93 protein-coding genes, 4 pseudogenes and 1 riboswitch (2 of these 98 cut by a window edge) are annotated in these 115343 nt (G+C 50.1%); of the genes and pseudogenes, 58 read left to right on the top strand and 39 right to left on the bottom strand.

Annotation, left to right across the window (positions count from 1 at the left end; all coding sequences use genetic code 11):
- From bet to yegS, 23 genes and pseudogenes are all read left to right on the top strand, one after another.
- Positions 1 to 491, top strand: the 3' portion of a protein-coding gene (gene bet, locus K0335_RS15845) for a phage recombination protein Bet (protein WP_000100847.1). It extends 295 nt beyond the left edge of the window; the window shows 491 of its 786 coding nt (coding positions 296–786); its start codon lies off the left edge, out of view; the stop codon is at positions 489 to 491.
- Positions 488 to 1168 (top strand): lambda exonuclease family protein, encoded by a 681-nt coding sequence (locus tag K0335_RS15840; protein WP_000186789.1) that lies wholly within the window; start codon positions 488 to 490, stop codon positions 1166 to 1168. The genes bet and K0335_RS15840 overlap by 4 nt, the downstream gene beginning before the upstream one ends.
- Positions 1165 to 1323, top strand: a complete 159-nt coding sequence (locus K0335_RS15835; protein ID WP_074195081.1) for a DUF1317 family protein — start codon at positions 1165 to 1167, stop codon at positions 1321 to 1323. The genes K0335_RS15840 and K0335_RS15835 overlap by 4 nt, the downstream gene beginning before the upstream one ends.
- Positions 1320 to 2384: a DGQHR domain-containing protein gene (locus K0335_RS15830; protein ID WP_021557045.1), complete on the top strand. Its 1065-nt coding sequence runs from the start codon at positions 1320 to 1322 to the stop codon at positions 2382 to 2384. The genes K0335_RS15835 and K0335_RS15830 overlap by 4 nt, the downstream gene beginning before the upstream one ends.
- 153 nt (positions 2385 to 2537) lie before the next feature.
- Entirely contained in the window at positions 2538 to 2759 is a 222-nt protein-coding gene (locus K0335_RS15825) for a TraR/DksA family transcriptional regulator (protein WP_138223044.1), read from the top strand.
- 44 nt (positions 2760 to 2803) lie between these two features.
- Positions 2804 to 3055, top strand: a pseudogene (locus K0335_RS15820) (ead/Ea22-like family protein); the annotation flags it as partial.
- A 250-nt stretch (positions 3056 to 3305) separates the two neighbouring features.
- Entirely contained in the window at positions 3306 to 3920 is a 615-nt protein-coding gene (locus tag K0335_RS15815; RefSeq protein ID WP_181142131.1) for a hypothetical protein, read from the top strand.
- Positions 3921 to 4208: 288 nt separating this feature from the next.
- Complete coding sequence (locus K0335_RS15810; protein WP_104918147.1) at positions 4209 to 4547, top strand: hypothetical protein; 339 nt, start codon at positions 4209 to 4211, stop codon at positions 4545 to 4547.
- Between the two features lie 28 nt (positions 4548 to 4575).
- Positions 4576 to 5004, top strand: coding sequence for a DUF2513 domain-containing protein (locus K0335_RS15805; protein ID WP_087906029.1), 429 nt, complete (start codon positions 4576 to 4578; stop codon positions 5002 to 5004).
- An 82-nt stretch (positions 5005 to 5086) separates the two neighbouring features.
- Positions 5087 to 5254, top strand: a complete 168-nt coding sequence (locus K0335_RS15800) for a hypothetical protein (protein ID WP_000545725.1) — start codon at positions 5087 to 5089, stop codon at positions 5252 to 5254.
- A gap of 39 nt (positions 5255 to 5293) precedes the next feature.
- Positions 5294 to 5512: an excisionase gene (locus K0335_RS15795; RefSeq protein WP_001303849.1), complete on the top strand. Its 219-nt coding sequence runs from the start codon at positions 5294 to 5296 to the stop codon at positions 5510 to 5512.
- Positions 5490 to 6563, top strand: a complete 1074-nt coding sequence (locus tag K0335_RS15790; protein WP_219393916.1) for a tyrosine-type recombinase/integrase — start codon at positions 5490 to 5492, stop codon at positions 6561 to 6563. Before K0335_RS15795 ends, K0335_RS15790 begins: the two co-directional genes overlap by 23 nt.
- A gap of 343 nt (positions 6564 to 6906) precedes the next feature.
- A complete protein-coding gene (gene mdtA, locus K0335_RS15785) occupies positions 6907 to 8154 on the top strand; it encodes a multidrug efflux RND transporter subunit MdtA (RefSeq protein WP_104919452.1) in 1248 nt (415 codons plus the stop codon).
- Positions 8154 to 11276 (top strand): multidrug efflux RND transporter permease subunit MdtB, encoded by a 3123-nt coding sequence (gene mdtB / locus K0335_RS15780; protein ID WP_104919451.1) that lies wholly within the window; start codon positions 8154 to 8156, stop codon positions 11274 to 11276. The genes mdtA and mdtB overlap by 1 nt, the downstream gene beginning before the upstream one ends.
- Positions 11277 to 14354 (top strand): multidrug efflux RND transporter permease subunit MdtC, encoded by a 3078-nt coding sequence (gene mdtC / locus K0335_RS15775; RefSeq protein ID WP_104919450.1) that lies wholly within the window; start codon positions 11277 to 11279, stop codon positions 14352 to 14354.
- A complete protein-coding gene (locus K0335_RS15770) occupies positions 14355 to 15770 on the top strand; it encodes an MFS transporter (protein ID WP_219393914.1) in 1416 nt (471 codons plus the stop codon).
- Positions 15767 to 17170, top strand: a complete 1404-nt coding sequence (baeS, locus tag K0335_RS15765) for a two-component system sensor histidine kinase BaeS (protein ID WP_000675173.1) — start codon at positions 15767 to 15769, stop codon at positions 17168 to 17170. Before K0335_RS15770 ends, baeS begins: the two co-directional genes overlap by 4 nt.
- Complete coding sequence (gene baeR, locus K0335_RS15760; protein ID WP_000137876.1) at positions 17167 to 17889, top strand: two-component system response regulator BaeR; 723 nt, start codon at positions 17167 to 17169, stop codon at positions 17887 to 17889. The genes baeS and baeR overlap by 4 nt, the downstream gene beginning before the upstream one ends.
- Positions 17890 to 18068: 179 nt before the next feature.
- Positions 18069 to 18401 carry a YegP family protein gene (locus tag K0335_RS15755; RefSeq protein WP_000929408.1) on the top strand — a complete coding sequence of 111 codons (333 nt, stop codon included), beginning with the start codon at positions 18069 to 18071 and terminating at the stop codon, positions 18399 to 18401.
- A 197-nt stretch (positions 18402 to 18598) separates the two neighbouring features.
- Positions 18599 to 18896: pseudogene (locus K0335_RS15750) on the top strand (type II toxin-antitoxin system ParD family antitoxin).
- Between the two features lies 1 nt (position 18897).
- The gene (locus K0335_RS15745) at positions 18898 to 19227 is read left to right on the top strand and encodes a type II toxin-antitoxin system RelE/ParE family toxin (RefSeq protein WP_104919448.1); all 330 of its coding nucleotides are present in this window, start codon (positions 18898 to 18900) and stop codon (positions 19225 to 19227) included.
- Positions 19228 to 19296: 69 nt separating this feature from the next.
- Positions 19297 to 20658 carry a tRNA 5-hydroxyuridine modification protein YegQ gene (yegQ, locus tag K0335_RS15740; RefSeq protein ID WP_046083186.1) on the top strand — a complete coding sequence of 454 codons (1362 nt, stop codon included), beginning with the start codon at positions 19297 to 19299 and terminating at the stop codon, positions 20656 to 20658.
- A gap of 256 nt (positions 20659 to 20914) precedes the next feature.
- Positions 20915 to 21814, top strand: a complete 900-nt coding sequence (gene yegS, locus K0335_RS15735) for a lipid kinase YegS (protein WP_000807340.1) — start codon at positions 20915 to 20917, stop codon at positions 21812 to 21814.
- A gap of 73 nt (positions 21815 to 21887) precedes the next feature.
- Here yegS and K0335_RS15730 read toward each other — a convergent pair whose 3' ends face one another.
- From K0335_RS15730 to dalD, 4 genes are all read right to left on the bottom strand, one after another.
- Positions 21888 to 22541 (bottom strand): HAD family phosphatase, encoded by a 654-nt coding sequence (locus tag K0335_RS15730; RefSeq protein ID WP_104919447.1) that lies wholly within the window; start codon positions 22539 to 22541, stop codon positions 21888 to 21890.
- Positions 22542 to 22585: 44 nt separating this feature from the next.
- The gene (locus K0335_RS15725; RefSeq protein WP_104919446.1) at positions 22586 to 23863 is read right to left on the bottom strand and encodes an RbtT/DalT/CsbX family MFS transporter; all 1278 of its coding nucleotides are present in this window, start codon (positions 23861 to 23863) and stop codon (positions 22586 to 22588) included.
- 68 nt (positions 23864 to 23931) lie between these two features.
- Positions 23932 to 25395 carry a xylulokinase gene (xylB, locus tag K0335_RS15720; protein ID WP_000280576.1) on the bottom strand — a complete coding sequence of 488 codons (1464 nt, stop codon included), beginning with the start codon at positions 25393 to 25395 and terminating at the stop codon, positions 23932 to 23934.
- Between the two features lie 13 nt (positions 25396 to 25408).
- Positions 25409 to 26776 carry a D-arabinitol 4-dehydrogenase gene (gene dalD / locus K0335_RS15715; protein WP_104919445.1) on the bottom strand — a complete coding sequence of 456 codons (1368 nt, stop codon included), beginning with the start codon at positions 26774 to 26776 and terminating at the stop codon, positions 25409 to 25411.
- A 212-nt stretch (positions 26777 to 26988) separates the two neighbouring features.
- On the opposite strand from dalD, the gene K0335_RS15710 reads away from it, so the two are divergent.
- On the top strand, positions 26989 to 27930 hold the full coding sequence (locus K0335_RS15710) for a sugar-binding transcriptional regulator (RefSeq protein ID WP_046082226.1): 942 nt from the start codon (positions 26989 to 26991) through the stop codon (positions 27928 to 27930).
- A gap of 2 nt (positions 27931 to 27932) precedes the next feature.
- Here the strand turns inward: K0335_RS15710 and K0335_RS15705 are convergent, their stop codons facing one another.
- A complete protein-coding gene (locus K0335_RS15705; protein WP_000198987.1) occupies positions 27933 to 28964 on the bottom strand; it encodes a substrate-binding domain-containing protein in 1032 nt (343 codons plus the stop codon).
- A gap of 161 nt (positions 28965 to 29125) precedes the next feature.
- Between K0335_RS15705 and K0335_RS15700 the strand changes: the two genes are divergently transcribed.
- The 3 genes from K0335_RS15700 (at position 29126) to K0335_RS15690 (ending at position 32866) form a co-directional block, all read left to right on the top strand.
- Entirely contained in the window at positions 29126 to 29875 is a 750-nt protein-coding gene (locus tag K0335_RS15700) for an SDR family oxidoreductase (protein WP_001016802.1), read from the top strand.
- A gap of 10 nt (positions 29876 to 29885) precedes the next feature.
- The gene (locus K0335_RS15695) at positions 29886 to 31490 is read left to right on the top strand and encodes an FGGY family pentulose kinase (protein ID WP_104919444.1); all 1605 of its coding nucleotides are present in this window, start codon (positions 29886 to 29888) and stop codon (positions 31488 to 31490) included.
- 101 nt (positions 31491 to 31591) lie between these two features.
- Positions 31592 to 32866 (top strand): RbtT/DalT/CsbX family MFS transporter, encoded by a 1275-nt coding sequence (locus K0335_RS15690; RefSeq protein ID WP_046076679.1) that lies wholly within the window; start codon positions 31592 to 31594, stop codon positions 32864 to 32866.
- 56 nt (positions 32867 to 32922) lie between these two features.
- Here K0335_RS15690 and fbaB read toward each other — a convergent pair whose 3' ends face one another.
- Complete coding sequence (fbaB, locus tag K0335_RS15685) at positions 32923 to 33975, bottom strand: class I fructose-bisphosphate aldolase (RefSeq protein WP_000129550.1); 1053 nt, start codon at positions 33973 to 33975, stop codon at positions 32923 to 32925.
- 256 nt (positions 33976 to 34231) lie between these two features.
- Here fbaB and K0335_RS15680 point away from each other — a divergent pair, with 256 nt between their 5' ends.
- From K0335_RS15680 to K0335_RS15670, 3 genes are read left to right on the top strand one after another with little or no spacing between them, the layout of a single operon-like run.
- A complete protein-coding gene (locus K0335_RS15680) occupies positions 34232 to 35509 on the top strand; it encodes a nucleoside permease (protein ID WP_000858510.1) in 1278 nt (425 codons plus the stop codon).
- The gene (locus K0335_RS15675) at positions 35506 to 36510 is read left to right on the top strand and encodes an ADP-ribosylglycohydrolase family protein (RefSeq protein ID WP_104919441.1); all 1005 of its coding nucleotides are present in this window, start codon (positions 35506 to 35508) and stop codon (positions 36508 to 36510) included. Before K0335_RS15680 ends, K0335_RS15675 begins: the two co-directional genes overlap by 4 nt.
- The gene (locus K0335_RS15670; RefSeq protein ID WP_104919440.1) at positions 36507 to 37472 is read left to right on the top strand and encodes a carbohydrate kinase family protein; all 966 of its coding nucleotides are present in this window, start codon (positions 36507 to 36509) and stop codon (positions 37470 to 37472) included. The genes K0335_RS15675 and K0335_RS15670 overlap by 4 nt, the downstream gene beginning before the upstream one ends.
- On the opposite strand, the gene K0335_RS15665 is transcribed toward K0335_RS15670, so the two are convergent.
- From K0335_RS15665 to thiM, 4 genes are all read right to left on the bottom strand, one after another.
- Complete coding sequence (locus tag K0335_RS15665) at positions 37446 to 38192, bottom strand: GntR family transcriptional regulator (RefSeq protein WP_000434038.1); 747 nt, start codon at positions 38190 to 38192, stop codon at positions 37446 to 37448. The genes K0335_RS15670 and K0335_RS15665 overlap by 27 nt on opposite strands.
- A 51-nt stretch (positions 38193 to 38243) precedes the next feature.
- The gene (locus K0335_RS15660; RefSeq protein ID WP_104919439.1) at positions 38244 to 39062 is read right to left on the bottom strand and encodes a glycoside hydrolase family 25 protein; all 819 of its coding nucleotides are present in this window, start codon (positions 39060 to 39062) and stop codon (positions 38244 to 38246) included.
- A gap of 67 nt (positions 39063 to 39129) precedes the next feature.
- Positions 39130 to 39930 carry a bifunctional hydroxymethylpyrimidine kinase/phosphomethylpyrimidine kinase gene (gene thiD, locus K0335_RS15655; RefSeq protein ID WP_000822287.1) on the bottom strand — a complete coding sequence of 267 codons (801 nt, stop codon included), beginning with the start codon at positions 39928 to 39930 and terminating at the stop codon, positions 39130 to 39132.
- Positions 39927 to 40715 (bottom strand): hydroxyethylthiazole kinase, encoded by a 789-nt coding sequence (gene thiM, locus K0335_RS15650; RefSeq protein WP_001182181.1) that lies wholly within the window; start codon positions 40713 to 40715, stop codon positions 39927 to 39929. The genes thiD and thiM overlap by 4 nt, the downstream gene beginning before the upstream one ends.
- A 32-nt stretch (positions 40716 to 40747) precedes the next feature.
- Positions 40748 to 40844: riboswitch (TPP riboswitch) on the bottom strand.
- Between the two features lie 290 nt (positions 40845 to 41134).
- On the opposite strand from thiM, the gene rcnB reads away from it, so the two are divergent.
- The gene (rcnB, locus tag K0335_RS15645) at positions 41135 to 41473 is read left to right on the top strand and encodes a Ni(II)/Co(II) efflux transporter accessory subunit RcnB (protein WP_002432367.1); all 339 of its coding nucleotides are present in this window, start codon (positions 41135 to 41137) and stop codon (positions 41471 to 41473) included.
- A gap of 51 nt (positions 41474 to 41524) precedes the next feature.
- On the opposite strand, the gene K0335_RS15640 is transcribed toward rcnB, so the two are convergent.
- The 6 genes and pseudogenes from K0335_RS15640 to apbC all read right to left on the bottom strand — a co-directional run bounded on the left by K0335_RS15640 (position 41525) and on the right by apbC (position 48225).
- Positions 41525 to 42553 (bottom strand): putative fimbrial-like adhesin protein, encoded by a 1029-nt coding sequence (locus K0335_RS15640; RefSeq protein WP_104919438.1) that lies wholly within the window; start codon positions 42551 to 42553, stop codon positions 41525 to 41527.
- A 15-nt stretch (positions 42554 to 42568) separates the two neighbouring features.
- Positions 42569 to 45053: pseudogene (locus tag K0335_RS15635) on the bottom strand (fimbrial biogenesis outer membrane usher protein).
- 12 nt (positions 45054 to 45065) lie between these two features.
- Positions 45066 to 45749: a fimbria/pilus periplasmic chaperone gene (locus K0335_RS15630; protein WP_046076684.1), complete on the bottom strand. Its 684-nt coding sequence runs from the start codon at positions 45747 to 45749 to the stop codon at positions 45066 to 45068.
- A gap of 50 nt (positions 45750 to 45799) precedes the next feature.
- Complete coding sequence (gene yehD / locus K0335_RS15625; RefSeq protein WP_219393912.1) at positions 45800 to 46333, bottom strand: fimbrial protein YehD; 534 nt, start codon at positions 46331 to 46333, stop codon at positions 45800 to 45802.
- A 284-nt stretch (positions 46334 to 46617) separates the two neighbouring features.
- Positions 46618 to 46899, bottom strand: a complete 282-nt coding sequence (locus K0335_RS15620; RefSeq protein WP_160194121.1) for a DUF2574 family protein — start codon at positions 46897 to 46899, stop codon at positions 46618 to 46620.
- Between the two features lie 216 nt (positions 46900 to 47115).
- Positions 47116 to 48225, bottom strand: a complete 1110-nt coding sequence (gene apbC / locus K0335_RS15615; protein ID WP_104919435.1) for an iron-sulfur cluster carrier protein ApbC — start codon at positions 48223 to 48225, stop codon at positions 47116 to 47118.
- A 167-nt stretch (positions 48226 to 48392) separates the two neighbouring features.
- Between apbC and metG the strand changes: the two genes are divergently transcribed.
- The 11 genes and pseudogenes from metG (at position 48393) to K0335_RS15560 (ending at position 74350) form a co-directional block, all read left to right on the top strand.
- A complete protein-coding gene (metG, locus tag K0335_RS15610; RefSeq protein ID WP_219393920.1) occupies positions 48393 to 50426 on the top strand; it encodes a methionine--tRNA ligase in 2034 nt (677 codons plus the stop codon).
- A gap of 141 nt (positions 50427 to 50567) precedes the next feature.
- Positions 50568 to 54365: a DUF4132 domain-containing protein gene (locus tag K0335_RS15605; RefSeq protein ID WP_219393910.1), complete on the top strand. Its 3798-nt coding sequence runs from the start codon at positions 50568 to 50570 to the stop codon at positions 54363 to 54365.
- 12 nt (positions 54366 to 54377) lie between these two features.
- A complete protein-coding gene (locus tag K0335_RS15600; protein ID WP_219393908.1) occupies positions 54378 to 58142 on the top strand; it encodes a DUF4132 domain-containing protein in 3765 nt (1254 codons plus the stop codon).
- 12 nt (positions 58143 to 58154) lie between these two features.
- On the top strand, positions 58155 to 61904 hold the full coding sequence (locus tag K0335_RS15595; RefSeq protein ID WP_219393906.1) for a DUF4132 domain-containing protein: 3750 nt from the start codon (positions 58155 to 58157) through the stop codon (positions 61902 to 61904).
- 9 nt (positions 61905 to 61913) lie between these two features.
- On the top strand, positions 61914 to 65558 hold the full coding sequence (locus K0335_RS15590) for a DUF4132 domain-containing protein (RefSeq protein ID WP_219393904.1): 3645 nt from the start codon (positions 61914 to 61916) through the stop codon (positions 65556 to 65558).
- A gap of 60 nt (positions 65559 to 65618) precedes the next feature.
- Entirely contained in the window at positions 65619 to 65936 is a 318-nt protein-coding gene (gene yehK, locus K0335_RS15585; protein ID WP_104919431.1) for a protein YehK, read from the top strand.
- A 1309-nt stretch (positions 65937 to 67245) separates the two neighbouring features.
- The gene (locus tag K0335_RS15580) at positions 67246 to 68334 is read left to right on the top strand and encodes an AAA family ATPase (protein WP_104919430.1); all 1089 of its coding nucleotides are present in this window, start codon (positions 67246 to 67248) and stop codon (positions 68332 to 68334) included.
- Between the two features lie 10 nt (positions 68335 to 68344).
- On the top strand, positions 68345 to 70624 hold the full coding sequence (locus K0335_RS15575; protein WP_219393903.1) for a DUF5682 family protein: 2280 nt from the start codon (positions 68345 to 68347) through the stop codon (positions 70622 to 70624).
- Positions 70617 to 71753 (top strand): annotated as a pseudogene (locus K0335_RS15570) (VWA domain-containing protein). The gene K0335_RS15575 and the pseudogene K0335_RS15570 overlap by 8 nt, the downstream one beginning before the upstream one ends.
- Positions 71750 to 73765: an SWIM zinc finger family protein gene (locus K0335_RS15565; protein WP_160194129.1), complete on the top strand. Its 2016-nt coding sequence runs from the start codon at positions 71750 to 71752 to the stop codon at positions 73763 to 73765. Before K0335_RS15570 ends, K0335_RS15565 begins: the two are co-directional and overlap by 4 nt.
- Positions 73766 to 73891: 126 nt before the next feature.
- Positions 73892 to 74350 carry a YehR family lipoprotein gene (locus tag K0335_RS15560; RefSeq protein ID WP_000643202.1) on the top strand — a complete coding sequence of 153 codons (459 nt, stop codon included), beginning with the start codon at positions 73892 to 73894 and terminating at the stop codon, positions 74348 to 74350.
- Between the two features lie 42 nt (positions 74351 to 74392).
- Here K0335_RS15560 and K0335_RS15555 read toward each other — a convergent pair whose 3' ends face one another.
- From K0335_RS15555 to btsS, 3 genes are read right to left on the bottom strand one after another with little or no spacing between them, the layout of a single operon-like run.
- Positions 74393 to 74863 (bottom strand): DUF1456 family protein, encoded by a 471-nt coding sequence (locus tag K0335_RS15555; protein WP_104919426.1) that lies wholly within the window; start codon positions 74861 to 74863, stop codon positions 74393 to 74395.
- A 46-nt stretch (positions 74864 to 74909) separates the two neighbouring features.
- Positions 74910 to 75629, bottom strand: a complete 720-nt coding sequence (btsR, locus tag K0335_RS15550) for a two-component system response regulator BtsR (RefSeq protein WP_000598631.1) — start codon at positions 75627 to 75629, stop codon at positions 74910 to 74912.
- Entirely contained in the window at positions 75626 to 77311 is a 1686-nt protein-coding gene (gene btsS / locus K0335_RS15545; RefSeq protein ID WP_002431447.1) for a two-component regulatory system sensor histidine kinase BtsS, read from the bottom strand. Before btsS ends, btsR begins: the two co-directional genes overlap by 4 nt.
- A gap of 221 nt (positions 77312 to 77532) precedes the next feature.
- Between btsS and mlrA the strand changes: the two genes are divergently transcribed.
- Both mlrA and K0335_RS15535 read left to right on the top strand, forming a co-directional pair.
- Entirely contained in the window at positions 77533 to 78264 is a 732-nt protein-coding gene (mlrA, locus tag K0335_RS15540; RefSeq protein ID WP_001240384.1) for an HTH-type transcriptional regulator MlrA, read from the top strand.
- A 59-nt stretch (positions 78265 to 78323) separates the two neighbouring features.
- Positions 78324 to 78431, top strand: coding sequence for a protein YohO (locus K0335_RS15535; RefSeq protein WP_001216963.1), 108 nt, complete (start codon positions 78324 to 78326; stop codon positions 78429 to 78431).
- On the opposite strand, the gene yehW is transcribed toward K0335_RS15535, so the two are convergent.
- From yehW to bglX, 5 genes are all read right to left on the bottom strand, one after another.
- A complete protein-coding gene (gene yehW / locus K0335_RS15530) occupies positions 78412 to 79143 on the bottom strand; it encodes a glycine betaine ABC transporter permease YehW (protein ID WP_104919425.1) in 732 nt (243 codons plus the stop codon). The genes K0335_RS15535 and yehW overlap by 20 nt on opposite strands.
- Positions 79144 to 79147: 4 nt before the next feature.
- A complete protein-coding gene (yehX, locus tag K0335_RS15525) occupies positions 79148 to 80074 on the bottom strand; it encodes a glycine betaine ABC transporter ATP binding protein YehX (protein ID WP_219393900.1) in 927 nt (308 codons plus the stop codon).
- Positions 80067 to 81224 carry a glycine betaine ABC transporter permease YehY gene (gene yehY, locus K0335_RS15520; RefSeq protein ID WP_104919423.1) on the bottom strand — a complete coding sequence of 386 codons (1158 nt, stop codon included), beginning with the start codon at positions 81222 to 81224 and terminating at the stop codon, positions 80067 to 80069. The genes yehX and yehY overlap by 8 nt, the downstream gene beginning before the upstream one ends.
- A gap of 6 nt (positions 81225 to 81230) precedes the next feature.
- Positions 81231 to 82148 carry a glycine betaine ABC transporter substrate-binding protein OsmF gene (gene osmF / locus K0335_RS15515; RefSeq protein WP_104918170.1) on the bottom strand — a complete coding sequence of 306 codons (918 nt, stop codon included), beginning with the start codon at positions 82146 to 82148 and terminating at the stop codon, positions 81231 to 81233.
- A 148-nt stretch (positions 82149 to 82296) separates the two neighbouring features.
- Positions 82297 to 84594, bottom strand: a complete 2298-nt coding sequence (bglX, locus tag K0335_RS15510; RefSeq protein WP_046076225.1) for a beta-glucosidase BglX — start codon at positions 84592 to 84594, stop codon at positions 82297 to 82299.
- A gap of 196 nt (positions 84595 to 84790) precedes the next feature.
- On the opposite strand from bglX, the gene dld reads away from it, so the two are divergent.
- A complete protein-coding gene (gene dld, locus K0335_RS15505; protein ID WP_024256497.1) occupies positions 84791 to 86506 on the top strand; it encodes a D-lactate dehydrogenase in 1716 nt (571 codons plus the stop codon).
- 38 nt (positions 86507 to 86544) lie between these two features.
- On the opposite strand, the gene pbpG is transcribed toward dld, so the two are convergent.
- Together pbpG and K0335_RS15495 are read right to left on the bottom strand one after the other, a co-directional pair.
- Positions 86545 to 87477, bottom strand: a complete 933-nt coding sequence (gene pbpG, locus K0335_RS15500) for a D-alanyl-D-alanine endopeptidase (RefSeq protein ID WP_097767193.1) — start codon at positions 87475 to 87477, stop codon at positions 86545 to 86547.
- A gap of 173 nt (positions 87478 to 87650) precedes the next feature.
- Positions 87651 to 88238, bottom strand: a complete 588-nt coding sequence (locus K0335_RS15495; protein ID WP_001295454.1) for a Yip1 family protein — start codon at positions 88236 to 88238, stop codon at positions 87651 to 87653.
- A 169-nt stretch (positions 88239 to 88407) separates the two neighbouring features.
- Between K0335_RS15495 and K0335_RS15490 the strand changes: the two genes are divergently transcribed.
- A complete protein-coding gene (locus tag K0335_RS15490; RefSeq protein ID WP_001353099.1) occupies positions 88408 to 88986 on the top strand; it encodes a DedA family protein in 579 nt (192 codons plus the stop codon).
- 129 nt (positions 88987 to 89115) lie between these two features.
- On the opposite strand, the gene K0335_RS15485 is transcribed toward K0335_RS15490, so the two are convergent.
- Positions 89116 to 89877 carry an SDR family oxidoreductase gene (locus tag K0335_RS15485; RefSeq protein WP_104919422.1) on the bottom strand — a complete coding sequence of 254 codons (762 nt, stop codon included), beginning with the start codon at positions 89875 to 89877 and terminating at the stop codon, positions 89116 to 89118.
- A 140-nt stretch (positions 89878 to 90017) separates the two neighbouring features.
- Here K0335_RS15485 and yohP point away from each other — a divergent pair, with 140 nt between their 5' ends.
- Positions 90018 to 90101 (top strand): small membrane protein YohP, encoded by an 84-nt coding sequence (gene yohP / locus K0335_RS15480; RefSeq protein WP_000698461.1) that lies wholly within the window; start codon positions 90018 to 90020, stop codon positions 90099 to 90101.
- A gap of 43 nt (positions 90102 to 90144) precedes the next feature.
- Here the strand turns inward: yohP and dusC are convergent, their stop codons facing one another.
- Positions 90145 to 91083, bottom strand: a complete 939-nt coding sequence (gene dusC / locus K0335_RS15475; RefSeq protein ID WP_001264885.1) for a tRNA dihydrouridine(16) synthase DusC — start codon at positions 91081 to 91083, stop codon at positions 90145 to 90147.
- A gap of 288 nt (positions 91084 to 91371) precedes the next feature.
- Between dusC and K0335_RS15470 the strand changes: the two genes are divergently transcribed.
- The 7 genes from K0335_RS15470 to preA all read left to right on the top strand — a co-directional run bounded on the left by K0335_RS15470 (position 91372) and on the right by preA (position 97370).
- The gene (locus K0335_RS15470; protein ID WP_002431444.1) at positions 91372 to 91770 is read left to right on the top strand and encodes a CidA/LrgA family protein; all 399 of its coding nucleotides are present in this window, start codon (positions 91372 to 91374) and stop codon (positions 91768 to 91770) included.
- On the top strand, positions 91767 to 92462 hold the full coding sequence (locus K0335_RS15465) for a CidB/LrgB family autolysis modulator (RefSeq protein WP_000968391.1): 696 nt from the start codon (positions 91767 to 91769) through the stop codon (positions 92460 to 92462). The genes K0335_RS15470 and K0335_RS15465 overlap by 4 nt, the downstream gene beginning before the upstream one ends.
- A 129-nt stretch (positions 92463 to 92591) precedes the next feature.
- On the top strand, positions 92592 to 93476 hold the full coding sequence (gene cdd, locus K0335_RS15460) for a cytidine deaminase (protein ID WP_104919421.1): 885 nt from the start codon (positions 92592 to 92594) through the stop codon (positions 93474 to 93476).
- A 146-nt stretch (positions 93477 to 93622) separates the two neighbouring features.
- Positions 93623 to 94342, top strand: coding sequence for an outer membrane permeability protein SanA (gene sanA / locus K0335_RS15455; protein ID WP_000920074.1), 720 nt, complete (start codon positions 93623 to 93625; stop codon positions 94340 to 94342).
- Positions 94343 to 94344: 2 nt separating this feature from the next.
- Entirely contained in the window at positions 94345 to 94584 is a 240-nt protein-coding gene (locus K0335_RS15450; RefSeq protein ID WP_000354464.1) for a DUF2542 family protein, read from the top strand.
- A gap of 318 nt (positions 94585 to 94902) precedes the next feature.
- On the top strand, positions 94903 to 96141 hold the full coding sequence (gene preT / locus K0335_RS15445) for an NAD-dependent dihydropyrimidine dehydrogenase subunit PreT (RefSeq protein WP_001136347.1): 1239 nt from the start codon (positions 94903 to 94905) through the stop codon (positions 96139 to 96141).
- The gene (gene preA, locus K0335_RS15440) at positions 96135 to 97370 is read left to right on the top strand and encodes an NAD-dependent dihydropyrimidine dehydrogenase subunit PreA (protein ID WP_000956048.1); all 1236 of its coding nucleotides are present in this window, start codon (positions 96135 to 96137) and stop codon (positions 97368 to 97370) included. The genes preT and preA overlap by 7 nt, the downstream gene beginning before the upstream one ends.
- Before the next feature lie 70 nt (positions 97371 to 97440).
- Here preA and mglC read toward each other — a convergent pair whose 3' ends face one another.
- The 6 genes from mglC to folE all read right to left on the bottom strand — a co-directional run bounded on the left by mglC (position 97441) and on the right by folE (position 104353).
- Complete coding sequence (gene mglC, locus K0335_RS15435; protein WP_001275118.1) at positions 97441 to 98451, bottom strand: galactose/methyl galactoside ABC transporter permease MglC; 1011 nt, start codon at positions 98449 to 98451, stop codon at positions 97441 to 97443.
- Between the two features lie 15 nt (positions 98452 to 98466).
- A complete protein-coding gene (gene mglA / locus K0335_RS15430) occupies positions 98467 to 99987 on the bottom strand; it encodes a galactose/methyl galactoside ABC transporter ATP-binding protein MglA (protein WP_000255032.1) in 1521 nt (506 codons plus the stop codon).
- Between the two features lie 60 nt (positions 99988 to 100047).
- Entirely contained in the window at positions 100048 to 101046 is a 999-nt protein-coding gene (mglB, locus tag K0335_RS15425) for a galactose/glucose ABC transporter substrate-binding protein MglB (RefSeq protein ID WP_001036935.1), read from the bottom strand.
- Between the two features lie 298 nt (positions 101047 to 101344).
- A complete protein-coding gene (gene galS, locus K0335_RS15420) occupies positions 101345 to 102367 on the bottom strand; it encodes an HTH-type transcriptional regulator GalS (RefSeq protein WP_000628639.1) in 1023 nt (340 codons plus the stop codon).
- Between the two features lie 143 nt (positions 102368 to 102510).
- Positions 102511 to 103668, bottom strand: a complete 1158-nt coding sequence (gene yeiB, locus K0335_RS15415; protein WP_104919420.1) for a DUF418 domain-containing protein YeiB — start codon at positions 103666 to 103668, stop codon at positions 102511 to 102513.
- A 16-nt stretch (positions 103669 to 103684) separates the two neighbouring features.
- Positions 103685 to 104353 carry a GTP cyclohydrolase I FolE gene (folE, locus tag K0335_RS15410; protein ID WP_001139613.1) on the bottom strand — a complete coding sequence of 223 codons (669 nt, stop codon included), beginning with the start codon at positions 104351 to 104353 and terminating at the stop codon, positions 103685 to 103687.
- A gap of 256 nt (positions 104354 to 104609) precedes the next feature.
- Between folE and yeiG the strand changes: the two genes are divergently transcribed.
- Positions 104610 to 105446, top strand: coding sequence for an S-formylglutathione hydrolase (gene yeiG / locus K0335_RS15405; RefSeq protein ID WP_000421372.1), 837 nt, complete (start codon positions 104610 to 104612; stop codon positions 105444 to 105446).
- A 30-nt stretch (positions 105447 to 105476) separates the two neighbouring features.
- On the opposite strand, the gene cirA is transcribed toward yeiG, so the two are convergent.
- The 3 genes from cirA to yieE all read right to left on the bottom strand — a co-directional run bounded on the left by cirA (position 105477) and on the right by yieE (position 110246).
- On the bottom strand, positions 105477 to 107456 hold the full coding sequence (gene cirA / locus K0335_RS15400; RefSeq protein WP_104918177.1) for a catecholate siderophore receptor CirA: 1980 nt from the start codon (positions 107454 to 107456) through the stop codon (positions 105477 to 105479).
- A gap of 282 nt (positions 107457 to 107738) precedes the next feature.
- Positions 107739 to 109208 (bottom strand): lysine-specific permease, encoded by a 1470-nt coding sequence (lysP, locus tag K0335_RS15395; RefSeq protein WP_000253266.1) that lies wholly within the window; start codon positions 109206 to 109208, stop codon positions 107739 to 107741.
- A 168-nt stretch (positions 109209 to 109376) separates the two neighbouring features.
- Positions 109377 to 110246, bottom strand: a complete 870-nt coding sequence (gene yieE, locus K0335_RS15390; RefSeq protein ID WP_000548321.1) for a DNA-binding transcriptional regulator YeiE — start codon at positions 110244 to 110246, stop codon at positions 109377 to 109379.
- Positions 110247 to 110345: 99 nt separating this feature from the next.
- Here yieE and K0335_RS15385 point away from each other — a divergent pair, with 99 nt between their 5' ends.
- The 3 genes from K0335_RS15385 (at position 110346) to K0335_RS15375 (ending at position 113418) form a co-directional block, all read left to right on the top strand.
- The gene (locus tag K0335_RS15385) at positions 110346 to 111395 is read left to right on the top strand and encodes a YeiH family protein (RefSeq protein ID WP_000065815.1); all 1050 of its coding nucleotides are present in this window, start codon (positions 110346 to 110348) and stop codon (positions 111393 to 111395) included.
- A gap of 73 nt (positions 111396 to 111468) precedes the next feature.
- Entirely contained in the window at positions 111469 to 112326 is an 858-nt protein-coding gene (nfo, locus tag K0335_RS15380) for a deoxyribonuclease IV (protein WP_000873874.1), read from the top strand.
- A 3-nt stretch (positions 112327 to 112329) separates the two neighbouring features.
- Entirely contained in the window at positions 112330 to 113418 is a 1089-nt protein-coding gene (locus tag K0335_RS15375; protein WP_000999811.1) for a sugar kinase, read from the top strand.
- Between the two features lie 54 nt (positions 113419 to 113472).
- Here the strand turns inward: K0335_RS15375 and K0335_RS15370 are convergent, their stop codons facing one another.
- Complete coding sequence (locus K0335_RS15370; RefSeq protein WP_104919419.1) at positions 113473 to 114723, bottom strand: NupC/NupG family nucleoside CNT transporter; 1251 nt, start codon at positions 114721 to 114723, stop codon at positions 113473 to 113475.
- A gap of 99 nt (positions 114724 to 114822) precedes the next feature.
- A protein-coding gene (rihB, locus tag K0335_RS15365; protein ID WP_000415422.1) for a ribosylpyrimidine nucleosidase crosses the window boundary here: on the bottom strand, positions 114823 to 115343 show its 3' portion. 421 nt of this gene lie beyond the right edge of the window; 521 of the gene's 942 nt are visible here — the last part of the coding sequence; its start codon lies beyond the right edge, outside the window — the gene reads right to left on this strand; it ends in the stop codon at positions 114823 to 114825.

Below are 115343 nucleotides of genomic sequence, written 5' to 3'. Positions count from 1 at the left end.
AGGACAATGAATCCTGTACATGCCGGATTTACCGCAAGGACCGCAATCATCCGATCTGCGTTACCGAGTGGATGGATGAATGCCGCCGCGAACCATTCAAAACCCGCGAAGGCAGAGAAATCACCGGACCGTGGCAGTCGCATCCCAAACGGATGTTACGTCATAAAGCCATGATTCAGTGTGCCCGTCTGGCCTTCGGATTTGCTGGTATCTATGACAAGGATGAAGCCGAGCGCATTGTCGAAAATACCGCATACACTGCAGAACGTCAGCCGGAACGCGACATCACTCCGGTTAACGATGAAACCATGCAGGAGATTAACACTCTGCTGATCGCCCTGGATAAAACATGGGATGACGACTTATTGCCGCTCTGTTCCCAGATATTTCGCCGCGACATTCGCGCATCGTCAGAACTGACACAGGCCGAAGCAGTGAAAGCTCTTGGATTCCTGAAACAGAAAGCCACTGAGCAGAAGGTGGCAGCATGACACCGGACATTATCCTGCAGCGTACCGGGATCGACGTGAGAGCTGTCGAACAGGGGGATGATGCATGGCACAAATTACGGCTCGGCGTCATCACCGCTTCAGAAGTTCACAACGTGATAGCAAAGCCCCGCTCAGGAAAGAAGTGGCCTGACATGAAAATGTCCTACTTCCACACCCTGCTGGCTGAGGTTTGCACCGGTGTGGCTCCGGAAGTTAATGCTAAGGCGCTGGCCTGGGGAAAACAGTACGAGAACGACGCCAGAGCCCTGTTTGAGTTTACTTCCGGCGTGAATGTTACTGAATCCCCGATCATCTATCGCGACGAAAGTATGCGCACCGCCTGCTCTCCCGATGGTTTATGCAGTGACGGCAATGGCCTTGAGCTGAAATGCCCGTTTACCTCCCGGGATTTCATGAAGTTCCGGCTCGGTGGTTTCGAGGCCATAAAGTCGGCTTACATGGCCCAGGTGCAGTACAGCATGTGGGTGACGCGAAAAGATGCCTGGTACTTTGCCAACTATGACCCGCGTATGAAGCGTGAAGGCCTGCATTATGTCGTGGTTGAGCGGGATGAAAAGTACATGGCGAGTTTTGACGAGATGGTGCCGGAGTTCATCGAAAAAATGGACGAGGCACTGGCTGAAATTGGTTTTGTATTTGGGGAGCAATGGCGATGAAGCATACTCACGATAATATCCGGGTAGGCACGATCACTTTCGTCTACTCCGTTACAAAGCGAGGCTTGGTATTTCCCGGCCTTTCTGTTACCCGAAATCCCCTGAAAGCACAGCGGCTGGCTGAGAAGATAAATAATAAACAGGAGGATATATGAGTCAGGTTGGTAATCATTCATTCGAATTTCCGGCATCGCAAGGTGTACAGGGTGGTACTGTTACACTCTTCCTTACCATACCAGGAAGATCGCTGGCTCGTTTCCTCGCTTCAGATAATTACGGCCATACACTGGAACGCTCTCAGCGAGAAATTAATCCAAATCGAGTACGAAAATTTTTAAATTATCTCACTAACGCAGACTCAAGAAATGAGCCTTTTATCATTCCCCCTCTCGTAGGTAACTGTGATTCGAATATAGAATTTGTACCGTTTGGCAACACAAATGTTGGTATAGCCAGAATTCCCCTCGACGCCGAAATAAAACTTTTTGATGGTCAACATCGTGCAGCTGGCATTGAGATATTTTGCCGAAGTTCCCCATCAACACTCATGGTTCCCATGATGCTTACAATGAATCTGCCGCTAAAAACCCGGCAGCAGTTCTTTTCGGACATAAATAACAACGTTTCTAAGCCATCAGCGACCATCAATATGGCGTATAACGGCCGGGATGATATTGCTCAGGGAATGATATCCTTCCTGACCCAACATACTGTATTTGCCGATATAACCGATTTTGAACACAACGTAGTGCCATTAAAAAGTAATATGTGGGTGAGTTTCAAGGCACTCACTGATGCAACGTCAAAGTTCGCTAGGAACGGCAATCAACAACTTGAAATGGGATATATAGAATCTGTCTGGGAGGCATGGATTACACTAACTCAGATTGACTCAATCCGACATGGTGTACACCACGCTACGTACAAGCGCGATTATATTCAGTTCCATGGAGTAATGATTAACGCTTTCGGTTTTGCGGTTCAACAGATGATGGTTAATCATTCCATCGCAGAAATAACTTCTATGATCGAAAAACTATGTGCAACTACCAGCTCTGCAGAAAGAGAGGATTTTTTTCTGATGGATAACTGGGCGGGGATCTGCACGAAAGCCAGCCAGGAAAAACTATCTGTTATTGCCAATGTGGCAGCGCAGAAAGCAGCAGCAAACAGACTGATACAAGCTTTTACCAAAGGAAGTCTGGAATCAACTTAATGAATCAACATTGTCTCATATCAGCATGCTGTACGGCGTCTTTAAGGAACGGTGAACATGAAAAACAAAATCATCATGGAGCTACAGGCTCCTTTTTTATTATTCGCATTCACCCTCAAGCGTATTAACCAACAATTCAGGGATTAATGAAAGATGGCAGACATCATTGATTCAGCATCAGAAATTGAAGAATTACAGCGCAACACAGCAATAAAAATGCGCCGCCTGAACCACCGGGCTATATCTGCCACTCATTGTTGTGAGTGTGGCGATCCGATAGATGAGCGAAGACGCCTGGCTGTTCAGGGTTGTCGGACTTGTGCAAGTTGCCAGGAGGATCTGGAGCTTATCAGTAAACAGAGAGGTTCGAAGTGAGCGTAATTCACTCTCAGGCACTGCGTGAAGCGGCAGAGCAAGCAATGCATGACAACTGGGGATTTGACGCGGACCTTTTCCATGAGCTGGTAACACCATCGATTGTGCTGACACTGCTGGATGAACGGGAAAGAAACCAGCAGTACATCAAACGCCGCGACCAGGAGAACGAGGATATTGCGCTAACGGAGGGGAAACTGCGTGTTGAGCTGGAGACAGCAAAAATCAAAACTCAACGAGCAGCGTGAGTAGAAGGTGTTATCTCGGATGGAAGTAAGCGTATTGCTGAACTGGAGGCCTGGGTTGAATACACAAGAGCTGCATACGTAAGAGCAAAAGACAAGGGAGATTTGATCAGAGTTATTACCCGACAACCAACGGGATTTTACGCTTACGTACCATGTAATTAGGAATCCTTGAAGTGGCAGCCTAACTGCGGATACACTGAAATGGCGATTTGGTAACATGTTTCGCACAAGGCTGTTACTACGCTTAAAGATAATCAGCCATCATTAAACGCTTTGTAAAAAGTAAAAGGAAATTACAATGAAAAAATCAATACTAATTTTAGGGCTTACGTTAATTGTCTCATCTCAAATACCATCGGCAATGGCAAAAAATGAATCAAGACTTTGGGTTGTTGTTGATCGAACGGAAAGACATACCTGCCCTTCAAGTAAATGTGGAGTGGCTGGGAAACTATTTTTCAGGGAAGGCGTAGATTTTCTAGAAAAAAAAGGTGAATGGGTTCGTATAACTGAGCCATATTCAGCCTCATGTGTGGGAGGGGAAAGCGAATATATTAAAGAAGGTAATAAATCCTGCACAAGAAAAAACGGAATCGTTAATGGCAAGTTTTCAGAATGGGTTAAACTTAGTGATCTTAGCAGTGAAAGGCCATCAGATCCTACTGAAAATGCGAGCGGAGATGATACTTTAATCAAAGGATCTGATGACTACCGTATATACAAAAAAGAGTTTTCTTCGGCAGCTAGGAAGTTAATAAATGAAGGGGTCTGCACAGAAAGCGATTTTAAGGAAATCGGAGGGTGGATGGCATCAAGCAATAAGGGTGAAAACATCTATTTCACATATTGTGGAGGAATGACGTTGTCGAACAGAATATACCTAGATGTTAAAAGTGGAAAGACTTTTAGATAATATGATATTACCAATGACAGTATTGATTTAATGCCTCCATAGAATTATCTCTAGGAAGTAGGTATAAGAAAAGCCCGCACAATGAGCTGCTGCGGGCTTTGTGTTATTCGCCATATTTTATGAAGCAAATACGACACTTTAGATAATTAAGCGTTGCTGGTTGTCGATTCCTCACTCCTGTTGATGACTCTCTTCTTGTATGTGCCATTGAAGGGAATATCGCGTAAAAAGATACCGGAAGTATCCGCGCCGCCATGATTGTCTTTCTCCTGATGCAGGAAAAGCAGAATGGCTAAATCAGCAACAGAGCGCAAAGCCGATCAGAGAGCCAAGCAAGCATCATCCGGTATGCGTAAGCTGGAGCTTGTACTTGATGCTCAGGAAATTGAAATGCTGGAGCGTAACTGTGCCACGCGTCGCTTCAGGCATGCGCCTTACGAGTTTGGTGAGTACATCGCGTTACTGAGCCGCCAGGATGATGCACGTGTGCGCTGGCGTATAAAATCGATCAGCAGAAAACGTTGCGGTAAGTGCGGCGAGAGAGTTCCTGTTAATTCATGCCAGTGTAATGGTGACTCACAATGCTGGGTGACCAAAGGCTGGCACGAAACAAAATTAATGATATAAATCTCTGTGACATGTCACGGAGGCGGCAATGAAATTAGACCAGCAATATCTAAAAGATCTACTTATCGCATTCGAAAAAACTCATGGCCCTGACACGATGCTTAGTGAACTAGAGGATAATGGCTTTAATAGATATGACCAAGATTTTATTTTCCATATGCGATTATTATGTGACTACGAATTAATAGTCAGGGTTGATGGAAAACCTGGGTTCGGTCATATAATGTCCAAAGCGTTAGGGGAAGGTGTTGGATATAGTTGGATCGAAGTACCACTGAGGTTGACAGCAAGGGGGCATGATTTTATTGCTGACTTACGTCAAAAGGATGTCTGGCAAGCTATAAAAACAAACTTTAAGGATGAGGGAATTAGTACACTTATGAGTGTTTCAAAATCACTAGCAAAAGGCTTTGCACGGAAAAAGATAAAAGATATTACAGGAATAGATATTGAATAATTCTTAGCATCAGCAACTACTGCCTTTGGTGGAAATTATATCTGAACTCGCTACGGCGAGTTTTGTTTTATGGAGATGATAAATGCACTTCCGAGTCACAGGAGAATGGAATGGAGAGCCATTCAACAGGGTTATCGAAGCAGAGAACATCAACGACTGCTATGACCACTGGATAATATGGGCGCAGATAGCACATGCAGACATAACCAATATTCGAATTGAAGAACTGAAAGAACACCAAGCCGCCTGATGGCGGTTTTTTCTTGCGTGTAATTGCGGAGACTTTGCGATGTACTTGACACTTCAGGAGTGGAACGCACGCCAGCGACGCCCAAGAAGCCTTGAAACAGTTCGTCGATGGGTGCGCGAATGCAGGATATTCCCTCCTCCGGTTAAGGATGGAAGAGAGTATCTGTTCCACGAATCAGCGGTAAAGGTTGACTTAAATCGACCAGTAACAGGTAGCCTTTTGAAGAGGATCAGAAATGGGAAGAAGGCGAAGTCATGAGCGCCGGGATTTACCCCCTAACCTTTATATAAGAAACAATGGATATTACTGCTACAGGGACCCAAGGACGGGTAAAGAGTTCGGATTAGGCAGAGACAGAAGGATAGCAGTTTCAGAGGCTATTCAGGCCAATATTGAGTTGCTATCCGAGAACAGGCGTGAGTCACTGATAGACAGAATTAAAGGCGCTGACGTAGTCACTCTTCATGCGTGGCTTGACCGATATGAAACAATCCTCAGCGAGAGGGGTATCAGGCCGAAAACTCTACTCGACTACGCCAGCAAAATCAGGGCAATCCGAAGAAAATTGCCGGACAAACCGCTCGCTGACATATCAACGAAAGAGGTGGCAGCAATGCTAAACACCTACGTAGCAGAAGGTAAAGCGGCTTCCGCAAAATTAATCAGGTCAACCCTTGTTGACGTTTTTCGTGAGGCAATGGCCGAGGGGCATGTAGCAACGAATCCGGTAACAGCAACCCGCACAGCAAAGTCAGAAGTAAGGCGCTCAAGGCTGACAGCTAATGAGTATGTCGAGATTTACCATGCAGCCGAACCTCTCCCAATCTGGCTAAGACTGGCGATGGATTTGGCTGTCGTTACAGGGCAGAGAGTCGGCGATTTGTGCAGAATGAAATGGTCAGACATAAACGACAACCATCTTCACATTGAACAGGGTAAAACAGGGGCTAAGCTCGCCATTCCGCTGACGCTAAGGATTGACGCGCTCAATATCTCATTGGCTGATACACTACAGAAATGCAGGAAGGCCAGCGGCAGTGAAACAATAATTGCATCAACGCATCACGAACCACTTTCCCCGAAAACAGTATCGAAGTATTTTACAAAGGCGAGAAATGCATCTGGACTCTCATTTGATGGAGACCCGCCAACATTCCATGAACTGCGTAGCCTGTCGGCGAGGCTATACCGGAACCAGATTGGCGATAAGTTTGCTCAACGTCTTCTCGGGCATAAATCAGATTCAATGGCGGCGCGGTATAGGGACAGCCGTGGACGGGAATGGGACAAAATTGAAATCGACAAATGATTTTATTTTGACTAATAATGACCTGTTCATGTTAATTTATTGATAGTTAAAGAAATTTTAAATATGCAACTTACCTTATTTAAGGCCCCTTCCTCGGGAGGGGCTTTCCCGTTTCAGCGTCCCGCTGAAATCTTTGGCTTACCTCCTTTCGCCCTGAATGCAGTCTATCGCTAACGCGTAGATAAAATAGTTTCCTGTGTTATTACTGGATGCGTGCTCGCAAATGTGCCCGTCATTCAGACGATTCCCGACAGTGTTTCATAATTCCTCCATTTTTCTCCCTTATTGGCTGGCTACACTAGTATCATTCCGCGAAACGTTTCAGGAAGAGAAACTCTTAACGATGAAAGGCAGTTATAAATCCCGTTGGGTAATCGTAATCGTGGTGGTTATCGCCGCCATCGCCGCTTTCTGGTTCTGGAAAGGCCGCAATGACTCCCAGAGCGCAGCGCCAGGTGCGACGAAGCAAGCACAGCAGTCGCCAGCCGGTGGCCGCCGTGGTATGCGTTCCGGCCCATTGGCCCCGGTTCAGGCAGCAACTGCCGTGGAGCAGGCGGTTCCGCGCTACCTTACCGGGCTTGGCACGATTACCGCTGCTAACACCGTTACGGTGCGCAGTCGCGTAGATGGTCAACTGATGGCATTACATTTCCAGGAAGGCCAGCAGGTCAAAGCAGGCGATTTACTGGCAGAAATTGACCCCAGCCAGTTTAAAGTTGCATTAGCACAAGCCCAAGGCCAACTGGCAAAAGATAAAGCCACGCTTGCCAACGCCCGCCGTGACCTGGCGCGTTATCAACAACTGGCAAAAACCAATCTCGTATCTCGTCAGGAACTGGATGCCCAACAGGCGCTGGTCAGTGAAACCGAAGGCACCATTAAAGCCGATGAAGCGAGCGTCGCCAGCGCACAACTGCAACTCGACTGGAGCCGGATTACTGCGCCAGTCGATGGTCGTGTTGGCCTGAAGCAGGTTGATGTTGGCAACCAAATATCCAGTGGTGATACCACCGGAATTGTGGTGATCACCCAGACGCATCCTATCGATTTGCTCTTTACCCTGCCGGAAAGTGATATTGCTACTGTCATCCAGGCACAAAAAGCCGGAAAACCGTTGGTGGTTGAAGCCTGGGATCGCACCAACTCGAAGAAGTTAAGTGAAGGTACGCTGTTAAGTCTCGATAACCAAATCGATGCCACGACCGGTACGATTAAAGTGAAAGCGCGCTTTAATAATCAGGATGATGCGCTTTTCCCTAATCAGTTTGTTAACGCCCGTATGTTAGTCGACACCGAACAAAACGCCGTGGTGATCCCTACCGCCGCCCTGCAAATGGGCAACGAAGGCCATTTTGTCTGGGTACTGAATAGCGAAAACAAAGTCAGCAAACATCTGGTGACGCCGGGCATTCAGGACAGTCAGAAAGTGGTGATCCGCGCGGGGATTTCCGCGGGCGATCGCGTAGTGACGGACGGCATTGATCGCCTGACTGAAGGAGCGAAAGTGGAAGTGGTAGAAGCTCAGAGCGCCACCGCACCGGAAGAGAAAGCCACCAGCCGCGAATACGCGAAAAAAGGAGCGCGCTCCTGATGCAGGTTTTACCTCCGAGCAGCACAGGCGGCCCGTCGCGCCTGTTTATTATGCGTCCTGTCGCCACTACGCTGCTGATGGTGGCGATATTACTCGCCGGGATTATCGGTTATCGCGCCCTGCCCGTTTCGGCGCTGCCGGAAGTGGACTATCCGACCATTCAGGTGGTCACCCTCTACCCAGGTGCCAGCCCGGATGTCATGACCTCTGCCGTTACCGCACCGCTCGAACGCCAGTTCGGGCAGATGTCCGGCCTGAAACAGATGTCGTCGCAAAGTTCCGGCGGCGCGTCAGTTATCACCTTGCAATTCCAGCTAACATTACCGCTGGATGTCGCTGAGCAGGAAGTGCAGGCCGCGATTAATGCCGCCACTAACCTGTTGCCGAGCGATCTGCCTAACCCACCGGTTTACAGCAAAGTGAACCCGGCAGATCCGCCGATCATGACGCTCGCTGTTACCTCAACCGCCATGCCGATGACGCAAGTGGAAGATATGGTGGAAACCCGCGTCGCGCAGAAGATCTCGCAGATTTCCGGCGTCGGGCTGGTGACGCTTTCCGGCGGTCAGCGTCCGGCTGTTCGCGTCAAACTTAACGCCCAGGCAGTTGCCGCCCTCGGCCTGACCAGCGAAACCGTGCGCACCGCCATTACCGGCGCTAACGTTAACTCGGCTAAAGGTAGCCTCGACGGCCCTTCCCGCGCGGTCACGCTTTCCGCGAACGACCAGATGCAATCTGCGGATGAATATCGCCAGTTGATTATCGCCTACCAGAACGGCGCGCCGATTCGCCTTGGTGATGTCGCAACCGTTGAACAAGGCGCAGAAAACAGCTGGCTCGGCGCGTGGGCGAATAAAGAACAGGCCATTGTGATGAATGTTCAGCGCCAGCCCGGTGCTAACATTATCTCTACCGCCGACAGCATTCGGCAGATGCTGCCACAGCTCACCGAGAGTCTGCCGAAATCGGTGAAGGTGACGGTACTTTCTGACCGTACCACCAATATCCGCGCATCGGTCAACGATACCCAGTTTGAATTGATGATGGCTATCGCGCTGGTAGTCATGATTATCTACCTGTTTTTGCGCAATATTCCGGCGACTATCATTCCTGGCGTCGCCGTGCCGCTGTCGTTAATTGGCACCTTTGCGGTTATGGTGTTTCTCGATTTTTCAATCAATAACCTGACGCTGATGGCGTTAACCATCGCCACAGGATTTGTGGTCGATGACGCCATCGTGGTGATCGAAAATATTTCCCGCTATATCGAAAAAGGCGAAAAACCGTTGGCGGCGGCGCTCAAGGGCGCGGGTGAAATCGGCTTTACCATTATCTCGCTGACCTTCTCACTGATTGCGGTGTTGATCCCACTGCTGTTTATGGGCGATATCGTCGGGCGACTGTTCCGCGAATTTGCTATTACTCTGGCCGTCGCGATTTTGATCTCAGCCGTGGTGTCTCTGACCCTGACACCGATGATGTGCGCGCGGATGCTCAGCCAGGAGTCGCTGCGTAAACAGAACCGCCTCTCCCGTGCCTCGGAAAAAATGTTCGACAGGATAATCGCCGCCTATGGTCGCGGACTGGCGAAAGTGCTGAATCATCCGTGGCTGACTTTAAGCGTGGCGCTCAGCACGCTGCTGCTTAGCGTATTGCTGTGGGTGTTCATTCCGAAAGGTTTCTTCCCGGTACAGGACAACGGCATTATTCAGGGCACTTTGCAAGCACCGCAATCCAGCTCCTTTGCCAATATGGCCCAGCGGCAACGCCAGGTCGCGGATGTGATTTTGCAGGATCCGGCAGTGCAAAGCCTGACCTCATTTGTTGGCGTTGATGGCACTAACCCGTCGCTGAACAGTGCGCGTTTACAGATCAACCTCAAACCGTTGGATGAACGTGATGATCGGGTGCAAAAAGTCATCGCCCGTTTGCAAACGGCAGTAGATAAAGTGCCGGGCGTCGATCTCTTCCTGCAACCAACGCAGGACCTGACGATTGATACTCAGGTCAGCCGCACCCAGTACCAGTTTACCTTGCAGGCCACATCGCTGGATGCGCTCAGCACCTGGGTGCCGCAACTCGTGGAAAAACTCCAGCAACTGCCACAGCTTTCTGATGTCTCCAGCGACTGGCAGGACCAAGGGCTGGTGGCGTATGTCAACGTTGATCGCGACAGCGCCAGCCGTCTGGGGATCAGCATGGCGGACGTCGATAACGCCCTGTACAACGCGTTTGGTCAGCGATTGATTTCCACCATTTATACTCAGGCTAACCAGTATCGCGTGGTGCTGGAGCACAATACCGAAAATACCCCAGGGCTTGCGGCGCTGGATACCATTCGCCTGACCAGCAGCGACGGCGGCGTGGTGCCGTTAAGCTCAATTGCCAAAGTTGAACAGCGTTTTGCGCCGCTTTCCATCAACCATCTGGATCAGTTCCCGGTAACGACCATCTCCTTTAACGTGCCGGATAACTATTCTCTCGGTGATGCGGTGCAGGCGATTATGGACACCGAAAAGACGCTGAATCTGCCGGTGGATATCACCACGCAATTCCAGGGCAGCACCCTCGCCTTCCAGTCGGCGCTGGGCAGCACTGTCTGGCTGATTGTCGCGGCGGTGGTGGCGATGTATATCGTGCTCGGCATTCTGTACGAGAGCTTTATTCACCCGATCACCATTCTCTCGACGCTACCCACCGCAGGGGTCGGCGCACTGTTGGCGTTAATGATTGCCGGTAGCGAACTGGATGTGATTGCGATTATCGGCATTATTTTGCTAATCGGTATCGTGAAGAAGAACGCCATCATGATGATCGACTTCGCGCTGGCAGCCGAGCGCGAGCAAGGCATGTCGCCGCGCGATGCCATCTACCAGGCTTGTCTGTTGCGTTTTCGTCCGATCCTGATGACTACTCTGGCGGCACTGCTTGGCGCGCTGCCGCTGATGTTGAGCACCGGAGTCGGCGCGGAACTGCGTCGTCCGTTAGGCATCGGCATGGTCGGCGGTCTGGTTGTTAGCCAGGTGCTGACGCTGTTCACCACGCCGGTGATTTATTTGCTGTTCGACCGCCTGGCATTGTGGACCAAAAGTCGCTTTGCCCGTCATGAAGAGGAGGCGTAAGTGAAGTTTTTTGCCCTCTTCATTTACCGCCCGGTGGCGACGATTTTACTGTCGGTTGCCATTACCCTGTGCGGCATACTGGGCTTCCGTATGCTGCCGGTCGCCCCGCTGCCGCAGGTCGATTTTCCGGTGATCATGGTCAGCGCCTCGCTGCCCGGTGCATCGCCGGAGACAATGGCGTCTTCCGTCGCCACGCCGCTGGAGCGCTCACTTGGGCGCATCGCCGGGGTCAGTGAAATGACCTCCAGCAGTTCGCTTGGCAGCACGCGTATTATTTTGCAGTTTGATTTTGACCGGGATATCAACGGCGCGGCGCGCGATGTGCAGGCGGCGATCAACGCCGCGCAAAGTTTGCTGCCCAGCGGAATGCCAAGCCGTCCGACCTATCGCAAAGCGAATCCTTCGGATGCGCCAATTATGATCCTGACGCTGACATCCGATACTTATTCGCAGGGTGAACTGTACGATTTCGCCTCGACGCAACTGGCTCCGACAATTTCGCAAATCGACGGTGTCGGTGATGTCGATGTCGGCGGCAGCTCGTTGCCCGCCGTGCGCGTTGGGCTGAACCCGCAGGCGCTGTTTAATCAGGGCGTCTCGCTGGACGATGTGCGCACTGCCATCAGCAATGCCAACGTGCGTAAACCGCAGGGGGCGCTGGAAGATGGCACTCACCGCTGGCAGATCCAGACTAACGATGAACTGAAAACCGCCGCTGAATATCAGCCGCTGATTATTCATTACAACAACGGCGGCGCGGTTCGTCTGGGCGATGTGGCGACGGTGACCGATTCGGTGCAGGATGTGCGCAACGCCGGGATGACCAACGCCAAACCGGCTATTTTGCTGATGATCCGCAAGCTGCCGGAAGCCAATATTATCCAGACGGTAGACAGCATCCGGGCAAAATTACCGGAGTTGCAGGAGACCATTCCGGCGGCGATTGATCTGCAAATTGCCCAGGATCGCTCCCCCACCATTCGCGCCTCACTGGAAGAAGTCGAGCAAACGCTGATTATCTCGGTGGCGCTGGTAATTCTGGTGGTGTTTTTATTCCTGCGCTCGGGTCGCGCCACTATTATTCCCGCCGTTGCGGTGCCGGTTTCGCTGATTGGTACGTTTGCCGCGATGTATCTGTGTGGTTTCAGTCTCAATAATCTTTCGTTAATGGCGCTGACCATCGCCACTGGCTTTGTGGTGGATGATGCCATCGTGGTGCTGGAAAACATTGCCCGTCATCTGGAAGCGGGGATGAAACCGTTGCAAGCCGCACTGCAAGGTACTCGCGAAGTCGGTTTTACGGTGCTGTCGATGAGTCTGTCACTGGTGGCGGTGTTCCTGCCGCTGCTGTTGATGGGCGGATTACCGGGCCGCCTGTTACGCGAGTTTGCCGTGACGCTTTCTGTCGCCATTGGTATTTCGTTGCTGGTTTCCCTGACGCTAACGCCAATGATGTGCGGCTGGATGCTGAAAGCCAGCAAGCCGCGCGAGCAAAAGCGACTGCGTGGCTTTGGTCGCATGTTGGTAGCCCTGCAACAAGGCTACGGCAAGTCGCTAAAATGGGTGCTCAATCATACCCGTCTGGTGGGCGTGGTGCTGCTTGGCACCATTGCGCTGAATATCTGGCTGTATATCTCGATCCCGAAAACCTTCTTCCCGGAGCAGGACACCGGCGTGTTGATGGGCGGGATACAGGCGGATCAGAGTATTTCGTTTCAGGCGATGCGCGGTAAGTTGCAGGATTTCATGAAAATTATCCGTGACGATCCGGCGGTGGATAATGTCACCGGCTTTACCGGCGGTTCGCGAGTGAACAGCGGGATGATGTTTATCACCCTCAAGCCACGCGACGAACGCAGCGAAACGGCGCAGCAAATTATCGACCGTTTGCGGGTGAAGCTGGCGAAAGAACCGGGGGCGAATCTGTTCCTGATGGCTGTGCAGGATATTCGCGTTGGCGGACGTCAGTCGAACGCCAGTTACCAGTATACGTTGCTCTCCGACGACCTGGCGGCGCTGCGCGAATGGGAGCCGAAAATCCGCAAAAAACTGGCAACGTTACCGGAACTGGCGGACGTGAATTCCGACCAGCAGGATAACGGCGCGGAGATGAATCTGGTTTACGACCGCGACACTATGGCACGACTGGGAATCGACGTGCAGGCCGCCAACAGTCTGTTAAATAACGCCTTCGGTCAGCGGCAAATCTCGACCATTTACCAGCCCATGAACCAGTATAAAGTGGTGATGGAAGTGGATCCGCGCTATACCCAGGACATCAGTGCACTGGAAAAAATGTTTGTCATTAATAACGAAGGAAAAGCGATCCCTCTGTCATATTTCGCTAAATGGCAACCGGCGAATGCCCCGCTGTCGGTGAATCATCAGGGATTATCGGCGGCCTCGACCATCTCGTTCAACTTACCGACCGGAAAATCGCTCTCGGACGCCAGTGCGGCGATCGACCGCGCAATGACCCAGCTAGGTGTGCCTTCGACGGTGCGCGGCAGTTTTGCCGGAACAGCGCAGGTGTTCCAGGAGACGATGAACTCGCAGGTGATCCTGATTATCGCAGCCATCGCCACGGTGTATATCGTGCTGGGTATCCTTTACGAGAGTTACGTGCATCCACTGACGATTCTCTCCACCCTGCCCTCGGCGGGCGTTGGGGCGCTGCTGGCGCTGGAGCTATTCAATTCCCCGTTCAGCCTAATCGCCCTGATAGGGATCATGCTATTAATCGGCATCGTGAAGAAAAACGCCATTATGATGGTCGATTTTGCGCTCGAAGCCCAACGGCACGGTAACCTGACGCCGCAGGAAGCTATTTTCCAGGCCTGTCTGCTGCGTTTTCGCCCGATTATGATGACTACCCTGGCGGCGCTGTTTGGTGCGCTGCCGTTGGTATTGTCGGGCGGTGACGGCTCGGAGCTGCGGCAACCCCTGGGGATCACCATTGTCGGCGGTCTGGTAATGAGCCAGCTCCTGACGCTGTATACCACGCCAGTGGTGTATCTCTTCTTCGACCGTCTGCGGCTGCGTTTTTCGCGTAAACCTAAACAAACGGTAACCGAGTAAATGACAGATCTTCCCGACAGCACCCGCTGGCAATTGTGGATTGTGGCTTTCGGCTTCTTTATGCAGTCGCTGGACACCACCATCGTTAACACCGCGCTTCCCTCAATGGCTCAAAGCCTCGGGGAAAGCCCGCTGCATATGCACATGGTCATCGTATCTTATGTGCTGACCGTGGCGGTGATGCTGCCCGCCAGCGGCTGGCTGGCGGACAAAGTCGGCGTACGCAATATCTGCTTTACCGCCATCGTGCTGTTTACCCTCGGTTCGCTGTTTTGCGCGCTTTCTGCCACGCTAAACGAACTGTTGCTGGCACGCGCGTTACAGGGCGTTGGCGGCGCGATGATGGTGCCGGTCGGCAGGTTGACGGTGATGAAAATTGTACCGCGCGAGCAATATATGGCGGCGATGACCTTTGTTACGCTGCCCGGGCAAGTCGGTCCGCTGCTTGGTCCGGCGCTCGGCGGCCTGCTGGTGGAATACGCGTCCTGGCACTGGATCTTTTTAATCAACATTCCGGTAGGGATTATCGGTGCGATCGCCACGCTGATGTTAATGCCAAACTACACCATGCAGACGCGGCGTTTCGATCTCTCCGGTTTTTTATTGCTGGCGGTTGGCATGGCGGTATTAACACTGGCGCTGGATGGCAGTAAAGGTACTGGTTTATCGCCGCTGGCGATTGCCGGACTGGCAGCGATTGGCGTGGTGGCACTGGTGCTTTATCTGCTGCACGCCAGAAATAACAACCGCGCCCTGTTCAGCCTGAAACTGTTCCGCACTCGTACCTTTTCGCTGGGCCTGGCGGGGAGCTTTGCCGGACGTATCGGCAGTGGCATGTTGCCCTTTATGACACCGGTTTTCTTACAGATTGGCCTCGGTTTCTCGCCGTTTCATGCCGGATTGATGATGATCCCGATGGTGCTCGGCAGCATGGGAATGAAGCGAATTGTAGTGCAGGTGGTGAATCGCTTTGGTTACCGTCGGGTACTGGTGGCGACCACGCTGGGCCTGTCGCTGGTCACCCTGCTGTATATGACTACCGCTCTGCTGGGCTGGTACTACGTTTTGCCGTTCGTCCTGTTTTTACAAGGGATGGTCAACTCGACGCGTTTCTCCTCTATGAACACCCTGACGCTGAAAGATCTACCAGACAATCTGGCGAGCAGCGGCAACAGCCTGCTGTCGATGATTATGCAATTATCGATGAGTATCGGCGTCACCATCGCCGGGCTGTTGCTGGGGCTTTTTGGTTCACAGCATGTCAGCGTAGACAGCAGCACCACACAAACCGTCTTTATGTACACCTGGCTTAGCATGGCGCTTATCATCGCCCTTCCGGCGTTCATCTTTGCCAGAGTTCCGAACGATACGCATCAAAATGTCGCTATTTCGCGGCGAAAAAGGAGCGCGCAATGAAGTTCTGGCGACCCGGTATTACCGGCAAACTGTTTCTGGCGATTTTCGCCACCTGCATTGTCTTATTGATCACGATGCACTGGGCGGTACGTATCAGTTTTGAGCGCGGCTTTATCGATTACATCAAGCATGGTAATGAACAACGGCTGCAAATGCTCGGCGATGCGCTTGGTGAGCAGTACGCCCAGCACGGGAACTGGCGCTTCCTGCGTAATAACGATCGCTTTGTATTTCAGATCCTACGTTCGCTGGAGCATGATAACAACGAAGATAAGCCCGGCCCCGGTATGCCGCCACACGGTTGGCGCACGCAATTCTGGGTGGTTGATCAAAACAACAAAGTGCTGGTTGGCCCGCGAGCACCGATTCCACCAGACGGCACACGGCGGCCCATTATGGTCAATGGGGCAGAAGTGGGTGCGGTGATCGCCTCCCCTGTTGAACGACTGACCCGCAATACCGATATCAATTTTGACAGACAACAGAGGCAAACCAGTTGGCTGATTGTCGCTTTATCTACCTTATTAGCAGCGCTGGCGACATTCCCACTGGCGCGCGGTTTGCTGGCTCCGGTCAAACGACTGGTGGACGGTACACACAAACTGGCAGCGGGCGATTTCACTACTCGCGTGACGCCCACCAGCGAAGATGAACTAGGGAAACTGGCGCAAGACTTCAACCAGCTCGCCAGCACGCTGGAGAAAAACCAGCAGATGCGCCGCGATTTTATGGCCGATATTTCTCACGAATTGCGTACACCACTAGCGGTCCTTCGCGGTGAGCTGGAAGCTATTCAGGATGGCGTGCGTAAATTCACGCCGGAGACGGTGGCGTCTTTACAGGCAGAAGTCGGAACGCTAACCAAACTGGTGGACGATCTCCATCAGTTGTCGATGTCTGATGAAGGCGCTCTCGCCTACCAGAAATCGTCGGTGGATCTGATCCCGCTACTGGAAGTCGCGGGCGGCGCATTTCGTGAGCGTTTCGCCAGCCGCGGGCTGAAACTGCAATTTTCCCTGCCAGACAGCATTACCGTATTTGGCGATCGCGATCGTTTAATGCAGTTGTTCAATAACTTACTGGAAAACAGCCTGCGCTATACCGACAGCGGCGGCAGCCTGCATATCTCTGCCGAGCAACATGACAAAACGGTGCGCCTGACCTTTGCCGACAGTGCACCGGGCGTTAGTGACGATCAACTGCAAAAATTGTTTGAGCGTTTTTATCGCACCGAAGGTTCCCGCAACCGTGCCAGCGGCGGTTCCGGCCTGGGACTGGCGATTTGTCTTAACATTGTTGAAGCACATAATGGTCGCATTGTTGCCGCTCATTCGCCTTTTGGCGGGGTAAGCATTACAGTAGAGTTACCGCTGGAACGGGATTTACAGAGAGAAGTATGACCGAGTTACCAATCGACGAAAACACGCCACGTATTTTGATCGTGGAAGATGAACCGAAGCTGGGGCAGTTGCTTATTGATTACCTGCGTGCTGCGAGCTATGCACCGACGCTTATCAGCCACGGCGATCAGGTACTGCCGTATGTGCGCCAGACACCACCGGATCTGATCCTGTTGGATCTGATGCTCCCTGGCACCGATGGCCTGACGTTGTGTCGGGAAATTCGTCGTTTTTCTGACATTCCGATCGTGATGGTGACAGCAAAAATCGAAGAGATCGATCGCCTGCTGGGGCTGGAGATTGGCGCAGATGATTATATCTGTAAGCCGTACAGTCCACGGGAAGTGGTAGCGCGCGTCAAAACCATTTTGCGCCGTTGCAAACCGCAGCGCGAGTTGCAGCAACAGGATGCCGAAAGCCCGTTGATTATCGACGAAGGTCGTTTTCAGGCTTCATGGCGCGGTAAAATGCTTGACCTGACGCCTGCGGAATTTCGTCTGCTGAAAACACTCTCTCATGAACCAGGAAAAGTGTTCTCCCGCGAGCAATTGCTCAATCATCTTTATGACGACTACCGCGTAGTAACTGACCGCACCATCGACAGCCACATTAAAAACCTGCGTCGCAAGCTGGAAGCACTGGACGAAGAGCAGTCTTTTATCCGCGCCGTCTACGGTGTCGGTTATCGCTGGGAAGCCGACGCCTGCCGCATCGTTTAACATTTTTACCTGCCGGAGAAGGCATTCACGCCACATCCGGCAACATTATCCCACGCATGGTCAGCAAACTGACATTATCTCTCCGCCCTGGCAGGCATCAGAAAATCACTCATACTTTAATCGGTAAACAGCACCTTTAGATGCTGTTTTCGATACGCAATTTCAATCAAGGAGTCATTATGGCTGGTTGGTTTGAACTCAGTAAGAGCAGTGATAATCAGTTCCGGTTTGTGCTAAAAGCGGGCAATGGTGAGACTATCCTCACCAGCGAGCTGTATACCTCAAAAGCCTCTGCGGAAAAGGGCATCGCGTCAGTGCGTAGCAACAGCCCACAAGAAGAACGCTATGAGAAAAAAACAGCAAGCAACGGCAAATTCTATTTCAATCTGAAAGCCGCCAATCATCAAATTATCGGCTCCAGCCAGATGTACGCCACCGCGCAATCTCGTGAAACCGGAATTGCCTCCGTTAAAGCCAATGGCACAAGCCAGACGGTGAAAGACAATACGTAATTACGATGCCGGGCGCGTGTTGTTGGCGTCCGGCTTTATTTCCAAATAACGCTTATTTATTTACCTGCGCCATTAAAATAGTGGACACTGATGAATACTCATTGTGCTTTCTTTGTTTAACATCTCCATGCTTATCCTCCTGACCATGTTCATATGCCAAAATATCTTCTAATACTTTTCGTGACGCTATCCGGTTTATGACATACACTGATGTAAGATTTTTACTTACAAGAGAGCATAAACATGGCCAGAACGATGACAGTTGATCTTGGCGATGAGTTGCGTGAATTTATCGAGTCCTTGATTGAATCCGGCGACTATCGCACCCAAAGCGAAGTGATCCGTGAGTCACTGCGCTTACTTCGAGAAAAGCAAGCAGAGTCTCGCCTGCAAGCGTTACGTGACATGCTCGCAGAAGGGTTGAGTAGTGGTGAAGCTCAGCCGTGGGAAAAGGACGCGTTTTTACGGAAGGTGAAAGCAGGGATAAGGAAATAATGTGCGTATTATTAAACTCATGCCAAAAGCCAATGAGGATTTAGAAGGCATCTGGTATTACAGTTATCACCATTTCGGCGAACCACAAGCCGACAGATATGTGGAACATCTTTCAGACGTTCTCCAGATTCTGAGTAACAATAATATAGGTACGCCCAGTTCTGAATTAGGCGAAGGTATTTTTGTTCTTCCTTTTGAACGCCACGTAATTTATTTCCTGCAATCACCAGGGGAAATTATCGTCATTCGTATCCTTAACCAAAACCAGGACGCCACCAGACATTTACACTGGAGCCAACCCCGCCGATTGCGCTACAATGCCCGCCCTTAAAGTGGGGGCACTCCCCCAACCGCTTCATCAGGTGAAGCGGATCTGACCTGTCATCAGAACGAGAGAATTATGTTTAAACCGGAACTCCTTTCCCCGGCGGGAACGCTGAAAAATATGCGTTACGCTTTCGCTTATGGCGCAGATGCTGTTTATGCGGGCCAGCCGCGTTACTCCCTGCGTGTGCGCAACAACGAATTCAACCACGAAAATCTTCAGCTCGGCATTAATGAAGCCCACGCGCTGGGGAAAAAGTTTTATGTCGTGGTCAACATTGCACCGCACAACGCTAAGTTGAAAACCTTTATCCGTGACCTGAAACCGGTGGTGGAAATGGGGCCGGATGCGCTGATTATGTCCGATCCAGGGCTGATTATGCTGGTGCGTGAGCACTTCCCTGAAATGCCGATCCATCTCTCGGTACAGGCTAACGCCGTGAACTGGGCGACGGTGAAATTCTGGCAGCAAATGGGCCTGACCCGCGTGATCCTCTCTCGCGAGCTGTCGCTGGAAGAGATTGAAGAGATCCGCAATCAGGTGCCGGATATGGAGATCGAAATCTTCGTCCACGGTGCGTTGTGCATGGCCTACTCTGGTCGCTGCCTGCTCTCTGGTTATATCAACAAGCGCGACCCGAACCAGGGCACCTGCACCAACGCCTGCCGCTGGGAGTACAACGTCCAGGAAGGGAAAGAAGATGACGTTGGCAACATCGTACACAAGTACGAGCCGATTCCGGTGCAAAATGTTGAGCCGACGCTGGGTATCGGCGCGCCAACCGACAAAGTGTTTATGATCGAAGAAGCCCAGCGTCCGGGCGAGTATATGACCGCGTTTGAAGATGAGCACGGCACTTACATCATGAACTCGAAAGATCTGCGCGCTATCGCCCATGTTGAACGCCTGACCAAAATGGGCGTACATTCGCTGAAAATCGAAGGCCGTACCAAATCTTTCTACTATTGTGCACGCACCGCGCAAGTTTATCGTAAGGCTATCGATGATGCCGCTGCGGGCAAACCGTTCGACACCAGCCTGTTGGAAACGCTGGAAGGCCTGGCGCATCGCGGCTATACCGAAGGTTTCCTGCGTCGCCATACACATGATGATTATCAGAACTACGAATACGGTTATTCCGTTTCTGACCGCCAGCAGTTTGTTGGTGAGTTTACCGGTGAGCGCAAAGGCGACCTCGCGGCGGTAGCGGTTAAAAACAAATTCTCCGTTGGCGACAGCCTTGAGCTGATGACGCCACAGGGCAACATCAACTTTACCCTTGAGCATATGGAAAACGCCAAAGGCGAAGCAATGCCGGTCGCACCTGGCGATGGTTATACTGTGTGGATCCCGGTACCGCAGGATCTCGAACTGAATTATGCGCTGCTGATGCGTAATTTCTCCGGGGAAACCACGCGTAACCCGCATAGTAAGTGATTAATTAAGGTTATTTTTTTGCGACGGGAAGATTCTTAGAAATCGATCACATACCGTTACATAAAAACCAGGTATTATCTGAGTCGCTGAAAAACATAACCCATAAAATGCTAGCTGTACCAGGAACCACCTCCTTAGCCTGCGTAATCTCCCTTACGCAGGCTGATTTTTTTTGGCCCACTTTCATCCTCTTCTGACAAAACCTTTTCTTTTCTGCTCTACACTTTCAACAGACTAATCATAAAGGCATACGATCATGGCAGAATTTCCCGCCAGCTTACTGATTCTTAATGGTAAAAGTGCAGATAATGAACAACTGCGTGAAGCAATTATGCTGTTACGCGATGAAGGGATAAAGATTCATGTGCGCGTCACCTGGGAAAAAGGCGATGCTGCGCGTTTTGTCGATGAAGCCCGCCAACTTGGTGTTGCAACAGTGATTGCCGGAGGCGGTGATGGCACTATTAATGAAGTCGCCACGGCACTGATTCAGTGTGAGGGTAATGTGATCCCTGCACTGGGTATATTGCCATTAGGTACCGCAAACGACTTTGCGACCAGTGTTGGCATTCCAGTCGCACTGGATAAAGCGCTAAAGTTGGCTATTGCAGGAAACGCCATTGAAATTGATATCGCTCAGGTTAATAAACAAACCTGTTTTATCAATATGGCAACTGGCGGTTTTGGTACGCGCATTACTTCGGAAACACCGGAGAAATTAAAAGCGGCTTTAGGAGGCGTTTCTTACATCATTCATGGCTTAATGCGTATGGATACGTTAAAACCTGACCGCTGTGAGATCCGCGGTGAAAATTTTCACTGGCAAGGTGATGCACTGGTCATTGGCATTGGTAACGGGCGTCAGGCGGGTGGCGGTCAGCAGCTGTGCCCGAACGCGTTAATTAATGATGGCTTATTGCAACTGCGTATTTTCACCGGTGATGAAATTCTTCCCGCTCTTGTTTCGACATTAAAACCAGACGAAGAAAATCCGAATATTATTGACGGCGCTTCGGCGTGGTTTGATATTCAGGCACCACACGACATCACCTTTAATCTTGATGGCGAACCGTTGAGTGGGCAAAATTTTCATATTGAAATTCTTCCGGCAGCGTTGCGTTGCCGTCTGCCACCAGATTGCCCGCTTTTACGTTAAATAAAAGCAAGCGCAGAAGCAGGATTAGCAGACCGGCATCATCCCTGGGATCTTCTGCGCTCACCCTTTTTTGTTACGCAGCTACGGCTAACGCTGCCAGTAATTCATTCATCGATAAATATCTTGCACTCGCCGCATTAAAGCAGGTTTGTTGGGCATCTTCTGATACCACAATGGTGTTTATTCCTGCCGCCTGTGCTGCCTGAAAACCACTCAAACTGTCCTCTATAACCAAACAATCTGCAGCAGACAGTTGCAATTCTCGCAGTGCAGAAAGATAAACTGCCGGATGTGGTTTCCCATGCTTTTCGTCATCAGCACTACAAATCACCGAAAAATAGTGCTGAATATTGAGTTTTGTCAGTACAGCATCGATCACCTGGTAAGATGAAGAGGTTGCCAGCGCCAGTTGATAGCCACTCCGGCGCAAAAAAGATAACACGTCCTGAACGCCTGGCATCGCTTCGCCCGTCCCGGCAATCAACGTAGTGATCAGGCGGCGAATCTCACTTTCCAGCAGTGCGGGTTCAATGTGTAAATGACAATATTCACACCAGGTTTGGGCTATCTCATCCAGCCTTTTACCTTTAGTCAGTCTTATACACTCTTCGTCACTGACACGTGCGCCCCACCTTCCCAGTGCTCCCTTTTGTGCCTGACGCCATAACCCTTCCGAATCAATGATGACACCGTCCATATCAAAAATGACTGCTTTACAATTAAACATTGTTCCTCTCAATAAAGCCTGGCACCACACCAGGCTTGTCATCATCAGGAAATGGTGGCGGTCTTCCCTTCACACACTTGCTGATTTGAGAATCCCGGTTGTTCGACGCGAATAAACGGGCAAATAATAAACGCTATCACATACAGGGTGGTGTAAGCGACAACCACACCAATAGTACTGAAATAAGGCAGAAGTACCACGGCGATTGCCGGAGCAAGGAAGTTGGACAACCCGGCTGAAAGGTTATAAACCGAAATGGCTGCCCCTTTATGTTTCGGTTCCAGTGCCGGGAAAACGGCTGCCATCGGTACGAATGCAGCAACAAAGATACCCAGTGCCACCGCAGGTATCAGCGCCATAGCAAAGTTATGACCGAAATGTTGCGGCATGTAGTAGAACGCCAGGCTGGAAAGCGCCATTCCCACGCAACCAAACCAGCGAACAACTTTCATCCAGCCCATTTTCTCTGCCAGCACGCCCCAGAATACGTTAGAGAAGATAGTGGTAAAGAAGAAGACTGCCCAGACCTGCAACCACTCGGAGGTGGTAAAGCCCAACTCATCAACAAACATCATCGGCATAATTACGGCGAATCCGAATAAAGATAATGTGTTGATAATGCGAACAATGCTGGAAAGCAAAATATTGCGATTGGTATAAAGCAACGTCACCGCACGGCCCAGTTCGCTAAACTTCTCTTTTGTGGTGAGATTTTGCATGTGGCGTGGTGTTTCTACTTTGCGCATAGAAATTAACGCAACAGCGCCACCAACCCCACAGAAGGCCAGCGCCAGCCATAATGTTCCCATTTCGCCAATAAGCGGAATGGTAAAACTGGGGATGTAGCTGCCAAATACTCCGATACCAATAGAGTAAACGGCCCAGAACCAGCCCAGCGCAGCACTGGTGCTGTCACTGCGTACATTATGGACAATGGCCACAATAAAGGCGTAGAGGAACAGCGGATAGGCCAGGCCACGAATCCCATAAAACAGCAGGATTAACCCATAGTTCGCCTGCCCCAGCCCAAAGACCAGAAACAGCACGTGAAATACGCACCACAGCACAAAGCCGATAAACATGGTTTTTTGCGGCGTAATGATTTCGGCAACTACGCCGGAAACCCAGGCGGAAAGAGCTGCCGCCAGGCCATAAAGTGTAAAGGCAAAGGAAGCTTCTGCAGGCGTGAAACCCAGTGCTTTAATGTAATGCGACAGGAATGCCAGTTCAAAACCGTCTCCGGTCATAAAGATGGCAATGGCAATATATCCCCACACCAGATTTAAGGGTAATCCCAGCCATTGTTTATTTGTTAACGACATAGTGACCTCGTTTGTAGGATACAAAACGCCGCTCCGGTGCACACACCGGAGGGCATTTGTGACAGATGTTATTGATTGCGATAGTTCAGGTCGTTGTGGTACAGCGCAGTAAACTGCTGATATCGTTGCATCAGCGCCTTATGACGTTCAGGATCGCTGCGCCAGGTTTTGAAGATTTCAGGTTTTTCACACACTGCCGCCAGTGGTTTTCCCGCAGCCAGACAGGCCAGACGCGCGGCTCCCAGCGCCCCCCCCGTCTCACCGCCTTTATGCGTCACCACTGGCATATCGAGAATGTCGGCCAGTAACTGCGCCCAGAATGGACTTCTCGCCCCCCCACCTACCAGCGAGCATTGCTCAATTACCGTACCGCTTTCTTGCAGGACTCGCAGCCCATCGGCAATACCAAAGCTGACACCTTCCAGCACTGCATATCCCATTAGCGCACGCTGACTGGAGTGTGTCAGCCCCCAGAACATTCCCCGGGCATGAGGATCGTTATGTGGCGTACGTTCACCAGAAAGATACGGGAGGAACATCGGTGCGCTGGCTTTGTCTGCATCAGAAAGTTGGGCAATCTCTTCCAGTAGCTCTGTTTCCGTTACCCCCACCAGGCGGCAGAACCATTGCAGGCAACTGGCGGCACTGAGCATTACACTCATCTGGTGCCATAAATTCGGTAGTACGTGACAGAAAGCATGGACTGCTGATTGCGGCGCAGGACGATAGGCATCTGTCACCACAAACAACACCCCGGAAGTTCCCAAAGAAATAAACGCATCTCCGGGAGAAACGGCCCCCACACCAATTGCACTCACGGCGTTATCGCCACCGCCGCCAGCAACAACAACCGAAGATGTCAGCCCCCATCGGCTGGCAACTTCAGGGGAAAGAGTGGCAGAAACGTCACAACCTTCTACCAGTTCCGGCATATTCGCCCGTGTCAGGCCACATTTTTCCAGTAACGAATCTGACCAGTCGCGTTTTTCAACATCAAGCCACAACGTGCCAGCAGAATCCGACATATCGGAAATCTTTTGGCCGGTCATTTTGAAACGCAAATAGTCTTTCGGCAGTAAAACGGTGGAAATGCGCGCAAAGTGCTGCGGCTCATGGCGCCGTACCCATAGCAATTTGGGGGCGGTAAATCCAGGCATCGCCAGGTTTCCCGCTACCTGATGCAACTCTGGTGCAATCTCTTCCAGCTCCGCGCACTCCTGCGCACTGCGGGTGTCGTTCCATAAAATCGCCGGACGAATCGCCTCTCCTTTTTCATCCAGCAGGACGGCACCATGCATTTGACCAGAAAGGCCAATGGCTTTGATCGCCTGCCAGTGGTGACCGCATTTTTCCCGTAGGGTCGTCATTAAATATTCCGTCGCTTCCCACCAGGCTTGCGGCGATTGTTCTGACCAGTGTGGATGGGGCCGCTGAATGGTCAGCGGCGCGCTATGGGTGACAACAATTTCATTGTTTTCGTCAATAATCAGCGCCTTAACTTCCGATGTGCCCAGATCGATACCCAGATACATAACCGCCTCCTGGTTAGTTAATTAACGCGTAGACGTCAGCGATTTTTTCGCGCAACAACGCGGCAAAATCTTCACGTTCGGTTAAATCGCCAAACAGCGCTTTATCACTGGCATAAACAGCGACGGGATCGGCAGACTGGAACATTGCATGAACAGCTGGCGCATCGAGGATGCCATCCTGATATTCATAGGGCAGTTTGCCGTGATGCCACTGCTCCATGAATACGTAAAACAGAGCAGGTAACATAGCTGTGGCATTCGGGCGAACGCCTCGCTGGTAGCACTCTCGCAGTGTGGGGGCAATCATCGCCGGAATTTTCGAGAAACCATCCGCAGCGACACGTTGGTTGGTGTCCTGAATATGTGGATTGGTAAAACGCTTGAGTACAACATCACGGTAGGTTGGCAAATCGATACCGTTATCGCCCAGGCAAGGAATGACATCTTCCGTCACGTAGCGGTCGGCAATCTGATAGATAAAATCGGTCATTGTGCTTTCGTGGATATATTTTTGACCGATTAACGTACCTGCCCAGGCGATGCAACTGTGTGAAGAGTTAAGAATGCGAATCTTCGCCTCTTCATAGGGGATTACCGACGCCACCAGCTCAACACCGACCTTCTCCAGTGCCGGGCGCACATCGCGGAAATTATCCTCCACGACCCACTGGATAAAGGTTTCACCCATTACCGGCGCTTTATCTGCAATACCTGTTTGTGCCTTGATCCGTGCCGGAAGTTCTGCTGCCGGACGAGGCGTAATGCGGTCAACCATGGTGTTCGGGCAAGTAGTATTTGTACTCAGCCAGTCGATGACATCCTGTTTGCCAGTCAGCTGGAGAAACTCGACCAGACCATCATGGAAACGTTCACCATTATGGCGCACGTTATCGCAATTCAGCAGGGTCAGAGGTCCGGCGTTATTTGCCATACGCGCTTCGAGGATACGGGTAATAACACCGTAAATTGTTTTGCATCCCCCTTTAAGATCTGCCGCTAAATCAGGATTGTTGACTTCCAGTTTGTGACTGGTGTTCAGGTAGTACCCGCCTTCGGTGACGGTGAAAGCAATCACTTTTGTCTTCGAATCTGCCCCTTCAGCAATCAGCGGTTGTAAATCTGCCTGCCACGGTATCAGCTTCTGAATTGAGGTGATCTCTTCATATTCGCTTACCCCTTCCGGGCTAACGGTTTCCAGCACATAGCGACCTTTCTGCGCACTGAGTGCCTGTACGACATGTTCAGCATCGTTACGAATATTTCCCGCAGCAATGCTCCAGTGTTTATCGCCCATCACCTGCAAACGGTGTAGATACCATGCCTGATGCGCGCGATGAAAAGAACCTAACCCGATGTGCAGCCATGTAAATTGTTCGTTCATTGTTTCGTTCTCCATTGACGTTATGGCTGAACTGTAATCGAACATTTGAGTTAATTAAGAGCGTTAGATCACAAAAGAACAATTGACCGTAAAAATTACAAATGACCAAATCAAAGCAATAAACTTGCCTCGCGGTAAAGCTATCGCCAAAATGACGCTAATCTGTTGCGGGATTTTCACGATTCCGCACGCCACTTTTGAGGTAGGGAAACGTGAACAAAGAAGATGACATCAGGCTCGATCAAAAAGTACGGGCGGCATGGATGTACTACATTGCCGGGCTTAATCAGAGCGAAATCGCCAGCCAGTTAGGCACTTCGCGGCCAGTGGTTCAACGCCTGATAGCGGCAGCAAAAGACGAAGGGATTGTGTCGATTGGATTGCACCATCCGGTTGCCAACTGTCTCGATTATGCCCAACTGTTAAAGGAAAAGTACCAATTAACCGACTGCAATATTGTGCCGGTGTACAGTATTGAAAGTACGCTCGATAGCGTGACATTTGGCTGTTATCAACTGATGGCGCGTTACTTACAGGGTGACAAACCGACCATCGTTGGTATTGGTTCTGGCTTAACGTTGAAGAAAACCATTAAACGTATTGATTTTGATAGTCAGAATACCCGCTGTGTGGCGTTGATTAGCGCCATGAATGAACACGGACAATGCAACTATTACGACGACGTACCGCTGCTTTTGGCGAGAAAAATTCAGGGGAAATATTACCAGTGGCCTGCACCACGCTATGCTCAGTCGTGCGAAGAGTACCAAATGTGGTCAACCAACCGATTGTTCCGCAATGTCTCAACCGTGGCACGTGACTCTGATGTTATTTTCGTGGGTATCGGTGCTTTAGGTCGTCAAAGCCCTATCTTTAAAGATGGTTTTATTGATGAGCAGCAACTGGAAGAGTTAACAACACGCGGAGGCGTTGGCGAAATCCTCGGACGCTTTATTGATGCTGAAGGCAATGTTGTGGAAAGCCAGATCAATCAGATGATCACCAGCCATGATATCCGCGAAAGCAACTGCCCACGTATCGCAGCGGCCTGTGGTGAGGATAAACGTCCGGCGATCCTTGCGGCATTAAAAGGTGGGTGGATCAACGGTCTGGTTACCGATGAACACACCGCACGCTGGCTGCTGACACGTTAATCTCAGCTGACAACATTCAGGCTGGGAATGAGTTGTGGCGGTATCTCAATGCGACGCAGGGTGGTATCGCCAGAATCCACAATTTCAAACACTTTTTCGAGCATGGCGGGTACATCCTGACGAACCATATCGATATCGTGCCCAAGCAGAGAAACAAAAGGATCCCAGTCAAAACATCCCATTGGCGGTTGATTGGCTCCCGTCTGCCCGGTTTGTGCCAGCCAGCGCACCACCCCTTCAAGAGAGATTGTCGAGTTGACGAATAACCCGTGAAGCGACACTGCAGAGCTTTGGAAAACCTCTTTCAGTAATCCCTCTACACGAGCAGAAGAGTAGCCGGTAACCAGTTTATATTCATCCGGTACGGTTATCCCCAAAGCCTGATGGGCATCGACAAAACCACGTAAACGCTCAGCGGTATTGTTATCGCTGATACGTCCGCCGACAAAAATCAAAGGCGCCAACTTGCCATAGCGTTTCTGGCTGTTGGCTAAAATTCTTTCCGTCAATAATTTCGCCCCCATGTAGTTATCAGAAATGATCGACGGCGCCAGTGTTCCCGGCAGATCCAGATTCAGTGTCGGTACGCCCGCTTGCTGACACATTTTGGCTATTTTATCCGGTTGAGTCGCTCCGGTAGCAATGACCCAATCCACCTGCCAGGAGAGCATGGCGCGAGCAGCCTCAATTTCCAGTTCGGGTTGTCGCCGCGTACAGGTGATGATTGGCAGTAATCCTCTGGCTCGCGCCATCTCTTCAAATTTTTCGGCAATCGATCCAAAGTATCGGTTGTCGTATTTCGGCACAATCATGCCAATAACGTTGGATTTTTTACTGCGCAGTAAACTTGCCTGCCGATTAACGGCATAGCCTTGCTCTTCTGCAATACGGGTGACCTTCTCAGCCAGCTTTGCGCTGATGCGTCGCTTTTTCCAGTTGCCATTCAAAATAGCGCTTACCGCACTGGCAGAAACGCCGGTTAATTCTGCCAGGTCGTAAATGGTCGTTTTCTTCGTTTTCTCAACGCGTGTCACAAATTTGCCTCTTCATTTTGAATGTCTCTTGCTGAGAATTTAAGCAAGTGCTAGATCTGCTTCATCGATTGAGCAGTTTGCTTCACACGCCAGCTAAATTCCCGTTCAGTGCGTGCCAGCAAACAGAGACTATAAATTCGCCCTGGTAAAAGGATTATATGATGAATCACTCTGTGCCCTCTATGAATACTCCCCTTAATGGCAAAGTTGCGGCTATCACTGGCGCTGCGTCAGGTATTGGCCTGCAGTGTGCAAAAACGCTGCTTGATGCAGGAGCAAAGGTAGTATTGATTGACCGGGAAGGCGACAAACTGCAAAAGATTGTCGCTGAGTTAGGTGAAAACGCGTACGCGCTGCAACTCGATCTCTTCAATAATCAGCAAGTCGATAACATGTTGGCGGGCATTATCGAACTGGCGGGTGGGCTGGATATTTTTCATGCCAATGCAGGGGCTTACATTGGCGGCCCGGTGGCTGAAGGTGATCCAGATGTCTGGGATCGCGTATTAAATCTGAATATAAATGCGGCGTTTCGCTGTGTCCGTGCTGTCCTGCCACATATGATTGCGCAGAAATCGGGCGATATTATTTTTACCAGTTCCATCGCGGGCGTCGTTCCGGTTATCTGGGAACCGATCTACACCGCGTCCAAATTTGCCGTTCAGGCGTTCGTACACACTACCCGCCGCCAGGTTTCTCAATATGGCGTGCGTGTGGGTGCGGTACTGCCAGGGCCGGTAGTCACTGCCCTGCTCGATGACTGGCCAAAAGCCAAAATGGAAGAAGCCCTGGCAAATGGTAGCCTGATGCAACCGATTGAAGTGGCGGAATCAGTACTATTTATGGTGACACGCTCGAAAAATGTCACCGTGCGAGATTTAGTGATCCTGCCTGGCAGTGTCGATCTGTAAGGGCGCAATCATGACAATAACCAAAACCGTTATTGGTGTTGATGTGGGATCAGGCAGTGTCCGCGCCGGGATTTTTGATCTCAACGGATCTCTGCTATCCCATGCCACAGAAAAAATCACGACTACACGGCGCAGCGGAAGCCGCGTGGAACAATCCAGCCAGGAGATCTGGCAGGCGGTCTGTTCATGTATTCGTAATGCGCTCACTCTGGCAGACGTTTGTGCACAAAGTGTGGCAGGCATCGGTTTTGATGCCACCTGTTCTCTGGTGGTTCTGGATAAAAACGGTGGTCCATTGCCTGTCAGCCCGGAAAGCGATGCAAAGCAAAATATCATTGTGTGGATGGATCACCGCGCCACCGAACAAGCAGAGCGAATCAATGCCACTCATCATCCGGTGCTGAACTACGTAGGTGGTAAAATTTCGCCTGAAATGGAAACACCGAAAATTCTCTGGCTGAAAGAAAATATGCCTGAGATCTACGAACGTGCCGGACAATTTTTCGATCTGGCCGATTTTCTCACCTGGCGGGCTACCGGTGATTTAGCGCGTTCTGTATGCACTGTTACCTGTAAATGGACGTGGCTGGCGCATGAAAATCGCTGGGATCCAGATTACTTCCGCACCATTGGCCTTGCAGAGTTAGCGGATGAAGATTTTATTCGCATTGGTCATCATATTGTTTCTCCCGGAACTCCTTGTGGAAATGGTTTAACAGCACAAGCCGCAGCAGAGATGGGATTACTCCCCGGCACACCTGTCGCTGTGGGGTTAATTGATGCTCACGCTGGTGGCATCGGTACGGTTGGCGTAGAAGGTGGAGCGCTGAACAATCTCGCGTATGTTTTCGGCACTTCTTCATGCACCATGGCATCTACCACTTCTCCCTCGTTTGTACCGGGTGTCTGGGGGCCATATTACAGTGCGATGGTTCCAGGGCTGTGGTTAGTTGAAGGCGGGCAAAGTGCTGCGGGAGCGGCTATTGACCAGCTACTGGATTTCCATCCGGCAGTTGAAGAAGCTCGCGAAATGGCACAACGAGTGAATCAGCCTCTCCCCGTCTGGCTTGCTGATCGAATCCTCGAAAAAACGGCGCAACCATCAGATGCTGTCACCCTGGCAAAAGGGCTACACGTGGTGCCGGAATTTCTCGGAAATCGCGCCCCCTTCGCAGATCCTCATGCCAGAGCGATAATTTGTGGCCTGGGTATGGAGCGAGATCTGGATAATTTACTCGCCTTGTATATCGCTGGATTATGCGGAATTGGTTATGGTCTGCGCCAAATTCTCGACGCTCAAACAGCGCAGGGGGTAGTGAGTAAAAATATCGTTATTAGCGGCGGTGCCGGGCAGCATCCACTGGTACGACAAATTTTGGCAGATACCTGCGGCCTTCCGGTTATTACCACGCAATGCTGCGAACCGGTTTTATTAGGCTCGGCCATTCTTGGTGCTGTCGCCGGAAATATTGCACCTTCTGTTGGCGAAGCAATGCAACAATTCACCCATGTGGATAAATATTATTACCCGCAAGAACGCTATCAATCTCTTCATTATCGTCGATATGAGGCCTATAAGCAGTTGCAGCATACTGCAAAATTACTCAGAGATTAATTAACCAGCCGCCTGACGCTGTTTTCAGGCAATCAATAATAACGACTCACTCCGGTAATATCCCGGAGTGCATTCATCTGCACCCTAAAAACGAGGTTTATATGTCCAGAAATAATAAACAGTGGTTGGGTTTGCCACTGCATCTGATATGGGGATATATCGCCATCGCAGTATTTATGACTGGTGATGGTTTCGAACTCGCATTCTTATCGCACTATATTAAATCGTTAGGCTTCACACCTGCGGAAGCCTCTTTTGCCTTTACGCTCTACGGCCTGGCGGCTGCCCTTTCCGCCTGGGTTTCTGGGGTAGTAGCGGAAATCATCACGCCGCAAAAAACCATGCTGATTGGTTTTGTCCTATGGTGCGTATTCCACGTGCTGTTTCTGGTCTTTGGATTAGGACAGGCAAACTATGGGTTAATCCTGCTGTTTTACGGGATTCGTGGTTTAGCGTATCCGCTATTTCTCTACTCATTTATCGTCGTTATTATTCATAACGTGCGTAGCGAAAATTCCAGTTCTGCTCTGGGTTGGTACTGGGCGGTATATTCAGTAGGGATCGGTGTTGCTGGCAGTTATATTCCCAGTTTTACCATTCCGGCTATAGGTGAAATGGGAACGTTATGGCTGGCGCTGGCCTTCTGCTTTGCTGGCGGTGTCATTGCTATGATCTCCTTGCGTCATGTTAAAACACCAGATCATATGCATAATTTAACGCCCCGTGAGAAGTTTGCGGAATTAAGCCGGGCAGTAACGTTACTTTATACCAACCGCAATATTTTTCTCTCCAGTATTGTACGTATTATAAATACCTTATCGTTATTCGGTTTTGCGGTCATTATGCCAATGATGTTTGTGGATGAACTGGGATTCACCACGTCTGAATGGTTGCAGGTCTGGGCGGCATTTTTCTTTACCACTATTTTCTCTAATATTTTTTGGGGAATTGTTGCAGAAAAAATGGGCTGGATGCGTGTTATTCGCTGGTTTGGTTGCCTCGGGATGGCAGCATCAAGTTTAGCGTTTTACTATATGCCGCAATACTTTGGTCACAACTACTGGATGGCAATGATTCCGGCGATTGCTCTGGGAACTTTTGTTGCTGCATTTGTACCGATGGCCGCTGTCTTCCCGGCACTGGAACCAAAACACAAAGGTGCTGCAATCTCGGTTTACAACCTCTCTGCGGGTATGTCTAACTTCCTGGCTCCGGCAATTGCCGTGGTTTTATTACCGTGGTTTAGTACTATCGGTGTGGTCATTGCCTATACAGCATTGTATCTATTGGCGTTTATCCTTTGCGCATTCATTCGCGTTGAGCAGCCAGGATTCAGTTCTGCACCGGTTACTGAGAAAGCACTGAATATCACCTGACAAACGTAGCGCATCAATCACTCATCCTCTCCCGCATGGGAGAGGATGATTTCACATCAGGCGATAGTGACTTTGTTATCGAGATAAACGTCCTGCACAGCGTTAATCAATTTCACGCCATCAGCCATTGATTTCTTAAATGCTTTCCGCCCCAGAATCAGCCCCATACCGCCTGCGCGTTTATTAATTACCGCAGTACGCACCGCATCACTAAGGTCAGTTTCTCCGCCTGCCGCCCCACCTGAGTTGATAAGCCCGGCACGCCCCATATAGCAGTTAGCTAACTGATAACGCACCAGATCAATCGGGTTTTCGCTGGTCAACTTGCTGTACACGCGATCGTCGGTATAACCGTAATTAATCGCTTTATAACCGCCGTTATTTTCCGCCATTTTTTGTTTGACGATATCTGCACCTATGGTTGCCGCCAGATGGTTCGCCTGACCTGTCAGGTCGGCGGAAACATGGTAATCAACGCCATCTTTCTTAAAGGCGGAGTTACGCAAATAGGCCCACAGCACGGTCACCATGCCCAGCTCATGCGCGCGTTCAAAGGCCGCAGAAATTTCTTCAATCTGGCGACGTGACTCTTCCGAGCCAAAATAGATAGTCGCCCCAACCGCCACCGCGCCCATGTTGAACGCCTGCTCCACGCTGGCATACAGCGTTTGATCGTAGGTATTCGGGTAACTTAGCGTCTCGTTGTGATTAAGTTTAACGAGGAATGGAATGCGATGCGCGTAACGCCGCGATACCGATGCCAGCACGCCGTAGGTTGACGCCACACAGTTACAGCCCGCTTCGATCGCCAGTTCAACAATGTTTTTCGGGTCAAAGTAGAGCGGGTTAGCGGCAAATGAAGCTCCGGCAGAGTGCTCAACGCCCTGGTCAACCGGCAGAATAGAAAGATATCCTGTGCCAGCCAGACGCCCGGTGTTATATAGCGTCTGCATATTACGTAGTACTGCGGGGGGGCGATTATTATCGATCATTACACGGTCTACGTAGTCGTGTCCGGGAAGGTAAAGCTGGTCAGAAGGAATAGTCATACAACGGTGCTGTAAAAGGTTGTCGGCGTCTTTGCCAAGCAACTGCGCAATATCAGTCATTACTATGCTCCCGTAAATTCCGATTGGGTATCGGCTATGGATTGTCCTGGCCCGCCTTTTGCGGGCAATCATAATCCTGGTCGTTACGAGCGAATTTTTCCATCTTCTGGATGTTTTTTCAGCGTTTTCTGTTGGCACGATTCATCAGAAAAAGTGTTACAGCGGTCAAGTTTTCACCGCAAAGGTATTTAAAAGGTATTATTAAGTGGTATTGTCAGCGCGTACCTTACATTACCTGTCATGAAGGAATTAAAAGATGAAAACAACAGCAAAGCTGTCGTTCATGATGTTTGTTGAATGGTTTATCTGGGGCGCGTGGTTTGTGCCATTGTGGTTGTGGCTAAGTAAAAGCGGTTTTAGTGCCGGAGAAATTGGCTGGTCGTATGCCTGTACCGCCATTGCGGCGATCCTGTCGCCGATTCTGGTTGGCTCCATCACTGACCGCTTTTTCTCGGCGCAGAAAGTGCTGGCGGTATTGATGTTCGCTGGTGCGGTGCTGATGTATTTCGCTGCGCAACAGACTACTTTTGCCGGGTTCTTCCCGTTACTGCTGGCCTACTCATTGACCTATATGCCGACCATTGCGCTGACTAACAGCATCGCGTTTGCTAACGTCCCGGATGTGGAGCGTGATTTTCCGCGCATTCGTGTACTGGGGACTATCGGCTGGATTGCCTCTGGTCTGGTCTGCGGATTCCTGCCTCAGATGCTGGGATATGACGATATCTCACCAACCAATATTCCACTGTTAATTACCGCCGGAAGCTCCGCATTGCTCGGTGCGTTTGCCTTGTTCCTGCCAGACACGCCGCCAAAAAGCACCGGCAAAATGGACATTAAAGTCATGCTCGGCCTGGATGCGCTGATCCTGCTGCGCGATAAAAACTTCCTCGTCTTTTTCTTCTGTTCATTCCTGTTTGCGATGCCTCTGGCGTTCTATTACATCTTTGCCAACGGTTATCTGACTGAAGTCGGCATGAAAAATGCCACCGGCTGGATGACGCTCGGCCAGTTCTCTGAAATCTTTTTTATGCTGGCATTGCCGTTTTTCACCAAACGCTTTGGTATCAAAAAGGTATTATTACTTGGTCTGGTCACCGCTGCGATCCGCTATGGCTTCTTTATTTACGGTAGTGCGGATGAATATTTCACCTACGCGTTACTGTTCCTCGGCATTTTGCTACATGGCGTAAGTTACGATTTTTACTACGTTACCGCTTACATCTATGTCGATAAAAAAGCCCCCGTGCATATGCGTACCGCCGCGCAGGGACTGATCACGCTCTGCTGCCAGGGATTCGGCAGTTTGCTCGGCTATCGTCTTGGTGGCGTGATGATGGAGAAGATGTTTGCTTATCAGGAACCGGTAAACGGGCTGACCTTCAACTGGGCCGGGATGTGGACTTTCGGTGCGGTGATGATTGCCATTATCGCCGTGCTGTTCATGATTTTTTTCCGCGAATCCGACAACGAAATTACGGCTATCAAGGTCGATGATCGCGATATTGCGTTGACACAAGGGGAAGTTAAATGAAAACAGAACGTATTCTCGGTGCTCTTTACGGGCAGGCGTTAGGGGATGCGATGGGTATGCCGTCCGAGCTTTGGCCGCGCTCCCGCGTCAAAGCACACTTTGGCTGGATTGACCGTTTTTTGCCTGGCCCAAAGGAGAATAACGCGGCCTGTTATTTTAACCGCGCCGAATTTACCGACGATACCTCGATGGCGCTGTGTCTGGCAGATGCGCTATTGGAACGTGAAGGCGAGATCGACCCGGATCTGATTGGGCGTAATATTCTCGACTGGGCGCTACGTTTCAACGCCTTTAACAAAAACGTGCTTGGCCCAACTTCGAAGATTGCGCTTAACGCCATTCGCGACGGTAAACCTGTTGCTGAACTGGAAAACAATGGCGTGACCAACGGCGCGGCAATGCGCGTCTCGCCATTAGGTTGTTTACTTCCGGCGCGCGATATTGACTCTTTTATTGATGATGTGGCGCTGGCCTCCAGCCCGACCCATAAATCCGATCTGGCGATTGCGGGGGCGGTAGTCATCGCATGGGCGATTTCTCGTGCCATTGACGGAGAAAGCTGGTCAGCGATTGTTGATTCACTGCCCTCAATTGCGCGACATGCTCAACAAAAACGCATCACTACCTTCAGCGCCTCACTGGCGGCACGTCTGGAGATTGCGCTGAAAATAGTGCGCAATGCCGACGGCACCGAATCCGCCAGCGAACAGCTTTATCAGGTCGTTGGCGCAGGCACCAGCACCATTGAGTCCGTGCCGTGCGCCATTGCGCTGGTTGAGCTGGCACAAACCGATCCGAACCGTTGCGCCGTCCTTTGCGCTAACCTTGGCGGCGACACTGACACCATCGGCGCCATGGCGACGGCGATTTGCGGCGCGTTGCATGGCGTTAACGCAATCGATCCTGCGTGTAAGAGAGAACTGGATGCGGTAAATCAGCTTGATTTCAACCGCTATGCCACGGCGCTGGCGAAATATCGTCAACAACGGGAGGCGGTATGAGCGGCGCTCGATTACACACGTTGCTGCCTGAATTAACCACGCGTCAGCCGGTAATGGTTGTCGGCGCGGCGGTCATTGATGTGATCGCCGACGCCTACGCCCTGCCCTGGCGCGGGTGCGATATCGAACTGAAACAGCAGAGCGTTAACGTTGGTGGCTGCGCACTGAATATTGCCGTGGCGTTAAAGCGCCTCGGCATCGAAGCGGGCAATGCCCTGCCGCTCGGCCAGGGTGTGTGGGCGGAGATTATTCGCAACCGGATGACGAAAGAGGGATTAATCAGCCTCATCAATAACGCCGAAGGCGATAACGGCTGGTGTCTGGCGCTGGTTGAGCCTGATGGCGAACGCACCTTTATGTCGTTCAGTGGTGTAGAAAATCAGTGGAATCGCGAATGGCTGGCGCGATTAGCCGTTGCGCCTGGCAGCCTGCTCTATTTTTCCGGTTATCAACTGGCCTCGCCCTGCGGTGAATTGTTAGTGGAATGGCTGGAGAGTCTGCAAGGCGTGACGCCGTTCATCGATTTTGGCCCACGTATTGGCGATATCCCGGATGCATTACTGGCGCGAATCATGGCCTGTCGACCTTTAGTGTCACTCAATCGTCAAGAGGCTGAGATTGCCGCCGAACGTTTTGCTTTATCCGCAGAGATAACAACACTTGGCAAACAATGGCAGGAGAAATTTGCCACGCCGTTGATCGTTCGTCTGGATAAAGAAGGCGCATGGTATTTCAGCAATAACGCTTCTGGCTGCATCCCGGCATTTCCAACGCAAGTTGTAGACACCATTGGGGCGGGCGACAGTCATGCAGGTGGCGTACTAGCTGGACTGGCCTCTGGTCTGCCTCTGGCGGATGCCGTATTGCTGGGCAATGCAGTGGCGTCGTGGGTTGTTGGGCATCGGGGCGGTGATTGTGCGCCAACCCGCGAGGAACTACTCCTCACACACAAAAACGTATAGATCGCTGCGACAGTGGCTGATGCTGTACTCAATAGGCCGTTGCTGTTGGTCAAGCGCCACTTGCTTGATCACCAGCACCGGTATTTTGCTATCTAACTGAATATGTGACTGAAACTCGGCATCCGGCATCCGGGCGCTAACGCGGGAACGCGTACGCTGTGGGTAAATGTGCTGGCTGCGGAAATAGTCATAAAGAGAAATTCCGATGGCATCAACATCATGAATTAAATGCGCCGGAACCCACGACTCCTCAATCGATACCGCTTCTTCATCGACATAGCGAATACGCTTAAGCAAAAAGACATCACTTCCTGCTTCGACCGCCAGCTGCTGCGCCACCTCTTCAGGGCATTTGACCACTCGCTTGTTAACCCACAGCGTATCGGGCTTTTTCCCACGCAACACCACCTGCTGAGAAAAACCTCGCGCTTCTTTCAGCGAATATTCGAAGATGTTGTTGATTTGCGTACCGTAGCCACGCGAACGCGTCACCACGCCCTCTTCTTCCAGCGCCTGCATCGCCTTGCGAACCGTAATGCGCGAAACGCCGGTTAACTGACTTAAATCACGCTCGCCGGGCAAAATATTTCCATGTTCCAGCACCCCGCTGCGCACGGCATTTTTCACCGTTTCGGCAAACTTAATATAAAGCGGCGTGTTATCCGCCGCTAAAATACGTTCGTTCAACTGGGCGATAAGCTGGGTATGCGCTTGTTCCATGAGTCTTTTTCCAGGCGAGAAGTCTGGAGGAAGTATATCACTGCTGGTTATTTAAGGCGTTTCTTTAATCCCATCAACGAATCCCTGCAGCTCCTCCACCGTGCCATTAAACACATTAAAATCCACCGGGCCATTAATGCCATCTACCTGGCCACGGTCGGAATGCTGCCAGAAACGCCATTCCATGCCGTCATTGTCCGGACGACGTTGATAGTAGTGCGCAACCCACCACGGATACTCATTGAAATACCCCGCCAAATTCGTGTGATAAAACGTCGCGCCTGCATAAATAATCGGCTTTTTTCCTGTGCTTTTTTCGACCATGTTTAGCCACTGACTTACCCGCTTGCGTAATTCCTTCGCCGATAATTTTCCTCGCTCTTCTACGTCCAGCACAGCAGGGAGATCGCCGTGGGCAAAATCCACCGTTTGCAGAAATAATCGCGCCTGAACTGAGGCGGATACCGACGGGGAAAAATAATGATACGCCCCACGCAACAGGCCATTTTCGCGGCTTAGTTGCCAGTTACGCGAAAAATACGGATCCACCAGCTTTTCGCCTTCCGTCGCCTTGATAAAAGCAAACTGTAAGCGGATACCGTTGTCGCGCATTTTTGCCACCCGCTGCCAGTCGATCCGCTCCTGCCAGCGCGAAACATCTATTCCGTGAATGGTATAAGTGGCAGGAATGCGAATAGAAAAAGATTTGACCGGGCGGTAACCATAAAAGTGAATATAGTCTTTGATCTGAATTGCTGTGGAATAGAAAAAATTAACCGTCTGGCTGGGATAAATCGCCACGATGGAAATTAGCCCAAGGGCACAAAGTAAGGCGGTAAATCTTTTACGACTGGCAATCCATAGCTGCATTGGCTTCATCCCTGCATTTTCAGCACAAGCAGGCTGAAAAAAATCCAAAGCAGCTATATTACGGTGTTTACCACCAGGCGTGGAAGTGGTGAACCGGACCAATTCCGTGCCCCACTTCCAGCGTGTCGGCCTGCGCTAACGCAGCAGAAAGCCAACTTTTTGCCTCCTGTACGGTGTCAGCCCAGTTTGTATGGCGCGGGCGTAGTGCAGCCAACGCCGCAGAGAGCGTACAACCAGTGCCGTGAGTGTTTTTGGTCATAATGCGCGGTGCAGTAAACCGTTGTTCCCCCTCACGGGTAAACAGCCAGTCCGGGCTTTGCTCATCATCCAGATGACCGCCTTTCATCAGCACTGCGCCACAGCCCATCGCTAACAGCGCTCGTCCTTGTTCCAGCATTTCCTGTTCGTTGCGCGCATGTGGCACGTCGAGCAAGGCAGCTGCTTCGGGCAAGTTTGGCGTTATTAATGAAACCTGTGGCAATAATCGACTGCGCAGCGTGGCAACCGCCGAAGGTGAAAGCAGAGGGTCGCCGCTTTTTGCCAGCATAACGGTGTCGAGTACCACGTTTTGGATCTGATAACGTTGCAACCGTTCTGCCACCGCTTCAACAATATCGGTTTCCGCCAGCATACCGATTTTAGTAGTGTCGATTCGCACATCGCTGAACACCGAATCGAGCTGGGCGGCGACAAAATCAGGCTCAATGCGATATACGGATTGCACGCCACGAGTGTTTTGCGCCACCAGCGCAGTGATTACCGAGCAACCGTACGCACCTAGCGCCGAGAAGGTTTTAAGATCGGCCTGAATCCCTGCGCCACCGCTCGGATCAGTACCGGCAATCGTCAGAGCGTTAATTCGTTTCATGCCTGCACCTCCTGCGTCAATTGCCAGAGCGCATCAAGAAAATGGGGAACAAAACTGCCAGGCCCTTCACTTCTGGCGACGGCGCGTTCTCCGGCTTGTTTCATCCAGTGACAGGCAGATGCGACATTTTCCAGCGTATCACCTGGTAACGCACAACAGGCAGCGACAACCGCCGATAATGCACAGCCAGTTCCCACAACCTTGGTCATTAAAGGATCACCGCCGCCAACGCCGACAGTTCGTCGTCCATCGGTAACATAATCAACCTCGCCAGTAACCACTACCACTGCACCAGTTTCCTGAGCCAGCATAACTGCAGCGGGTAACGCGTTCGCTACCACATCCGTGCTATCAACACCGCGCCCACTATTGCTGACACCTGCTAATGCCATGATTTCGGAGGCATTCCCCCGAATTGCATCAGGATTAAGTGATAAAAGCTCTGTACAAAAATGGCGTCGATAATCAAGCGAACCAACAGCTACCGGGTCCAGCGTCCAGGGGGTTTTTACCCGTTTTGCATGGACTACAGCTGCACGCATTGCGTGCGCACGCGCTTGGGTGAGAGTGCCAACATTTATTAACAATGCACTGGCAACAGCAGCAAACTGGCTGGCTTCTTCTGTTTCAATCACCATTGCGGGGGAAGCACCTAGCGCCAGCAAAGTGTTGGCAGTAAAAGTTTGCACTACATCATTGGTCATGCAGTGTGTAAGTGGCGATAGCGTGTGAAATTTTTGTAATGTTAACGCCGCAGTTTTGCGGCTTAGCAGGTCAGGCTGCATATTTTAGCTCCTGCCCGCGTGAAAGAAGGGACACGAGCAGTGTCTGACTTCCCTACGCTGGCATTATCCAGATCAGGTGATACGGGTATTTCTCAGCCTTCACGTAGAAGGGCACCCCGAGTCGTTGAAGCTATACTCGTCATAGTTCAAGTTGCATGTGCTGCGACTGAAATTATTTAGCGTATAATTTTGGCTTCGATAACAAGGATACTGCCTTGATAATCCAATGTAAATCGGCCTGGATGATTCCTAAACTGTTAGCCTTGCAGGGAAAATAAAAATAATTTATGCCGCCTGTGGGTGCTATCGTTTACACTTTTTACGCAATCAGTAGAATCCTAACAAAATATTTCTTGTCAGGATTATGCATGACAGAAATGATACCCGACTGATTTGAAGACCCGGAAAGTGGAGTGAATATGGGTGTGAAAACTAACATGTTGCTGGGTGCAGTACTGCTGGCAACAAGTGCTGCATGGGCCGCACCGACGACAACAGGTTCAGGCAATACTTCAGGTATTGCAAAATACGAATTAAGCAGCTTCATTGCTGATTTCAAGCATTTTAAGCCTGGCGATACCGTACCGGCGTTATACCGTACTAATGAATACAACATAAAGCAGTGGCAGTTGCGTAACTTACCAGCACCCGCCGCTGGCACACACTGGACTTATATGGGCGGTGCTTACGTGTTGATTAACGACACTGATGGCAAAATTATTAAAGCCTACGATGGCGAAATTTTTTACCATCGATAAAAAAATCCCCCTCATCCAGAGGGGGAATAAAATATTACTACTCCTGATATTTTAATCATATTTCATTGCGATAATAACGGTTGCTTTAAGGTCGCCTGGTTTGGCTTTACTTTTATCAAGAACATAATACCTGGCTGTAATAGGTATCTGCACTTCATTGCTGCCCACATATCCTGCTTTAGCAACTTCCCATAAACTACTAATGCCACTAACATTACCTGCATTAACACCAATCGTTAACTGTTTTGTTCCTGACTCCAGCACAAATCCAACAGCGTTATTTTCATCACCTTTCAGAACATCATTCCTGTTGGTTATTAAATCACTACTATAAAGATAAACCGTCATTTTACGCGTGGATTGTTTTCGCTCACCAAACAAGTTATCGCACTGCAGTTTGATATTTTCAGTGGCACTGGTTGTACTTTTTCCTGACTGAGGCAACTCAGAAAGTGTGGTATTTGGCAAAGTTATGCTCAGGTCTTGCGGTTTACAGGTAGATTGCTTTCTGTTCCAGGTTATTCGTAAATCTGAGGAATAGAATCCGCCAACCCTGGCCAGTGCGTTTCGGTAATTTGTAATACAGGTATTCCAGCCTTTGCCGAACACGACACACCAAAAAAGGTCAGAAAATGCATCATTCTTTGAAGTTGACGACGCACTGGAGAGCGATGCGATATCCTTAATTAAAACGCTATTTGAGGAATCAGCAGAAATATTAGCAGTTGTGCTACTGCTTACTTCACTAACTGTCACCTTATAGCTTGCAGGAAAAACTCCCTTACTTGAATCCAATTTAATATCTTGACCATCAATCCAGGTAATGGTCAGTTTTAATTTCACGCTATTATCATAAAAACCGACGATAATATCTGAAGGTTTCAATGGACTGACTGTATTTGTCCCGGAACAAGACATATCATTATATTGATGAGAAAATACTTCGCTCTGCGTAGGGTTGAGCACAAAATATTCATTCACAACCATTGAATCCTGGTAAGTAATATTTCCACTACAACCTGCCGACACACCATGTGTCATAAGTACCAGTAAAAACGCGATAAATATTTTTAATTTCATAGAATCACCCACCTGCTACCGGCAAATATAAACCTTGCTTTCATCAATTGTCTTATCAAAGGTAATGGTGCATGAAAGCCCTTTTTCTTTATCTACAGCGACACTGATTTCTGGTGGTATCTCATTAGTTCGAATAAATAACTGACTTCCCTGCCCAACCACACCGACATCATGCCCATGAATATCAAGCACTTCATAGCCGAAGATCAATGGTGAACCATCATGACGTTTAGCTTTAATAAACCAGGGTTTGCGTTGGTCAGTTTCAAAATTAATCTGCACAACCGCACCACGATAAGGGGCAACAATTTTTCGATTTCCCTTTAACTCTGTATCGCTGGAACTTTGTGAAATATCCAGCATCAGATGATTTTCGCGAAATGGCGTTAAGTTATCGTAAATAACAGTGCCGTTTTTATCTGTAGTGCGATATTTTTGCCCATTGACATACGCCCCTTGTAAGCCAGGTGCCTGCATAATCGCCAGCGTGTCAGTGAGTCGGTTTGTCACATTTACCCCACCGGCCCATGCCACCATCCCACCAGAAATACTACCGCCCATCTGAGTATAATTAGATGACTGACTGTAGTTGGCATTTACAATCGCCGCTGGTCCGTTCCAGGTAATATTTGCACCTGCCGCCGTTTCATGGGCCTCTTTTTGGTGGCTAAAATTAAAACCATAATTAAATTGATCACGCTCACCGGCAACTCCGTTAATTCCCGTATTATTTGCGGTGTAACCCGCATTATCAAAAGTGGTTGAGTTTGATAAACTCAACTGCCGCCGTGTTGTGGTAATATCATCACCCCAGTCAAATGGCACTGAGATAAATAAGTTAAAGCGTTTTTCAGCTTTTCTATCTGCATCGTATGTTTGGCTGGCAGAAAAAATATAACTAATTTTTTTTCCAGTTATTAGAATAACTCAACTGATAATCTTTGCTGTCACCACTGCGTTGCCAATAATCTCGCCATAGTGCGCTAACCGCCAGTGATCCAAGACCTTCTGGTAATGACTGGCTGATATTGGCTGAAAATGTATTTTTGCGACCAAAATCATTCTGGTAATAATCACCAATATCATAAACATCATTCTCATCACGACGATAACTGTCTTTATTATTTGCCCAGACGTGATCGTTAAATGTACGGTATCCGCTGGAAGAGTAGCGATAAGCGGCCAACCCAAACCGGGTTGAGGTCTGACTCAGATATTTATTCCACGCAATTTGATAACTCTGCCCATTAAAGACGTCACCATTTTCCTGCTTACTGTGCGATTGCGTGGCATCCAGTGAAATCGCCCCGATTCGTGTATTCCAGCCAGTGCCAAGGGTAAACGCATTGTAATGTTCGGCTACCATCGAGCCGCCATACAGAGTGAGCAAATTATTAAAACCATACTGAACGCTAAGTTGCGCAAAATCTGCCTGCTCACTGGCACCTTCTATATGGCTGCGCCCGGCTGCAATGTCATATTTGTAAACGCCAGGTTGCAGCATATTGGGTACTGAGGCAAAAGGCACCAGGTAAGTGTTAACCTGACCATCTGCTTCTTTTACCGTAACATCAAGATCAGCGCCGCCACCAGCAAGCTGTAAATCAGCAATGGCAAATGGACCTGGTGGGACTTCTTTTTGGTAAACAACGAATCCGTTCTGCTCAATGGTCACCAGGGCGTTGCTGTGCGCAATACCTTGCACTATGGGGGTAAAGCTATGTTTGGAGTTAGGTAACATCGCCATATCGCGAAACAAATGCAAACCACGGAATCGTACCGAATCGAATATTTGTGCTGAGGTGTATATATCACCTGCCCGCAGGGTGCTTAGGGTAGAGGCAAATCCACGCTCCAGATATAAGGTGTTGCTTTTCCACTCACCGCTACTGTTATCGGCTTTGTTAAAACTGGCATCGGAATGCAGCTGCCAGCCCAACAGATTTATGCCGCTATTGAAACGTGCATAGGTACTTTTGTTATTGCCTGCACTTTTAAAATCGCTGTAATACTGGCTAAAATAATAAGAAGTATAAAACGCATTAATTCCCCGGTCCCAATTTTCCGGTAAAACATATCCTGGTTCTACTTCAATAACAAAAGCCTGGGGCACGCTAAGATCCAGTCTGAATACACCAATATCAAAAGCAAAACTGCCACTTCTGATGATTTCACGTAAAGGCACACAATCCGTAGATTGTTTTGTTTGTAAATTTGGCAGCAAAACACCTAAATTTGCTATAATTTCTGCTGACAGACAGGTTTCAGAGGGTTCGTCAGTAATATTGATATTATATTTCCCCCGCCATTGCTTATTAACATAGATATCCAACTCATAATCACCAGGAATTGGTTTGTTCGGATCAAGCTGGAAATGGGTAACTTTCTTATCTTTCATACCACCCATTAAAAAATGGGTATCAAAGGTTTCGGTCGCTTGAGCCTGAAATGTAAACAAGACAGCTAAGATAGCCAAAGCGACTGGCTTCATTTCTGGCATAGACAGCCCCTATTATTTTACATTGATATTATTGCTGATGTAGTTGCCGTGGTCGTCAATAACCGTAACTTCATATTGTCTTTCCGCTGCAGATTTCATATTTATTTTTTGCACTGATAAAGGTGCCAGCATAATTGTTTGATCATTAATTTTAACTCTACCTGCTTTGACATCTGTAACTGTAATCCAGTTAGCCGTATCATTTTTCAGCGTCACCAGCTTGTCACTACGATATACAGCCAGTTTATTAAAAGACAGCTTATTCACAGGTGCGATATTTTTCGGCCGCCAGATAAGTTTGATCCGATTTTGCATTGCAAACTTAAGTACATTTTTGCCATCATTTTCTGGATTATTAGGCGGGATATCCAGAACATTAAGATAAAACATGCTTTCTTTATCTGCTGGCAATGTCGATGCTAATTTCTTAATTTTCAACTGCTGCCCGGATGATGCTGGCACGCGCGCGACGGGCGGCGTCAGCAGAAACGGAACTTCAATTTGTTCCGGTGGCAGGGACGTATTCCCATCATCAATCCACGACTGAACCAAAGATGCATGATCACTTTGATTCATCAGTTGAACAATAACTTCTTTTTTTTCTTCCGGGTAAATAACCCGTGTGCCATAAATAACAATGCCAGCATGAGCAGGAAACATTGCGCTAATTAATATTATTGTGGTTAGACGTTTCATATTCACGCGCCTTTGAAAAAGGCCGGCGACGAGAGTCGCCGGCAAAGATGTTAATCAGTAACAACGGTCAGGGTTAATGTTGAATTTACATTACCCGATTCAACTGCTGCATCAGTATTACGGGCATAGCGAGCGAGGAAATTAAGTTCGTAATCACCCGTGCTATTTTTTTCCAGACTTACACCAGTTTGCGGATCAACTTTTGTATTAGTATCACCATGGTAAACGGCAAAACCTACACCTTTTGCATCACCGTTATTCAGCGTTATATCATTGTTATCAAATTGCGTTGCAGAAAAGGTAATACGCGGTGTTTTATTAGCCTCACATTTTATTTTTAACGGGACCGCAGTACTATTGGTTACGCCATCATATACACCACCTGCTGGAAAACCATTAATTTTATCCGCGCCCAATTCGTTCAAAATAATTTCCGCACTATTACTACCAATAAATTCACACGTTGTACCTACAATTTTACCTTTTATTTCCAGCTTGCCTTGATCCTGTGTATCAGCAGCAAAAACACCAGCGCTCATAACTACGGCAGAAATAACGGTAGCAGCGATAATTGAACGTTTCATATTTAATTCCTCAGTAGATTTAATTTTTGGTTTTGAGAATCTTTATCTCTTGAAACAAAATTCTCACATCACGTTAGTTACCGCAATGTAAACACATTGTTTTATTGATTTAAAATAATTTACATAATGCAATATAGATTTAACAAATATGTTAATGTGAAAACATTATTAATCTTTATTGTTAAAAACAAAATTCATTTGTTATTTATTTTTTTAATGAATAAAAAATAAGAAATCATTCATCAAAATGATTTCTTATTGAGGAAATGAAAGTTTTGGAGGCATTAATCGTAACTGCTAAGGATAATTTTCCGTTTTCCATCTTCAGGTACAGCCAAAACCTCTGTCACGACGCCTCTCACCGCAGTGATTACACTTTGCTGTAGGGTAAAGTGGCGTGTCATTTTTCCACATTCTTGCGTGAAATGACTGCTGACTACATCAACACTGCATGTTGGCGGGCTTATTTTGCCTTGAATAGAAAGTGTAGCTTCTTGAGAAGCGGAGACTGGCGCAGCGATGCCATAAACCAGAACGATAATGCCGAATGGCAAGGGGGTCTTCATTTAACGTTATCCCTGTAGTGAAAATGGTCACTCTGCAAACTGCATACAAAAGCAACTATAGTCGTACATCCATTAATCGACCAACGACTGAGAATATTCAGTCATTTTTCATCAATCAATTTGCAGCGTAATTTTTAGGATTAACGCCCGGCAAGGCAGCAAAACGAAACACCGCGTCAACATTACATTGACGCGGTGGGAATAATAGAGAGGAAATCAAAGAGCGCGGAAGGCAATTTCGCCAGGGATCACTTCTCCCTGCCAATAAAGCTGGGCTGCAACGCGGTCAGCCAGCTGGCGGTAGATAGCGGTAAATTCGCTCTCCGGACGGCTGATAACTGTTGGCGTGCCTTTATCGAGATCTTCACGTAAGGAGATGTGTAACGGCATCTGCCCCAGCAGCTGCGTGTGATATTTCTCAGCCAGTTTCTCTGCACCACCGGTACCGAAAATAGGCTCATGGTGACCGCAGTTACTGCAAATATGCACACTCATGTTCTCGACAATACCGAGCACCGGAACTTCGACCTTCTCGAACATCACAATGCCTTTTTTCGCATCGATCAGCGCGATATCCTGCGGCGTGGTGACCACTACTGCCCCGGTCACCGGAATGTTCTGTGCCAGTGTCAGCTGGATATCACCGGTGCCTGGCGGCATATCAAGCACCAGATAGTCGAGATCTGGCCACAAGGTTTCCTGCAACATCTGCATTAACGCCTTGCTCGCCATCGGGCCACGCCACACCATCGCGTTATCATCAGTGACCAGATAACCAATCGAGTTGGTTGCCAGGCCATGAGACATAATCGGCGCCATGTGGGTGCCGTCTGGTGAAGTCGGACGCTGATTTTCTGCACCCAGCATGGTTGGGATTGATGGGCCGTAGATATCGGCGTCCAGAATGCCGACTTTAGCCCCTTCTGCCGCCAGCGCCAGTGCCAGGTTTACCGCCGTGGACGATTTACCCACGCCGCCTTTACCGGAGCTCACCGCGATAATGTTCTTCACGCCGCTAATACCCGGCTGATTCTTCACGCGTTTCAGAGTGGCGATGTTATGCGACAATTTCCAGTCAATAGCTTTCGCCCCGGTGATACGCAGCAACTCGGCGCTACATTGCTCTTTTAACTCTTCGAACGCGCTATGCCAGACAAACGGCATAACCAGTTCCACATGCAGCGTGTCGTCCATCCAGGCGACATGGTGCAACGCTTTCAGCGTGGTGAGGTTATGCTTGAGGGTTGGGTGCTGAAAATTGGCCAGTGTCCCGGCGACCATTGCGCGCAGGGCTTCTGGTGATTTGGCCTGGGATTGTTCGTTCATCCCGACTCCTTATTTATAAAGATAACTTATCGCTATTAGTTTACCTGAAGTTAACAGCTAAGTACTTACCTAATAATGCATCATAAGATGCTTGCACAGGACTTACGTAACCATGCCCCATTTGGTACTATCTAAGCCCTTTTCACTACAAAGAAGTAATGCCTACTATGACTCAAGTCGCGAAGAAAATTCTGGTGACGTGCGCACTGCCGTACGCTAACGGCTCAATCCACCTCGGCCATATGCTGGAGCACATCCAGGCTGATGTCTGGGTCCGTTACCAGCGAATGCGCGGCCACGAGGTCAACTTCATCTGCGCCGACGATGCCCACGGTACACCAATCATGCTGAAAGCTCAGCAGCTTGGTATCACTCCGGAGCAGATGATTGGCGAAATGAGTCAGGAGCATCAGACTGATTTCGCAGGCTTTAACATCAGCTATGACAACTATCACTCGACGCACAGTGAAGAGAACCGTCAGTTGTCTGAGCTTATCTATACTCGCCTGAAGGAAAACGGTTTTATTATAAACCGCACCATCTCTCAACTGTACGATCCGGAAAAAGGCATGTTCCTGCCGGACCGTTTTGTGAAAGGCACCTGCCCGAAATGTAAATCACCGGATCAATACGGCGATAACTGTGAAGTCTGCGGCGCAACATATAGCCCGACTGAATTGATCGAACCGAAATCGGTGGTTTCTGGCGCTACGCCGGTAATGCGTGATTCCGAACACTTCTTCTTTGATCTGCCTTCTTTCAGCGAAATGTTGCAGGCATGGACCCGCAGCGGCGCGTTGCAGGAGCAGGTTGCGAACAAAATGCAGGAATGGTTTGAATCCGGCCTGCAACAGTGGGATATCTCCCGCGATGCGCCTTACTTCGGTTTTGAAATTCCGAACGCGCCGGGCAAATATTTCTACGTCTGGCTGGACGCGCCGATTGGCTACATGGGTTCCTTCAAGAATCTGTGCGACAAGCGCGGCGATACCGTAAGCTTCGATGAATACTGGAAGAAAGACTCCACCGCCGAGCTGTACCACTTTATCGGTAAAGATATCGTTTACTTCCACAGCCTGTTCTGGCCAGCCATGCTGGAGGGCAGCAACTTCCGCAAGCCGACCAACCTGTTTGTTCACGGCTATGTAACGGTGAACGGCGCGAAGATGTCCAAGTCTCGCGGCACCTTTATTAAAGCCAGCACCTGGCTGAATCATTTTGACGCTGACAGCCTGCGCTACTACTACACTGCGAAACTCTCTTCGCGCATTGATGATATCGATCTCAACCTGGAAGATTTCGTTCAGCGTGTGAATGCTGATATCGTCAACAAAGTGGTTAATCTGGCGTCCCGTAACGCGGGCTTTATCAACAAACGTTTTGACGGCGTGCTGGCAAGCGAACTGGCTGACCCGCAACTGTACAAAACCTTCACTGATGCCGCTGAAGTGATTGGCGAAGCGTGGGAAAGCCGTGAATTTGGTAAAGCAGTGCGCGAAATCATGGCACTGGCTGACCTGGCTAACCGCTATGTCGATGAACAGGCTCCGTGGGTGGTGGCGAAGCAGGAAGGCCGCGATGCTGACCTGCAGGCGATTTGCTCTATGGGCATTAACCTGTTCCGCGTACTGATGACTTACCTGAAGCCGGTACTGCCAAAACTGACCGAGCGCGCAGAAGCATTCCTGAATACAGAACTAACCTGGGATGGCATCCAGCAACCGCTGCTGGGCCATAAAGTGAATCCGTTCAAGGCGCTGTATAACCGCATCGATATGAAGCAGGTTGAAGCACTGGTGGAAGCGTCTAAAGAAGAAGTGAAAGCCACTACCGCGCCAGTTACTGGCCCACTGGCAGATGATCCCATTCAGGAAACCATCACCTTTGACGACTTCGCTAAAGTTGACCTGCGCGTGGCGCTGATTGAAAACGCAGAGTTTGTTGAAGGTTCTGACAAACTGTTGCGCCTGACACTGGATCTCGGCGGTGAAAAACGCAATGTCTTCTCCGGCATTCGTTCTGCTTACCCGGATCCGCAGGCACTTATTGGTCGTCACACCATTATGGTGGCTAACCTGGCACCACGTAAAATGCGCTTCGGTATCTCCGAAGGCATGGTGATGGCTGCTGGTCCTGGCGGGAAAGATATCTTCCTGCTAAGCCCGGATGCCGGTGCTAAACCGGGTCATCAGGTGAAATAATCCCCCCTTCAAGGCGCTGCATCGACAGCGCCTTTTCTTTATGAATTCCTAAAGTTGTTTTCTTGTTTGTTCAACGCTCTTAATTTTTTACATTAACTGATAGCATCCGCTTATAACTGGATATAAATACAGGGAACGCGGATGAAGAGTTTTATCTATCAGGACGAAAAATCACATAAATTCTGGGCGGTGGAGCAGCAAGGTAACGAGTTGCATATCAGTTGGGGAAAAGTTGGTACCCAAGGGCAAAGCCAGGTAAAAAATTTTGCTGATGCTGCAGCAGCGGAAAAAGCGGAACTGAAGCTTATCGCAGAGAAAACGAAAAAAGGCTATGTGGAAGACGCTTCGGCAAACGTGCATATCTCCCCCGTCACCAAAGTCACTCCTGAAGTTGAAACTTCACCTGAGAGTAAAAACAAACGCCTATGGCTGGCTGATGATGCAGCCATTCCGCTAACCGACGATATTAACCGATTTGCTTTTCCACATCGCTCTCGCCCCAGAGATATCAATTATCTGCACAAAGATGGTCAAATATGGAAGCGCATCGCGAATAACACCAGGGCATATGACCCCGACAACAATTACCGTTCTTATCCAGAAAACTGGCAGCAGGCTTTTGCTGAGGTACAAATGCGAATTCTGGGTAATAACCAGACAGGGAGTGCGCAATCTGATGCGGCATTGCTCTGGAGTTTCTGGAATTCTTACTCTGCAGATGAACTGGTCGATGACTTAATCATTCGCTGTGGTCTGGAAACTACCGTTGAAATCGCCCTTCTCGCTCTTCAACTAAAATATAAATCAGTAAAAGGCGTCGTCACGACCATTATTCCTCCAGATCACGAAGCAGAATCGCTACCGAACTGGCATCAACGTCTATGCCATCATCTTTCACTCGCTTCAGAAAATGAGTGGCAACGCTGTGTGGATAAAGTGCTTACTGCTATTCCGACGCTATCCCCAGCACGGCAACCTTTTGCCGCGTTACTGCTCCCTGAACGCCCGGATATTGCCAATGCTATGGCTCTACGCTATGCAGACCAAAACGTTCTGGCGATAACCTGGTTAAGACTGGTAGTAACCGATGATATAGCTCTGACTACAGCAGAAAAATACGACTTCCCACCGTTGTATCGTGATTTTCGCGCTTATCTGGCAATGTTGCTGGCAAATAATGGGGGGCGCGGTGTAAGCCGGATACTTACTGAGTTTGTGGAAGAGCATTCTGACAATCCCACTTATCTCTTCGAGCGCATCAGCGAGACTGAAGATCTTGTCAAATGGCTATGGAAAACGAATCACCCGGATGCGATTCAAATTCTGATCCTCGGTGTAAATGGCAAGAAAAAGCACCTGGAATACTTAAGCAAAGCCTGCCAAAAACATCCCGCTGCGGCTATTGCCGCTTATGCTACTTTGCTGGCAATACATGAAGATGCACAGTGGCGCAACGCGCTTGTCAAACTGGTTACCGTCACGCCAGAGTTAGTACGCGACGTCATTCCCTGGGTTAATGCTAAAGCGGCAGGCATCTTATCTGAATGTCGTCCTCAGTCAGTAGCAAAAGAATGTGAGTATGCCACTGCGGATATGTTGCCAGAACTGCTTGTCGCTCCACCGTGGGCAATAAATAAGAAAAAGAATGTAATACCCGTATTTGATTTACCGGTACTTCCCATCCCTTCCGTCACTGACATCACACCTGGAATTACAGAGTTAATCAGTCACACTGACATATCCAGATTCAGTGAAATCGCGAAATATCAGGCATCACAGCAAACCTTATTTACCAATCTGCCACTAATTGAAAAGGAAAGCTGGGAAACGTCTTTCATCCCTTTAACGCCAGAACAGCAAATCCTTTGGCGACTGGGGTTTAAGGAATGGAGCAGAACCGGAGAAGAACAATACGAAAAAAAAATAATACCACAAAGCGCAGTTGAGGCCCTGTTACGTTTCGATTTCCCCGCGCTGAAAGCAGAGTTTGCGCAATACCATAATAAAGGAAGCAGACACTGGCAGTTGTACGCGCTCTGCTTCCTACCCACTCAGCATGCTATTTCTTTTCTCAATCAAATAATTAATGAAGAGCAATTCTCCGGCGAGAGAGAAATTCTGGCGATTTTTGGTGATGCGGCCATTCCTGCGTTTATGAAATGTCTGCAACGTAAGCCACAACAGTTGTGGATATTCACCCTTTTCCTGGGCGTCAGCGAATTAGCATTACCGATGGCGCAGCGATTACAGAAAAAAATGTCTTATGAAGATGCCCGAAAATGGCTGACTAACTTCCCACACCATGCCGCCGCCGGGCTACTTCCTGTGGCACTGGGTAAACAAGGAAAAGATCGTGATTGTACCCGCCAGGCGCTCCGCCTGCTAGTGAAATTAAACCAGCGAGAAACGATTGAGAAAATCGCGCAAGGATATAATCAACCTGATGTTTTAGCTGCGCTGGCAACATTATTTGATAGCGATCCTCTGGAAGAATATCCTGCAAAAATCGCCCCACTGCCCGGCTTTTATCAGTTCACCTTATGGCGCAGACCGCGGCTTAAAAGTAACAACCTTCCTCTGCCCGATGACGCTATGCGCCATCTCGGCACAATGTTGAGCTTTCCACGCGACATTACCTCCTACGCTGGGCTGGCGATCATCAAAGAGACCTTCACCCGGGAATCACTGGCTGACTTTGGCTGGGATCTCTACACGGCATGGATGGAAGCTGGCGCTCCCGCAAAAGAAAACTGGGCATTTACCTCGCTGGGGATTTTAGGCAATGACGACACCGCGCGTAAACTAACCCCGCTTATCCGGGCCTGGCCGGGTGAATCCCAGCATAAACGCGCGGTTTCTGGGCTGGATGTGTTAGCCAGTATCGGTAGCGATATTGCGCTAATGCTGCTTAATGGCATTGCGCAAAAGATTAAATTCAAAGCATTGCAGGAACACGCCCGCGACAAAATCAATATGGTCGCCGAAAATCGCGGACTGACAATGGCCGAACTAGAAGACCGCCTGGCACCGGATTTAGGGCTTGATATCAACGGCTCGCTGACATTGGATTTCGGCCCCCGCAAATTCACCGTTGGTTTTGACGAAACCTTAAAACCTGTAGTGCGCGATGCAAACGGCAAACTCCTGAAAGATTTACCTAAGCCCAACCAGAGCGATGATAAAACACTGGCAACTGACGCGGTTAACCTCTTCAAACAGTTGAAAAAAGACGTTCGTGCTATCGCCAGCCAGCAAATTACCCGTCTGGAACAGGCTATGTGCCAGCGCAGACGCTGGACGACAGAGCAGTTCCGCCTGTTCATGGTGGAGCACCCACTGGTACGTCACTTAACCCGACGACTGTTATGGGGGGTATATACTGAGGAAAACACGCTGATTGCCTGCTTCCGGGTCGCAGAAGACAGCACTTACAGCGATATGCAGGATGAGCTATTCACGCTACCAGCAGGAAACATCGGTATTCCGCATATGCTGGAAATCCCCCCTGAATCTGCCGCTGCATTCAGGCCAATTTACGCTGATTACGAACTGCTTCCCCCCTTCCAACAGCTCGATCGTGGTAGTTATCGTCTTGCTGATAATGAACGGAATACCCACGAACTGACACGCTGGAGCGGACGCCTTTGCCAGGCAGGGCGCATTGTCGGGCTAGAGCGCCGAGGCTGGCAACTTCTGGAAGAAAGCGGCAGCGTCTATGCGATGCGCAAATCTACCCCTTATGGCGCTCTCGAACTTGAAACAGAACCTTTTTCATTAATTTATGGCGAAACGGGGTATAGCGACCTGCTGCCTGTCGAAAGCGTAAAAATCACCGCCCCTTATGATCGCTATGGTAAGCAATCCTCACCCACTTTCTCCGTGCTCGACGACATCACCGCCAGCGAGTTGATTAACGATGTTGAATCACTTTTTGATTAAAAGGACTTTGCAATGAAAACCTATATTTATCAGGACGAAAAATCACATAAATTCTGGGCAGTGGAGCAACAGGGAAACGAGCTGCATATTAGTTGGGGCAAAGTTGGTACCAACGGGCAAAGCCAGGTAAAAAGCTTTGCTGATGCTGCGGCGGCGGAAAAAGCGGAACTGAAGCTGATTGCGGAGAAGGTGAAGAAGGGGTATGTGCAATCGACTGGCGAAACAAATGAAATTGCTAACTCTTCTTGTGAGAATGACTTCACAAATCAAAGCGAACACACTCCGGTAACGCCTCGCGGGGCCATTCCTCCATGGATATCGAACAGCGATCCTATCATCGTTGATACCGATAGATTTTTTAGCAACAGAAACTTCCCATCCAACAGTGTCCATACATTTACTAAAGATGTCTCATTGTGGTCACTGTTATGGGAAAGCAAACATGAGGAGCACTATTTTCTCGCGCAACTCCAGCGCTTTGATGCGAGTCATTGTCACCCGGAATGGCAACAAGGCCTGCAAGAAGCAATTTTACGTATTCAGCAGAAAAATACTGCCGGATCAACTTACTCAGATGCCCTGTTTTTGTTGGTAAAGATCCTTATGGAGGATGAGAGTAACGCTAAAGATGTTATGGATTATCTTGTACAACATCACGGTGTGGAATATGTCACTGAAGTCGTGTTGTTGTTACAGAAAATACAAATGTCAGATGATAAAAATGAAGATCCGGAAAATAGCGAGGCGCTGAAAACATGTCTCGCTCACGTTCGCTGGGAATTCTTATCAACAAACTCCATTGTAGATTCTGTCCCTCAAATTACCCTAACCAACACGATTTCCGATTTACGTTATAAGAATGGTTTCAGCGTTATTGACCTCCATTTGCGAAATCATCTTTCTCTGGCTGATAAAGAAACATGGTTAAGGTGTGTGGAAAAACTTATCACTGCTTTACCGAATATGGCACCGCGTAAACGCCCCTTAATTGGTTTTTTATTGCCTGAAAAACCAGAATTCGCTAATCAAATAGCGCGTGAAATTTGTCTTGAGAATTATCCGGAAGCGGAATGGTTGGCTGTTGTCGCTACTGATTTACCAACAGAGTTATTACCAGGAAATCACTGTAAACTCAATTTATTCAGTGAATGGTGGATGGCACGTATATGCGCTGCAACACTATTACGTGAGCAAGGATTAAAAGCACTTCCTCGGTTAAAATATTGCCATACAGAGCATGGATATTTTAGACATATTAATCACCCAATGGCAATTGCGTTATTAATAGAACAAGAAAGCATTGAGAATGTTGAATACTCGGCAAATTTACATCAGGAAGCCGCAATCTATGCACTGACCGCAACGCTTGTTAAAAAAAATAATTCACCCTGGCTACGGTTACTGGAACAAATTATTTTTGGCAACGCAGCAGTCTTACATTCTACGCTCACCTGGTTGAGTGAAGAACAGAAACAACTCTTACTGAGTTATTTTCCTCAATTGCATGCTAAAGAAGAGATAGCCACTGCTTGTGAGTTACCTGGCATAATAACTAATCCAATTTGGCTGAAGAAAAAGAATAAATCAGCCACGACGATATTTACATTACCCGTATTGCCTCTGGAGTCCATTGGCCCCAAACCTCATCCACAACCCGAAGCAGAAATACCTTCTACTGCTGAAGTCTTACGCCGCCTGGGATTCAGAAGCGGAGCATTTGATGAGAATAATCCTGATCGAGAAAGATTCGATATTAAATGGGGCGTAACCAAAACGGCCATTCGTCTGCTGGAAACGGAAGATTATGAATCGTTGTTAAATACTCGACCAAAGTATGATTATGAAGGTTTTATTACCTTTTATGTATCCATACTCACTCGTCTACCAGCAGAGAAAGCGCTCTCAATCTGGAATGGACTCTCACACATGCACCTCGTGGGTGCTGAAAAAGTGGTTGAGCGTTTTGGTATATCTACAGTACCGGGTCTGTTGCGTTATGCCCAGGTCAATCCTAAGGAGGCAATTCCCCTCGCCGCTCAATTCGGTGCAACTGAAGTTGCGATGATGATGGCTCGCGCATTTTGCCAGTTAAAATCCGTACGAGATGTCGCCGAATATTGGCTCACCACCTACCCGGAACATGCCATTACCGGGCTGCTACCCATTGCGCTGGGTAAACCAATTAAAGAACAACAAGATGCCCGGATGACATTACGTTACCTGGTCAATAATGGTCATCTCGCGTTACTTAAAAAAATTGCCAGTCGTTACCAACAACCTGAGGTAATGACTGCGCTGACCGACTTTTTAGCCGCAGATCCGCTGGAAAACTATCCGCAGAAAATCGCCAAACTCCCCACCTGGTGTTCGCCAGAAGTATGGCACCGCCCGCTTCTGCGCAGTAATGGCAAGGCACTTTCAGATTCAGCCATCCTGCACCTGTGCACCATGCTCTCTTTCCCCCGTGAAGCCACCCTTTACCCAGGGATTACACAGGTAATCGAGGCCTGTACTCCGCAGTCTCTCGCCGATTTTGCCTGGGATCTCTTCCTCAGTTGGGAATCGGCCAGTGGCTCCGCTAAAGATAACTGGGCGTTTACTGCGCTGGGGATTCTGGGCAACGATGACACCGTCCGCAAACTCACCCCGCTCATCCGCGCCTGGCCTGGAGAATCCCAGCATAAACGCGCCACTGTCGGGCTGGATATTCTTGCTGCTATCGGCAGCGATATCGCGCTGATGCAGCTTAACGGCATTGCGCAAAAGCTAAAATTTAAAGCCTTGCAGGATCAGGCTAGAACTAAAATCGCCCAGATAGCCGAAAGCCGCGAACTCACCGTCGCAGAGCTGGAAGACCGGCTAGCGCCCGATCTTGGTCTGGACGAAAACGGTTCGCTACTGCTGGATTTCGGCCCACGCCAGTTCACCGTCAGCTTTGATGAATCCTTAAAACCGTATGTGCGTGATGCTTCCGGCAGCCGTCTGAAAGACCTGCCCAAACCAAACAAAAGCGATGATGAAACACTGGCTGAGGAAGCGGTAAATCGCTACAAATTGTTGAAAAAAGATGTCCGCACGGTAGCTGCACAACAGATTTCGCCTCTGGAAGCCGCCATGTGTCTGCGTCGCCGCTGGACAGCAGAACAGTTCCGTCTGTTTCTTGTTGAGCATCCCCTGGTTCGTCATATCACCCAACGTCTGATGTGGGGCATTTATGACGCTGATAATCAGCTTATTTCCTGTTTTCGCGTGGCAGAGGATAGCAGTTTTAGCGACGGTCAGGATAACCCGTTAACCCTTCCGCAGGGCAACATCGGTATCCCGCATGTGCTGGAAATCCCGACCATGCAGGCTGCTGAATTTGCCCAACTGTTCTCTGACTACGAACTCCTGCCACCGTTCCGTCAACTTGATCGCCCCGGGTCTGAGCTCTCTGATTCAGAAAAAAGCAGCGGCGATTTGCAGCGCTGGGCTGGTCGCCAGGCAGCGAGTGGGCGCGTCGCCGGGCTGATGAATAAAGGCTGGCAACGGGGCGATGTTCTGGATGGTGGCGGCTATTACTCATTTTATAAAGCTGTGGATGGTGGCTACGTCGAACTGAGTGTGACACCCGGCTTCTGTGTTGGATTGCCCGTCACCGAAATCAGCGATAGCCAAACAATTGACCACATTCATTTGTACAAACAGACGTCGCACAAATCGGTTTATCCCTTCTCCGTGCTCGACGACATCACCGCCAGCGAGCTGATTAACGACATTGAATCACTGTTTGATTAAAAGGATTTAACAATGAAAACCTATATTTATCAGGACGAAAAATCACATAAATTCTGGGCAGTGGAGCAACAGGGAAACGAGCTGCATATTAGTTGGGGCAAAGTTGGTACCAACGGGCAAAGCCAGGTAAAAAGCTTTGCTGATGCTGCGGCGGCGGAAAAAGCGGAACTGAGGCTGATTGCGGAGAAGGTGAAGAAGGGGTATGCGGAAGAATTATCTTCGCCATCCCAGCCCGCAATCAAAATAGAAACGGTCGAAGTAGATACAACTGGCGTGGCAGAAACCACAGTCGTATTTGACCAAAGTATGGTTGTTGAAGCTGCTGAGACACCATGCCCGTGGCTGGCAGATGGTTCCACTATCCATTTATCAGAGAAAAAGTCTCTGGAGGCCTTACCTTCCCGACGTTTTCCTGGGGATGCTGTAAGCAAACCACAAGACAGCCTCCTTCTGAATTTAGGCCAGAATATTCATAATCTATCAGGAAAATTAACAACATACGATTTCAGTGCATGTTCTGCTAACTGGCAACAGAATATCAATGAAGCTCTCGCTAATGGTCCACTTTCTCCTGCTGCGTTGGCTGTACAGGTTGTTCTGGTTTCGCGTAAATTCTGGGGCGAATGCCCTGAACTCATGGATGAAATTGTCTATGTCTACGGACTAGAATTTGCCGTGGATATGTTTATTGCCATGCAATATATCTCGTTCGATTGCACTTATCACAGAACAAGCATACACATTACTTTTCAGCCATTATTAAACCATGCACATTGTGTTACCCCCTTTGACGTTCGACTGCGTAAGCATTTGGCTCTAGCAGAAGAAACTTTGTGGCAACGCTGTGTAGATAAATTCATTACAGCTTTGCCTGATATTCCTCCCATTCAACAACCGATGGTAGCGCTAATGCTACCGGAACGCCCGGAGATTGCAGAAGAAGTCACACGACGGTTACTGAAGCAGAAAAATATTCAAACTGTTGAATGGCTGAAACTTGTTGTACAAGAATCTTCCTTGCTCAAAGCACTGGAATCTTATTGCGCGTACGACCTTTTTAATGACTATTACCATGGTTGCATCTGGAATGTCACCGTTTTGCAGGAGCAAGGGATTGCCGGAATCGCTCGCTTCGCCCCCTATGCTTATGCTGATCTTTGTGGAAGTATTCTCGCAGAGATCAATCACCCACAAGCATTAATGCTACTTATACGTGTGTCTGGCAAAACTAAACGCTGCCATGAACGAATGACTAAGGCTTGCACTGCGTTCCCACACGCAGCACTGGCAGCACTGGCGGAACTTCTTGCGCAAAAAGAAGAGAATAGTTGGCGCATTATGCTGATGACGATGCTTATCTCGCGACCGGCACTAGCAGAACAGGCTACTCCCTGGCTCTCAACACCCGCAGTTGCAGTGCTGAGATCATGCCTGCAACAACTGACACAGCCCTCAAACCATGCCAGCGCCGATCTACTGCCAGCCATATTAGTCTCACCGCCCTGGCTTTCGAGAAAGAAAAAATCTGTAATGCCGGTATTGGATTTAACGCCATTACCGCTGGAGTCATGCTGCACATTGACCGAGACGGCAGAAAAAGAGATTCATGCAAGGCATCGCTGGCACGCACATCAAATAGACATCGGCCAAAAAGAGGATATTCAGAACTACCTGGCACGTCTGGGTTTCAATCGCTGGAATAATGGCCAGTATATGAAAGCGTCTGATGCTGTTGTAGAACTCTGGCAGAGGGGAGATTATTCTGCGCTGATCAGCGAATTTAAAACCTTCTGGCACTCCTATCAACGGGAATGGCAGCTTTACATGTTAGCCGCCCTGCCTATCGAAAAAACAGCGCAGGCGTGGAATGTCCTCAGTAAAGAGCCACACGTCGGTGTCGAGTTTGTCATGACGCACCTGCAACTCGCTGGGTTACAGGGTTTTATTCACTCCTTTTCACGCTATCCACAAGAAGCTCTGCCTGTAGCACAATATTTTGCGGCTATCGAATTAGCGCCACTGATCGCCCGCGCCTTCAACAAACTCAAAACCCTACGACAAGACGCCCGTAGCTGGCTGCTGAAATACCCGGAACACGCCATTACCGGCCTGCTGCCCGCGGCGCTCGGCAAAGCCGGTGAAGCGCAGGACAACGCCCGCGCTGCCTTGCGTATGCTTACAGAAAACGGTCATCAGCCATTATTGCAAGAAATCGCCCGGAGTTATAACCAGCCGGAAGTAACAGACGCGGTGAACGCTCTGCTTGCGCTCGATCCCTTAGATAATCACCCGACAAAAATCCCCACTCTTCCGGCCTTTTATCAGCCATCGCTCTGGACGCGCCCGGTATTAAAAGCAAACATCCTATCACTGCCAGATAGCGCCCTCTTCCACCTCGGTGAAATGCTCCACTTCCCTCAGGAAGATACGCTGTATCCGGGGTTATTACAGGTGAAAGACGCCTGTACTGCCGACTCACTGGCTGAGTTTGCCTGGGATCTGTTTACCGCCTGGCAGACCGCTGGCGCACCGTCGAAAGAAAGCTGGGCGTTCACTGCGTTAGGTGTTCTCGGCAACGATGATACCGCCCGCAAACTGACGCCTTTGATTCGCGCCTGGCCTGGTGAATCCCAGCATAAACGCGCCACCGTCGGGCTGGATATTCTCGCTGCTATCGGTAGTGATATCGCCCTGATGCAGCTTAACGGCATCGCCCAGAAACTGAAATTCAAAGCATTACAGGAGCGGGCAAAAGAAAAAATTGCCGACATTGCCGAGAGCCGCGAACTCACGGTGGCGGAGCTTGAAGATCGGTTAGCACCGGATCTCGGTCTGGATGATAACGGTTCGTTGCTGCTGGATTTCGGGCCACGGCAGTTCACCGTCAGCTTTGATGAAACCTTAAAACCGTTTGTGCGTGATGCTTCCGGCAGCCGCCTGAAAGACTTGCCTAAACCGAACAAAAGCGATGATGAAACCCAAGCGAACGATGCAGTTAACCGCTACAAACTGCTGAAAAAAGATGCGCGTACCGTTGCCGCCCAGCAGGTGGCAAGGCTGGAATCCGCCATGTGCCTGCGTCGCCGCTGGTCACCGGAAAACTTTCAGCTCTTCCTGGTTGAGCATCCGCTGGTTCGCCACTTAACCCGCCGTCTGATTTGGGGCGTTTATAGCACCGAAAACGAGCTACTGGCCTGTTTCCGGGTGGCAGAAGATAACAGCTACAGCACCGCTGACGATGATCTTTTCACCCTGCCGGAAGGCGATATCTCTGTTGGCATTCCTCACGTTCTGGAAATATCACCCACGGATGCTGCCGCCTTTGGTCAGCTTTTTGCCGACTACGAACTGCTACCGCCGTTCCGCCAGCTCGACCGTAACAGTTACGCCCTGACAGAAACCGAGCGCAATGCCAGCGAATTGACCCGCTGGGCAGGCAGAAAATGCCCGAGCGGTCGGGTTATGGGGCTGTCGAATAAAGGCTGGGTGCGTGGTGAACCGCAAGACGGAGGCTGGATCGGCTGGATGATCAAACCTCTGGGCCGCTGGTCATTAATCATGGAAATCGATGAAGGATTTGCAGTTGGTATGTCGCCAGCCGAACTCAGTGCCGAGCAACTCTTAAGCAAGCTGTGGCTATGGGAAGGCAAAGCAGAAAGCTATGGCTGGGGGATTAATTCAACACAGGAAGCGCAGTTCTTCGCACTCGATGACATCACCGCCAGCGAGTTAATTAACGACATCGAAGCCCTGTTTGAGTAAGGAAAGAGCATGGACAAGGAATTACCGTGGCTGGCGGATAACGCCCAACTGGAACTGAAATATAAAAAAGGCAAAACACCACTCAGCCATCGCAATTGGCCGGGCGAACCGGTGCCTGTTATCACTGAAAGCCTCATCCAGACACTGGGTGATAAATTGCTACACATTGCTGAGAAGAAAAAAAACATTGTCTGGCGTTATGAAAATTTTTCACTGGAATGGCAGTCCGCCATCACGCAGGCCATCAACTTGATCGGCGAGCACAAACCCTCAATTCCTGCCCGGACAATGGCGGCGCTAGCCTGTATCGCGCAAAATGATAGCCAACAGTTACTCGACGAAATCGTCCAACAAGAGGGACTGGAATATACGACTGAAGTGGTGATTGCACGCCAGTTTATTGTACGGTGTTATGAGAGTGATCCTCTGGTAGTAACATTGCAGTATCAGAAGGAGGACTATGGCTATGGTTATCGCTCAGAAACCTATAACGAATTCGATCTCCGATTGCGTAAGCATCTCTCTCTGGCAGAGGAAAGCTGCTGGCAGCGTTGCGCCGACAAACTCATTGCCGCACTGCCAGGAATACCCAAAGTTCGCCGTCCTTTTATTGCACTCATCCTCCCGGAGAAACCAGAAATCGCCAATGAGTTGGTAGGCCTTGAATGCCCGCGGACTCATTTTCATTCTAAGGAGTGGTTAAAAGTTGTTGCTAATGACCCCAGAGCGGTGAGAAAACTCGAACGCTACTGGAGCCAGGATATATTTAGCGATCGCGAAGCCAGCTACATGTCGCATGAAAACCACTTCGGCTACGCGGCCTGCGCTGCCCTTTTGCGCGAACAAGGAATTGCAGCCGTTCCACGCCTCGCGATGTATGCCCATAAAGAAGATTGCGGTAGCCTGCTGGTACAAATTAACCATCCGCAAGTTATTCGCATCTTGCTGTTAGTTGCCGATAAAAACAAACCCAGCCTGCAGCGTGTGGCTAAATACAGTAAAAACTTTCCCCATGCGACGCTCGCCGCACTGGCAGAACTACTGGCGTTAAAAGAATCCCCTGCGCGCCCTGGTTATCCTATCATCGAAGACAAAAAGCTGCCTGCACAGCAAAAAGCACGTGATGAATACTGGCGTACGCTGTTACAAACGCTGATGGCATCGCAGCCACAACTGGCAGAAGAGGTGATCCCGTGGTTAAGTACTCAAGCCCGGGCAGTGGTGAATAGTTATTTATCGGCTTCGCCAAAACCGGTTATTGATAGCACCGATAACAGTAGTCTGCCTGAAATCCTCGTTTCACCACCGTGGCGTGGCAGAAAAAAGACTTCCTTAACTCACTTTTCGCTACCTGAACTTACGCTTGTACCGCAAGCGTACAGGTCGCCGAATAAACACTGGACGCCGGAACAGCAAACTGCAATTGACCATTTTAGCGCCATGTCTTTTGACGAACGTCTCGTAAACAGAGGGGCAGATACCTTCTTGCGGGAATTAGGTTTTGAAGATCACAGGTGGAAGTTTAATGAGTTTATTCTCAAAGGACAGTTGGATGCTCTGGATACCGATCAACTAGAGACACATACTTCAGTAGGAAGATTGCTCAATTATCAGGCAAAACAGACTGAAAATAAACACTACCGGGAAGAGGCCGCCAGCGCATTACTGGCACAAGATAGCGTTGCGTTGATGGAGGGGTGGCGAACTTTCCAACGCAAATTTAATTACACTGATGAAAAGCGTTGGGGAGTGTGGAACCTGTACCTTATCGCGCAAATGCCACGCGAAATGGCGGTATCGTGCTGGCAACAAATTGTCGCGGCTGATTTTCATTACACCGGGGTGGAATATCTGTTAAGTGTGCTGGGTACCGATGCTTTGCCCGGTTTAAGCGCCGCCTTTGCCCGACATCCCAAAGAGATATTTCCGCTGCTGATTCATTTTGGCGCAACAGAACTGGCGTTACCCATTGCCCGCGTCTGGCATCGTTTTGCAGGCCAGCGTAATCTGGCTCGCCAGTGGATTTTACAATGGCCGGAGCATACGGCTACGGCGCTGATCCTATTAATCTTTGCCAGGTCTGGCGATAACAGCGAAGCGGCACTCAATGCTCTGCGTTTACTGTATGAACAAGGACATGGCGAATTGCTACAAACTGTAGCCAATCGTTGGCAGCGTACAGATGTATGGCCTGCCCTGGAGCAATTACTTAAACAGAGTCCAATAGAGATTTACCCAGCACGCATTCCAAAAGCTCCTGATTTCTGGCATCCGACAATGTGGTCCAGACCACGACTTATAAATAATAATCAACCTGTTACTGATGATGCTCTGGAAATTATCGGCGAAATGCTGCGCTTTACCCAGGGCGGACGTTTTTATTGTGGGCAGGAACAACTGAAAACGTTCTGCCAGCCACAAACGCTGGCCGCTTTTGCCTGGGATCTCTTCACCGCCTGGCAACAGGCTGGCGCCCCCGCAAAAGACAACTGGGCTTTTTTGGCGTTAAGTCTCTTTGGTGACGAAAGCACGGCTCGGGATCTGACAACACAGATCCTCGCCTGGCCACAGGAAGGCAAATCTGCCCGTGCCGTCAGTGGCCTGAACATACTTACCCTGATGAATAATGATATGGCGCTGATACAGCTGCATCATATATCGCAACGGGCGAAATCCCGTCCCTTACGTGATAACGCGGCGGAATTTCTTCAGGTGGTCGCAGAAAATCGTGGACTAAGCCAGGAAGAGTTAGCGGACAGATTAGTCCCAACACTGGGCCTGGATGATCCGCAGGCGTTGATATTTGATTTTGGACCCCGGCAGTTTACCGTTCGCTTCGATGAAAACCTCAACCCGGTTATCTTTGATCAGCAAAACGTTCGCCAGAAAAGTGTTCCCCGGTTGCGCGCCGATGACGATCAACTGAAAGCGCCCGAGGCACTGGCCCGACTAAAAGGGCTAAAAAAAGATGCCACTCAGGTGAGCAAAAACCTGCTCCCGCGTCTTGAAACTGCCCTACGCACCACCCGACGCTGGTCGCTGGCAGATTTTCATTCTCTGTTTGTTAATCATCCCTTTACTCGCCTGGTTACTCAGCGATTAATATGGGCGGTTTATCCGGCAAATGAACCGCGTCGTTTACTCAACGCCTTTCGTGTGGCCGCAGAGGGGGAATTCTGCAACGCACAAGATGAGCCAATTGACCTGCCTGCGGATGATCTGATTGGCATTGCCCACCCGTTAGAAATGACAGCAGAAATGCGCAGTGAATTTGCACAGGTTTTTGCCGATTACGAAATTATGCCGCCTTTTCGCCAGTTGATGCGGCGCACAGTGCTGCTCACACCTGACGAGTCAGCCAGTAACAGCCTGACTCGCTGGGAAGGTAAATCCGCAACCGTTGGGCAACTTATGGGAATGCGATACAAAGGCTGGGAGTCAGGTTTTGAGGACGCATTTGTCTATGACCTGGGCGAGTACCGGCTGGTCCTTAAATTTTCACCCGGTTTTAACCACTACAGTGCTGATAGCAAAGCGCTAATGAGCTTCCGTTCTCTTCGAGTGTACCGTGACAATAAATCTGTCACTTTTGCCGAACTCGATACGTTTGATTTGAGTGAAGCGTTAAGCGCACCTGACGTCATTTTCCATTAAAACACAGCGGGCAGTGATGCGACTGCCCGTTATCAACACGACTTACCACCGGGAAAAGCGATGATCGTGCAAAAAGAGCTGGTCGCTACTTATGATTATGAAGTCCCTGTACCTGAAGATCCGTTTTCCTTCAGACTTGAGATCCATAAATGCTCTGAATTATTTACAGGTTCCGTCTATCGACAGGAACGATTCCGGCTACGTCCAACATTTCATCAACGTGATAGAGATGATGCCGACCCGCTAATAAATGATGCGTTGATTTATATAGGAGATGAATTTATTGATGAGCGAAAATTACGAGGTGAATCACCAGAAACTGTAATCGCCATTTTTAATCGTGAACTACAGAATATATTCAACCAAGAAATAGAATAATATACTCTAAATAATTCAAGTTGCAGGAAGGCGATAAGCGAGTGAATCCCCAGGAGCTAACTAAAGTAAGTGACTGGAGTGAACGAACGCAGCCGCAGCATATGCAACTTGAAGCATGGCGAGTATAGCTTTATTAAAGGGGGAAACGGTAATCCCCCTTAGATGCGTTTCAATTTGCCCGTTACTTCAACAAATCAATCAACCGTAACAGAGCCACTAATAACTCCAGTACGGCAATGAGCACAGTTAACTTTTGTGTCAGCGTGTCCATCCGCTCTCCTTATTAAGGAGCGCAACACCAGGACCTTACCCTTACACTGCCTGTCGATACTGGTTTACGTATGTTGAGTCGCCATGTTGCACTCCGGATCAGAGCACTACCTGCGGCACCACCCGTCCGGTAGCCAGGACTTGAAATTGGTTCGATCCGGCGCAACTTCCCAACAGTCAGGATTATAAATCTCATTATCTTAATTGCAACGGGGTCCGTAGGTCGTTATAATTCGTTCGTTGGGGCGCCATGTTGCATAATCAGTAACTTAACGTCAAAGTTGTAAATAAAAGAACCTGCCTCACCAGCAGGTTTTTTTATTTTCTGCGATCTGCTTTCCAGATATTTTTTGCCCATAATCCACCATAAGAACTCACATCCCGGTCAAATGTACGTTAATTATAAAATCGATGAATTTATAAATAAGAAAAAAGTTATCGGGTGAATTAATGGAAGATGTAATCATTTTATTAAAGGGGGAAGAGGTATTCCCCCTTAGATGCGTTTCAATTTGCCCGTTACTTCAACAAATCAATCAGCCGTAACAGAGCCACTAATAACTCCAGTACGGCAATGAGCACGGTTAACTTTTGTGTCAGCGTGTCCATCCGCTCTCCTTATTAAGGAGCGCAACACCAGGACCTTACCCTTACACTGCCTGTCGATACTGGTTTACGTATGTTGGTACGAAACGTTGCTCTCCGGATCAGGGCACCACCTGCGGCACCACCCGTCCGGCAGCCAGGACTTAAAATTGGTCCGATCCGGCACAACTTCCCAACGGGCAGGATTATAAATCTCACTCACTGAATTGCAACGGGATGTGGATATGGTTATAATTCATTCGTTGGTACGAAATGTTGCACAATCAGCAAGTTATCGTCAAAGTAGTAAATAAAAGAACCTGCCTCACCAGCAGGTTTTTTTATTTACTGTGATCTGCTTTCCAGATATTTTCCGCTCAAACAACTAATGCGCCAAACATTTATTGCGCGTAGAATATTTTTTATTTTCTTAATACATTTCAGGGATGAATATATGTCAACGCAGAATAATCATCTGCAGCGTCCACCTGCCGCTGTGTTATACGCCGATGAACTGGCAAAATTAAAGCAAAATGATAACGCACCTTGCCCGCCCGGTTGGCAGTTAAGTTTGCCTGCGGCCCGTGCTTTTATTCTTGGCGATAGCGCGCAAAATATCAGCCGTAAAGTCGTGATTAGTCCCTCCGCTGTCGAACGCATGTTAGTCACTCTTGCTACCGGGCGCGGTTTGATGTTGGTGGGGGAACCTGGCACCGCAAAATCTCTCCTGTCTGAATTACTGGCAACCGCTATTAGCGGCGATGCCGGGTTAACCATCCAGGGCGGCGCATCTACCACCGAAGATCAAATCAAGTACGGCTGGAACTACGCCCTGCTTATCAACCATGGCCCGTCAACGGAAGCGCTGGTCCCTGCCCCACTTTACCAGGGAATGCGCGACGGCAAAATTGTCCGTTTTGAAGAGATAACGCGTACACCGCTGGAAGTACAAGACTGTCTGTTAGGTATGCTTTCTGACAGGGTAATGACGGTGCCGGAACTCACTGGTGAAGCCAGTCAGCTCTATGCGCGAGAAGGCTTTAATATTATTGCCACTGCCAATACCCGCGATCGCGGCGTCAATGAAATGAGCGCGGCACTAAAGCGTCGCTTCGATTTTGAAACGGTTTTTCCGATTATGGATTTCGCCCAGGAGCTGGAACTGGTCGCCAGCGCTTCGGCACGCTTGCTGGCACATAGCGGTATTCCGCATAAAGTGCCTGACGCGGTACTGGAGTTACTGGTCCGCACCTTCCGCGATCTGCGTGCCAACGGCGAAAAGAAAACCTCAATGGATACCCTTACAGCGATTATGTCGACCGCTGAAGCCGTTAACGTAGCTCACGCTGTCGGTGTCCGCGCCTGGTTTTTAGCGAATCGCGCGGGGGAACCTGCCGACCTGGTAGACTGTATTGCCGGAACCATCGTCAAAGATAACGAAGAAGATCGCGCACGTCTTCGCCGTTACTTCGAACAGCGTGTCGCTACACATAAAGAAGCTCACTGGCAGGCTTATTATCAAGCTCGCCACCGCCTGCCGTGAGGAAAGATGCATGAGCGAGCCGTTAATTGTCGGCATCCGGCATCATAGTCCGGCCTGCGCCCGACTGGTGAAATCGTTAATCGAAAACCAGCGGCCGCGATACGTGTTGATTGAAGGCCCGGCGGATTTTAATGACCGGATAGACGAACTGTTTTTAGCCCACCAGCTTCCGGTGGCGATTTACAGTTATTGCCAGTATCAGGACGGTGCTGCCCACGGGCGTGGTGCCTGGACGCCATTTGCTGAATTTTCGCCGGAGTGGCAGGCGCTACAAGCCGCACGTCGTATTCAGGCACAAACTTACTTCATCGATTTGCCTTGCTGGGCGCAGAGTGAAGAAGAGGACGAGTCACCCGGTACGCAAGAGGAAAGCCAGGCTTTGTTGCTGCGTGCCACTCGTATGGATAACAGCGACACCCTGTGGGATCACCTGTTCGAAGATGAAAGCCAGCAACCTGCATTATCCTCTGCACTGGCGCACTATTTTGCCCAACTGCGGGGCGACTCCCCCGGCGATGCGCTCAATCGTCAGCGCGAAGCCTTTATGGCCCACTGGATTGCATGGGCGATGCAGCAAAACAATGGCGGCGTGTTAGTCGTCTGTGGTGGCTGGCACGCTCCGGCACTGGCAAAAATGTGGCGCGAATGTTTGCAAGAAATGAACAAGCCAGAATTGCCTTCGCTGGCAGATGCCGTTACAGGTTGCTATCTCACGCCATACAGTGAAAAGCGCCTTGATGTGCTGGCAGGATACCTTTCCGGAATGCCAGCCCCGGTCTGGCAAAACTGGTGCTGGCAGTCAGGTTTGCAGCAGGCAGGTGAACAACTACTAAAAACGGTTCTTACCCGTTTGCGCCAGCACAAATTGCCTGCTTCAACAGTGGATATGGCTGCCGCTCATCTGCATGCGATGGCACTGGCACAGTTGCGCGGTCATACACTACCGTTACGCACTGACTGGCTGGATGCTATAGCAGGCTCGCTGATCAAAGAAGCCCTGAACGCGCCGTTGCCGTGGAGCTATCGCGGCGTTATTCATCCCGATACCGATCCGATTCTGCTAACGTTGATAGACACATTAGCAGGTGACGGATTCGGTAAACTTGCCCCCTCGACGCCACAGCCACCTCTGCCAAAAGATGTCACCTGCGAACTGGAACGTACCGGAATCTCTCTTCCGGCGGAGCTTACCTTAAATCGCTTTACCCCCGATGGACTGGCGCAAAGTCAGGTGCTACATCGATTGGCAATACTGGAGATTCCCGGCATTGTGCGCCAGCACGGAAGTACACTGACGCTGGCGGGCAACGGTGAAGAATGCTGGACATTAACCCAGCCACTTAGCCAACATGCGGCATTGATTGAAGCCGCCTGCTTTGGTGCCACACTCCAGGAGGCCGCACGGAATAAATTAGAAGCCGATATGCTGGACGCGGGTGGAATCAGCGGCATCACCACATGTCTTAGCCAGGCAGCGTTAGCGGGTCTGGCGTCCTTCAGTCAGCAATTACTGGAACAACTCACATTATTAATCGCCCAGGAAAATCAGTTTGCCGAAATGGGCCTGGCGCTGGAAGTGCTTTACGCCTTGTGGCAGCTCGATGAAATCAGCGGTATGCAAGGCGCGCAGATATTACAGACGACGTTATACGCGGCTATCGATCGCACACTGTGGCTATGTGAATCCAACGGCAGGCCGGATGAGAAGGAGTTTCACGCTCACCTGCATAGCTGGCAGGCGCTTTGCCATATCCTGCGCGATCTAAATAGCGGCGTTAATTTACCCGGCGTTTCGCTTTCTGCGGCGGTAGCCTTACTGGAACGTCGCAGTCAGGCGATTCATGCCCCAGCGCTGGATCGCGGTGCGGCCCTTGGCGCGCTGATGCGTCTGGAACATCCCAACGCCAGTGCCGAAGCGGCGCTGACGATGCTGGCGCAATTATCCCCAGCACAATCTGGCGAGGCGCTGCACGGTTTGCTGGCGCTGGCCCGCCATCAACTGGCCAGTCAGCCTGCATTTATCGCCGGTTTCAGCAGCCATTTGAATCAACTGAGTGACGCCGATTTTATTAACGCCCTGCCCGATTTGCGCGCGGCGATGGCCTGGCTACCGCCACGAGAACGCGGGACGCTGGCGCATCAGGTGCTTGAGCATTACCAGCTCGCTCAGCTTCCCGTTTCGGCGCTGCAAATGCCGTTGCATTGCCCACCGCAAGCCATTGCACATCATCAACAGCTCGAACAGCAGGCACTGGCATCACTGCAACACTGGGGAGTTTTCCATGTCTGAACTGAACGATCTTCTGACCTCTCGTGATCTACAACGCTGGCGATTAATTCTTGGCGAAGCGGCAGAAACGACGCTTTGTGGGCTGGATGACAACGCCCGGCGGATAGACCACGCGCTGGAATGGCTGTACGGGCGCGATCCTGAACGGCTCCAGCGTGGTGAACGCTCCGGTGGATTAGGTGGCTCAAATCTCACCACCCCTGATTGGATCAACAGTATTCACACGCTGTTTCCGCAACAGGTGATTGAGCGGCTGGAAAGCGATGCTGTACTGCGCTATGGCATTGAAGATGTAGTGACAAATCTCGACGTGCTGGAACGTATGAAGCCCTCTGAAAGCCTGTTACGCGCCGTTTTGCACACCAAACATCTGATGAATCCCGAAGTGCTGGCTGCCGCCCGCCGGATAGTGCGCCAGGTTGTTGAAGAAATTATGGCGCGACTGGCAAAGGAAGTTCGTCAGGCTTTTTCAGGTGTCCGCGATCGCCGTCGCCGCTCATTAATTCCACTGGCGCGTAATTTCGATTTCAAAAGTACTCTGCGCGCCAACCTGCAACACTGGCACCCGCAACACGGCAAGTTGTATATCGAATCCCCCCGCTTTAACAGCCGAATTAAACGCCATAGCGAACAATGGCAGCTGGTGTTACTGGTTGATCAAAGCGGATCAATGGTCGATTCGGTGATCCACTCAGCGGTGATGGCGGCCTGTTTATGGCAGTTACCCGGTATCCGCACCCATCTGGTCGCTTTTGACACAAGCGTCGTCGATCTCACGGCAGACGTTGCCGATCCGGTAGAGTTATTAATGAAAGTACAGCTGGGTGGCGGGACCAATATCGCCAGCGCCGTGGAATATGGTCGGCAACTTATTGAACAACCAGCGAAAAGCGTCATCATCCTCGTGAGCGATTTTTATGAAGGGGGTTCATCATCATTGCTGACGCATCAGGTGAAAAAGTGTGTCCAGAGCGGCATCAAAGTGCTGGGACTGGCAGCGCTCGATAGCACCGCAACACCTTGCTACGACCGCGATACAGCCTAGGCGCTGGTAAATGTCGGCGCACAAATAGCCGCGATGACGCCAGGCGAACTGGCTACCTGGCTTGCGGAGAATCTTCAGTCATGAATTCACTACGTCCGGAATTATTAGAACTGACACCGCAGGCCCTGACGGCGTTAAGCAATGCTGGTTTTGTGAAGCGCAGCCTTAAGGAACTGGAAAATGGCAATGTCCCGGAAATCTGCCATGAGAACGGCGCTTTAATCGCCACGTTCAGTGACGGTGTCCGTACCCGGCTGGCGAACAGTCAGGCACTGAAAGAGGCTCAATGCAGCTGCGGGGCCAGCGGCATGTGCCGTCATCGCGTGATGCTGGTGTTAAGTTATCAACGACTTTGTGCCACCGCCCAGCCTACGGAAAAAGAAGAAGAGTGGGATCCGGCAATCTGGCAGGAAGAACTGGCTACCCTGCCCAATACCACGCGCAAACGCGCGCAGGCGCTGGTCGCTAAAGGCATCACCATTGAGTTGTTCTGCACGCCGGGCGAAATTCCCTCTGCCCGCTTACCGATGAGCGATGTGCGTTTTTATTCCCGCAGCAGCATTCGTTTCGCACGCTGTGATTGTATTGAAGGCACGCTGTGTGAACATGTCGTGCTGGCTGTGCAGGCCTTCGTCGAGGCCAAAGCGCAGCAAGCGGAATTTACTCATTTAATCTGGCAGATGCGCAGCGAACACGTCACATCATCTGACGATCCGTTTTCCAGCGACGAGGGCAACGCGTGTCGTCAATATGTTCAGCAATTAAGCCAGGCGTTATGGCTTGGCGGCATCAGCCAGCCGCTTATTCATTACGAGGCTGCTTTCAGCCGCGCGCAGCAAGCGGCGGAACGCTGCAACTGGCGCTGGGTAAGTGAATCACTACGACAGCTACGGGCAAGCGTTGATGCCTTCCACGCCCGCGCCAGCTACTATCATGCCGGAAAATGCTTGTGCCAGCTTGCGGCGTTAACCAGTCGCTTGAACAGTGCACAAGAGATGGCGCGACGTGACAGTGTCGGTGAAGTACCGCCCATACCGTGGCGCACGGTCATTGGCGCAGGCATTGCTGGCGAAGCAAAGCTTGATCATTTGCGGCTGGTGTCACTAGGTATGCGTTGCTGGCAGGATAATGAGCGGTATGGTTTACGCATCTGGTTCACCGATCCCGACACCGGCAGTATTTTGCATCTTTCGCGCAGTTGGCCGAGAAGTGAACAGGATAACTCTCCAGCGGCAAAACGGCGGCTGTTTAGTTTTCAGGCTGGCGCGCTGGCGGGTGGGCAAATTGTTTCACAAGCAGCAAAACGCAGTGCTGATGGCGAGTTGCTGTTAGCTACCCGCAACCGCTTAAGCAGTGTTGTTCCGCTGTCGCCTGATGCCTGGCAAATGTTGAGCGCACCACTGCGCCAGCCGGGCATTGTGGCTTTGCGGGAATATTTACGCCAACGTCCGCCAGCCGCCATACGACCGCTTAACCAGGTCGATAACTTATTTATTCTGCCAGTAGAAGAGTGCATTTCACTCGGTTGGGACAGCAGTCGGCAGACACTGGATGCGCAGGTAATCAGTGGCGAAGGTGAAGATAATGTGCTGACGTTATCACTGCCAGCTTCAGCCAGTGCGCCCTTTGCTGTTGAACGCATGGCAGCTCTGTTACAACAAACAGAAGATCCCGTTAGTCTGGTTTCTGGGTTTATCAATTTTGCTGAGGGGCAATTGACACTGGAACCACGGGTGATGATGACAAAAACCCGCGCCTGGGCACTGGACGCAGAAACTGCGCCTGTGGCACCGCTACCTTCAGACAATGTTCTTCCGGTGCCGTCCAGTGCTCACAAGCTTTTAGAGCGCTGTCAGTCATTGTTGATCCAGGTGTTACATAACGGCTGGCGTTACCAGGAAAGGAGTCTTATGAATCAGGCTGAAATGCTGACAAATGAGTTAGCAGCATTTGGTTTTTCCCGACTGGCGCATTTGTTACATCAATTGCAGCAAACAGAAGAGGAAAAACGTAGCGCCATATTGAATAACAGCGTGTTGCTTTATGAACATTTGGTGCTATTACTGGCGGATTTACCAGACAAACCCCTTAATTAGTCGTTCTACTCCTGATTCGGACTGCTCAACCCCTTGTAACAGGCATATCCTATAGCGCCACTGGCAAACGACCAGGTCAACAATGCCAGGGCGCTGATATTTTGATATTTAAAAATGGAGTTTTACATGAAGGCTTTTAATAAACTGTTTTCTATGGCGGTGGCATCCGTTCTCGTTTTTTCCCTCGCTGGCTGTGGTGATAAAGAAGAAACCAAAAAATTTACCGCCAATCTGAATGGCTCTGAAATTGCTGTTACCTATACCTACAAAGGCGACAAGGTACTGAAGCAAACTTCTGAAAATAAAATTATGTACTCTTCTATCAACGCTGCAAATAAAGAAGATGCCGCGAAGATCCTTGACCCAATCAGCGCCAAATATAAGAATCTTGTTGGTGTAGAAGAAAAATTAACCTATAAAGACAGCTGGGCAGAAGAAACTGTCTCTGTAGATATGGAAAAAGTTGATCTCAAAGAGTTGCAAAAAGCTGCTGGTACTATGATCAGTGGCGACACCAGCAAAGGGATTAGCATGAAACAATCACAGAAAATCCTTGAAGCCGCTGGTTTTAAAGAAGTGAAATAATCTGTCGGCGGCCATGTTTTTGGCATGGCCGCCATGCCCGTCTTAGCTTTTCTTCACATGCTGGCGCGCTGCCAGCCCACGCAGAAAATAACGCAAGAATTGATCGCCGCATTCACGAAAGTTTTTATGATCCGGTGCACGCATCATCGCCGTAATTTCCGGCATCGAAACACGGAACTGCTGTTCGGTGAGGATCGCCAGAATATCATCAGTTTTCAGTGAAAACGCGATGCGCAATTTTTTCAGTACAATATTGTTATTAATGCGACGTTCCGGCTCAAGTGCCGGAGCAGACTCATCCTTGCCGCGTTTGTCATAAATCAGACCATTCAGGAATGAAGACAAAACAATGTCCGGGCAACGTTGAAACCCTTCTTCGTCTTCTTTTCGCAACCAGACAGCAATCTGTTCCGCGGTGGCTTCGACATTACCTAGCGCCAGAATACGCACCAGGTCATTATTGTTGGCTTTCAAAATGTAGCGCACGCTGCGCAGAATATCGTTACTTAGCATGAGGCCTTCGGGTGTTAATGAGGCAAAAAGCCATTTTAGCAGTCTTTTACAGGCCAATCGCCTCTTTTAAACTTTTCAGATAGCGGCGGCTGACAGGGACGGTTAAACCATTACGCAAAATCAACTCAGCCTGACCGTTATCTTCCAGGCGAATCTCCTGTAAATGCGCGAGGTTAACCAGATACTGACGATGGCAGCGCAGTAGTGGTGTACGGCTCTCCAGAGTGCGCAAAGTCAGTTCGGTGAAACCTTCTTTCCCTTCGTGGCTGGTAACGTAGACACCGCTCATCCGACTGCTGACAAATGCTACATCTCTCATTTGCAGCAAATAAATCCGACTATGCCCCGTACAAGGGATAAATTTCAACGCCTGTTGGTTTTCCGGTAACAGCGAAACATCCTGCTTGCTGCGCTCCTGACGCAAACGCGCCAGCGTTTTCTCCAGCCGCGCTTCATCAATTGGCTTCAGGAGATAATCAAAGGCATGTTCTTCAAAGGCTTTAATGGCGTATTCGTCAAACGCGGTGAGAAAAACAATATACGGGCGATGTTCCGGGTCGAGCATCCCAACCATTTCCAGACCGCTGATACGCGGCATCTGGATGTCGAGAAACAGTACGTCCGGGCGCAGTTTATGCACCGCGCCAATCCCTTCAACAGCATTTGAACACTCACCGACGATTTCAATATCGCTCTGCTCCTGCAAAAATATGCGCAGGTTCTCCCGTGCAAGCGGTTCATCATCGACAATTAACACCTTAATCATGCGTTATCCCTCCATGGAAGTCGTAAAGTAATGCGGGTGTAACAATCTGGTTCACATGCCACACTGATGCCATAGTCATCGCCAAATCTCTCGCGTAATCGCTTATCTACCAGACTCATCCCCAGCCCGCTGGCGTTGGTTGCTGGCTGGTATAATCCGGCGTTGTCTTCAATATCCAACATAAAATATTGCCCTTCGCGGCGTGCAGTGATCGACACTTCCCCGGTGCCCAGCAATTGTGATGTGCCATGTTTTATCGCATTCTCAACAATTGGTTGAAGTGTAAAAGCCGGAAGGTGTTGCCAGGCAAGCTCTCCCGGGATATTCATGTTGACCTGCAACCGTGACTGAAACCGTGCTTTTTCTATTTGCAGATAAGCATTTACGTGTTCAATTTCATCAGCAAGAGTCACAATTTCCGACGGTCGTTTTAAATTTTTGCGAAAGAAAGTCGACAGATACTGAACCAGTTGACTGGCTTGTTCACTGTCACGGCGAATCACTGCTTTAATGGTGTTAAGCGCGTTAAACAGGAAATGCGGATTTACCTGAGCGTGTAACAGCTTGATTTCTGACTGTGTGAGCATCGCTTTTTGTCGCTCATACTGCCCGGCAAGGATCTGTGCCGAAAGCAGTTGTGCGATCCCTTCACCCAGTGTGCGGTTGATCGAGCTAAACAAACGGTTTTTGGCTTCATACAATTTGATGGTGCCCATCACCCGCTGATTTTCGCCACGGAGTGGGATAACCAGTGTTGAACCTAACTTACACTGCGGATGTAAAGAGCATTGATAAGGCACTTCGTTGCCGTCAGCATAAACGACTTCACCGGTTTCAATCGCTTTTAAGGTATATCCCGATGAGATTGGTTTACCGGGCAGATGGTGATCATCGCCAATCCCTGTGAAAGCCAGCAGCTTCTCGCGATCAGTAATCGCGACTGCGCCAATATCCAGCTCCTGGTAAAGCACCTGCGCCACCTTCATGCTGTTCACTTCGTTAAAACCCTGACGCAATATCCCTTCCGTCGAGGCCGCCACTTTCAGTGCGGTTGCCGAAAACGCCGAAGTGTATTTCTCAAACATCGCGCGTTTATCGAGCAATATACGCATAAACAGGGCCGCGCCCACGGTATTGGTGACCATCATTGGCGCAGCAATATTGCTCACCAGACGCACGGCATCTTCATAAGGCCGGGCAATGGCAAGAATGATCAACATTTGGATCATTTCGGCAATAAAAGTGACTGCTCCGGCGGTGAAGGGGCTAAACACCCGGTCGGTACGTCCACGACGAATCAGGATACTGTGCACCAGGCCACCTAACAGACCTTCAACAATGGTAGAAATCATGCAGCTGAGCGCCGTCATTCCTCCCATTGAATAACGGTGTAACCCCCCGGTCAGACCAACAAGTCCGCCAACAACCGGGCCACCCAACAGCCCCCCCATCACTGCACCGATGGCGCGTGTATTAGCAATGGAGTCATCGATATGTAAGCCGAAGTAAGTGCCGAGGATACAGAAAATCGAGAAGGTCACGTAACAAAGCAGTTTGTGAGGTAACCGCACTGTGACTTGCATTAAAGGGATGAAGAGCGGTGTTTTACTCATCAACCACGCAATAACCAGAAAAACACACATCTGCTGAAGCAGCAGCAACACCAGATTAAACTCGTACATACCTGCAAGCCACACATCCCTTAAAAACGCGTAACATACATGGCATGCGCATAACTTTCTTTGAAGTGCTGCAGAAAATAAGAAAATTGTGAGAGCGATCGCGCAAAAAGCGCCGGATAAATCGATATCAGCCCTTTTTCGATCAAAAAACGATCAGTACTACCTGGTTCGCAAATCTGCGTCTAAAGTTAAACCGGGACCTCGCGAGCAAAGGTGAGACGATGGCGCTTTACACAATTGGTGAAGTGGCGTTGCTTTGTGATATTAACCCTGTGACGTTACGCGCGTGGCAGAGGCGTTACGGATTGCTGAAACCGCAGCGGACAGACGGCGGTCATCGCCTGTTTAACGACGCGGATATCGACAGGATCCGGGAGATCAAACGCTGGATCGACAACGGCGTGCAGGTTAGCAAAGTTAAGATGCTGCTCAGTAATGATAATGTTGATCTACAAAATGGCTGGCGCGAGCAACAAGAAACGCTACTCAATTACCTGCAAAGTGGCAATCTGCATAGCTTGCGAACATGGATCAAAGAGCGTGGTCAGGATTACCCCGCCCAGACGCTCACCACGCACCTGTTTATTCCTCTGCGTCGACGACTCCAGTGCCAGCAACCGACTCTCCAGGCGTTGCTGGCGATCCTCGACGGCGTACTGATCAATTACATCGCCATTTGTCTGGCTTCAGCACGCAAAAAACAGGGCAAAGATGCGCTGGTAGTCGGCTGGAATATTCACGATACCACCCGCTTGTGGCTGGAAGGCTGGATTGCCAGCCAACAGGGCTGGCGCATTGATGTCCTCGCTCACTCACTTAATCAACTACGCCCGGAACTGTTTGAAGGCCGCACGCTATTGGTGTGGTGCGGTGAAAACCAGTCCCCTGCCCAACAACAGCAACTCACCAGTTGGCAGGAGCAAGGTCATGATATTTTCCCGCTCGGCATTTAATGATTCGTTAACAAATGCGCTTTACTGTACAATCCTTTCGTTAACATAAGGAGTGCATTATGCGCATAGCTAAAATTGGGGTCATCGCCCTGTTCCTGTTTATGGCGTTAGGCGGAATTGGTGGCGTCATGCTCGCAGGTTATACCTTTATTTTGCGTGCTGGCTAAGCGCCTGCACCAACCTTTCAAACAGGCGGTCTGCGATGATCGCCGCCAGTGCCACCAGTAACGCTCCCTGGATCACATACGCGGTATTAAATCCGCTAAGTCCGATGATGATGGGCGTACCCAGCGTGTTGGCCCCTACCGTTGAGGCGATCGTCGCCGTGCCAATGTTGATAATCACCGAAGTTCGTACACCCGCCAGAATCACCGGAGCTGCCAGCGGTAGCTCGACCTTACGCAGTCGCTGACTACGGCTCATTCCCATGCCTTTGGCAACTTCGGTCACGCTGGCATCAATCGATCCCAGCCCGGCAAGTGTCGCCTGCAGGACGGGCAGCACACCGTAAAGGATCAAGGCGATAATCGCCGGTTGCTGACCAAACCCCATCACCGGAACAGCAATCGCCAGCACCGCGACGGGCGGAAAAGTCTGCCCAACGGCGGCGATAGTTTCCACCAGTGGGCGAAATTCCGCACCCCACGGGCGAGTGACAGCAATTCCGGCACCAGTACCAATGATCACCGCAAACAAACTCGAAATTCCCACCAGCCAGAAATGAGCCAGTGCCAGAGCAGCAAAACTTTCTTGCTGATAAACGGGGCGTGGCAGTTGTGGGAACAAGGCAGAAAACAGCGGCTGGCTGTAAGGCAGCCAGAAAATCAGTGCCACAAACAAAGCAATGAGCCAGAACAGCGGATCGCGCAACATCTTCATACGCTTACGCCTCCACCAGCAGATCCTGAAAATGCAGCGTGCCGCAAGGCTGGCCCTGCATGTTCACCACCGGCAGCACTTCGCACCCCCGCGCGACAAACAGGGAGAGCGCATCGCGTAGCGTCATCTCTTCTGCCAGCGCCTCACCTTCAGCCCGTTCTTCTCGGCGCACGTAATCCGCCACACTACGTAACGAAAGCAGGCGCACACCCAGTTCACTACGGCCAAAAAACTGGCGGACAAAATCATTCACCGGACAAGTCAGCATCGCCAGAGGATTGCCCTGCTGCACCACTTCACCGTGATCCATCAATACCAGATGTTCTGCCAGCCGTAGCGCCTCATCAATATCATGAGTGACCAGCACAATGGTACGCCCCAGCAAACGGTGAATGCGCGTCATCTCTTGTTGCAACGCGCCGCGCGTTACCGGGTCCAGTGCGCCAAAAGGTTCATCCATCAGTAAGACTTGCGGATCGGCAGCCAGTGCGCGCGCCACTCCCACACGTTGCTGCTGACCGCCGGAAAGCTGATGCGGATAACGCTCACGCAAATCCGGCTCCAGCCCCAGTAGCGCCATTAATTCGTCGATACGGTCGTCGATCCGCGCCTGCGACCATTTTTGTAATTGCGGCACAGTGGCAATGTTTTGCGCCACGCTCCAGTGGGGAAATAAACCAATAGATTGAATGGCATAGCCCATCCGGCGGCGCAACTCCAGCACTGGCAGCGAGCGAATCTCTTCTCCGGCAAAGCGGATCACTCCGCTGTCATGCTCTACCAGACGGTTGATCATTTTCAACGTGGTGGATTTACCGGAGCCTGATGTACCAATCAGCACCGAGAAACTCCCTTCCTGAAAATTGAGATTGAGATCGTTAACGGCTTTTTGTGTGCCGAACAGTTTGCTGACATGGCTAAATTCAATCATTACGTTTCACCTTCAGCAGTGCGATAACCAGATCGAACAGTGCGTCGATCAGCACCGCCAGTACGATTACCGGGATCACCCCCAGCAACACTAAATCAATGGCACTGCTTAGCAGCCCCTGGAAAACCAACGCACCAAAACCGCCTGCGCCGATTAATGCCGCAATCACCGCCATGCCAATGGTTTGTACCATCACCACCCGCAGGCTGCGCAGAAATACCGGTAACGCCAGCGGTAACTGCACATGCAGGAATCGCTGCGCCCCGCTCATGCCCATCGCTGTGGCGCTCTCCAGCACATCGTGCGGGATCTGGTTCAAGCCGACTACCACGCCGCGCACCAGAGGTAACAGGGCATAGAGCACCAGCGCTATCAGGGCGGGCGTCATGCCTGTTCCTGCTACGCCGAGCGTTCCCAGCCACGGAAAGGCCGTAACCAGTCCGGCAAGCGGCGCAATCAACAGGCCAAAGAGCGCCACCGAAGGCACGGTCTGAATGACATTGAGTAGCGAAAAAATCGCCCCCTGCCGAGCAGTGGAAAAGTAGCACCAGACGCCCAGCGGCACCCCAATCACCAGCGCAGGCAGCACCGCACCAAACAGTAACGTCAGATGTTGTACCAGCGCGTCGTCAAACACATCCTGACGGTTGGCGTATTCTTTCATTAGCGAGAGATCGTTAAGCGTGCCGGAGTACAGCAACCACAGCGGAATGATGGCCATCTGCATATGCAACAACCAGCGCCACAGCGGATGCGTGGAGATTCGGCGGATGGCATCGCTACAGGCCAGCAATGCCAGCGCCGCAGCCAGCCAGAAACCACTGCCGAGGCTGGTACGCGCCAGCGCACTGCCATTTTGCGCCAGTTGTGTCGCCGCCTTTCCTGCCCCCCATACCAGCAACACGAAGACGAGTTGCGCCAGGATGAGTGCAAAAATGCTGCCTTTTCTACCGGGAATAAAACAGGCTGTCAGCCAGGCGCAACATACGCCCACCAGCATCCAGATCGTTTGCGGCCACAACTGCCAGAGATGACGCCCCTCACCAGAGACTAAACGATTAGGTGCGTAACTGATAAACGGCAGCGCCGCTGCGATTGCTGTCAGCAACAGCAGCAGCGCCAGAACAGGGTTAATACGTAAATAAGTCACGGGAAATTACTTCGTCCACCCTTTTTGTTTCAGGTAGTCGGTAGCCACTTTTTTGGCATCCAGTCCTTCAACGGCAATGCTGGCATTCAGTTGCTGTAACGTCTTTTCATCGAGGCTGGCGAAGACTGGCTGTAGCCACTGTGCCATTTGCGGATACTCCTTCAACACCGATTCACGCACCACTGGTGCAGGCGCGTAGATAGGTTGCACACCTTGCGGATCGCTTAAGGTTTGCAGCCCCAACGCCGCGACCGGACCGTCAGTGCCGTAAGCCATTGCGGCATTAACGCCGGATGTTTGCTGGGCAGCGGCCTTGATCGTCACCGCCGTGTCGCCACCGGCCAGTGACAGCAACTGATCCTGATCGAGCTTAAAGCCATAGGCTTTTTCAAATGCAGGTAACGCATCGGCGCGTTCAATAAACTCTGCCGAAGCCGCCAGCTTGAAGGTGCCACCCTCTTTCAGATAACGACTCAGATCGGCAAGCGAAGTGAGTTTGTTTTTCTCTGCCATATCCTGACGCACGGCGATGGTCCAGGTGTTATTCGCAGGCGCGGGCGTCAGCCAGATTAACTTGTTTTGCTCTGCATCGAGCTTTTTGACTTTCTCGTAGCCTTGTCCGGCATTTTTCCACGCAGCATCATTTTCATCTTTAAAGAAGAAAGCACCATTACCGGTATATTCCGGATAGATATCCAGCTCGCCAGAAGTGATCGCGCCGCGCACCACCGGCGTGGTTCCCAACTGGACTTTATTCACCGTCGGTACGCCGTGGCTTTCCAGCACTTGCAAAATAATGTTGCCGAGTAGCGCGCCTTCGGTATCGATTTTTGAACCGACTTTAACGGGGGAAGCCGCCTGTAGCGGCAGGCTCACGGCTGCCAACAAAACCAGTGAACCTGCCCAGAGCTTTGAGAGTGGCATGATGCTTTCCTCATTCTTTTACTGTTGTTTTCAGCGAATTAAGAGAAAAGCATAGTTGATAATGGCGGGGTTAGCCTGACAAGGCGGATTCAGTTGCAGAATCAGATAAATACTTACAGGGCGCAAACGTCGCGCCCTGGCTAAAGCATTACAGCAATTCAAACTCGCCTTTCTTAACGCGCGCGGAATCGGTGCCGATGAAGACATTGAACTTGCCAGGCTCGGCGTCATATTTCATCTGTTGATTCCAGAACTTCAGCGCCTCAATATCGATCGGGAAGCTGACAGTCTGAGTTTCGCCCGGTTTCAGGGTGATTTTCTCAAAGCCTTTCAGTTGCTTCACCGGACGACTCATGGAAGCGGTCACATCCTGCAAGTACATCTGCACTACCGTGGCCCCTTCACGCTTACCGGTGTTTGTCACCTGCACGCTGGCGGTCACTTTGCCGTCACGCTTCATGATCGGCGCAGAAAGTTTCACATCAGAGACGGTGAAAGTGGTATAGCTCAGACCATAGCCGAACGGATAAAGCGCCCCGTTAGCTTCATCAAAATAACGCGAAGTGTATTTGTTCGGTTTGTCGGCATTATACGGACGACCGGTATTCAGATGGCTGTAGTACACCGGGATCTGCCCGACAGAACGCGGGAAGGACATCGGCAGCTTGCCGGAAGGGTTGTAATCGCCAAACAACACATCGGCAATCGCATTCCCCCCTTCCGTACCCGCAAACCAGGTTTCCAGAATCGCATCAGCCTGCTGATCTTCTTTCACCAACGCCAGCGGACGCCCGTTCATCAGCACCAGCACCAGCGGTTTACCGGTGGCTTTCAGCGCCGCAATCAAATCACGTTGGCTTTGTGGAATAGTGATATCGGTACGGCTGGAGGCTTCGTGCGCCATCCCCTGAGCTTCACCGACCACAGCCACCACCACATCAGATTGTTTCGCGGTCTGCACCGCTTCATCAATCATCTCTTGCGGCGAACGCGGATCGACTTTTACCGCTTCTTCATACTGATTCAGGAAATCGATAATGCCTTTATCACTGGTAACGTTCGCACCTTTGGCATACAGCACCTTGCCGTTTTCACCGACGGCGTTTTTAATCCCGGTCAGTACGGTCACAGATTGATCGGCAACACCGGCTGCGGACCAGCTGCCCATCACGTCACGTTTGCTGTCCGCAAGTGGCCCTACCACCGCAATGGTTGCCGATTTTTTCAGCGGCAGCGTTTCAAGGCGGTTTTTCAGCAACACCAGGCTTTCGCGCGCCACTTCACGCGCTTCTTTGCGGTGCAGGCGGCTTTCAGCATTAGTATCAACCGGGTCAGACTCTTTCGGTCCAAGGTGGCTGTATGGGTCGTTGAACAGCCCCATATCATATTTGACGTTCAGCACGTGGCGGGCAGCGTCGTCCAGCTCTGCCATCGTCACTTTGCCGGATTTGATCAAACCGGGCAGATACTTCGAGTAGTACTCGTCGCTCATACTCATGTTGATCCCGGATTTCAGCGCCACGCGCACCGCATCTTCCGGGTCTGCCGCCGTACCATGTTTAATCAGCTCTTTGATTGCGCCATGATCGGAAACGGTAATGCCTTTAAAGCCCCACTGATCGCGCAGCACATCTTTCAGCAGCCAGGAGTCGGAAGTTGCTGGCGTGCCATTCAGCGAGTTCAGCGCCACCATTACCGCACCGCTGCCTGCATCCAGCCCCGCTTTGTATGGCGGCATATAGTCATTAAACAGGCGCTGCGGACTCATATCGACGGTGTTGTACTCTTTACCACCTTCTACCGCACCGTAAGCGGCGAAGTGTTTGACGCTGGTCATCACCGAGTAGCGATCTGCCGGGCTTTTACCCTGCATCGCTTCCACCATGGTCTTACCCATAATCGAAGTGAGATACGTATCTTCGCCAAAACCTTCAGAAGCACGTCCCCAGCGCGGATCGCGCGAGACATCGACCATCGGTGCCCAGGTCATGTTCAGGCCATCATCTGCCGCTTCATAAGCAGAGACACGTCCGACCGTTTTCACCGCATCGAGGTTAAAAGACGAGGCCAGACCGAGGCTAATCGGGAAAACCGTGCGTTGACCGTGCAGCACATCGTAAGCAAAGAAGAGAGGAATTTTCAGGCGGCTCAGTTCCATCACCTGATCCTGCATGGCGCGGATATCCTGACGGGTTACGGTGTTGAAAATCGCCCCAACCTGCCCGTCTTTGATCATCTCGCGGATCGCCTCTTTCGGGTTATCCGGGCCGACGCTGATTAAGCGAAGCTGACCAATTTTCTCATCAACTGTCATTTTCTTGAGCAGATCGGTGACGAATGCATCACGCGCTTCGGGCGTTAATGGATGGTTGCCGAATAAATCATCCGCCAGTGCTGGCTGCAGGGCCAGACTCACCGCGATTCCTACTGAACATAGCCATTTCATATGGATTTTCTCTTCCTCTTGGGCCCAATGTGGCGGCGAAAAATGTCGCAAAAACCGCAGTTTGCCATAAGCCCGAACAAGAGAGAAAAAGAAAGTGATGTGGATAGTCTGAAATTATGAAATATTCGTTCACTGTATCATCATGCATAGAGCTATGCTTATCCGTGATATTTTGTCCTGCCACAAGGAGTGGAGAATTCCTTCCATGACCACGATTGATAATAAAGACTTTTTGAATGAACTTGCCCGACTGGTGGGTTCTTCACACCTGCTCACCGATCCCGCAAAAACGGCCCGCTATCGCAAGGGCTTCCGTTCTGGTCAGGGCGACGCACTGGCTGTCGTTTTCCCTGGCTCACTACTCGAACTTTGGCGAGTACTGAATGTTTGTGTTGCCGCCGACAAAATTATTCTGATGCAGGCTGCCAATACAGGTCTGACCGAAGGCTCGACGCCAAACGGTAACGACTATGATCGCGATATCGTGATCATCAGCACCCTGCGTCTCGACAAGCTTCATGTTCTCGGTAAGGGCGAACAGGTGCTGGCATATCCTGGCACCACGCTCTATTCGCTGGAAAAAGCCCTCAAACCGCTGGGACGCGAGCCGCACTCGGTGATTGGTTCGTCGTGCATTGGCGCATCGGTCATCGGCGGTATTTGTAACAACTCCGGCGGCTCGCTGGTGCAGCGTGGCCCGGCGTATACCGAAATGTCGTTATTCGCGCGTATAAATGAAGATGGAAAACTGACGCTGGTGAACCATCTGGGGATTGATCTGGGCGAAACGCCGGAGCAGATCCTTAGCAAGCTGGATGACGATCGCATCAAAGATGACGATGTGCGCCACGATGGTCGTCACGCCCACGATTATGACTATGTCCACCGCGTTCGTGATATTGAAGCCGACACACCCGCACGTTATAACGCCGACCCGGATCGCCTGTTTGAATCCTCCGGTTGCGCCGGAAAACTGGCCGTCTTTGCGGTACGTCTTGATACCTTCGAAGCGGAAAAAAATCAGCAGGTGTTTTATATCGGCACCAACCAGCCGGAAGTACTGACCGAAATCCGCCGTCATATTCTGGCTAATTTCGAAAATCTGCCGGTTGCCGGGGAATATATGCACCGGGATATCTACGATATTGCGGAAAAATACGGCAAAGACACCTTCCTGATGATTGATAAGTTAGGCACCGACAAGATGCCGTTCTTCTTTAATCTCAAGGGACGCACCGATGCGATGCTGGAGAAAGTGAAATTCTTCCGTCCGCATTTTACCGACCGTGCGATGCAAAAATTCGGTCACCTGTTCCCCAGCCATTTACCGCCGCGCATGAAAAACTGGCGCGATAAATATGAACATCATCTGCTGTTAAAAATGGCGGGCGATGGCGTCGGTGAAGCCAAATCGTGGCTGGTGGATTATTTCAAACAGGCCGAAGGCGATTTCTTTGTCTGTACGCCGGAGGAAGGTAGCAAAGCGTTTTTACACCGTTTCGCCGCTGCGGGCGCAGCAATTCGTTATCAGGCCGTGCATTCCGATGAAGTCGAAGACATTCTGGCGCTGGATATCGCTCTGCGGCGTAACGACACCGAATGGTATGAGCATTTACCGCCGGAGATCGACAGCCAACTGGTGCACAAGCTCTATTACGGCCATTTTATGTGCTATGTCTTCCATCAGGATTACATCGTTAAAAAAGGCGTGGATGTACATGCGTTGAAAGAACAGATGCTGGAACTGCTACAGCAGCGCGGCGCGCAATACCCTGCCGAGCATAACGTCGGTCATTTGTATAAAGCACCGGAAACGTTGCAGAAGTTTTATCGCGAGAACGATCCGACCAACAGTATGAATCCGGGGATTGGTAAAACCAGTAAGCGGAAAAACTGGCAGGAAGTGAAATAAAAATTACGGATGGCAGAGTATCGCCATCCGTACTTCACTTAATCGTTCTGTGCCGTCTGCCCCGCCGCCGCCATCTGAGCGGCTTTTTGTTTTTTATAGCTCAACGCTGCTGCCGGAACAGGCATCACTTTACCGGTCTCAATCCAGGTACGCAGGCGGCTGGCATCGGCAAAATGGGTATATTTGCCAAACGCGTCCATCACTACCAGTGCCACCGGTTTATTATTGATAACCGTGCGCATCACCAGACAATGGCCCGCCGCATTGGTAAAGCCCGTTTTGGTTAACTGAATATTCCAGTTATCGCGATACACCAGATGGTTAGTATTGCGGAACGGCAGCGTATACGTCGGGTTAGAGAAGGTTGCCATATCTTCCCTGGTAGTACTTAACTGACCAATCAACGGATATTGTTTGCTGGCAATGAGCAGTTTGGTTAAGTCACGGGCAGTTGAAACGTTATGCACCGACAATCCGGTCGGTTCAACAAAGCGCGTGTTGTTCATTCCGAGCGATTTCGCTTTCGCATTCATCGCCTTAATAAAGGCTTTGTAGCCACCGGGATAATGGTGCGCAAGGCTTGCCGCCGCGCGGTTTTCTGAAGACATCAGCGCCAGCAACAGCATATCTTTACGGCTGATTTCGCTGTTCAGTCGTACGCGCGAATAGACCCCTTTCATCTCCGGCGTCTGGCTGATATCCACTTTTAGTTTTTCATCCAGCGGCAGTCGCGCATCCAGCACGACCATCGCGGTCATTAATTTACTGATAGACGCAATCGGACGCACCAGATCCGGGTGGTTCGAATAGATCACTTTGTTGGTATTCAGATCAACAATCATCGCGCTACCGGAGGCAATTTCCGGCTGTGAAGCGGTGGTAGCGACTGCCGTTTTCGCAACGGCCTGCGGCGCAAAAGGCACAGCCAGCATCAGGGCCAGGCTAAATAAAGAAACTCGAAATTTCGGCATGATGAGCATTCAGATAGTGGTTCACGCGCACAGGTTGCGCACCGCCGGAGTAAGGATTTACTGAGGCTAGCGACGCCATCATAACGAGCAAAAAGTGCGATCGTCAAAGGAGAATCGTGAGGAAATGCTGCATTGCTGACATTTACGCCAGCAATGCAACACAAAAGAACTTTCTAGAACAAACGATAACCGTAGCCCCATAGTATAACGGTAAGGGCGAGCAGCACTTCCAGTACCAGCACGCCAATCGCCAGCGTCGAACTGGAGAAGCTAAGGCCTTCCTCTTTGTTGATATTCAGGAAACTCGGAATACCGAGGTAAAGCAGGTAGCCGGTGTAAAACAGCGCCACCGTGCCGACCAGCGCACACAACCAGACCAGCGGGTAAAGCGCCACCAGACCGCTTAAAAACAGCGGAGTTGCAACGTAGCCCGCGAAGACCATGCAGTGCGCAAGTGACGGACGCTGCGGATAATTGCGCGCCATCCACCAGATGACCCGCCCCATCACCGCGACCCCAGCCAGCATAACGCCATAAAACAAGACAGCCAGCGCCAGTCCGGTAAACCAGGATAACTTCAGGATGGTGCCATCGCCAAAATTCCAGCCAATTTGTGTGGTGCCAATGAAGGCGCAAATCACCGGAATTGCCGCCATCAGCAAAACGTGGTGGGTGTAGTGATGAGAAATCGTTTCGTTTTCGCGATTAATCACCTGCATTTCACGATCGGGATGGGAAAACAGTCCCCAGACATGGCTCATACCGCCCCCTTGTTGTGAGTTCATGAACCTGACAGTTCAAGTATAAGTCAGCTTGTGATTATTTTTTGTTCGCTTATGTAATTTGCACCGTCTGATGTACGTCCTTTTTCAGCGTGAATGATTCACAGGGTGTATGCTTACAGGCAACCAAAGGGAGACAGACGGGCCTATGGATCTCAATACACTCATCTCACAATATGGTTATGCTGCGCTGGTGCTCGGCAGTCTGGCAGAGGGTGAAACAGTGACGTTGCTGGGAGGCGTTGCGGCACATCAGGGGTTATTAAAGTTCCCGCTGGTGGTACTTTCTGTGGCGCTTGGCGGCATGATTGGCGACCAGGTGCTTTATCTGTGCGGGCGGCGGTTTGGTGGCAAGCTGTTACGCCGTTTCTCTAAGCATCAGGATAAAATTGAGCGGGCGCAGAAACTTATCCAGCGCCATCCGTATCTGTTTGTCATTGGTACGCGTTTTATGTATGGCTTTCGGGTCATTGGCCCGACGCTGATTGGTGCCAGCCAGCTGCCGCCGAAAATCTTTCTGCCGCTGAATATTCTCGGCGCATTTGCCTGGGCGTTGATTTTTACCACTATCGGTTATGCTGGTGGTCAGGTGATTGCGCCGTGGTTGCACAATCTCGACCAGCATTTGAAGCACTGGGTCTGGTTGATTCTGGTCGTGGTTCTGGTGGTTGGCGTGCGCTGGTGGCTGAAACGGCGCGGTAAGAAAAAGCCGGATGATCAGGCGTAAAACCATTGCCTCGGATAAGACGGTCTGCGCCGCATCCGACATCAGGTACATCATGCCTGATGCGACGCTTCCGCGTCTTATCATGCCTACCAAATATTACCCATTGAAATATCCACGCACTTCACTGCGCTATTCTGGGTTGAACTGCGGATTCGCCAGCATAAAGCCGCCATCCACTATCAACGACTGCCCGGTGGTGTAATTTGCGCCTTCAGAGCATAACCACGCCACCAGGCTGGCAATCTCATACGTTGCGCCAAAACGCCGCAAGGGAATCGAAGGCTCCGCGTCGGGCTTCACGTCGCCGTCATCCATGCCATTCATTGGTGTGGCGATAGCCCCAGGCGCGACTGCATTCACCAAAATCTTATGCCTGACCAGCTCAAGCGCCATCGCTTTGGTTAGCCCACCGAGTGCATGTTTAGCGGCTGTATAGGCGCTGGCATCCGGCAGCGGCGTATGCTCATGTACCGACGTAATGTTGATGATGCGACCGCCCTGCCCTTGTTTCACCATCTGGCGGGCCGCAATTTGCGAGCATAAAAATGCACCATCAACATCAACGGTAAAAATCTTGCGCCACTCATCGAAAGCCATATCAAGAAACGGCGCTTTGGTCATTGCGCCCGCATTATTCACCAGCACATCGATGCGCCCCAGCCGTTGAATAAGTTTCTCCAGCGCCAGTGCCCCCTCTGGCAGTTTACCGAGATCCAACTGCACGATCTCCGCACGTACGCCGTGACTAACCACCTCACGCGCAGTATCTTTTGCCCCTTCTTTATCGGAGTGCCAGGTAATGCCAATATCAAACCCCTGCTGCGCCAGTAATAACGCGCACTCTTTGCCGATCCCCGAATCGGAGGCGGTAATTATCGCGACCTGTGCCATCGAGTTCTCCACGGAGTCTCTAAAACAATAAGTATAGAAACGGGCTGATTACTTACGTCATATTTAGATAACTCCTGGAATTCGCGGCGCGTCGTTTCCTTTCCTATACTTAACGAAGTTTTAACAAAAAAGGAAAGCAAATGAAAATTTTACTCTGGGCAGTTTTGGTTATATTTATTATCGGGTTACTGGTAGTGACGGGCGTTTTTAAAATGATTTTCTGAAGATTTCCCACAAGGCCGGGTAGTTATCCCGGCCTTGCAACGATTACAGTTTTATCGCCTGAATAGCCTGCGCGATAGCAGGGGAATTATTTAATGCGCGGATTTGCTGAAATAATGTTGTCGCTTCGCTGTATTCTTTACGCAGATAACCTAACCACTGTTTAATTCGTGCCACGTGATATAGCCCGGTATCGCCCTGTTTTTCCAGACGCGTATATTTCTGCAATAATGCGACAACTTGTGCCCACGGCATACGCGGCTCGTTGTATTTCACCACCCGACTTAAGTTGGGAATATTTAATGCCCCGCGCCCAATCATAACGGCATCACAGCCACTTAACGCCATACATTGCTGTGCGCTCTGCCAGTCCCAGATTTCTCCATTCGCGATCACCGGAATCGTCAGTCGCTGACGGATTTCACCAATCGCCTGCCAGTCAATATGCTCGGCGCGATAGCCCTGCTCTTTCGTCCGCCCGTGAACCACAAGCTCCGTGGCCCCCGCTTGCTGCACAGCATCGGCAATTTCAAATTTTTGCTCACCACTGTCCCATCCCAAACGCACTTTTACACTCACTGGCAAATGAGCAGGCACCGCTTCGCGCATCGCTTTCGCGCCCTGGTAGATAAGTTCAGGATCTTTTAATAATGTCGCTCCGCCGCCGCTACCATTAACTGTTTTTGAAGGGCAGCCGCAGTTAAGATCAACCCCAAATGATCCCAGTTCCACCGCCCTGAGAGCATTCTCCGCCAACCACTGTGGATATTGACCAAGTAATTGGATGCGCACCAGCGTACCGGAAGGTGTCCGACTACTATTTTGCAGCTCCGGGCAGATACGTTGAAAGACCTTAACTGGCAGGAGTTGATCAACCACGCGAACAAATTCGGTGATACAAAGATCGTAATCGTTTACTTCGGTCAGTAATTCACGCACCAGAGAGTCGAGCACGCCTTCCATCGGTGCCAGTAACACACGCATATTTTTACCCACGAAAAAATGAGGCGCTATGGTAACGTCTCCGCTCTACTGTTTAAAGTGCTTCAATATCTGTGCACCAAAGCCTGGAGACGACTCTATGCTTTGTCTATGTGACAGTTATGTTAACGACTGCAGAAACCGTTTTGCCCAGATTTGGCGACGATTATCAGGGGAGATGCCCAGTGCTCCTGGTGAGAGGAACGACTATGCTCAGATTTCTTTATGTGATCGGTAGCACATTTTTGAGTTTAATTGTATGATGAATCCACTTCATCCAGGACGTTTATCATGAGTAAGATACTAAACACTATCTGGCAGTATGTACGTGCTTTCGTACTGATCTATGCCTGCCTGTATGCAGGTATTTTCATTGCATCTCTCCTTCCGGTCACCATTCCAGGCAGCATTATCGGCATGTTGATTCTGTTTGTACTGCTGGCACTGCAAATTCTGCCCGCACAATGGGTTAACCCCGGATGCTATTTACTGATTCGCTATATGGCGCTGCTTTTTGTGCCAATTGGCGTTGGCGTTATGCAGTATTTCGATCTATTGCGCGCGCAGTTTGGCCCGGTAGTGGTTTCCTGCGCAATTAGCACCCTGGTGGTGTTCTTAGTTGTTAGCTGGAGTTCGCAGCTGGTGCATGGCGAACGAAAAGTGGTTGGGCAAAAGGGTTCGAAAGAATGATGGCGTATATCTGGTGGTCATTACCACTGACCTTGATCGTCTTTTTCGCCGCACGCAAACTGGCGGCTCGCTTTAAAATTCCATTATTAAATCCATTGTTAGTGGCAATGGTGGTCATTATTCCTTTTCTGCTACTGACAGGTATTCCGTACGATCACTACTTTAAAGGCAGCGAAATATTAAACGATCTGCTGCAACCTGCTGTTGTGGCATTGGCTTATCCTTTATATGAGCAACTTCACCAGATCCGCGCACGCTGGAAATCGATCATCACGATTTGTTTTATTGGTAGTGTCGTGGCAATGGTCACCGGGACCACGGTTGCCTTGCTGATGGGTGCTACACCTGAAATTGCGGCCTCTGTATTACCGAAATCCGTTACCACGCCTATCGCAATGGCTGTTGGCGGTAGCATCGGAGGCATCCCGGCCGTGAGCGCGGTTTGCGTGATTTTTGTCGGTATTCTTGGCGCAGTATTTGGTCACACGTTACTGAATGCCATGCGTATTCGCACTAAAGCCGCTCGTGGTCTGGCAATGGGTACAGCTTCCCACGCATTAGGAACCGCACGTTGTGCAGAGCTGGATTATCAGGAAGGCGCCTTTAGTTCGCTGGCGCTGGTGATTTGCGGGATTATCACATCGGTGGTTGCACCGTTTATTTTCCCGATCATTCTGGCGGTAGTAGGATAAAATTTGCGATACGTCGCACATTTTTGATACGTGTTTCATATGTTGCACATTTAATGAGATTCAGATCACATATAAAGATAGGGTGGGTTCGTAAACTGTTATCCCATTACACTGTTACGAGGCAACGCCATGCATCCACGTTTTCAAACTGCTTTTGCCCAACTCGCAGATAACTTGCAATCTGCACTGGCCCCAATTCTGGCAGACAAGCATTTTCCTGCTTTACTGACCGGGGAGCAGGTCTCTTCGCTGAAGAGCGCTACGGGGCTGGACGAAGACGCGCTGGCATTCGCACTACTCCCGCTGGCTGCAGCTTGTGCACGTACGCCATTGTCGAATTTTAACGTTGGTGCAATTGCACGTGGCGTAAGTGGTACATGGTATTTCGGTGCCAATATGGAATTTATTGGCGCCACCATGCAGCAAACTGTCCATGCCGAGCAAAGTGCAATTAGCCATGCCTGGTTGAGCGGTGAGAAAGCGCTTTCTGCCATCACCGTTAACTACACCCCTTGTGGTCACTGCCGTCAGTTTATGAATGAACTTAATAGCGGTCTGGATCTGCGTATTCATCTGCCTGGCCGCGAAGCACACGCGTTACGTGACTATCTGCCTGATGCCTTTGGTCCAAAAGATCTGGAAATTAAAACATTGCTGATGGACGAACAGAATCATGGTTTCGCGCTCACTGGTGATGCCCTTTCTCAGGCAGCAATTGCGGCGGCTAACCGTTCACACATGCCTTACAGTAAATCTCCGAGCGGTGTGGCGCTGGAATGTAAAGATGGTCGTATTTTCAGCGGCAGCTACGCTGAAAACGCCGCATTTAACCCAACGCTGCCGCCGTTACAGGGCGCGTTAATCTTGCTGAATCTCAAAGGTTATGATTACCCGGATATTCAACGCGCGATTCTGGCTGAGAAAGCTGATGCGCCGCTGATTCAATGGGATGCAACCGCAGCGACTCTGAAAGCGCTTGGCTGTAATACTATCGACCGCGTTCTGCTCGGTTAACATCAGTGCCGGATAAACGTAGTGCATCCGGCATTTCTGCTCCCTTCTGGTGTCGAAAATCCCGGCAAACAGTTTGCCGTTTCTTGCGCAAAAGCAGCGGGTAAAGTAGCCTGAGTAAAACTTCATTCAGCAACTGAGCCTACTGCATGTTAAAGCGCGTTTTCTACAGCCTGTTAGTCCTGATCGGCTTACTGCTGTTGACTGTGCTCGGCCTTGATCGTTGGATGAGCTGGAAAACCGCACCTTATATTTACGATGAATTGCAAGATCTCCCCTACCGCCAGGTCGGCGTGGTGCTCGGCACAGCAAAATATTATCGTACTGGCGTAATTAATCAGTATTATCGCTACCGTATTCAGGGAGCGATTAATGCTTATAATAGCGGCAAAGTAAATTATTTATTACTGAGTGGCGATAACGCGTTACAAAGTTATAACGAGCCGATGACGATGCGCAAAGATTTAATTGCAGCAGGTGTTGATCCCGCTGATATTGTCCTCGATTATGCGGGTTTTCGTACGCTGGATTCCATTGTGCGCACGCGCAAGGTATTTGATACTAACGATTTCATTATAATTACCCAACGTTTCCACTGTGAGCGGGCATTATTTATTGCCTTGCATATGGGGATTCAGGCCCAGTGTTATGCTGTTCCTTCCCCGAAGGATATGTGGTCAGTTCGCATTCGTGAGTTCGCCGCACGCTTCGGCGCCCTGGCAGATCTCTATTTCTTTAAGCGTGAACCCCGTTTTTTAGGCCCGCTGGTACCCATTCCATCTATGCATGAAGTCCCTGAAGATGCTCAGGGATACCCAGCGGTTACGCCAGAGCAATTACTTGAATTACAAAAGAAACAAGGAAAGTAGTGATGGATATTCAGCAGTTTTTTGTCGTTGCTGTTTTTTTCCTTATCCCGATATTTTGTTTTCGCGAAGCATGGAAAGGCTGGCGTGCTGGCGCGATTGATAAACGGGTTAAAAATGCACCGGAACCGGTGTTTGTCTGGCGAGCAAAAAATCCCGGACTCTTCTTCGCTTATATGGTGGCATATATCGGCTTCGGTATTTTATCTATCGGCATGATTGTTTATCTTATTTTCTATCGTTAATATTTTCCCTCTCCTGTTAATTATTGAGAATAATTATTACTTCACTCAATAAGCTGCGGATATAACATTCTGAACCGCAGCTATTTGTGAATCCTTTCACAGTTTAAATTTCCCCACGCGCATAGCCTTAATATCAGCACGCAATATTTATACTCTAAATAATTCGAGTTGCAGGAAGGCGACAAGTGAGTGAGTCCCCCGGAGCTTACATAAGTAAGTGACTGGGGTGAGCGAACGCAGACGCAGCACATGCAACTTGAAGTATGACGAGTATATTTAGCGTTCGCCTTAATTACTCATAGCATTAAGGAAGATCACATGCCGCAACAAAATTATCTGGATGAACTCACTCCGGCTTTTACGCCTTTACTGGCAATAAAAGAGGCATCCCGCTGTTTATTATGTCATGACGCCCCCTGTAGTCAGGCTTGTCCGGCGCAAACTGACCCAGGGAAATTTATCCGCTCAATCTACTTTCGTAATTTTAAAGGCGCTGCCGAGACAATTCGCGAAAATAATGCCCTCGGTGCCGTTTGTGCCAGAGTGTGTCCAACGGAGAAATTATGTCAAAGCGGTTGTACCCGTGCCGGTGTTGATGATCCAATTGATATTGGCCGCTTGCAGCGTTTTATCACTGATTTTGAACAACAAACCGGGATGGATATTTATCAGCCAGGCACTAAAACGCTCGGTAAGGTAGCGATTATTGGCGCGGGCCCTGCCGGGTTACAGGCCAGTGTGACGCTGACAAATATGGGTTACGACGTCACTATTTATGAAAAAGAACCACAGCCCGGTGGCTGGCTATGTAACGGTATTCCGCAATTTCGGTTACCGCAATCGGTGCTGGATGCAGAAATCGCCCGTATTGAAAAAATGGGCGTGACCATTAAGTGCAACAACGAAGTCGGTAAAACAATCACCCTGGAGCAACTGAAAGCAGAAAACCGCGCAGTACTTGTCACCGTAGGGTTGTCGGGCGGTTCTGGGCTACCGCTGTTTGAGCATAGCGACGTTGAGATTGCCGTCGACTTCTTGCAACGTGCACGGCAGGCGCAGGGCGATATCAGCATTCCACAAAGCGCATTAATTATCGGCGGCGGTGATGTCGCGATGGACGTTGCCAGCACGCTGAAAGTTCTCGGCTGTCAGGCGGTAACCTGCGTAGCACGTGAAGAGTTAGATGCGTTTCCGGCAAGCGAAAAAGAGTTTGCCAGCGCCCGGGAACTGGGCGTTTCGATCATCGATGGATTCACACCAGTAGCCGTGGAAGCCAATAAAGTCACGTTTAAGCATGTACGGTTACCGGGCGAACTGACGATGGCGGCAGATAAAATTATTCTCGCCGTCGGCCAGCATGCCAGACTGGATGCCTTTGCGGAGTTAGAGCCGCAGCGTAACACCATCAAAACACAAAATTACCAGACCCGCGACCCGCAAGTCTTTGCTGCTGGCGATATTGTTGAGGGTGACAAAACCGTGGTCTACGCAGTGAAAACCGGGAAAGAAGCCGCCGGGGCGATTCATCACTATTTAGAGGGAGCTTGCTCATGTTAACGAAAGATCTTTCGATTACTTTTTGCGGCGTGAAGTTTCCCAACCCGTTCTGCCTCTCTTCTTCGCCGGTAGGCAACTGCTATGAGATGTGCGCCAAAGCCTACGACACGGGCTGGGGCGGCGTGGTGTTTAAAACGATCGGCTTTTTTATCGCCAACGAAGTCTCGCCGCGTTTTGATCATCTGGTGAAAGAAGATACCGGTTTTATCGGCTTCAAAAATATGGAGCAGATTGCCGAGCATCCGTTGGAAGAGAATCTGGCCGCCCTGCGTCGGCTGAAAGAAGATTATCCTGACAAAGTATTGATCGCCTCGATCATGGGGGAAAATGAGCAGCAGTGGGAAGATCTGGCGCGCCTGGTGCAAGAAGCTGGTGCCGATATGATCGAGTGTAACTTCTCCTGTCCGCAAATGACTTCTCATGCGATGGGTAGCGATGTCGGGCAAAGCCCGGAACTGGTAGAAAAATATTGTCGGGCGGTGAAACGCGGTTCTACGCTGCCGATGCTGGCGAAGATGACGCCGAATATCGGTGATATGTGCGAAGTGGCGCTGGCGGCGAAGCGCGGCGGCGCAGATGGCATTGCGGCGATTAACACCGTTAAATCCATTACCAATATCGATCTTAATCAGAAAATTGGTATGCCGATCGTTAACGGTAAATCGAGTATTTCCGGATATTCCGGTAAAGCGGTAAAACCGATCGCCCTGCGCTTTATTCAGCAAATGCGCACCCATCCTGAGCTGCGCGATTTCCCGATCAGCGGTATCGGCGGTATTGAAACCTGGGAAGATGCGGCAGAGTTTTTATTGCTCGGTGCAGCGACATTACAGGTGACCACCGGTATTATGCAGTACGGGTATCGGATAGTGGAAGATATGGCGAGCGGGTTATCACATTATCTCGCCGATCAGGGGTTTGATTCGTTGCAGGAGATGGTAGGTCTGGCGAATCACAATATTGTCCCGGCGGAAGATTTAGACCGTAGCTATATCGTCTATCCCCATATCAATCTCGATAAATGTGTCGGATGCGGACGCTGTTATATTTCCTGTTACGACGGCGGTCATCAGGCGATGGAGTGGAATGAGAAAACGCGCACACCGCATTGTAATACCGAGAAGTGCGTTGGTTGTCTGCTTTGTGGTCACGTCTGCCCGGTTGGTTGTATTGATCTTGGGGAAGTGAAGTTTAAGAAAGGTGAGAAAGAACACCCAGTGACGTTGTAGAACCAGCGACGCATCCGGTATTTGGCACCGATTGCCGGATGCGATGCATCCGGCAATACCCAAAATCACATCACTTCTTACGTGCGTATTTCAGTGAATCCAGCGCCACGGCGAAGATAATAATCGCCCCTTTGATGATGTACTGCCAGTACGGGTTTACGCCGATGTACGTCAGGCCATAGTTGATGACGGTAAAAATAATCACCCCAGTCACCACGCCAATCACCGTCCCTACACCACCGCTGAACGATACACCACCCACCACACACGCCGCGATAGCATCCAGCTCATACATAAAGCCGAGGTTGTTGGTGGCAGAGCCGATACGTCCGGCTTCTAACATCCCGCCGAAGGCATAGAACACACCAGACAACGCGTAGATCATCAGCAGGTTCAGGCCGACGTTGACACCAGATACTTTCGCCGCTTCCGGGTTACCGCCAATGGCAAAAATGTTCTTGCCGAAGCGGGTTTTGTTCCACAACACCCAGACGAATGCCACCGCAATCAACGCGTAGAAAGTGATGTAAGAGAGACGGAAACTCCCCAGCGCGACAAAGCCCTGAGCAAAGGTAGAGAAGCCACTGTCAAAACCAGAAATTGGCGACGCCCCGACAAAGTCGTAATAGAGCGAGTTGATGCCGTAGACGATAATCATCGTACCGAGAGTGGTAATGAACGGCGTCACGTTGAGATAAGCGATAATCAGACCGTTGATCAAACCGATCACCGCGCCAATGGCACAGACAATCAGAATAACCAGCGCAATCGGCATCGTCGCCATTTCCGGGAATACTTTGTTAGCGTTATCCATCGACTGCAATAACGTCGCCGCGACTACTGCCGCCAGCCCCACTTGACGACCTGCGGAAAGGTCAGTCCCCTGGGTGACAATTAATCCTGCCACACCAAGCGCGATAATAATACGCACCGATGACTGGGTGAGAATATTACTTAAGTTCAACAGACTTAAAAAAGTTGGGTCCTGGAAAATAATAATCGCCAGCAAAACTAAAAGAACGACGTAAATACCGCCCTCTTTCAGGTAAGTAAGAAAACTTTTCTTATTTAACGCACTCATGAGAGGCCCCTAATCTTAAAGGTGCAAAGACGCAAGACGCAGAATTTCGTTTTGCGTTGTTGTTTTTGTATCGACAATTCCGGAAACGAGACCATTGCTCATGACCAGAATACGGTCTGTTATCCCTAATAACTCTGGCATTTCGGAGGAAATAATAATAATCCCCTTGCCTTTCTTCGCCAGTTCGGCAATTAACTGATAAATTTCAAACTTCGCTCCGACATCAATACCGCGCGTCGGTTCATCGAGCATTAATATTTCTGGTTGCGTTAGCAGCCAGCGCCCAATAATTACCTTTTGCTGATTACCGCCGGAGAGTGAACCAATTTGCGTACGATGTCCCGGCGTTTTTACCCGCATCGAATCAATTACCCACTGGGTATCGCTTTTCATCCGCGAGTTATCCAGCAAGCCAACTTTATTTTTGTAGTTGCGGATATTGGAAATTAACGAGTTAAAGCCAATATCCAGATAGGCATAAATTCCCGTTGAGCGGCGCTCTTCAGTTACCAGTGCAAATCCGTGGTTTATGGCTTCGTTGGCGTTATGGTTATTGATCTTTTTGCCATGCAACGTAATGGTGCCAGCCGATTTCTCGCGAATACCAAATAACGTCTCAACAATATCGGTACGTTTCGCCCCCACCAGACCGGCAATGCCGAGGATCTCCCCTTTATGCAGATCAAACGAGACATCGCGAATCGACGGCTGGCGCAGCGACGTCAGGTTACGCACTTCCAGAATCACTTCGCCTGGCTTGTTTTCTTTGTCAGGGAAACGCTGATTAAGAGAGCGTCCAACCATCATGGCGATGATCTTGTCCATCGTCAGCCCTGCCAGTGGTTCGGTAGCGATCCACTGACCGTCGCGCAATACGGTGACTTCATCACATAACTGGAAGATTTCTTCCATTTTATGCGAGATATAAACAATACCGCAGCCGCGCTCTTTTAATTTACGAATAATAGTGAAAAGATGATTGACCTCTTTTTCAGTTAACGAAGATGTCGGTTCATCCATAATCACAATTTTCGCGTTATAGGAAAACGCTTTGGCGATTTCGATCATCTGCATTTGCGAAACGGATAATGTGCCGACGCGCGCACGCGGATCGATATCAATATCCAGTTCATCAAAAATCGCTTTGGTTTCGCGATACATTTTGTCCTGATCGACAAACATGCCTTTGGTGGGATATCGCCCCAGCCACATGTTGTCCATCACCGAACGTTGTAATACCAGGTTTAATTCCTGGTGTACCATCGAAATACCATTTTCCAGTGCTTCTTTGGCAGAATGAAAATCGATCTCTTTCCCCTGGAACAAAATGGTGCCGGAGTCTTTCTGATAAATACCAAACAGGCATTTTAATAATGTTGATTTTCCTGCGCCGTTTTCCCCCATTAATGCATGGATAGAATGTGGCCGGACTTTTAAATTAACGTTATCAAGTGCCTTAACCCCCGGAAAAGACTTGTTGATACCGCTCATTTCCAACAAGTATTCCCCGGAAGACGGAGTCGTTGAGCTGACCATATAATTTTACCTTGTTGGCCATACAATAAGGGCGCAGTAAACGACTACGCCCAATCAGTCTTATTTCTTGCTGAATTCAGCCAGGTTGTCTTTATCTACGCCAACATAGGGTACGCGGACCACTTTATTGTCGATTTTCCAGTTGGTGCCATCAGCCGCACCTTTGCCATCGGCCAGGTTTTTCGCCAGATCAAAGGTCGCTTTCGCCTGGTTGTTAGCATCGTTCAGTACGGTGCCCGCCAGTGCACCGGATTTCACCAGCGCCAGCGCTTCTGGCAGCGCATCGACGCCAAACACCGGAATGCTGGACTTGTTGTGTGCTTTCAGTGCTTCTACTGCGCCCATTGCCATCGCATCGTTGTTGGCGATAACCACTTCGATTTTGTTGGCGTTCGGGCCAGACAGCCAGGCGTCCATCTTATCTTTCGCCTGAGCGGTATCCCACATTGCGGTATCTAACTGTAACTGTTCAGTTTTGATGCCTTTGTCGTTCAGCTCTTTAATCACGTAAGTGGTGCGTGCTTCTGCATCCGGATGGCCCGGTTCACCTTTCAGCAGTACGAATTGAATCTGACCGTCTTTGTTGAGATCCCAACCCTGGTTTGCCGCCCAATGCTTAGCAATCAAATCGCCCTGAATAATGCCGGACTCTTTGGAGTCAGTGCCAACATAGTAGGCTTTATCGTAGCTATCCAGCGCCTTACGAGACGGTTCTTTGTTAAAGAAAACCACCGGCACGTTTTGCCCACGCGCTTTCTCAATCACCGTACCCGCAGCTGCCGGGTCAACCAGGTTGATTGCCAGTGCCTTCACCCCTTTCGCCAGCAATACGTCGATCTGATCGTTCTGCTTGGACTGGTCATTCTGAGAATCATTCATCAGCAGCTGAACATCTGGCGCGGCTTTCGCATCTTGTTCGATAGCCTTGCGCACAACAGACATAAAGTTATCGTCGTACTTATAGATTGTTACACCAATACGGGTATCAGCAGCGTGTGCAGTGGCACCGAATAACATGCTGGCCATGATTGCAGACAGGGTTAACACCTTCTTATTCATGAGATCTCCGGTTTTCTTATGCAGGGTAAAGTGCTTGAGATAAATGCCCGGCACTTAGCATTGTTAAAACAAATGTTAAAAGCGCCAGATTCTTTTTATAAATATTTTAAATCATCAGCCTGTAGACGGTCATAAAACAGGCCCAAATGTTGTTATTCCTGGCTGAACCTCGCTAAAAGTGATAATTCACTGTTACATATCGGTTACAGCACTGAAAACGGTGCCATCATAGCCATCACATTGTTAAGATACTGTGAAATCACTCACAGATTGAAAGCGGTTACATCAGGTGATTTGCTTAGTTAGTGATCGCTGCCGCATTCTGTCTGGCAGCAACTGAATGACGACGAACCAGAGTGGGCATAAAGCAGTGACTGGCGGAAAGATCCAGCGTACCCGCTGCCCCTTGTAATGCCAGTTCCGTCGCCATTTTTGCCATCGATGCAATGGGATAACGAACGGTGGTCAGTTGTGGATCGGTATATCGGGCGATAGGGATATCGTCAAAACCGATAATAGAAAGATGCTGTGGAATGGTAATGCCGTTGTCTTTTAACGCGGTTAGCGCTCCTGCGGCCATATTGTCGTTATACGCAAACACGGCGGAGAGTTGCAAATTGCGCCCCAGTAGCTCTACCATCGCGGCTTCCCCTCCTTGCATGTCTGGCGTTCCCATACCAATCCAGCTATCTGGCGGAACAATATCCTGCTCTTTTAGCGCACTCAGCCAGCCTGCTTTACGCATCGCATCATCTTCAATGCCGTGACTGGAGGCAAGGTATCCGATACGTTGATGGCCGTTGTTCAATAACATTCTGGTTGCCATTCTGGCACCGCTAAAATTATCGAGGCAAACACAGCGATGTGCATATCCTGGCACCAGACGATTAATCAACACCATTCCGGGTATTTGCTCCATAAACTGGACCAGTTCCTCATCACTGAGCGCTTTTGAATGAACAATCAAAGCATTACAGCGTTGACGAATTAACACCTCAATGGCATGGCGCTCTTTTTCTGCTTCATGGTAGCTGTTGCCAATCAGTACATATTTCTGGTGCTGCTGGGCAACGAGATCCACGGCCTTGACCAGGGCTCCGAAAAAGGCATCTGACACGTCCATCACCACCACGCCGATGGTTTCGCTGATCTGCGTCGCCAGCGCCTGAGCATTGGCGTTCGGACGGTAATCCAGTAGCGTTACCGCTTTCATTACTGCTTCACGCGTGTCAGGGCTGACTAATGCACTGTTGTTTAGCACCCTGGAAACCGTAGCTACGGAGACGCCAGCCTGACGAGCCACATCACGTATGGTGATCATATTCACTACCCTGTTCTGAAAATTGCAGTAGGCCACTGCATGCTGGCGGCTATTTTGTCAGCACTGAATACAGGACTTCGTGAATCGAGTCACAGCAATGGAAACGGTTACAGTCATTTTGTTAATGAATGTGATCCAGATCGTTATCTGAGTGTATTGGGAGTTGTTGCCCCTGATGATAGCAGGGTTAAACGACGCCAGAGCCATTCAACGGGTCCCTGCCGAAAGAAATGCAACCAAATAATGGAGAAAAGAAGATTCACCAGCCATACCGGAACAACAAATAACAGTAGTTCCAGGCGGTTAAACTGCATAAACAGACCGAGCTGGTAAAACAGCGTGGTACAAATTAATGTTTGTAACAGGTAATTCGTCAGCGCCATCCTTCCTACACAGGCAATTGCCAGTACCACTTTAAAGCGACTGAGCTGCGGCCAATAACCAAACAATAATGCCGCATAACCCACGGTCTGAAACGGCGCACCAATCTCGCGCGGGAGCTGCAATAAAAACGCGCACCAGCGATACGCCCAGTCCAGTCGCCACTGCAATATGATCGCAGGTAAGTTGATGACAACACCAATCACCACCAGCACCATTCCCGTTCGGCGATAATGACGCAGACTGTATTGCCCTTTCAGCCACCCGCTGCGCATCAATGCTGCGCCAATCAACATCATCCCCGCCAGCTGCCAGCCGTACTGCGCACCTAACGCCAGTAGACTGTCTCCGACCGCATTCGCACGATTGCCAATAGCCTCTGCGCTGCCGTGGAGTTTCCAGTATTTTTCATACAAGAGGGTAGACGCATCTGGCGTCCAGGCGCGGCTGGTCTGGCTGTCAGAAATCATACCCAGCAACAGCAATACGCCTAATCCCACCAGATACAGCAATACGCCTGTATTAAACAAACTTTTCACTGAAGGTGCATCGCGTACCAGTCGCCAGCAAATCAACCCCACCAGACCGTAGGCCAACAGAATATCGCCATCCCAGAATAATAACCCGTGAATAAATCCCAACAGAACCAGCAGTGTTAAACGAGACTGGATCCAACGTCTGCCACGCGGCAGCAGCATTTGCAAACCTGCACCAAACAGCAATGCAAAAAGTGTGAGGAATTTAACCTGCCCGATAAGATCAATAAATGCCCAGGTCCAGGCATCTTGCGGCGTAATAGTGCCGTACCAGGCGGGATTGAGATAAGCCGCCTTTGGTAACCCAAAGGCGCTGATGTTTAATAGCAGGATCCCCAGAATGGCGACGCCGCGAACAAAATCGAGCGTGACGTTGCGCTCCATGGTTCCTGCCTTTTAATCAGTTGTGATGACGCACAGCGCGCAGAAACTCGTGGCGCGTATTCTGACTGGATTTGAACAATCCACCAAGAGAGGTCGTTGTCGTGGCACTGGTTGCATCGCGGATGCCGCGCGCCTTCACGCAGTAATGTACCGCATCGATAGAGACAGCCACGTTATTGGTACCCAGCAGCGTTTGTAACGCAATGAGAATTTGTTGAGTCAGGCGTTCCTGCACTTGCGGACGCTGAGCAAAGAACTGCACAATACGGTTAATTTTTGACAGGCCAATGACCGAGTCTTTCGGGATATAGGCCACCGTCGCTTTGCCATCAATAGTAACAAAATGGTGTTCACAGGTACTGGTCAGAGTGATATCGCGCACGGTAACCATTTCATCGACCTTCATTTTGTTTTCAATGAGGGTGATTTTCGGGAAATTGGCGTAATCCAGACCGGAGAAAATTTCATCGACATACATTTTAGCGATGCGATGCGGCGTTTCCATCAAACTGTCATCAGCCAGGTCGAGATTCAGCAACTGCATGATTTCCGTCATATGACCGGCGATAAGGCTTTTGCGCGTTTCGTTATCCATTTCATGCACGGGCGGGCGCAGCGGTGTTTCCAGTCCTCGCGCAACCAGCGCTTCATGAACCAGGGCCGCTTCTTTACTGAGTGATGGCATTTATTTTTCTCCTGCAGGTGTGACGCCTCTGCCCTGCGTGGGGCAAAGTTATTAAGCTGATTAGCAGCCTGATTATTGTGCGTGAGGCGGCACACATAATCCAGTATTCACCGCGATAATTGTTGTAATTGCCGCTGCCTTACAAAGGTGTAATGTTAAAACACGGTTATGTAAATACGGAAGTGAAAGTTACTCACGACACAATGAATTAACGGTATGATGGAGGAATTGCAAACAACACAACAAGGAGCCACGCATGGAATTGCTCGAAGAGCACCGCTGTTTTGAAGGCTGGCAACAACGCTGGCGGCACGACTCCCGAATCTTAAACTGTACGATGACGTTTAGTATCTTTTTGCCACCGCCCCGCGATAACACCCCGCCACCAGTGTTGTACTGGCTTTCAGGGCTAACCTGCAATGACGAGAACTTCACTACCAAGGCGGGTGCCCAGCGCGTGGCGGCGGAACTGGGGATTGTGCTGGTGATGCCTGACACCAGCCCGCGCGGCGAACAGGTTGCCAACAACGACGGCTACGATTTAGGCCAGGGCGCAGGCTTTTATCTTAATGCCACGCAACCACCGTGGGCGACGCACTATCGGATGTATGATTATCTGCGCGATGAATTACCTGAGTTGATTCAGTCGCAATTTAACGTCAGCGATCGCTGCGCTATTAGTGGCCATTCGATGGGCGGTCACGGTGCATTGATTATGGCGCTAAAAAACCCAGGCAAATACGCCAGCGTTTCCGCCTTTGCGCCGATTGTGAATCCATGCAGCGTACCCTGGGGCATTAAAGCGTTTAGCACCTATTTAGGTGAGGACAAAAATGCATGGCTGGAATGGGACAGTTGTGCGTTGATGTACGCCAGCAATGCGCAGGATGCAATCCCGACACTTATTGATCAGGGCGATAACGATCAGTTTCTTGCCGACCAGCTACAACCTGCGGTGCTGGCGGAAGCCGCCCGTCAAAAAGCATGGCCGATGACACTGCGTATTCAGCCGGGATATGATCACAGTTACTACTTCATCGCCTCTTTTATAGAGGATCATCTGCGCTTCCATGCGCAGCATTTACTGAAGTAAAATCTGCCCGGTTCGCCGGGCATCTTCTCATCAGAAGCGATAATCCACAGCCATAAAGTAACGACGTCCATCTTCGTTATAGCTGTAGTCGTCACGACTGAGATCCTTGTCACCCAGGTTCAGCACGCCCGCACGCAGTTTGACGTCTTTGGTCACCTGCCAGGCTGCGCCGGTATTCCAGATGGTATAGCCGCCCGGTGTTTTAGCCGTCGCGCTGTCGGCGCGTTTCTGCCCGGTATAGTGACCAGAAACATAGAATGACCAGTCTTCCAGCGCCAGCGGTTTCCAGTCCAGCGTACCGTTAGCGGTATGGAATGGCAGATCGGATAGCGGTTTATTTTCGCCGTTGCTGACATCACGACCATCGTTGTAGGTGTAGTTGAGTGACAGTTTCCATTCATCGTTGAACGGAATTTTCAGTTCGGTTTCCACGCCCTGAATACGTGCTTTGTTAACGTTATAGTAGCTGAATACCGGCACACCGTTCGCTGTAAAACCGACAAAGTTTTGGTAGCCCGGTGCAGCATTGACGTCAGACGTACGGCTGATGCTGATACGATCTTTTACATCGTTACGGAAAACGGTCACGCTGGATTCAACCCCTTCCAGCCAGCCCTCTTCACCCAGGTAGTACAGCCCCAGCTCCCAACTTTCGCTGGTTTCAGGTTTCAGATCCGGGCTACCCACAATCTTGCATGCGCCACGGCAGGAATTGCTCGTCCAGTCGGGGCTAAGTTGTAACAGAGAAGGTGCTTTAAAAGCCGTCGCCCAGCCCCCTTTCACCGTTACAGTATCGGTGGCGTTATAAACCAGGTAGGCACGCGGACTCCAGTGTTCACCGTAGGTTTCATGATCGTCCATACGTACGCCGGTAGTCAGTGACAACGGTTCGAAGATCCGCCATTCATCTTCAACAAACAGCGCGTACTGGCTGGCAGATGTTTTGGTGCTGGTACCACCAGTCAGGTTTACCGCATCGCTAAGTTTGTCGTGACGCCATTCACCGCCAAACGTGACAAACTGATTAATCGCCGTCAGCGGCAACGTGTATTTGCCATCGACGGTATTACTTTCGGAAGTGATCGGACTGCTGTTACCAGGGTTTTTGTTCTCAACTTTCTCGCCGTAATATTTCAGTTCGCTGGTACCGTAATCCCAGCGACCATTATGGCTGACAGAGTAGTTCTGGCGTTCGAGGCGGTTTTTGTCCAGCGAGTCGGAATCACGATCCTGACGGTCAAAACCGTATCCGGCAGTAAAATCGTGATTTTGATTCGGTGTCCAGGCAAATTCAACATTGCCGTCGCGGCTGGAGAATCCTTCAATACGTGGTGTTTCTCCGGTATCGGTGGTGGTTGAATTTTGTGGATCATCCTTTTCACGTTTTGCCAGGCTGCCGTAAGCTTTCATTCCCAGCACACCGTCAATTAATGGCCCGCTGGTAAAGAACTGACCGTTATAGGTATCACCGCGATCGCGATGTTCCTGAATGGTGGTATCGACAGTTACTGTGCCTGCCCATTTTTGGCCAATTTTTTTAGTGATGATATTCACCACACCGCCAAGTGCATCGGAACCGTACAGCGAAGACATCGGGCCACGGACCACTTCAATACGTTCGATGGAATCGACCGGGATCCAGTTCAGATCGAAATCATTATGGCGGAAGACGGCATTGCGGGAGTTAACGCGTTTACCATCGACAAGAATCAGCGTGTAGCTGCTGTCGAGACCACGAATACTGACACCCTTGCGGTTGTCACCTTCGTTCGTCAGTTGTACGCCTGGCACTTCTTTGAGGACATCTTTCAGATTCTGAACAGGTTTACGCTGCAAATCTTCCTGAGTAATAACGCTAATACTCGCAGGTGCATCTTTGAGGTTTTGTTCAATGGAAGAGGCGGTGACAACCATCGTTTCGCCATCGCTATCAACCGCTAACACAGGCCATGCACAAGAAATTGCGGACAAACATAGCCCGACCCGTACGAAAGGGTTCAACCTAAACATTCCATATCTCCATGAGGTAACTACGAAAATAAAATGGGTTATCGCTCACATCTTCTGCATGTCCCCCTGCGCAAAACGTCATCGCGGTGGACTTTTTAATATGCAGGCGCTCACCTCAGAAAGCCTGATCAGCCTCTGATTTGTCAGCCTTTTTGGTTTGCCGTAACGATAATGCAAACGATAACAATTATCAATCTAATTGTTAAATTTATATCAGCATGATTATTAAGGAAAAGAAAAAGCCCTCTCGGTTGAGAGGGCTTCGTTAGGAAGGGGGATGACTTATTTGTTGTCGTTCTGCGGGAACTTCATTTCGCTGTAACGCACAAAGTGTGTTCCTTTAATCAACTTGTAACCAAACCAGATGGCCAGGAACAGCGGGATACCGATATACGTCGCCGCTACGCCGCCCCAGTCGATGGTGTCTTTCAGGAACGCTTCGTAGTTCTGACCCAGAGTGATGATCAGGCACAGTACAAATGCGAAGATCGGCCCCAGCGGGAAGAAACCAGAACGGTATGGCAGATCGTTAATATCATGACCCTGCAATACATAACCGCGACGGAAGCGATAATGGCTAATTGCAATCCCCAGCCAGGCGATGAAACCTGTCATCCCGGAGGTGTTCAGCAGCCATAAGTAAACTGTCTGGTTACCGAACATAGATGTCAGAAAGCACAGACCCGCAATCACCGTTGTCGCATACAGAGCGTTACGCGGCACGCCACCACGCGACAGTTTAGCGAAAATACGCGGCGCTTTACCGTCACAGGCCAGGGTATACAGCATACGGGTAGATGCATACATCCCGGAGTTACCCGCTGACAGTACTGCCGTCAGAATGACCGCGTTCATCACTGCCGCCGCAGAGAGCAGCCCCGCGTGCTGGAACACCAGGGTGAACGGGCTAACGCTAATATCTTTCACATCGTTACGCAGCAGGCTCGGATCAGTGTAAGGAATGATCAGGCTGATGATCAGAATCGCGAACACATAGAACAGCAGGATTCGCCAGAACACCTGACGCACCGCGCGCGGAATGTTTTTCGCCGGATCTTCAGATTCGCCAGCTGCAATACCGATCAACTCTGTTCCCTGGAAGGAGAAGCCGACAATCATCGCCACACCGATCATCGCCGCAAAACCACCGGCAAACGGTGCCTCGCCTATCGTCCAGTTGCTCCAGCCCGCCGGCTGTGCGCCTTTGAAGATACCAATAATCATCATTACACCGACGATGATAAAGATAACCACAGTGGCAACTTTGATAAGTGAGAACCAGTATTCAGCTTCACCAAAGCCACGAACAGAGATGTAGTTCAGCAGGAAGATAACGCCAAGGAACAAGGCACTCCAGATCCAACCGGGCGTATCCGGGAACCACCAGCTCATGACCAGCTGCGCGGCTACCAGGTCAACAGCGATAGTTACCGCCCAGTTGTACCAGTAGTTCCAGCCCAACGCGAAGCCAAAGCCTTCTTCAACATAGTTCTGACCGTAAGTGGCAAACGAACCGGAAACCGGCATATATGCAGCCAGTTCACCGAGACTGGTCATCAGGAAGTAAACCATCAGACCTATCAGAATATATGAGAGCAGCGCGCCACCTGGGCCCGCCTGAGAAATCGTTGCACCAGAAGCAACAAAAAGACCTGTACCGATGGAACCGCCAATGGCAATCATCGTCAGGTGGCGCGCCTTTAACTCACGGCGTAAACCGGGCGCTTCTGTAGTTTTAGTTTCGGAAACCATACTAAAAATGCTATCCATCCAAAAAATGAGGCGCGATTGTAGCAGAGGAAATGCTTTCCTTCCGGTACAAATACGCAGTTATAAGAGACCTTCATGACTGCCTGCGGATTATAAGTAAAGCAGAGATTACGTGAGTCGCCCCCCTGCTTCAACATGCCCCGCTCCACATCAAGGTTTGGTGCAATAACTTAAAAACCGTTGTAGCGCATTTGAAAGGTGTTTCTGCCGATGATGAATGCGCCACATAGTGCGCATCAGGCGTGGCAACGGCACTGCCACTTCACTTAGCGTGCCAGCCTGCAATTGTTCTTCAATTACACGCCGTGACAAGCAGCTGATTCCCAGACCATGACGCACGGCGTGCTTAATGGCTTCTGAGTTGCCAAGCTCCATTGCCATCTGGAACTTCGGCAGATGCGATAACAACAGATAATCAACAATCTCCCGTGTACCTGAACCGCGTTCACGCAGGATCCATGGCGCATTAGCCAGTTGTTCTAATGTTACCGGACCTTGAGCTAACGGTGATGAGGGGGAGGCAAAAACGACAAGTTCGTCTTCCAGCCACGGTTCCGAAATTATCTCGGTACTGTGGCACGGGCCTTCAATCAAACCGATATCAACACGAAAATCGAGTACGGCCTGGATCACCTCCTGGCTATTGCCAACGCTCAGCTCCAGCGGTAACTCCGGGTAGTCCTGACGATAGCGAGCAATTACCTCCGGCAATATATAGTTGCCAATAGTACTACTGGCAAATATACGGATCGCACCGTTGTCGCCACGAAATAATTGTTCGATCTCAATTGCCCGCTCCAGCAATGCCAGCGCACGCGGGTAGAGCAAACGCCCGTGTTCATTAACCACTAGTCGCTTACCGACACGGTCGAAGAGCTGAACACCAAGCTGCCCTTCCAGATCGGTTAAGGCCGCGCTTACCGCCGACTGTGATAACGCCAGCATTGCCGACGCCTGAGTCGTTGATCCGCTTTTTAAAACTTCAGTGAATACTTCTAACTGCCGCAGAGTGATGTGCATGGTCGCTTACCACTTATAAAGATTAATTATAAATATATAATCAATTTTATTTTTAAACCAGATCGCCGTAACCTTAATGCCCGGATAAAGGAGAAGGTTATGTCAAATATCACCTTACAGAATCATCGTCGTACAGTGTGGCATTTTATACCGGGGCTTGCCCTGAGTGCAGTGATTACCGGGGCCGCCCTGTGGGGTGGTTCCATTCCCGCGGTTGCGGGTGCCGGGTTTAGTGCCCTCACCCTCGCAATTTTGTTGGGGATGGTTTTAGGCAACACCATCTATCCGCACATCTGGAAAAGCTGTGACGGTGGTGTGCTGTTTGCCAAGCAATATTTATTACGTCTGGGTATCATTCTTTATGGCTTCCGTCTGACGTTCTCGCAAATTGCCGATGTTGGTATCAGTGGGATCATCATTGACGTGCTGACGCTGTCCAGTACCTTCCTGCTGGCTTGCTTCCTGGGGCAGAAAGTGTTTGGTTTGGATAAGCATACCAGCTGGTTGATCGGTGCCGGTAGCAGTATCTGTGGTGCTGCCGCGGTACTGGCGACTGAGCCGGTAGTGAAAGCGGAAGCCAGTAAAGTAACCGTGGCTGTTGCAACCGTCGTTATCTTCGGGACCGTCGCGATTTTCCTCTATCCGGCGATATATCCGCTGATGACTCAATGGTTTAGCCCGGAAACTTTCGGTATCTACATTGGTTCTACTGTGCACGAAGTGGCGCAGGTGGTGGCAGCAGGTCATGCCATCAGCCCGGATGCAGAAAACGCAGCAGTTATTTCCAAAATGCTGCGCGTGATGATGCTGGCTCCGTTCCTCATCCTGCTGGCGGCGCGTGTTAAACAGCTGTCTGGGGCGAACAGCGGCGAGAAAAGCAAAATCACTATTCCGTGGTTTGCCATCTTGTTCATCGTAGTTGCCATCTTTAACTCGTTCCACCTGTTACCGCAGAGCGTGGTGAACATGTTGGTAACGCTGGATACCTTCCTGCTGGCAATGGCGATGGCGGCGCTGGGTCTGACCACTCACGTCAGCGCGCTGAAAAAAGCCGGGGCAAAACCTCTGCTGATGGCACTGGTACTGTTTGCCTGGCTGATTGTTGGTGGTGCTGCGATTAACTTTGTAATTCAAAGCATCATCGCATAAACCACTACATCTTGCTCCTGTTAACCCGCTATCATTACCGTTTTCCTCCAGCGGGTTTAACAGGAGTCCTCGCATGAAATACATTGGAGCGCACGTTAGTGCTGCTGGCGGTCTGGCAAATGCCGCAATTCGCGCCGCCGAAATCGACGCAACCGCGTTTGCCTTGTTCACCAAAAACCAACGTCAGTGGCGTGCCGCGCCGCTCACGACGCAAACCATCGATGAATTCAAAGCTGCCTGCGAAAAGTATCACTACACGTCGGCACAAATTCTTCCCCACGACAGTTATCTGATTAACCTCGGACATCCGGTTGCTGAAGCCCTGGAGAAATCACGCGATGCATTTATTGATGAAATGCAACGTTGCGAACAACTGGGTCTCTCTTTGCTCAACTTCCACCCTGGCAGCCATTTAATGCAAATCTCCGAAGAGGATTGCCTGGCACGTATTGCTGAATCCATTAACATTGCACTGGATAAAACCGAAGGCGTGACGGCTGTAATTGAAAACACCGCCGGTCAGGGCAGCAATTTAGGTTTTAAATTCGAACATCTCGCCGCGATTATCGCCGGTGTGGAAGATAAATCTCGCGTCGGCGTCTGTATCGATACCTGTCACGCCTTCGCTGCCGGATACGATTTACGCACTCCCGCTGAATGCGAAAAAACTTTTGCTGAGTTTGAACGCATTGTCGGCTTTAAGTATCTACGCGGTATGCATCTTAACGATGCGAAAAGTACGTTTGGCAGCCGCGTCGACCGTCATCATAGTCTCGGTGAGGGCAATATCGGCCACGATGCGTTTCGCTGGATTATGCAGGATGCGCGTTTCGACGGTATTCCACTGATTCTCGAAACAATTAACCCGGATATCTGGGCAGAAGAAATCGCCTGGCTAAAAGCGCAACAAACTGAAAAAGCGGTGGCCTGATCAATGAACGACAGGGAAAAGCAGATTCTTAAAATTCTGCGGCGCAACCCACTGATTCAACAGAATGAAATAGCCGATATTCTGCAAATCAGCCGCTCGCGCGTTGCCGCTCATATTATGGATTTGATGCGTAAAGGTCTGATTAAAGGCAAAGGATATATCCTTACCGAGCAGGATTACTGTGTGGTTGTGGGGGCAATCAATATGGATATTCGTGGAATGGCGGATATCCACTACCCGGAGGCGGCATCGAATCCGGGTACTGTTCACTGTTCAGCGGGCGGCGTTGGTCGCAATATCGCTCATAACCTGGCTCTGCTTGGTCGGGATGTGCATTTGATTTCGGCTATTGGTAACGATTTTTATGGTGAGACATTGCTGGAAGAGACGCGCCGTGCAGGTGTGAACGTTTCAAGCTGTATTCGCCTGCATGGGCACAGCACCGCAACTTATCTCGCTATCGCCAATATGCAGGAGGAAACTGTACTGGCAATCAATGATACGCATATCCTGCAACAGCTGACGCCGCAACTGCTCAATGCTTCACGAGACCTGATTCGTCATGCTGGTGTGGTGCTGGCAGACTGTAACCTCACCGCCGAAGCACTGGAATGGGTCTTTACCATCGCTGATGAAATTCCGGTATTCATTGACACCGTTTCCGAATTTAAAGCGAGCAAAGTGAAAACCTGGTACAGCCGGATCCACACCCTGAAACCGACACAAAATGAACTGGAAATTTTGTGGGGACAGCCAATTAAAGATGACGATGATCGCATCAGCGCTGTAAATTCACTACATCAGCAAGGTGTTAAACGTATTTTTGTTTACCTGAAAGATGAGTCTGTTTTTTGCAGCGAAAAGGACGGCGAGCAATTTTTATTGACTGCGCCAGAGCATACGATAGTAGACAGTTTTGGTGCTGACGATGGTTTTATGGCAGGGCTGATTTACAGTTTTCTGGAAGGAAGCAGCTTTCGCGACAGCGCCCATTTCGCTATGGCCTGCGCGGCGTTATCGCGCGCCAGTGGCAGCATAAACAACCCTACCCTGTCTGCCGATAACGCGCTTTATTTGTTGCAGATGGCCTGAATATGATGCCGGATACGACGCTTAGAATGTCTTATCCGGCATACAAATTGTGCACTACGCCAGCCCAATAAAGAACCCGGCAATGGTCGCACTCATCAGGTTAGAAAGTGTCGCCGCCGCCAGCGCCCGTAAACCAAGCTGGGCGATTTCCGGTGCACGGTGTGGCGCAACCGCAGAAAACGCCCCCACAACCACCCCGATAGAACCGAAGTTAGCGAAGCCGCACAACGCGAAGGAAATAATCGCCACGGTTTTAGCATCGAGAGTGCCAGCCGTTTGCAGATAGGGTGAGAAATTGAGGTAAGCGACAAATTCATTAATCGCCAGCTTCTGTCCAATCAAACTTCCGGCAAGATTCGCATCACTCCAGTCAACACCCATCACCCACGCCAGCGGGGCCAGCAGGTAACCTAAAATGGACTCCAGCGAGGCATGTTCAAAACCAAACCAGCCACCAACGCCGCCGATAACACCGTTGATCAACGCAATGATGGCGACAAATGCCATCACCACTGTCGCCACACCCGCAGCGATTTTCAGCCCGGTCATTGCCCCTGTAGCAGCGGCTTCAATAATGCTTTTTGGCGGTGTTTCGGTGAAAGAGAGGTTATTAAAGGAAACCTGCGAAGATTCCGTAGCCGGACTTAACAGGCGGGCAAACAAGATTCCGCCTGGGATAGCCATTAACGATGCCGCCAGCAGATATTCCACAGGCACGCCCAGTGCGGCGTAACCAATCATTGTCGAACCAGCAATCGAGGCCATCCCGCTACAAATCGCTGTAAATAATTCATTGCGATTCAGACGCTCGATAAAGGGTTTGACGATTGCCGGAATTTCGTTTTGCCCGAGGAAAATGGTAGTGACCGCGACGAATGACTCGATCTTGCTGATATTTAAAGCTTTCTGGAATATACCGCCGAGAATGCGAATTAAGATCCCCATCACACCGATGTAGTAGAGAATACTCACCAGTGCTGTAACGAAGATAATTGCCGGTAATACCCTGAAACCAAAGATAAATCCTGCGCCATCAAATAAGGTGTCCATTTTCGGTCCAACCAGAGAACCGAAGATAAATGCGCTACCTGCGTCGCTGTACGCCATCACTTTATGCACGCCAAAAGCGACTTTTTCTGCGACCCAACGCCCTGGCGGTAACCAAAGCATAATGCCGCCAATCACGACCTGTAACACTAACGCCGCGCCAACGGTACGCAGGCTGATCTTCTTCTTGTTTACTGACAGCAAAAACGCAATTGCCAGCAGTACCACCATTCCCAGAACACTTCTCATGACATCCATAGTTATTATCTCTTCATGTCATTTTGGGCGACGGCTTTCTGCCCATCAGAAATAGCCGGGCCTGCATCTTGCGATACTGTCCCGGCTTGTTATCAACACTTAATGGGTTTTGATGTAGCCGCGCACGCACTCTTCGACTAATCCCCAGAACCAGTCGGTATCAATAGTGATGCCGACTTTGGTATTGGCGGGCTTGCCAAGAACGCCCAGCTCGTCGCAGACGGTACGCCCGTAACAAGGGCCACTGTTGACGTCCACTTCGACGTACATCTCCTGGGTTTTAATACCATCGGGGTTAATCAGATAACCGATACAGGTGGCGTCATGTACCGGGCCGCCAGCCAGACCGTAGTTTTCGAACTGGGTTTTCAGAGTGAAGTTCATGATGTCGCTGAACAACTCTCCGGCAGGGCCGCCTGCCCTTTCCATCCGTGCAATCACGTCCGGAGTGCAAACGGTCTGGTTGGTGAGATCGAGGCCCATCATCACTAATGGAACGCCGGAGGTGAACACCACTCGCGCCGCTTCCGGGTCAGCAAAGATGTTGAACTCGGCAGAAGGGGTGAAGTTGCCAGTACCGTAAGCGCCGCCCATTAGCACAATTTCACGGATTTTTGGCA

This window comes from Escherichia sp. GZ89 (assembly GCF_019366485.1).
Taxonomy (GTDB): Bacteria; Pseudomonadota; Gammaproteobacteria; order Enterobacterales; family Enterobacteriaceae; genus Escherichia; species Escherichia fergusonii.
The sequence above is the reverse complement of the archived record's forward strand: the minus strand, read 5'-3'. Positions and strand labels throughout refer to the sequence as shown.

Excerpts from the sequence above, each read along its gene's own strand:
- K0335_RS15840 (WP_000186789.1), top strand. The coding sequence starts at position 488 with ATGACACCGGACATTATCCTGCAGCGTACCGGGATCGACGTGAGAGCT.
- K0335_RS15835 (WP_074195081.1), top strand. The coding sequence starts at position 1,165 with ATGAAGCATACTCACGATAATATCCGGGTAGGCACGATCACTTTCGTC.
- K0335_RS15830 (WP_021557045.1), top strand. The coding sequence starts at position 1,320 with ATGAGTCAGGTTGGTAATCATTCATTCGAATTTCCGGCATCGCAAGGT.
- K0335_RS15825 (WP_138223044.1), top strand. The coding sequence starts at position 2,538 with ATGGCAGACATCATTGATTCAGCATCAGAAATTGAAGAATTACAGCGC.
- K0335_RS15815 (WP_181142131.1), top strand. The coding sequence starts at position 3,306 with ATGAAAAAATCAATACTAATTTTAGGGCTTACGTTAATTGTCTCATCT.
- K0335_RS15810 (WP_104918147.1), top strand. The coding sequence starts at position 4,209 with ATGGCTAAATCAGCAACAGAGCGCAAAGCCGATCAGAGAGCCAAGCAA.
- K0335_RS15805 (WP_087906029.1), top strand. The coding sequence starts at position 4,576 with ATGAAATTAGACCAGCAATATCTAAAAGATCTACTTATCGCATTCGAA.
- K0335_RS15800 (WP_000545725.1), top strand. The coding sequence starts at position 5,087 with ATGCACTTCCGAGTCACAGGAGAATGGAATGGAGAGCCATTCAACAGG.
- K0335_RS15795 (WP_001303849.1), top strand. The coding sequence starts at position 5,294 with ATGTACTTGACACTTCAGGAGTGGAACGCACGCCAGCGACGCCCAAGA.
- K0335_RS15790 (WP_219393916.1), top strand. The coding sequence starts at position 5,490 with ATGGGAAGAAGGCGAAGTCATGAGCGCCGGGATTTACCCCCTAACCTT.
- mdtA (WP_104919452.1), top strand. The coding sequence starts at position 6,907 with ATGAAAGGCAGTTATAAATCCCGTTGGGTAATCGTAATCGTGGTGGTT.
- mdtB (WP_104919451.1), top strand. The coding sequence starts at position 8,154 with ATGCAGGTTTTACCTCCGAGCAGCACAGGCGGCCCGTCGCGCCTGTTT.
- K0335_RS15770 (WP_219393914.1), top strand. The coding sequence starts at position 14,355 with ATGACAGATCTTCCCGACAGCACCCGCTGGCAATTGTGGATTGTGGCT.
- baeS (WP_000675173.1), top strand. The coding sequence starts at position 15,767 with ATGAAGTTCTGGCGACCCGGTATTACCGGCAAACTGTTTCTGGCGATT.
- baeR (WP_000137876.1), top strand. The coding sequence starts at position 17,167 with ATGACCGAGTTACCAATCGACGAAAACACGCCACGTATTTTGATCGTG.
- K0335_RS15755 (WP_000929408.1), top strand. The coding sequence starts at position 18,069 with ATGGCTGGTTGGTTTGAACTCAGTAAGAGCAGTGATAATCAGTTCCGG.
- yegQ (WP_046083186.1), top strand. The coding sequence starts at position 19,297 with ATGTTTAAACCGGAACTCCTTTCCCCGGCGGGAACGCTGAAAAATATG.
- yegS (WP_000807340.1), top strand. The coding sequence starts at position 20,915 with ATGGCAGAATTTCCCGCCAGCTTACTGATTCTTAATGGTAAAAGTGCA.
- K0335_RS15730 (WP_104919447.1), bottom strand. The coding sequence starts at position 22,541 with ATGTTTAATTGTAAAGCAGTCATTTTTGATATGGACGGTGTCATCATT.
- K0335_RS15725 (WP_104919446.1), bottom strand. The coding sequence starts at position 23,863 with ATGTCGTTAACAAATAAACAATGGCTGGGATTACCCTTAAATCTGGTG.
- xylB (WP_000280576.1), bottom strand. The coding sequence starts at position 25,395 with ATGTATCTGGGTATCGATCTGGGCACATCGGAAGTTAAGGCGCTGATT.
- dalD (WP_104919445.1), bottom strand. The coding sequence starts at position 26,776 with ATGAACGAACAATTTACATGGCTGCACATCGGGTTAGGTTCTTTTCAT.
- K0335_RS15700 (WP_001016802.1), top strand. The coding sequence starts at position 29,126 with ATGAATCACTCTGTGCCCTCTATGAATACTCCCCTTAATGGCAAAGTT.
- K0335_RS15695 (WP_104919444.1), top strand. The coding sequence starts at position 29,886 with ATGACAATAACCAAAACCGTTATTGGTGTTGATGTGGGATCAGGCAGT.
- K0335_RS15690 (WP_046076679.1), top strand. The coding sequence starts at position 31,592 with ATGTCCAGAAATAATAAACAGTGGTTGGGTTTGCCACTGCATCTGATA.
- fbaB (WP_000129550.1), bottom strand. The coding sequence starts at position 33,975 with ATGACTGATATTGCGCAGTTGCTTGGCAAAGACGCCGACAACCTTTTA.
- K0335_RS15680 (WP_000858510.1), top strand. The coding sequence starts at position 34,232 with ATGAAAACAACAGCAAAGCTGTCGTTCATGATGTTTGTTGAATGGTTT.
- K0335_RS15675 (WP_104919441.1), top strand. The coding sequence starts at position 35,506 with ATGAAAACAGAACGTATTCTCGGTGCTCTTTACGGGCAGGCGTTAGGG.
- K0335_RS15670 (WP_104919440.1), top strand. The coding sequence starts at position 36,507 with ATGAGCGGCGCTCGATTACACACGTTGCTGCCTGAATTAACCACGCGT.
- K0335_RS15665 (WP_000434038.1), bottom strand. The coding sequence starts at position 38,192 with ATGGAACAAGCGCATACCCAGCTTATCGCCCAGTTGAACGAACGTATT.
- K0335_RS15660 (WP_104919439.1), bottom strand. The coding sequence starts at position 39,062 with ATGCAGCTATGGATTGCCAGTCGTAAAAGATTTACCGCCTTACTTTGT.
- thiD (WP_000822287.1), bottom strand. The coding sequence starts at position 39,930 with ATGAAACGAATTAACGCTCTGACGATTGCCGGTACTGATCCGAGCGGT.
- thiM (WP_001182181.1), bottom strand. The coding sequence starts at position 40,715 with ATGCAGCCTGACCTGCTAAGCCGCAAAACTGCGGCGTTAACATTACAA.
- rcnB (WP_002432367.1), top strand. The coding sequence starts at position 41,135 with ATGGGTGTGAAAACTAACATGTTGCTGGGTGCAGTACTGCTGGCAACA.
- K0335_RS15640 (WP_104919438.1), bottom strand. The coding sequence starts at position 42,553 with ATGAAATTAAAAATATTTATCGCGTTTTTACTGGTACTTATGACACAT.
- K0335_RS15630 (WP_046076684.1), bottom strand. The coding sequence starts at position 45,749 with ATGAAACGTCTAACCACAATAATATTAATTAGCGCAATGTTTCCTGCT.
- yehD (WP_219393912.1), bottom strand. The coding sequence starts at position 46,333 with ATGAAACGTTCAATTATCGCTGCTACCGTTATTTCTGCCGTAGTTATG.
- K0335_RS15620 (WP_160194121.1), bottom strand. The coding sequence starts at position 46,899 with ATGAAGACCCCCTTGCCATTCGGCATTATCGTTCTGGTTTATGGCATC.
- apbC (WP_104919435.1), bottom strand. The coding sequence starts at position 48,225 with ATGAACGAACAATCCCAGGCCAAATCACCAGAAGCCCTGCGCGCAATG.
- metG (WP_219393920.1), top strand. The coding sequence starts at position 48,393 with ATGACTCAAGTCGCGAAGAAAATTCTGGTGACGTGCGCACTGCCGTAC.
- K0335_RS15605 (WP_219393910.1), top strand. The coding sequence starts at position 50,568 with ATGAAGAGTTTTATCTATCAGGACGAAAAATCACATAAATTCTGGGCG.
- K0335_RS15600 (WP_219393908.1), top strand. The coding sequence starts at position 54,378 with ATGAAAACCTATATTTATCAGGACGAAAAATCACATAAATTCTGGGCA.
- K0335_RS15595 (WP_219393906.1), top strand. The coding sequence starts at position 58,155 with ATGAAAACCTATATTTATCAGGACGAAAAATCACATAAATTCTGGGCA.
- K0335_RS15590 (WP_219393904.1), top strand. The coding sequence starts at position 61,914 with ATGGACAAGGAATTACCGTGGCTGGCGGATAACGCCCAACTGGAACTG.
- yehK (WP_104919431.1), top strand. The coding sequence starts at position 65,619 with ATGATCGTGCAAAAAGAGCTGGTCGCTACTTATGATTATGAAGTCCCT.
- K0335_RS15580 (WP_104919430.1), top strand. The coding sequence starts at position 67,246 with ATGTCAACGCAGAATAATCATCTGCAGCGTCCACCTGCCGCTGTGTTA.
- K0335_RS15575 (WP_219393903.1), top strand. The coding sequence starts at position 68,345 with ATGAGCGAGCCGTTAATTGTCGGCATCCGGCATCATAGTCCGGCCTGC.
- K0335_RS15565 (WP_160194129.1), top strand. The coding sequence starts at position 71,750 with ATGAATTCACTACGTCCGGAATTATTAGAACTGACACCGCAGGCCCTG.
- K0335_RS15560 (WP_000643202.1), top strand. The coding sequence starts at position 73,892 with ATGAAGGCTTTTAATAAACTGTTTTCTATGGCGGTGGCATCCGTTCTC.
- K0335_RS15555 (WP_104919426.1), bottom strand. The coding sequence starts at position 74,863 with ATGCTAAGTAACGATATTCTGCGCAGCGTGCGCTACATTTTGAAAGCC.
- btsR (WP_000598631.1), bottom strand. The coding sequence starts at position 75,629 with ATGATTAAGGTGTTAATTGTCGATGATGAACCGCTTGCACGGGAGAAC.
- btsS (WP_002431447.1), bottom strand. The coding sequence starts at position 77,311 with ATGTACGAGTTTAATCTGGTGTTGCTGCTGCTTCAGCAGATGTGTGTT.
- mlrA (WP_001240384.1), top strand. The coding sequence starts at position 77,533 with ATGGCGCTTTACACAATTGGTGAAGTGGCGTTGCTTTGTGATATTAAC.
- K0335_RS15535 (WP_001216963.1), top strand. The coding sequence starts at position 78,324 with ATGCGCATAGCTAAAATTGGGGTCATCGCCCTGTTCCTGTTTATGGCG.
- yehW (WP_104919425.1), bottom strand. The coding sequence starts at position 79,143 with ATGAAGATGTTGCGCGATCCGCTGTTCTGGCTCATTGCTTTGTTTGTG.
- yehX (WP_219393900.1), bottom strand. The coding sequence starts at position 80,074 with ATGATTGAATTTAGCCATGTCAGCAAACTGTTCGGCACACAAAAAGCC.
- osmF (WP_104918170.1), bottom strand. The coding sequence starts at position 82,148 with ATGCCACTCTCAAAGCTCTGGGCAGGTTCACTGGTTTTGTTGGCAGCC.
- bglX (WP_046076225.1), bottom strand. The coding sequence starts at position 84,594 with ATGAAATGGCTATGTTCAGTAGGAATCGCGGTGAGTCTGGCCCTGCAG.
- pbpG (WP_097767193.1), bottom strand. The coding sequence starts at position 87,477 with ATGCCGAAATTTCGAGTTTCTTTATTTAGCCTGGCCCTGATGCTGGCT.
- K0335_RS15495 (WP_001295454.1), bottom strand. The coding sequence starts at position 88,238 with ATGAGCCATGTCTGGGGACTGTTTTCCCATCCCGATCGTGAAATGCAG.
- K0335_RS15490 (WP_001353099.1), top strand. The coding sequence starts at position 88,408 with ATGGATCTCAATACACTCATCTCACAATATGGTTATGCTGCGCTGGTG.
- K0335_RS15485 (WP_104919422.1), bottom strand. The coding sequence starts at position 89,877 with ATGGCACAGGTCGCGATAATTACCGCCTCCGATTCGGGGATCGGCAAA.
- yohP (WP_000698461.1), top strand. The coding sequence starts at position 90,018 with ATGAAAATTTTACTCTGGGCAGTTTTGGTTATATTTATTATCGGGTTA.
- dusC (WP_001264885.1), bottom strand. The coding sequence starts at position 91,083 with ATGCGTGTGTTACTGGCACCGATGGAAGGCGTGCTCGACTCTCTGGTG.
- K0335_RS15470 (WP_002431444.1), top strand. The coding sequence starts at position 91,372 with ATGAGTAAGATACTAAACACTATCTGGCAGTATGTACGTGCTTTCGTA.
- K0335_RS15465 (WP_000968391.1), top strand. The coding sequence starts at position 91,767 with ATGATGGCGTATATCTGGTGGTCATTACCACTGACCTTGATCGTCTTT.
- cdd (WP_104919421.1), top strand. The coding sequence starts at position 92,592 with ATGCATCCACGTTTTCAAACTGCTTTTGCCCAACTCGCAGATAACTTG.
- sanA (WP_000920074.1), top strand. The coding sequence starts at position 93,623 with ATGTTAAAGCGCGTTTTCTACAGCCTGTTAGTCCTGATCGGCTTACTG.
- K0335_RS15450 (WP_000354464.1), top strand. The coding sequence starts at position 94,345 with ATGGATATTCAGCAGTTTTTTGTCGTTGCTGTTTTTTTCCTTATCCCG.
- preT (WP_001136347.1), top strand. The coding sequence starts at position 94,903 with ATGCCGCAACAAAATTATCTGGATGAACTCACTCCGGCTTTTACGCCT.
- preA (WP_000956048.1), top strand. The coding sequence starts at position 96,135 with ATGTTAACGAAAGATCTTTCGATTACTTTTTGCGGCGTGAAGTTTCCC.
- mglC (WP_001275118.1), bottom strand. The coding sequence starts at position 98,451 with ATGAGTGCGTTAAATAAGAAAAGTTTTCTTACTTACCTGAAAGAGGGC.
- mglA (WP_000255032.1), bottom strand. The coding sequence starts at position 99,987 with ATGGTCAGCTCAACGACTCCGTCTTCCGGGGAATACTTGTTGGAAATG.
- mglB (WP_001036935.1), bottom strand. The coding sequence starts at position 101,046 with ATGAATAAGAAGGTGTTAACCCTGTCTGCAATCATGGCCAGCATGTTA.
- galS (WP_000628639.1), bottom strand. The coding sequence starts at position 102,367 with ATGATCACCATACGTGATGTGGCTCGTCAGGCTGGCGTCTCCGTAGCT.
- yeiB (WP_104919420.1), bottom strand. The coding sequence starts at position 103,668 with ATGGAGCGCAACGTCACGCTCGATTTTGTTCGCGGCGTCGCCATTCTG.
- folE (WP_001139613.1), bottom strand. The coding sequence starts at position 104,353 with ATGCCATCACTCAGTAAAGAAGCGGCCCTGGTTCATGAAGCGCTGGTT.
- yeiG (WP_000421372.1), top strand. The coding sequence starts at position 104,610 with ATGGAATTGCTCGAAGAGCACCGCTGTTTTGAAGGCTGGCAACAACGC.
- cirA (WP_104918177.1), bottom strand. The coding sequence starts at position 107,456 with ATGTTTAGGTTGAACCCTTTCGTACGGGTCGGGCTATGTTTGTCCGCA.
- lysP (WP_000253266.1), bottom strand. The coding sequence starts at position 109,208 with ATGGTTTCCGAAACTAAAACTACAGAAGCGCCCGGTTTACGCCGTGAG.
- yieE (WP_000548321.1), bottom strand. The coding sequence starts at position 110,246 with ATGCACATCACTCTGCGGCAGTTAGAAGTATTCACTGAAGTTTTAAAA.
- K0335_RS15385 (WP_000065815.1), top strand. The coding sequence starts at position 110,346 with ATGTCAAATATCACCTTACAGAATCATCGTCGTACAGTGTGGCATTTT.
- nfo (WP_000873874.1), top strand. The coding sequence starts at position 111,469 with ATGAAATACATTGGAGCGCACGTTAGTGCTGCTGGCGGTCTGGCAAAT.
- K0335_RS15375 (WP_000999811.1), top strand. The coding sequence starts at position 112,330 with ATGAACGACAGGGAAAAGCAGATTCTTAAAATTCTGCGGCGCAACCCA.
- K0335_RS15370 (WP_104919419.1), bottom strand. The coding sequence starts at position 114,723 with ATGGATGTCATGAGAAGTGTTCTGGGAATGGTGGTACTGCTGGCAATT.